The organism is Pseudonocardia charpentierae (genome assembly GCF_031845345.1).
Taxonomy (GTDB): domain Bacteria; phylum Actinomycetota; class Actinomycetes; order Mycobacteriales; family Pseudonocardiaceae; genus Pseudonocardia; species Pseudonocardia charpentierae.
Genome location: NZ_JAVREJ010000003.1, coordinates 112,662 through 226,744, shown reverse-complemented (window position 1 = coordinate 226,744; position 114,083 = coordinate 112,662). Strand labels below are relative to the sequence as shown.

At 72.4% G+C, this 114,083-nt stretch carries 109 protein-coding genes and 4 pseudogenes (2 of these 113 cut by a window edge); 67 read left to right on the top strand and 46 right to left on the bottom strand.

Features of this window, described 5'->3' with window-relative positions:
- The 3 genes in view from RM445_RS06530 to RM445_RS06520 are tightly spaced (at most 49 nt apart) and all read left to right on the top strand, a layout consistent with a single transcriptional unit that may run on beyond the window.
- Positions 1-429: the 3' end of a hypothetical protein gene (locus RM445_RS06530; RefSeq protein WP_311555158.1), read on the top strand. Its footprint begins 672 nt before the window's first position; only the last 429 of its 1,101 coding nucleotides appear in the window; the start codon falls outside the window, past its left edge; it ends in the stop codon at positions 427-429.
- Positions 430-454: 25 nt separating this feature from the next.
- Complete coding sequence (locus tag RM445_RS06525; RefSeq protein ID WP_311555157.1) at positions 455-808, top strand: hypothetical protein; 354 nt, start codon at positions 455-457, stop codon at positions 806-808.
- 49 nt (positions 809-857) lie between these two features.
- Positions 858-2,573 carry an alpha-keto acid decarboxylase family protein gene (locus RM445_RS06520; protein WP_311555156.1) on the top strand — a complete coding sequence of 572 codons (1,716 nt, stop codon included), beginning with the start codon at positions 858-860 and terminating at the stop codon, positions 2,571-2,573.
- Positions 2,574-2,576: 3 nt separating this feature from the next.
- Here RM445_RS06520 and RM445_RS06515 read toward each other — a convergent pair whose 3' ends face one another.
- Positions 2,577-3,704 (bottom strand): alpha/beta hydrolase, encoded by a 1,128-nt coding sequence (locus RM445_RS06515; protein ID WP_311555155.1) that lies wholly within the window; start codon positions 3,702-3,704, stop codon positions 2,577-2,579.
- A gap of 94 nt (positions 3,705-3,798) precedes the next feature.
- Between RM445_RS06515 and RM445_RS06510 the strand changes: the two genes are divergently transcribed.
- Both RM445_RS06510 and rph read left to right on the top strand, forming a co-directional pair.
- Entirely contained in the window at positions 3,799-4,800 is a 1,002-nt protein-coding gene (locus RM445_RS06510) for an LLM class flavin-dependent oxidoreductase (RefSeq protein WP_311555154.1), read from the top strand.
- Between the two features lie 156 nt (positions 4,801-4,956).
- Positions 4,957-7,554 carry a rifamycin-inactivating phosphotransferase gene (rph, locus tag RM445_RS06505; protein ID WP_311555153.1) on the top strand — a complete coding sequence of 866 codons (2,598 nt, stop codon included), beginning with the start codon at positions 4,957-4,959 and terminating at the stop codon, positions 7,552-7,554.
- 4 nt (positions 7,555-7,558) lie between these two features.
- Here rph and RM445_RS06500 read toward each other — a convergent pair whose 3' ends face one another.
- Positions 7,559-8,674 carry an HNH endonuclease signature motif containing protein gene (locus tag RM445_RS06500; RefSeq protein ID WP_311555152.1) on the bottom strand — a complete coding sequence of 372 codons (1,116 nt, stop codon included), beginning with the start codon at positions 8,672-8,674 and terminating at the stop codon, positions 7,559-7,561.
- Positions 8,675-8,766: 92 nt separating this feature from the next.
- Between RM445_RS06500 and RM445_RS06495 the strand changes: the two genes are divergently transcribed.
- Positions 8,767-9,594 carry an SCO6745 family protein gene (locus tag RM445_RS06495; protein WP_311555151.1) on the top strand — a complete coding sequence of 276 codons (828 nt, stop codon included), beginning with the start codon at positions 8,767-8,769 and terminating at the stop codon, positions 9,592-9,594.
- A 274-nt stretch (positions 9,595-9,868) separates the two neighbouring features.
- Positions 9,869-11,113, top strand: a complete 1,245-nt coding sequence (locus tag RM445_RS06490) for an FAD-dependent monooxygenase (RefSeq protein WP_311555150.1) — start codon at positions 9,869-9,871, stop codon at positions 11,111-11,113.
- On the opposite strand, the gene RM445_RS06485 is transcribed toward RM445_RS06490, so the two are convergent.
- Positions 11,071-11,436 carry a hypothetical protein gene (locus RM445_RS06485; RefSeq protein ID WP_311555149.1) on the bottom strand — a complete coding sequence of 122 codons (366 nt, stop codon included), beginning with the start codon at positions 11,434-11,436 and terminating at the stop codon, positions 11,071-11,073. The genes RM445_RS06490 and RM445_RS06485 overlap by 43 nt on opposite strands.
- Positions 11,437-11,741: 305 nt before the next feature.
- On the opposite strand from RM445_RS06485, the pseudogene RM445_RS06480 reads away from it, so the two are divergent.
- Positions 11,742-12,617, top strand: a pseudogene (locus tag RM445_RS06480) (EamA family transporter); the annotation flags it as partial.
- A gap of 48 nt (positions 12,618-12,665) precedes the next feature.
- Here RM445_RS06480 and RM445_RS32725 read toward each other — a convergent pair.
- The 3 genes from RM445_RS32725 to RM445_RS06470 form a co-directional block, all read right to left on the bottom strand.
- Complete coding sequence (locus tag RM445_RS32725) at positions 12,666-12,896, bottom strand: FDXHR family putative zinc-binding protein (protein ID WP_449619174.1); 231 nt, start codon at positions 12,894-12,896, stop codon at positions 12,666-12,668.
- Between the two features lie 68 nt (positions 12,897-12,964).
- Positions 12,965-14,317 (bottom strand): PQQ-dependent sugar dehydrogenase, encoded by a 1,353-nt coding sequence (locus tag RM445_RS06475; RefSeq protein WP_311555147.1) that lies wholly within the window; start codon positions 14,315-14,317, stop codon positions 12,965-12,967.
- A 42-nt stretch (positions 14,318-14,359) separates the two neighbouring features.
- Entirely contained in the window at positions 14,360-15,508 is a 1,149-nt protein-coding gene (locus RM445_RS06470) for an acyl-CoA dehydrogenase family protein (protein WP_311555146.1), read from the bottom strand.
- A gap of 111 nt (positions 15,509-15,619) precedes the next feature.
- Here RM445_RS06470 and RM445_RS06465 point away from each other — a divergent pair, with 111 nt between their 5' ends.
- Genes RM445_RS06465 through RM445_RS06450 form a run of 4 tightly spaced genes read left to right on the top strand, consistent with a single transcriptional unit; the run spans position 15,620 to position 20,512 of the window.
- A complete protein-coding gene (locus RM445_RS06465; RefSeq protein WP_311555432.1) occupies positions 15,620-17,215 on the top strand; it encodes a carboxyl transferase domain-containing protein in 1,596 nt (531 codons plus the stop codon).
- Positions 17,216-17,220: 5 nt separating this feature from the next.
- Complete coding sequence (locus RM445_RS06460; protein WP_311555431.1) at positions 17,221-19,203, top strand: acetyl/propionyl/methylcrotonyl-CoA carboxylase subunit alpha; 1,983 nt, start codon at positions 17,221-17,223, stop codon at positions 19,201-19,203.
- Positions 19,200-19,694 carry a MaoC family dehydratase gene (locus tag RM445_RS06455; RefSeq protein WP_311555145.1) on the top strand — a complete coding sequence of 165 codons (495 nt, stop codon included), beginning with the start codon at positions 19,200-19,202 and terminating at the stop codon, positions 19,692-19,694. Before RM445_RS06460 ends, RM445_RS06455 begins: the two co-directional genes overlap by 4 nt.
- On the top strand, positions 19,691-20,512 hold the full coding sequence (locus RM445_RS06450; RefSeq protein WP_311555144.1) for an HpcH/HpaI aldolase/citrate lyase family protein: 822 nt from the start codon (positions 19,691-19,693) through the stop codon (positions 20,510-20,512). Before RM445_RS06455 ends, RM445_RS06450 begins: the two co-directional genes overlap by 4 nt.
- Here the strand turns inward: RM445_RS06450 and RM445_RS06445 are convergent.
- Together RM445_RS06445 and RM445_RS06440 are read right to left on the bottom strand one after the other, a co-directional pair.
- Positions 20,504-21,532, bottom strand: a complete 1,029-nt coding sequence (locus RM445_RS06445; RefSeq protein WP_311555143.1) for a phosphotransferase family protein — start codon at positions 21,530-21,532, stop codon at positions 20,504-20,506. The genes RM445_RS06450 and RM445_RS06445 overlap by 9 nt on opposite strands.
- Positions 21,529-22,710, bottom strand: coding sequence for an acyl-CoA dehydrogenase family protein (locus tag RM445_RS06440; protein ID WP_311555142.1), 1,182 nt, complete (start codon positions 22,708-22,710; stop codon positions 21,529-21,531). Before RM445_RS06440 ends, RM445_RS06445 begins: the two co-directional genes overlap by 4 nt.
- A gap of 80 nt (positions 22,711-22,790) precedes the next feature.
- Between RM445_RS06440 and RM445_RS06435 the strand changes: the two genes are divergently transcribed.
- From RM445_RS06435 to RM445_RS06395, 9 genes are all read left to right on the top strand, one after another.
- Complete coding sequence (locus tag RM445_RS06435) at positions 22,791-23,819, top strand: class I mannose-6-phosphate isomerase (protein WP_311555141.1); 1,029 nt, start codon at positions 22,791-22,793, stop codon at positions 23,817-23,819.
- 24 nt (positions 23,820-23,843) lie between these two features.
- Positions 23,844-24,863 (top strand): Gfo/Idh/MocA family protein, encoded by a 1,020-nt coding sequence (locus RM445_RS06430; RefSeq protein WP_311555140.1) that lies wholly within the window; start codon positions 23,844-23,846, stop codon positions 24,861-24,863.
- The gene (locus RM445_RS06425) at positions 24,860-25,255 is read left to right on the top strand and encodes a hypothetical protein (protein WP_311555139.1); all 396 of its coding nucleotides are present in this window, start codon (positions 24,860-24,862) and stop codon (positions 25,253-25,255) included. Before RM445_RS06430 ends, RM445_RS06425 begins: the two co-directional genes overlap by 4 nt.
- Positions 25,256-25,359: 104 nt before the next feature.
- Positions 25,360-26,379 (top strand): phosphogluconate dehydrogenase (NAD(+)-dependent, decarboxylating), encoded by a 1,020-nt coding sequence (gnd, locus tag RM445_RS06420; protein WP_311555138.1) that lies wholly within the window; start codon positions 25,360-25,362, stop codon positions 26,377-26,379.
- Positions 26,376-27,974: an ATP-binding SpoIIE family protein phosphatase gene (locus RM445_RS06415; RefSeq protein WP_311555137.1), complete on the top strand. Its 1,599-nt coding sequence runs from the start codon at positions 26,376-26,378 to the stop codon at positions 27,972-27,974. The genes gnd and RM445_RS06415 overlap by 4 nt, the downstream gene beginning before the upstream one ends.
- Complete coding sequence (locus RM445_RS06410) at positions 27,971-28,294, top strand: STAS domain-containing protein (protein ID WP_311555136.1); 324 nt, start codon at positions 27,971-27,973, stop codon at positions 28,292-28,294. The genes RM445_RS06415 and RM445_RS06410 overlap by 4 nt, the downstream gene beginning before the upstream one ends.
- Before the next feature lie 51 nt (positions 28,295-28,345).
- Positions 28,346-30,664: an AAA family ATPase gene (locus RM445_RS06405; protein ID WP_311555134.1), complete on the top strand. Its 2,319-nt coding sequence runs from the start codon at positions 28,346-28,348 to the stop codon at positions 30,662-30,664.
- Between the two features lie 106 nt (positions 30,665-30,770).
- Positions 30,771-31,760 (top strand): carbohydrate kinase family protein, encoded by a 990-nt coding sequence (locus RM445_RS06400; RefSeq protein ID WP_311555133.1) that lies wholly within the window; start codon positions 30,771-30,773, stop codon positions 31,758-31,760.
- Positions 31,757-34,162 carry a glycoside hydrolase family 65 protein gene (locus RM445_RS06395; protein ID WP_311555132.1) on the top strand — a complete coding sequence of 802 codons (2,406 nt, stop codon included), beginning with the start codon at positions 31,757-31,759 and terminating at the stop codon, positions 34,160-34,162. Before RM445_RS06400 ends, RM445_RS06395 begins: the two co-directional genes overlap by 4 nt.
- A gap of 17 nt (positions 34,163-34,179) precedes the next feature.
- Here the strand turns inward: RM445_RS06395 and RM445_RS32720 are convergent.
- A pseudogene (locus RM445_RS32720) lies at positions 34,180-35,126 on the bottom strand (AraC family transcriptional regulator).
- Positions 35,127-35,264: 138 nt separating this feature from the next.
- On the opposite strand from RM445_RS32720, the gene RM445_RS06380 reads away from it, so the two are divergent.
- The gene (locus tag RM445_RS06380; RefSeq protein ID WP_311555131.1) at positions 35,265-36,158 is read left to right on the top strand and encodes a DMT family transporter; all 894 of its coding nucleotides are present in this window, start codon (positions 35,265-35,267) and stop codon (positions 36,156-36,158) included.
- Between the two features lie 10 nt (positions 36,159-36,168).
- Here the strand turns inward: RM445_RS06380 and RM445_RS06375 are convergent, their stop codons facing one another.
- Complete coding sequence (locus tag RM445_RS06375) at positions 36,169-37,647, bottom strand: GGDEF domain-containing protein (protein WP_311555130.1); 1,479 nt, start codon at positions 37,645-37,647, stop codon at positions 36,169-36,171.
- A 508-nt stretch (positions 37,648-38,155) separates the two neighbouring features.
- Here RM445_RS06375 and RM445_RS06370 point away from each other — a divergent pair.
- Together RM445_RS06370 and RM445_RS06365 are read left to right on the top strand one after the other, a co-directional pair.
- Complete coding sequence (locus tag RM445_RS06370) at positions 38,156-38,965, top strand: metalloregulator ArsR/SmtB family transcription factor (RefSeq protein ID WP_311555128.1); 810 nt, start codon at positions 38,156-38,158, stop codon at positions 38,963-38,965.
- A gap of 35 nt (positions 38,966-39,000) precedes the next feature.
- Entirely contained in the window at positions 39,001-39,477 is a 477-nt protein-coding gene (locus RM445_RS06365; RefSeq protein WP_311555126.1) for a hypothetical protein, read from the top strand.
- Between the two features lie 13 nt (positions 39,478-39,490).
- Here the strand turns inward: RM445_RS06365 and RM445_RS06360 are convergent, their stop codons facing one another.
- Positions 39,491-40,672, bottom strand: coding sequence for an amidohydrolase family protein (locus RM445_RS06360; protein WP_311555124.1), 1,182 nt, complete (start codon positions 40,670-40,672; stop codon positions 39,491-39,493).
- Positions 40,672-42,066: a glutamine synthetase family protein gene (locus tag RM445_RS06355; protein ID WP_311555123.1), complete on the bottom strand. Its 1,395-nt coding sequence runs from the start codon at positions 42,064-42,066 to the stop codon at positions 40,672-40,674. Before RM445_RS06355 ends, RM445_RS06360 begins: the two co-directional genes overlap by 1 nt.
- A 144-nt stretch (positions 42,067-42,210) precedes the next feature.
- Between RM445_RS06355 and RM445_RS06350 the strand changes: the two genes are divergently transcribed.
- The 7 genes from RM445_RS06350 (at position 42,211) to RM445_RS06320 (ending at position 47,822) form a co-directional block, all read left to right on the top strand.
- A complete protein-coding gene (locus tag RM445_RS06350; RefSeq protein WP_311555121.1) occupies positions 42,211-43,050 on the top strand; it encodes a class II glutamine amidotransferase in 840 nt (279 codons plus the stop codon).
- Entirely contained in the window at positions 43,047-43,928 is an 882-nt protein-coding gene (locus tag RM445_RS06345; protein ID WP_311555120.1) for a MurR/RpiR family transcriptional regulator, read from the top strand. Before RM445_RS06350 ends, RM445_RS06345 begins: the two co-directional genes overlap by 4 nt.
- Positions 43,929-44,043: 115 nt before the next feature.
- Positions 44,044-44,250, top strand: coding sequence for a hypothetical protein (locus RM445_RS06340; protein ID WP_311555119.1), 207 nt, complete (start codon positions 44,044-44,046; stop codon positions 44,248-44,250).
- Between the two features lie 36 nt (positions 44,251-44,286).
- Positions 44,287-45,495, top strand: coding sequence for a cation:proton antiporter domain-containing protein (locus tag RM445_RS06335; protein WP_311555118.1), 1,209 nt, complete (start codon positions 44,287-44,289; stop codon positions 45,493-45,495).
- A gap of 131 nt (positions 45,496-45,626) precedes the next feature.
- Entirely contained in the window at positions 45,627-46,193 is a 567-nt protein-coding gene (locus tag RM445_RS06330; protein ID WP_311555117.1) for an excalibur calcium-binding domain-containing protein, read from the top strand.
- Positions 46,194-46,299: 106 nt separating this feature from the next.
- Entirely contained in the window at positions 46,300-46,818 is a 519-nt protein-coding gene (locus RM445_RS06325; RefSeq protein WP_397469244.1) for a nucleoside deaminase, read from the top strand.
- Positions 46,819-46,823: 5 nt separating this feature from the next.
- Positions 46,824-47,822, top strand: coding sequence for a zinc-dependent alcohol dehydrogenase (locus tag RM445_RS06320; protein ID WP_311555115.1), 999 nt, complete (start codon positions 46,824-46,826; stop codon positions 47,820-47,822).
- Between the two features lie 9 nt (positions 47,823-47,831).
- Here RM445_RS06320 and RM445_RS06315 read toward each other — a convergent pair whose 3' ends face one another.
- Complete coding sequence (locus RM445_RS06315) at positions 47,832-48,647, bottom strand: class F sortase (protein WP_311555114.1); 816 nt, start codon at positions 48,645-48,647, stop codon at positions 47,832-47,834.
- 167 nt (positions 48,648-48,814) lie between these two features.
- On the opposite strand from RM445_RS06315, the gene RM445_RS06310 reads away from it, so the two are divergent.
- Entirely contained in the window at positions 48,815-49,063 is a 249-nt protein-coding gene (locus RM445_RS06310; RefSeq protein WP_311555112.1) for a hypothetical protein, read from the top strand.
- Positions 49,064-49,072: 9 nt separating this feature from the next.
- Here RM445_RS06310 and RM445_RS06305 read toward each other — a convergent pair whose 3' ends face one another.
- Genes RM445_RS06305 through RM445_RS06295 form a run of 3 tightly spaced genes read right to left on the bottom strand, consistent with a single transcriptional unit; the run spans position 49,073 to position 53,264 of the window.
- On the bottom strand, positions 49,073-50,809 hold the full coding sequence (locus RM445_RS06305; protein WP_311555111.1) for a patatin-like phospholipase family protein: 1,737 nt from the start codon (positions 50,807-50,809) through the stop codon (positions 49,073-49,075).
- Positions 50,809-52,428 (bottom strand): MDR family MFS transporter, encoded by a 1,620-nt coding sequence (locus RM445_RS06300; protein ID WP_311555110.1) that lies wholly within the window; start codon positions 52,426-52,428, stop codon positions 50,809-50,811. The genes RM445_RS06305 and RM445_RS06300 overlap by 1 nt, the downstream gene beginning before the upstream one ends.
- A 23-nt stretch (positions 52,429-52,451) precedes the next feature.
- The gene (locus RM445_RS06295) at positions 52,452-53,264 is read right to left on the bottom strand and encodes a hypothetical protein (RefSeq protein WP_311555109.1); all 813 of its coding nucleotides are present in this window, start codon (positions 53,262-53,264) and stop codon (positions 52,452-52,454) included.
- Positions 53,265-53,527: 263 nt separating this feature from the next.
- Here RM445_RS06295 and RM445_RS06290 point away from each other — a divergent pair, with 263 nt between their 5' ends.
- Together RM445_RS06290 and RM445_RS06285 are read left to right on the top strand one after the other, a co-directional pair.
- The gene (locus RM445_RS06290; protein ID WP_311555108.1) at positions 53,528-54,085 is read left to right on the top strand and encodes a hypothetical protein; all 558 of its coding nucleotides are present in this window, start codon (positions 53,528-53,530) and stop codon (positions 54,083-54,085) included.
- A 30-nt stretch (positions 54,086-54,115) separates the two neighbouring features.
- Positions 54,116-54,682: a DUF6529 family protein gene (locus RM445_RS06285; RefSeq protein WP_311555107.1), complete on the top strand. Its 567-nt coding sequence runs from the start codon at positions 54,116-54,118 to the stop codon at positions 54,680-54,682.
- 18 nt (positions 54,683-54,700) lie between these two features.
- Here the strand turns inward: RM445_RS06285 and RM445_RS06280 are convergent, their stop codons facing one another.
- Complete coding sequence (locus tag RM445_RS06280) at positions 54,701-55,111, bottom strand: DoxX family protein (RefSeq protein ID WP_311555106.1); 411 nt, start codon at positions 55,109-55,111, stop codon at positions 54,701-54,703.
- Positions 55,112-55,532: 421 nt separating this feature from the next.
- On the opposite strand from RM445_RS06280, the gene RM445_RS06275 reads away from it, so the two are divergent.
- From RM445_RS06275 to RM445_RS06265, 3 genes are all read left to right on the top strand, one after another.
- Positions 55,533-57,389 carry a S8 family peptidase gene (locus RM445_RS06275; protein WP_311555105.1) on the top strand — a complete coding sequence of 619 codons (1,857 nt, stop codon included), beginning with the start codon at positions 55,533-55,535 and terminating at the stop codon, positions 57,387-57,389.
- An 86-nt stretch (positions 57,390-57,475) separates the two neighbouring features.
- Positions 57,476-58,267: an inositol monophosphatase family protein gene (locus RM445_RS06270; RefSeq protein ID WP_311555104.1), complete on the top strand. Its 792-nt coding sequence runs from the start codon at positions 57,476-57,478 to the stop codon at positions 58,265-58,267.
- 1 nt (position 58,268) lies between these two features.
- Positions 58,269-59,258, top strand: coding sequence for an NAD-dependent epimerase/dehydratase family protein (locus RM445_RS06265; protein ID WP_311555103.1), 990 nt, complete (start codon positions 58,269-58,271; stop codon positions 59,256-59,258).
- A gap of 3 nt (positions 59,259-59,261) precedes the next feature.
- On the opposite strand, the gene RM445_RS06260 is transcribed toward RM445_RS06265, so the two are convergent.
- Both RM445_RS06260 and RM445_RS06255 read right to left on the bottom strand, forming a co-directional pair.
- Positions 59,262-60,488: an MFS transporter gene (locus RM445_RS06260; RefSeq protein WP_311555102.1), complete on the bottom strand. Its 1,227-nt coding sequence runs from the start codon at positions 60,486-60,488 to the stop codon at positions 59,262-59,264.
- An 82-nt stretch (positions 60,489-60,570) separates the two neighbouring features.
- Positions 60,571-61,191, bottom strand: a complete 621-nt coding sequence (locus RM445_RS06255; RefSeq protein WP_311555101.1) for a proteophosphoglycan 5 — start codon at positions 61,189-61,191, stop codon at positions 60,571-60,573.
- 69 nt (positions 61,192-61,260) lie between these two features.
- On the opposite strand from RM445_RS06255, the gene RM445_RS06250 reads away from it, so the two are divergent.
- Positions 61,261-62,280: an LLM class flavin-dependent oxidoreductase gene (locus RM445_RS06250; protein ID WP_311555100.1), complete on the top strand. Its 1,020-nt coding sequence runs from the start codon at positions 61,261-61,263 to the stop codon at positions 62,278-62,280.
- Positions 62,281-62,290: 10 nt separating this feature from the next.
- On the opposite strand, the gene amaB is transcribed toward RM445_RS06250, so the two are convergent.
- Entirely contained in the window at positions 62,291-63,832 is a 1,542-nt protein-coding gene (amaB, locus tag RM445_RS06245; RefSeq protein ID WP_311555099.1) for an L-piperidine-6-carboxylate dehydrogenase, read from the bottom strand.
- Positions 63,829-64,437, bottom strand: a pseudogene (locus tag RM445_RS06240) (2-oxoadipate dioxygenase/decarboxylase family protein); the annotation flags it as partial. The pseudogene RM445_RS06240 and the gene amaB, both read right to left, overlap by 4 nt.
- Positions 64,438-64,466: 29 nt before the next feature.
- On the opposite strand from RM445_RS06240, the gene RM445_RS06235 reads away from it, so the two are divergent.
- From RM445_RS06235 to RM445_RS06220, 4 genes are all read left to right on the top strand, one after another.
- Complete coding sequence (locus RM445_RS06235; RefSeq protein ID WP_311555429.1) at positions 64,467-64,823, top strand: acyl-CoA-like ligand-binding transcription factor; 357 nt, start codon at positions 64,467-64,469, stop codon at positions 64,821-64,823.
- 63 nt (positions 64,824-64,886) lie between these two features.
- A complete protein-coding gene (locus RM445_RS06230; protein WP_311555098.1) occupies positions 64,887-65,981 on the top strand; it encodes a PLP-dependent cysteine synthase family protein in 1,095 nt (364 codons plus the stop codon).
- The gene (locus RM445_RS06225) at positions 65,954-66,856 is read left to right on the top strand and encodes a GNAT family N-acetyltransferase (RefSeq protein ID WP_311555097.1); all 903 of its coding nucleotides are present in this window, start codon (positions 65,954-65,956) and stop codon (positions 66,854-66,856) included. Before RM445_RS06230 ends, RM445_RS06225 begins: the two co-directional genes overlap by 28 nt.
- A 200-nt stretch (positions 66,857-67,056) precedes the next feature.
- Positions 67,057-67,701 carry a sugar transferase gene (locus tag RM445_RS06220; protein WP_311555096.1) on the top strand — a complete coding sequence of 215 codons (645 nt, stop codon included), beginning with the start codon at positions 67,057-67,059 and terminating at the stop codon, positions 67,699-67,701.
- A 121-nt stretch (positions 67,702-67,822) separates the two neighbouring features.
- Here the strand turns inward: RM445_RS06220 and RM445_RS06215 are convergent, their stop codons facing one another.
- Positions 67,823-68,317, bottom strand: coding sequence for a GreA/GreB family elongation factor (locus RM445_RS06215; RefSeq protein ID WP_311555094.1), 495 nt, complete (start codon positions 68,315-68,317; stop codon positions 67,823-67,825).
- A gap of 44 nt (positions 68,318-68,361) precedes the next feature.
- A complete protein-coding gene (locus tag RM445_RS06210; RefSeq protein ID WP_311555093.1) occupies positions 68,362-69,018 on the bottom strand; it encodes a DUF1345 domain-containing protein in 657 nt (218 codons plus the stop codon).
- 51 nt (positions 69,019-69,069) lie between these two features.
- Here RM445_RS06210 and RM445_RS06205 point away from each other — a divergent pair, with 51 nt between their 5' ends.
- The 4 genes from RM445_RS06205 (at position 69,070) to RM445_RS32300 (ending at position 71,720) form a co-directional block, all read left to right on the top strand.
- Positions 69,070-69,966 carry a Vgb family protein gene (locus tag RM445_RS06205; protein ID WP_311555092.1) on the top strand — a complete coding sequence of 299 codons (897 nt, stop codon included), beginning with the start codon at positions 69,070-69,072 and terminating at the stop codon, positions 69,964-69,966.
- Positions 69,967-69,970: 4 nt separating this feature from the next.
- Entirely contained in the window at positions 69,971-70,813 is an 843-nt protein-coding gene (locus RM445_RS06200; protein ID WP_311555091.1) for an alpha/beta fold hydrolase, read from the top strand.
- 105 nt (positions 70,814-70,918) lie between these two features.
- Positions 70,919-71,164 carry a nickel-binding protein gene (locus tag RM445_RS06195; RefSeq protein ID WP_311555090.1) on the top strand — a complete coding sequence of 82 codons (246 nt, stop codon included), beginning with the start codon at positions 70,919-70,921 and terminating at the stop codon, positions 71,162-71,164.
- Between the two features lie 19 nt (positions 71,165-71,183).
- Positions 71,184-71,720 carry a putative immunity protein gene (locus RM445_RS32300; RefSeq protein ID WP_397469243.1) on the top strand — a complete coding sequence of 179 codons (537 nt, stop codon included), beginning with the start codon at positions 71,184-71,186 and terminating at the stop codon, positions 71,718-71,720.
- 6 nt (positions 71,721-71,726) lie between these two features.
- Here the strand turns inward: RM445_RS32300 and RM445_RS06190 are convergent, their stop codons facing one another.
- Positions 71,727-72,560 carry a hypothetical protein gene (locus RM445_RS06190; protein WP_311555089.1) on the bottom strand — a complete coding sequence of 278 codons (834 nt, stop codon included), beginning with the start codon at positions 72,558-72,560 and terminating at the stop codon, positions 71,727-71,729.
- 67 nt (positions 72,561-72,627) lie between these two features.
- On the opposite strand from RM445_RS06190, the gene RM445_RS06185 reads away from it, so the two are divergent.
- Positions 72,628-73,650, top strand: a complete 1,023-nt coding sequence (locus RM445_RS06185) for a hypothetical protein (protein ID WP_311555088.1) — start codon at positions 72,628-72,630, stop codon at positions 73,648-73,650.
- A 40-nt stretch (positions 73,651-73,690) separates the two neighbouring features.
- Here RM445_RS06185 and RM445_RS06180 read toward each other — a convergent pair whose 3' ends face one another.
- From RM445_RS06180 to RM445_RS06165, 4 genes and pseudogenes are all read right to left on the bottom strand, one after another.
- Entirely contained in the window at positions 73,691-74,203 is a 513-nt protein-coding gene (locus RM445_RS06180; protein WP_311555087.1) for a hypothetical protein, read from the bottom strand.
- Between the two features lie 57 nt (positions 74,204-74,260).
- Positions 74,261-74,491 (bottom strand): annotated as a pseudogene (locus RM445_RS06175) (MmyB family transcriptional regulator); the annotation flags it as partial.
- 146 nt (positions 74,492-74,637) lie between these two features.
- Complete coding sequence (locus RM445_RS06170) at positions 74,638-75,594, bottom strand: DUF5996 family protein (protein ID WP_311555086.1); 957 nt, start codon at positions 75,592-75,594, stop codon at positions 74,638-74,640.
- Between the two features lie 299 nt (positions 75,595-75,893).
- Positions 75,894-76,073 carry a hypothetical protein gene (locus RM445_RS06165; RefSeq protein ID WP_311555085.1) on the bottom strand — a complete coding sequence of 60 codons (180 nt, stop codon included), beginning with the start codon at positions 76,071-76,073 and terminating at the stop codon, positions 75,894-75,896.
- Positions 76,074-76,168: 95 nt separating this feature from the next.
- Here RM445_RS06165 and RM445_RS06160 point away from each other — a divergent pair, with 95 nt between their 5' ends.
- On the top strand, positions 76,169-76,666 hold the full coding sequence (locus RM445_RS06160; protein WP_311555084.1) for a MarR family winged helix-turn-helix transcriptional regulator: 498 nt from the start codon (positions 76,169-76,171) through the stop codon (positions 76,664-76,666).
- Between the two features lie 34 nt (positions 76,667-76,700).
- On the opposite strand, the gene RM445_RS06155 is transcribed toward RM445_RS06160, so the two are convergent.
- The 3 genes from RM445_RS06155 to RM445_RS06145 form a co-directional block, all read right to left on the bottom strand.
- The gene (locus tag RM445_RS06155; protein WP_311555083.1) at positions 76,701-76,976 is read right to left on the bottom strand and encodes a hypothetical protein; all 276 of its coding nucleotides are present in this window, start codon (positions 76,974-76,976) and stop codon (positions 76,701-76,703) included.
- Between the two features lie 171 nt (positions 76,977-77,147).
- Complete coding sequence (locus RM445_RS06150) at positions 77,148-77,627, bottom strand: hypothetical protein (RefSeq protein ID WP_397469249.1); 480 nt, start codon at positions 77,625-77,627, stop codon at positions 77,148-77,150.
- Positions 77,628-77,726: 99 nt separating this feature from the next.
- On the bottom strand, positions 77,727-78,623 hold the full coding sequence (locus RM445_RS06145) for an SDR family oxidoreductase (RefSeq protein WP_397469242.1): 897 nt from the start codon (positions 78,621-78,623) through the stop codon (positions 77,727-77,729).
- A 540-nt stretch (positions 78,624-79,163) separates the two neighbouring features.
- Between RM445_RS06145 and RM445_RS06140 the strand changes: the two genes are divergently transcribed.
- A complete protein-coding gene (locus tag RM445_RS06140; protein WP_311555081.1) occupies positions 79,164-79,367 on the top strand; it encodes a hypothetical protein in 204 nt (67 codons plus the stop codon).
- A gap of 100 nt (positions 79,368-79,467) precedes the next feature.
- Positions 79,468-80,268, top strand: a complete 801-nt coding sequence (locus RM445_RS06135; RefSeq protein ID WP_311555080.1) for an alpha/beta hydrolase — start codon at positions 79,468-79,470, stop codon at positions 80,266-80,268.
- Between the two features lie 5 nt (positions 80,269-80,273).
- Here the strand turns inward: RM445_RS06135 and RM445_RS06130 are convergent, their stop codons facing one another.
- The 4 genes from RM445_RS06130 to RM445_RS06115 all read right to left on the bottom strand — a co-directional run bounded on the left by RM445_RS06130 (position 80,274) and on the right by RM445_RS06115 (position 83,620).
- Positions 80,274-80,771 carry a DUF3291 domain-containing protein gene (locus tag RM445_RS06130; RefSeq protein WP_311555079.1) on the bottom strand — a complete coding sequence of 166 codons (498 nt, stop codon included), beginning with the start codon at positions 80,769-80,771 and terminating at the stop codon, positions 80,274-80,276.
- A 69-nt stretch (positions 80,772-80,840) separates the two neighbouring features.
- Positions 80,841-81,803: an SRPBCC family protein gene (locus RM445_RS06125; protein ID WP_311555078.1), complete on the bottom strand. Its 963-nt coding sequence runs from the start codon at positions 81,801-81,803 to the stop codon at positions 80,841-80,843.
- A 47-nt stretch (positions 81,804-81,850) separates the two neighbouring features.
- Complete coding sequence (locus tag RM445_RS06120; protein ID WP_311555077.1) at positions 81,851-82,438, bottom strand: hypothetical protein; 588 nt, start codon at positions 82,436-82,438, stop codon at positions 81,851-81,853.
- A gap of 15 nt (positions 82,439-82,453) precedes the next feature.
- Positions 82,454-83,620: a zinc-dependent alcohol dehydrogenase gene (locus RM445_RS06115; protein WP_311555076.1), complete on the bottom strand. Its 1,167-nt coding sequence runs from the start codon at positions 83,618-83,620 to the stop codon at positions 82,454-82,456.
- A 131-nt stretch (positions 83,621-83,751) separates the two neighbouring features.
- Between RM445_RS06115 and RM445_RS06110 the strand changes: the two genes are divergently transcribed.
- Together RM445_RS06110 and RM445_RS06105 are read left to right on the top strand one after the other, a co-directional pair.
- A complete protein-coding gene (locus RM445_RS06110) occupies positions 83,752-84,387 on the top strand; it encodes a DUF47 domain-containing protein (RefSeq protein ID WP_311555075.1) in 636 nt (211 codons plus the stop codon).
- A gap of 525 nt (positions 84,388-84,912) precedes the next feature.
- Positions 84,913-86,697 (top strand): bifunctional diguanylate cyclase/phosphodiesterase, encoded by a 1,785-nt coding sequence (locus RM445_RS06105; RefSeq protein WP_311555073.1) that lies wholly within the window; start codon positions 84,913-84,915, stop codon positions 86,695-86,697.
- Between the two features lie 16 nt (positions 86,698-86,713).
- Here the strand turns inward: RM445_RS06105 and RM445_RS06100 are convergent, their stop codons facing one another.
- The 4 genes from RM445_RS06100 to RM445_RS06085 form a co-directional block, all read right to left on the bottom strand.
- Positions 86,714-87,355: a hypothetical protein gene (locus RM445_RS06100; protein ID WP_311555071.1), complete on the bottom strand. Its 642-nt coding sequence runs from the start codon at positions 87,353-87,355 to the stop codon at positions 86,714-86,716.
- Between the two features lie 18 nt (positions 87,356-87,373).
- Positions 87,374-87,628 carry an FDXHR family putative zinc-binding protein gene (locus tag RM445_RS06095; RefSeq protein ID WP_311555070.1) on the bottom strand — a complete coding sequence of 85 codons (255 nt, stop codon included), beginning with the start codon at positions 87,626-87,628 and terminating at the stop codon, positions 87,374-87,376.
- A gap of 92 nt (positions 87,629-87,720) precedes the next feature.
- On the bottom strand, positions 87,721-89,877 hold the full coding sequence (locus tag RM445_RS06090) for a DEAD/DEAH box helicase (protein WP_311555069.1): 2,157 nt from the start codon (positions 89,875-89,877) through the stop codon (positions 87,721-87,723).
- Between the two features lie 253 nt (positions 89,878-90,130).
- Complete coding sequence (locus RM445_RS06085; RefSeq protein WP_311555068.1) at positions 90,131-90,937, bottom strand: hypothetical protein; 807 nt, start codon at positions 90,935-90,937, stop codon at positions 90,131-90,133.
- Between the two features lie 183 nt (positions 90,938-91,120).
- On the opposite strand from RM445_RS06085, the gene RM445_RS06080 reads away from it, so the two are divergent.
- The 6 genes from RM445_RS06080 to RM445_RS06055 are packed head-to-tail and all read left to right on the top strand — an operon-like array spanning position 91,121 to position 97,253.
- Positions 91,121-91,969 carry an STAS domain-containing protein gene (locus RM445_RS06080; protein ID WP_311555067.1) on the top strand — a complete coding sequence of 283 codons (849 nt, stop codon included), beginning with the start codon at positions 91,121-91,123 and terminating at the stop codon, positions 91,967-91,969.
- Complete coding sequence (locus RM445_RS06075; RefSeq protein WP_311555065.1) at positions 91,966-92,400, top strand: STAS domain-containing protein; 435 nt, start codon at positions 91,966-91,968, stop codon at positions 92,398-92,400. Before RM445_RS06080 ends, RM445_RS06075 begins: the two co-directional genes overlap by 4 nt.
- A gap of 2 nt (positions 92,401-92,402) precedes the next feature.
- Positions 92,403-92,810 carry an ATP-binding protein gene (locus RM445_RS06070; protein WP_397469241.1) on the top strand — a complete coding sequence of 136 codons (408 nt, stop codon included), beginning with the start codon at positions 92,403-92,405 and terminating at the stop codon, positions 92,808-92,810.
- A complete protein-coding gene (locus tag RM445_RS06065) occupies positions 92,798-93,841 on the top strand; it encodes an ATP-binding protein (RefSeq protein ID WP_311555064.1) in 1,044 nt (347 codons plus the stop codon). Before RM445_RS06070 ends, RM445_RS06065 begins: the two co-directional genes overlap by 13 nt.
- Positions 93,838-95,607: an ATP-binding response regulator gene (locus tag RM445_RS06060; protein ID WP_311555063.1), complete on the top strand. Its 1,770-nt coding sequence runs from the start codon at positions 93,838-93,840 to the stop codon at positions 95,605-95,607. The genes RM445_RS06065 and RM445_RS06060 overlap by 4 nt, the downstream gene beginning before the upstream one ends.
- Positions 95,604-97,253 carry a fused response regulator/phosphatase gene (locus RM445_RS06055; RefSeq protein WP_311555062.1) on the top strand — a complete coding sequence of 550 codons (1,650 nt, stop codon included), beginning with the start codon at positions 95,604-95,606 and terminating at the stop codon, positions 97,251-97,253. Before RM445_RS06060 ends, RM445_RS06055 begins: the two co-directional genes overlap by 4 nt.
- Here RM445_RS06055 and RM445_RS06050 read toward each other — a convergent pair.
- Both RM445_RS06050 and RM445_RS06045 read right to left on the bottom strand, forming a co-directional pair.
- Positions 97,169-100,291, bottom strand: a complete 3,123-nt coding sequence (locus tag RM445_RS06050; protein ID WP_311555061.1) for a DUF3604 domain-containing protein — start codon at positions 100,289-100,291, stop codon at positions 97,169-97,171. The two genes, RM445_RS06055 and RM445_RS06050, sit on opposite strands and share 85 nt — an antisense overlap.
- On the bottom strand, positions 100,288-101,142 hold the full coding sequence (locus tag RM445_RS06045) for a sulfite exporter TauE/SafE family protein (RefSeq protein ID WP_311555060.1): 855 nt from the start codon (positions 101,140-101,142) through the stop codon (positions 100,288-100,290). The genes RM445_RS06050 and RM445_RS06045 overlap by 4 nt, the downstream gene beginning before the upstream one ends.
- A 158-nt stretch (positions 101,143-101,300) precedes the next feature.
- On the opposite strand from RM445_RS06045, the gene RM445_RS06040 reads away from it, so the two are divergent.
- Genes RM445_RS06040 through RM445_RS06030 form a run of 3 tightly spaced genes read left to right on the top strand, consistent with a single transcriptional unit; the run spans position 101,301 to position 104,409 of the window.
- The gene (locus tag RM445_RS06040; protein ID WP_311555059.1) at positions 101,301-102,923 is read left to right on the top strand and encodes a BCCT family transporter; all 1,623 of its coding nucleotides are present in this window, start codon (positions 101,301-101,303) and stop codon (positions 102,921-102,923) included.
- The gene (locus RM445_RS06035; protein ID WP_311555057.1) at positions 102,920-103,870 is read left to right on the top strand and encodes an ABC transporter substrate-binding protein; all 951 of its coding nucleotides are present in this window, start codon (positions 102,920-102,922) and stop codon (positions 103,868-103,870) included. Before RM445_RS06040 ends, RM445_RS06035 begins: the two co-directional genes overlap by 4 nt.
- A gap of 35 nt (positions 103,871-103,905) precedes the next feature.
- Positions 103,906-104,409, top strand: coding sequence for an Hsp20/alpha crystallin family protein (locus tag RM445_RS06030; protein WP_311555056.1), 504 nt, complete (start codon positions 103,906-103,908; stop codon positions 104,407-104,409).
- Here the strand turns inward: RM445_RS06030 and RM445_RS06025 are convergent.
- Complete coding sequence (locus tag RM445_RS06025) at positions 104,398-105,258, bottom strand: alpha/beta hydrolase family protein (RefSeq protein WP_311555055.1); 861 nt, start codon at positions 105,256-105,258, stop codon at positions 104,398-104,400. The two genes, RM445_RS06030 and RM445_RS06025, sit on opposite strands and share 12 nt — an antisense overlap.
- A gap of 81 nt (positions 105,259-105,339) precedes the next feature.
- Positions 105,340-106,590: an alpha/beta hydrolase fold domain-containing protein gene (locus tag RM445_RS06020; RefSeq protein ID WP_311555054.1), complete on the bottom strand. Its 1,251-nt coding sequence runs from the start codon at positions 106,588-106,590 to the stop codon at positions 105,340-105,342.
- 109 nt (positions 106,591-106,699) lie between these two features.
- On the opposite strand from RM445_RS06020, the gene RM445_RS06015 reads away from it, so the two are divergent.
- Both RM445_RS06015 and RM445_RS06010 read left to right on the top strand, forming a co-directional pair.
- Positions 106,700-107,191 carry an alpha/beta hydrolase fold domain-containing protein gene (locus RM445_RS06015; RefSeq protein ID WP_311555053.1) on the top strand — a complete coding sequence of 164 codons (492 nt, stop codon included), beginning with the start codon at positions 106,700-106,702 and terminating at the stop codon, positions 107,189-107,191.
- Positions 107,191-107,925, top strand: a complete 735-nt coding sequence (locus RM445_RS06010) for a sigma-70 family RNA polymerase sigma factor (RefSeq protein ID WP_311555052.1) — start codon at positions 107,191-107,193, stop codon at positions 107,923-107,925. Before RM445_RS06015 ends, RM445_RS06010 begins: the two co-directional genes overlap by 1 nt.
- A gap of 28 nt (positions 107,926-107,953) precedes the next feature.
- Here the strand turns inward: RM445_RS06010 and RM445_RS06005 are convergent, their stop codons facing one another.
- A complete protein-coding gene (locus RM445_RS06005) occupies positions 107,954-108,850 on the bottom strand; it encodes a putative 2OG-Fe(II) oxygenase (RefSeq protein WP_311555050.1) in 897 nt (298 codons plus the stop codon).
- Positions 108,851-109,101: 251 nt separating this feature from the next.
- On the opposite strand from RM445_RS06005, the gene RM445_RS06000 reads away from it, so the two are divergent.
- Entirely contained in the window at positions 109,102-109,896 is a 795-nt protein-coding gene (locus RM445_RS06000; RefSeq protein WP_311555049.1) for a class I SAM-dependent methyltransferase, read from the top strand.
- 70 nt (positions 109,897-109,966) lie between these two features.
- The gene (locus tag RM445_RS05995; RefSeq protein WP_311555048.1) at positions 109,967-110,914 is read left to right on the top strand and encodes an NAD(P)-dependent oxidoreductase; all 948 of its coding nucleotides are present in this window, start codon (positions 109,967-109,969) and stop codon (positions 110,912-110,914) included.
- On the opposite strand, the gene RM445_RS05990 is transcribed toward RM445_RS05995, so the two are convergent.
- A complete protein-coding gene (locus RM445_RS05990) occupies positions 110,911-112,260 on the bottom strand; it encodes an MFS transporter (RefSeq protein WP_311555047.1) in 1,350 nt (449 codons plus the stop codon). The genes RM445_RS05995 and RM445_RS05990 overlap by 4 nt on opposite strands.
- A 137-nt stretch (positions 112,261-112,397) precedes the next feature.
- Between RM445_RS05990 and RM445_RS05985 the strand changes: the two genes are divergently transcribed.
- On the top strand, positions 112,398-113,222 hold the full coding sequence (locus tag RM445_RS05985) for an HAD family hydrolase (protein WP_311555046.1): 825 nt from the start codon (positions 112,398-112,400) through the stop codon (positions 113,220-113,222).
- Entirely contained in the window at positions 113,219-113,917 is a 699-nt protein-coding gene (locus tag RM445_RS05980) for an SDR family oxidoreductase (protein WP_311555045.1), read from the top strand. Before RM445_RS05985 ends, RM445_RS05980 begins: the two co-directional genes overlap by 4 nt.
- A gap of 21 nt (positions 113,918-113,938) precedes the next feature.
- On the opposite strand, the gene RM445_RS05975 is transcribed toward RM445_RS05980, so the two are convergent.
- On the bottom strand, positions 113,939-114,083 hold the final stretch of the coding sequence (locus RM445_RS05975) for an aminotransferase family protein (RefSeq protein ID WP_311555044.1). The gene runs 1,157 nt beyond the window's last position; 145 of the gene's 1,302 nt are visible here — the last part of the coding sequence; the start codon falls outside the window, past its right edge; its stop codon occupies positions 113,939-113,941.

The following is a 114,083-nucleotide window of genomic DNA, read 5'->3' as shown; positions in this document are numbered from 1 at the left end:
CTGGCACTGCACGACCCGAGCTTCCGGTGGAGCGGCCTGTACGCCGACGGAGCACGTCAGCTCGCCGCGCAGCAGATGGTCGAGTGGGTCGCGGCCGAGAACCTGCACAGTCCCGATCTCTTCGCGCACAGCCACGGCGGGACCGTCGCGCACCTCGCCACCCTCCGCGGGCTGCGGCTCGACCGGCTCGTGCTGCTGAGCTGGCCCGTGCACGCGGAGTGGTTCCCGGACTTCGCGAACGTCGCGCGGATCATCGACGTGCGGGTGCGCCTGGACCTGGTGATCATCGCGGACCGCGGGGGCCAGACGTTCACCCCGCCGCCGGAGCAGGCGGGAAAGGTGACGTCGCACGTCAACGGGTGGTTCGAGCACGGCGACACCCACGAGCCCGCCTACTGGCAGCGGCACGGGCTGCCGGCCGTGCTGTGAACCGGCCCGGACGTAGCCTCGCGGGGTGAGCTCCGCCGCAGCCGCCAGGGTCCTCGCCGCCGGAGCGGCGTGGCGGCTCACCGGTGTGGCCGCCGCGGGTCGGGCCCTCCTCGCCGCCGTGAGCCGGGGCGGCGAGACCGAGCGGACGGCCGCCGCGACCATGCTGGTCCGCGCCGGTGATCGCTCCGTGCCCCTGGTGGCCGGGGCGCTCCTGGACGGCAGCGCGAGCGTCGGTCTCGTGGAGGTGCTCGGCAGCATCGGCACGGACGACGCGAAGGAGGCGCTGCGCCGGGTGGCGGACGCTCCCGGGTCGCGGGTCGTCCCACCGGCTCGCGACGCGGCCGCCGACACGCTGCGGACGCTGGACGAGATCGGGTGACGGCGCCCGGACCTTTCCCGCGCCGCCCATGATCGGGCAGGGTGGGCGGATGTCGACGACCACCGCGCCTGCCGCCGGGCGAACCACGAGCGACGGCAACTACCGGGTCGCCGACCACCTCGTCGACCGGCTGGCGGAGCTGGGGGTCGACCGCATGTTCGGCGTCCCCGGCGACTACAGCCTCGCGATGCTCGACCACGTCACCCACCACCCGACGATGCGCTGGACCGGCTGCACCAACGAGCTGAACGCGGGCTACGCCGCCGACGGCTACGGGCGGTTGCGTGGGTTCGCGGCCCTCTGCACGACGTTCGGCGTCGGCGAGCTCAGCGCCGTCAACGCGATCACCGGCAGCTACGCGGAGCACGTGCCGGTGGTGCACGTCGTCGGTGCGCCGGCGCTCGCGACGCAGGCGCTCCGCCGCCCCGTCCACCACAGCCTGGGCGACGGCGAGTTCGGGCTCTTCATGGCGATGCACGAGGCCATCACCTGCGCCCGTGCCGCACTGACCGCGGGGAACGCCATCGCCGAGATCGACCGGGTGCTCACCGCCGTCCGCGACCGCCGCCTGCCCGGGTACCTGCTCCTGCCCGCCGACGTCGCGCAGGCGCCGGTGTCCCCCGCGGCCGAACCGCTGCCGCCGTACGTCGACACCACCGACCCCGAGGCCCTCGACGCCTTCGTCGACGCCGCGCAGCGGCTCCTCGACCGCGCCGGGTCCGTGAACGACGTCAGCGTGCTGGCCGGGCTGCAGGTGCACCGGTTCGGCGCCGCGCCGCACCTGCAGCGGCTGCTGTCCGTGGGAGTTCCGCACGCGACGACCCCGTGGGCCAAGAGCCTGGTCGACGAGAGCGCACCCGCCTTCGCCGGCACCTACTCCGGAGCCACGGGCAGCACCGAGGACACCCGTCGTACCATCGAGGACGCCGCCGCGCTGATCCTCGCGGGCGTCCAGTTCACCGATCTGAACAGCGGGTTGTTCAGCCAGCGGATCACCCGCGCCCGGACGATCGAGCTGGGCGCGCGCTCGGCGAGCGTCGGGGCGGCGACCTTCGCACCGCTGGAGCTGCCGACCGCGCTCGCCGCGCTGGAGCCGCTGGTCGCCGGCCTCGACAGATCCGCCCCTGCCGGGCCCACCACACCCGAGCCGACACCGGAGCCGGCCGCGGACGACGCACCGCTGAGCCAGGACGCGCTGTGGCAGGAGACCGCGGGGTTCCTGCAGGCGGGCGACATCGTCCTGGCCGACCAGGGCACCTGCTTCTACGGGATGGCCCCGCACCGCCTCCCCGCGGACGTCACGTTCGTCGGCCAGCCGCTGTGGGCGTCGATCGGCTACACGCTCCCCGCGCTGCTCGGGGCCTGCACCGCACAGCCGGGACGGCGCGGGATCCTGCTGATCGGCGACGGGGCCGCACAGCTGACGGCGCAGGAGCTGGCCACCGTCATCCAGCAGCGGCTGCCGGCGGTGGTCGTCGTGGTCGACAACGACGGCTACACCGTAGAACGCGCCATCCACGGCCCTGACGAGCCGTACAACGACATCACCCACTGGGACTGGACCCACGCTCCGGCCTTCTTCGGCGCCGACGACGGCCGCGCCGCGGCGACGAAGGTCCGCACCGTGGGCGAGCTGCGGGCGGCCTTCGCCGACGCGGCGAGCCACGCCGAGCGGCTGAGCATCATCCAGGCGGTCGTACCGCGCGACGACGTCCCCGCGCTGCTCGACACGCTCGCCCGCGCCCTCGGCCACGCGAAGCGGTAGGGCCTATCCACCGAGGTGCTGGTCGAAGAAGGCGGCGATCTCGCCGAACGCCTCGGTGGTCTCGGGGACCCCGGGCTCCAGGAACTGCGCATGGCTCATGGCCTCGAAGACCTGCAGCGTGGCGGGTACGCCGGCCTGCCGCAGCTTGCGGTGCGCCCGGACGGTGTCGCTCAGCAGCAGGTCACGCGTCCCGGACGTCAGGATCGCCGGAGGCAGGCCGCGGAAGTCACCGAAGACCGGTGAGACGAGCGGGTCGCGCAGGTCGTGACCTGCGGCGTACAACGGCGCCGCCGCACCGACCCAGCCCGTGTCGGACACCAGCACGTTGTCGACGAACTCGTTGGCGTTGCGCGAGTCGCCGTCGCCGGTCAGGTCCACCCAGGGCGTGCCCGGGGCGATCGCCGCCGGCAGGGCGACGCCCTCGTCGCGGGCGCGCAGCATCAGGGCGAGGGTGAGCCCACCCCCGGCGGAGGCACCGAAGACCCCCATCCGCCGCGGATCGGTCTGCGCGGACAGCGCCTTCCAGACGGCCAGTGCGTCGTCGAGGGCGGCGGGGAACGGGTGGTCGGGTGGCATCCGGTAGTCGACGGAGACCACCTCGTACCCCTCGAGGCCGGACATGATCATGCCCTCGCCCGCGCCGACCTCACCGGGATACAACACATATCCCCCGCCGTGCAGGTGCATCAGCACCTGGCCGCGACGCTGCGCGGGCACCTGCGGCGGGCTGATCTGGAACACCGGCACTCCGGCGATCACGTCCTTCTTCACCGAGACCCCGAGCTTCGCGATCAGCGCGGGCAGGTCCGGGTCGACCGCGCTCTGCGCGGCCAGTGCCCGCCAGCCGGTCGCGTCCGGCGGGACATCGTTCCACCCGGCGGCGAGCGGGGCACCGACGATCGGGGCGAACTCGGTGCTCACGGTGTCCGGGGTGGGCAAGGGCCGGGCTGGCACCATCCGTGTGCCGGACGGCGCCGGGGACGGTGACGGTGACGCCGGTACCGGCGGTGCGGTGGGAGCCGGGGCGGCCGGCGAGCACGCGGCGGCCGCGGCGAGCCCGGCAGCGGTCGCCGCAGTGCCGAGCAGCCGACGGCGGCTGAGCGCGCTGCCGGTCGGGCGGGTCGTGGTCATGACACACCCTGGATCGCGCTGCTCCAACGGCACTCCAACCGGCTCCGGTGTGCCGTGGAGCGTCGATGGAGCGCCACGGCCGACACTGCAACGCATGGAGATCTGGTTGCACGGGTTCCCCGTCCCCCGGCATGCGGCCGCGCTCGCGGTGGAGGCCGAGGAGCGGGGATTCGACGGGCTCATGCTCGCCGACAGCGAGAACCTCGTCGGTGATCCCTACGTGGAGCTCGCCCTCGCGGCGCGGGACACCACACGGCTGCGGCTCGGCGTCGCCGTCACCAACCCGGTGACCCGGCACCCCGCGGTCACGGCCTCGGCGATCGCCACCCTGCAGATCGAGTCCGGCGGCCGGGCGGTGCTCGTCCTCGGCCGCGGCGACTCCGCGGTCCTCCAGCTCGGCATACGGCCCGCGACGACGGCGCAGCTCGAGCGCGCCGTCGGTGACATCCGGGCGTTCCTGCGCGGTGACGACGTGCCGACGGTGGAGGGCGCGAGTGCCCGCATGGCGTGGATCGCCTCGTTCGCACCGGCCGAGGTGCCGGTGTCGGTCGCGGCGACCGGCCCGGCCACCATCGCGCTCGGCGCCCGGACGGCGGGGCGCGTCGATCTCACGGTGGGAGCTGACCCCGAGCGGGTCGCCTGGGCCGTGGCCGAGGCACGGCGCGCCGTACCCGAGGGAGCGGCCCCGCCGTCGCTCGGCGCGTTCGTCAACGTCGTCGTGCACCCCGACGTCGCCGTCGCCCGCGACCTGGTGCGCGGCAGCGCCGCGATCTTCGCCCACTTCGTCAGCGAGGGCCCGGCCGACGTGCTGTCCGGCGCGGACCGCGCGGTGGTCGAGCGGCTCGGCACGGCCTACCAGGAGGCGCAGCACGGGCTCCGCACGGCGAGCCACTCGGCAGTACTGCCCGACGAGTTCCTCGACCGCTTCACGGTCGTCGGCCCGGCCGACCACTGTGCCGAGCGGTTGCGGGAACTCGTCGACCTGGGCCTCGACCGGATCATCATGGTGCCGGCGTCGCGCGACGCGGACCCGGAACGCGTGGCGGCGTCGAACCGGCTGTTCGCCGAGGAGGTCATGCCCCGGCTGCGCGGCTGACGACCCGGAGAAACCGCCGCGAACGACAAGGGCAAGGAGTTCTCACCCCTTGCCATTCTCAACGTATAGCGCACCGGGGGGCTTGCGGCAAGCCCCGGGCCGGGTCGCAGAATCGGCGGCCGAACGACGACCCACGGCTTCCCCGGAGGTACATCGATGATCGAGCGGTTCGTACGATTTCTTCACGAGGTCGACGAGACGCAGGTCGGGGTGGTCGGCGGCAAGGGCGCACACCTGGGCGGGTTGTCACGGATCGACGGCGTCCGCGTGCCGGCCGGTTTCTGCGTGACGACCGACGCCTTCCGACGGATCATGGCGGACGCGCCGTCGATCGACGACCGCCTCGATCAGCTGTCGCGCCTCGACCCGGACGACCGGGAGGCGATCCGCACGCTCAGCGCGGAGATCCGCCGGATCCTCGACGACACCGCCATGCCCGGCGAACTCGCGGTGGCGATCACCGACGCGCTCAGCCGACTCGGCGAGCATGCGGCGTACGCCGTCCGCTCCAGCGCGACGGCAGAGGACCTCCCGACGGCCTCCTTCGCGGGCCAGCAGGACACCTACCTGAACGTGGTGGGCCCGACGGCGATCCTCCGGCACGTCAGCCGATGCTGGGCCTCGCTGTTCACCGAGCGGGCCGTGACCTACCGCCAGCGCAGGGGTATCGACCACCGTGCGGTCCACATGGCCGTGGTCGTGCAGCAGATGATTTTTCCCGATGCGGCGGGCATCCTGTTCACGGCCGACCCCGTCACGGGGAACCGGAGGGTCGTCTCCGTGGAGGCCGGCTTCGGCCTCGGGGAGGCCCTGGTCTCCGGCCTCGTCAACGCGGACGTCTACACAGTGCGCGACGGCGAGGTCGTCGCCACGGCGATCGGCACCAAGCGGCTCGCCATCCGCGCCACGCCGGGGGGCGGGACGCAGGAACAGGCGATCGACCCGGAACTGCAGGACCAGCCGGTGCTGACCAAGGCGCAGGTCGTGCGGCTCGCACAGCTGGGCCGGCGGATCGAAGCGCACTTCGGCCGCCCCCAGGACATCGAATGGTGCCTCGCCGGCAACGACATCCAGATCGTCCAGAGCCGGCCGATCACCACGCTGTTCCCCGTCCCCGAGGCCGGCGACCAGGAGAACCACGTCTACGTCTCCGTCGGTCATCAGCAGATGATGACCGACCCCATAAAGCCCCTCGGGTTGTCCTTCTGGCAGATGACGACCCCCGCTCCCATGGCCGAGGCCGGCGGGCGCCTGTTCGTCGACGTCACCCAGAGGCTGGCCTCGCCGTCGACCCGCCCCGGCCTCCTGGATGCCCTGCAGAGGTCCGATCCGCTGATGGGGGACGCGCTGCAGACCATCCTCGAGCGCGACGGGTTCATCCGCCCGCTCCCCGACGAGGGTGCCCCCGGGCCACTGTTCGGCGGCTCACCGGCTCCGATCGAGACCGATCCGGCGATCGTCACCGAGCTGATCGAGCGCAGCCAGGCATCCGTCGCCGCCGCGGAACACGACATCGCGACATTGTCCGGAGAGGCGCTGCTCGACTTCATCCAGACGGACATGCAGGAGCTGAAGCGGATCCTGTTCGATCCGCGGAGCCATCAGGTGTTCATGTCGGCGATGGAGGCCGCGTGGTGGCTCAACGATCACTTGCTGGAATGGCTGGGCGAGAAGAACGCGGCCGACACGCTCACGCAGTCCGTTCCCCACAACGTCACGTCGGAGATGGGGCTGGCGCTTCTGGACGTCGCGGACGCGATCCGTCCGCACCCCGACGTGGTGGCGTTCCTGCACCACGTCGACGACGACGCCTACCTCGACGAGCTGGCCACGCTCTCGGGCGGGCCGGAAGTGCGGGACGCCATCGAGGGGTGGCTCGAGAAGTACGGCATGCGTTGCGTCGGGGAGATCGACATCACGCGGCCGCGGTGGGCCGAGCGCCCCTCGACGCTCGTGCCCGTGATCCTCGGCAACGTCAAGAACTTCGAGCCGGGCGCCGGGGCGCGGCGCTTCGAGCAGGGACGCAAGGAGGCGTGGGCGAAGGAACAGGACGTGCTGGAGCGCCTGCGGGCGCTGCCGGACGGGGAGAAGAAGGCCGACGAGGCCAAACAGATGATCGACCGGGTGCGGACCTTCATCGGGTACCGCGAGTATCCGAAGTACGGCATGGTCAGCCGCTACTTCGTGTACAAGCAGGCCCTGCTGAGGGAGGCCGAGCGCCTCGTGGAGGCCGACGTGCTTCGCGCGAAGGACGACATCTTCTTCCTGAGGTTCGCCGAGCTCCACGACGTCGTGCGCACCAGGCACGTGGACGACGAGCTCATCCGTCGACGCAGGGACGCGTTCACGTCGTACCAGGCGCTCACACCGCCCCGGGTGCTCACCTCGGACGGCGAGGCCGTCACCGGGGCGTACCGACGCGACGACGTGCCGACCGGTGCCCTGGTCGGCCTCCCGGTCTCCGCCGGGGTCGTCGAAGGGCGGGCTCGCGTCATCCTCGACATGGCGCGGGCGGATCTCGAACCGGGCGACATCCTGGTCACGGCCTACACCGACCCCAGCTGGACGCCGTTGTTCCTGGCGATCACGGGCCTGGTCACGGAGGTGGGAGGCCTGATGACCCACGGCGCGGTGATCGCCCGGGAGTACGGCCTGCCGGCCGTCGTCGGCGTGGTGGATGCGACGCGACTGATCCCCGACGGACAGCGGATCCGCGTCCACGGAACCGACGGCTACGTCGAGATTCTGCCCTGAAAGGTCAGGCTGCCCCGACCAGGTGCGGTAGGGCTCGTCGTCTGGGGTGTTGCTCGGGGTCGATCCACTTCGGCGGGATGAACTCGGGTAGTCCGTCGCGGATCCGCACGGTCCAGTCGGTGGAGTGGATCTGCCGGTGATGAACGCGGCAGAGCATCACCAGATTGTCCAGGCGAGTCGGGCCGCCGTGTTCCCACGGGACGATGTGGTGGACCTCGCACCACGAGCCCGGCCGACCGCAACCGGGATGGGCGCAACCACGGTCCCGGGCGGCGACGGCCCGGCGTAGCCCGTCGGTGAGGTGCGGGCGCCGCCCGCCGCTCTCGGGCAGCACCGCCGTCGGGGCATGGTCGAGGACGTAGCCGCACACGTCCGCCAGCGCCTCGGCCTGGCGCTGCCCCACAGTACGGTCGTCGTCGCCGGTGAGCGGGCGGGCCGTGGCGTCGACCACCGCGGCGATCGCGTCGAACATCGCCGCGTCGTCGAACCGGCCCTTGATCCTCCCGCCCCCCGACGGCAGCCCGGTCAGGTGCAGCTCGTTCACCCCGGACGGGGATCGGTCGTCGGGCTCCGCCCCGTCCTGATCGAGCGCCTCGACCAACGCCGCGCCCCAGGCCTGCAGCTCCGACGGGGTGTACAGGCCGGCCTTGGCGGCGAGCTGGGCCTCCGCGCCCGTCCACTGCTGCGGCGACAGCCGGGCGGCCGCGTCCGAACCGAGCACCCGGGCGATGGTCTCGACGTGCCGCAGACTCGCCCGCCCGCCGGCGAACACCGCCGCGGTGGCGGGCAGCCGCGCCGGGAGGACCACCCCGTCAAGCCCCACGCGCGGGGTGACCTGCTCGGCGGCAACGACCCGCCGGCGGGCCTCGAGCCGCTCCCAACCCAGCAGATCACTCAACGCCGCCGACACCGATGTGTAGCCGCGCTCGGCGAACACCCCACGCCGCTCCAACGCCGCGACCGCATCCACGGTCGCCCGGTCCAGCCGCCGCACCACGGTTTCACACGTCGACAACAACGCCACCAACTCGACATCACTGCCCGACTCCATGACCTCGCCCAACGCCTCCGCCGCCTGCACCAGCAGACGCTGCGCAGCAGCGGAAGGGCTCTCGGTCACACACATATTCTCGCATCGACCACCGACAATTCCTGGCCGTGATCGTCAGAGCGACGTCACGCGGATCGCAGGCCGAGGCCATGATGTCGTCCATGACTTGGACGGCCCGTCGCATGTTCGAGCTCCTGGAACCGATCTGCCTGGTCACCTTCTTCGCCGACGAGTGCAACGAGGAGATGGCCGCGCTCGGCCACCGCACCTACTGGGACGGCTACTTCGCCAGCCGCGCCGCGCCGCTGGGGCGGGTGCCGGCGCAGGTCGTGCACGCGGCCTTCTACAGCTTCGCCGACGGGGAGGCCGCGCGGCACATCCCGAGCGCGTGGGAGACGATCCCGCCCGAGGCGTCCGTCGCCGCGCGGGAGCGGGGCAGCGCGGCCTCCGTCCGCCGGATCCTCGGCGACGAGCTGGCCGACTCGCCGGGCCTGGTGCGCGCCGCCGACCTCACGACCAAGGCCGCGACGAGCGCGCCCACCGAAGGTCGGGTGATGTACGCCGGGATGCGCACGCTTCCGGTGCCGAGCGACCCGGTCGCCCGGCTGTGGCATTCCGCGACCATGCTGCGCGAGCACCGCGGCGACGGGCACGTCGCCGCACTCGTCGGCGCGCGCATCGGCGGCACGGAGGCCCACGTGCTGTCCGCGCTCGAGCAGGGCATCCACCCGCCGGAGTCGTTCGGGCGCATTCATCACCTGCCGAAGAAGCGGCTGGCTGCGGTCATGGAGGGCTTGCGCGAGCGCGGGCTCGTCGACACCGACGGCCGGTTCACCGACGCCGGCCGCGAGACCAAACAACGCATCGAAGCCCTCACCGACGAGCTCGCCGCCCCGCCGTACGGCGCCCTCTCCCCCGCCGAGCTCGACGAGCTGGTCGCCGAGCTCGAACCCCTCACCGCGACGCTGGTGGCGGCGGGGTCGCAATAACGAGCAGCGGCCGGCGGCACGCCGCGCGGTGCGGCCTGATCTACGGCATCTCGGGCGAGTACGTCGTCGTCGCCGTTGATCGTCCGGGGCCGAACGGAGGCCGATGAGGCCGGACAACTCCCGCACGATCAAGCCCGTTGATCGTGCGGGACGAAAAGCGCTGCGATCAGCCCGGTAGCACCCGCACGATCAGCTCGCGGCGGGCGTGGGCCGGCCGGGCGCTGGACCACCGTACGATCCGGACCGTGATCCGGACGGGTGAGCAGGGGACGCGATGAGCGGCACCAGGGTGTTGGTGGCGGGGGCGAGCATCGCGGGGCCCGCGCTGGCCCACTGGCTGTACCGGCGGGGCGCCGAGGTGACCGTGGTGGAGCGGGCCCCCGAGCTGCGTCCTGGTGGGCAGGCGGTGGACGCGCGCGGGGTGGCCAAGGAGGTCATCCGGCGGATGGGGCTCGACGCGGCGGTGCGCGCGGCGCGCACCCAGACCGCCGGCGCGTACACCGTGGACGTGGACGGGAACGTGCTGGAGACCTTCCGCGCGGACGACGACGGCGGCGACGGGTACATCGCGGAGATCGAGATCCTGCGCGGCGACCTGTCCCGGGTGCTCTACGACGACACCCGTGACGGTGTCGAGTACATCTTCGGCGACCGGATCGCCGAGCTCACCCAGGACGCGGACGGCGTCGACGTGGCTTTCGCGAGCGGCGACCGGCGCCGCTTCGACCTGGTGGTCGGGGCGGACGGGCTGCACTCGGCGCTGCGGACGATGGTCTTCGGCCCGCGCGAACAGTTCGTCCGCCACCTCGGGATGGTGCTGGCCTTCTACACCGTGCCCAACGAGTTCGGGGTGGATCGCTGGCTGATCGACTACCAGGAGTCGGGGCGCTCGGCCGGCCTGCGGCCCCTCCCGGACGCCTCCCTGGCGATGGCCATGTTGTCCTTCACCGCCGCCGACTTCGACGTCGACTATCGCGACGTCGAGGCCCAGAAGCGCCTGCTGCGCGAGCGGATGGCCGGCCTCGGCTGGTCGACCCCGCGCATCCTCGCGCACCTCGACGACACCCCGGACTTCTACCTCGACCAGGTCGCCCAGGTGGTGATGGACCGCTGGTCGAGCGGCCGGGTGGGGCTGCTCGGGGACGCGGCGTTCAGCTCGTCGCCGATGTCCGGAGGAGGCACCGGACTGGCCCTGGTCGGTGCCTACCTGCTGGCCGGCGAGTTGGCGGCCGCCGGGTGGGACCCGGCGGCCGGGTTCGCCGCCTACGAGGAGCGGATGCGCCCGTTCGTCGAGGCCAACCAGGAGATCGGCCGGCTGCACGTGCACAGCCGCGGCGTCCCCGACCCGGACGCCCAGGAGAACACCGAGCCGAGCGCGGAGCCCGACATGGACGCGCTCATGGCGTTGGTGGACCGCGCGATCAACGGCGTCGAGCTGCCCGACTACGCGGGGGTGCCGGACTCCGGGACTCGATCTCACCCTCCGACGGAGAAACTGTTGCCGTTGTCGTCGGAGTAAATGAGTTCGCCGTCGTCCGTCGTGACGATCGAGTTCTCACCGTCGCCGTAGAACTGACTGTTGCCGGATTCGTCGGAGTACCCCCTGTCGGAATAACCACTGTCGGAATAACCACTGTCGGAATAACCACTGTCGGAATAACCACTGTCGGAATAACCACTGTCGGAATAACCACTGTCGGAATAAGTGGATTCTCCGACCGACAACAGCGCAGCGAGAAAGGCGATCGCGACCGCGATGCCGACGGCGATCAGCCATCGGTTCCGCACGACGTGCGTCGGCCGGTGCGGCGGGTAGCTCGGAGGAGGCGGGAAGTAGCTCACTATGATCACCGTTCCGCTCGTGCGAGGTGGACTGGCCCGCCGGCGGTAGCGCCCGGCGTCGTCTCGAAGGATCCGGGACCCGGCCGCGATCCTGTGTGTACAAGTACCGGTTCGGGTCGGTCGTTGTACGCCGGGACGTACGGGCTTTTCCGCGACGCTTCGTCCAGCAGCGCGACGCTCCGAGAAATACATGGTTCATCAACAATGACGAACTCTCGCGCGGAGCGATAACGACTCGTTCGTGTACGGCGACCGCCCTCGGGGCGGGTTCCTCGTGCCGGCCGAAACACTGAGGGGAACGGACGATGCAGTCCGCATACAGCGGCGATGTCCGCCCTACCGCATCACCTGCACGACACCGGTCCGTGGCGCACCCGACGCCGCGGCGTCGCGTAATGGGCGCTTGTGCGCTGGCGCTCGCCGGGATCCTCTACGGCGCGAGCACGGAACCCCTCGCGTGGGTGCTGAGCGGCGGGGTCGACGCGGAGGCGTTCCTGTCGATCCGGTTCGCCTTCGCCGCGGCCGCCCTCCTGCTGTTCTGCCGCGGACCGGTCGCCGACCCGGTCGCGCTCCTGAAAGCCGGTGTCGGCTGCGGCGTGGCGCTGGCCGGCAGCTACCTGTGCCTCGTCCACGGACTACCCGCCACCGGCAGCACCACCGCCGGGGTTCTCGTGTCCGGGTTCGGGATCTGGGCGACGGGGATCGATGCGCTCGTCCGCCGCCGGCGCCCGGGTCGCCGCACCGTGGCCGCGATCGCGGTCGCCGGCACCGGGCTGCTGCTGCTCTGTGGCAGCGGCGCCGGGCTCGGCGCGGTTCTGGCCGCCAGCGTGCTGCTCGCCGTGCACCTGCTCCTGCTCGCCGCCGCCGCCCCGCACCTCGACGCCCTGCACCTCATCGCCCTCCAGAGCGTCGTCGTCGCCCTCGTCTGTGCCGGACCCGGGATGGCTGCCGGCACGTCCGGCATGGACGCCACCGACTGGTTTCTCGCCGCCGCCCTCGGCATCGGGGTGTCGGGAGGCGCCTACCTGCTCCAGGCGCTCGGACAGTCCGTGGTACCCGCGACGACGGCCGGGCTCCTGCTGATGACCGAGCCCCTCAGCGCGGTGCTGGTCGGCTGGACCGTGGGCGACCGGCCGGGGCCGGTCGGTGGGGTGGGGCTGGGCCTGATCGTCGTCGCGATCCTGCTCGCGGTGCGGACACCGGCAGACCCGGTACCGGACGGCGACGCCTCAGCCCGTCCGGCGGCGTCCGGGCGCCGGCTCCCTCCAGATGCCGTTCTTGGTCGTGACGAGACCGAGTGCCTGTGGCCGGGCACAACGTCCGCCCGCGCGGTGCCCGTCGTAGACCGCGATCGAGTCGAACGTGGCGTGGCAGTGCCCGCAGTGCGCCCGGTCGTCGCCCGCCCAGTCGGCGGTGCACCCGCCACAGGTGATGTGGAACAGGTGCAGGTCGTCGGCCACGACAGCAGGGTAGGCGTCGGCACCGACGAAACCGGACCGTGGTGAGGGAGACCGCGGCGCCCGGCGGCTCACCGGCCGGGCGGAGCCAACCGGTAGACCGCACCGGCCTCGTCGTCGGTGACGTACACGGCGCCGTCGGGCCCGGCCACCGCGGCCACCGGGCGGCCCCAACGGGCGCCGTTCGCGGCCTGGAACCCTCCGACCAACGTCTGCTGCGGGCCCAGGCCGCCGTCCTGCCACGGGAAGAACGACACCTCGGGCGCGCGCGGCGGCGACGCGTTCCACGAGCCGTGCACGCCCACCAGGGCCCCACGTGCGTAGGTGTCGGGCAGTCCGCCGTCGACGAACGACAGCCCCAGCGGCGCGGAATGGCCCCCGAACGCCTGCTCGACCGGCGGCAGGGTGGCACAGTCCAGCATCCGGCCGTCCGGGTTCGTCTGGATGTCGACGGTGAACGGGACGTCCGACAGGTTCTGGGGCGAGCCGAAGACGCCGGGCTCGACGTCGGGATCCGGGTTGCAGTACGGCCATCCCAGGTTCCGGCCGGGCGTGAGCCGGGCGAGGGCCTCGGCCGGGTGGTCGCGCACGTACTCCGCGATCACCTCTCCCTGCGACGTACCCGTGTCGCCGCCGTAGGGCCGGGCGAACGGGTACTGGATGTTGTCGCGGTTGTTCACCGCCGTCCAGACCGCGCCGTCCGGGGCCACCGCAAGGCCGGTCCCGTTGCGGACGCCCACCGCGTACGGCTCGGGCGCCCCGCCATTCGGCGGGACGCGGAGGATGGACGCCCGCGGCGGGGTCGCGGCCAGGTCTTCCACGGAGATGTTGCCGGTCGATCCGACGGACACGTAGACGGATCCGTCGGGACCGACGGCGACGCTCTTGAGCGCGTGGGCGTACCGGCCCTTCAGGTCCGCGCTCTTCGCGTCGGGGAGACCAGTGGCGACGGGCCGCGGGTCGGTGGCGGCCCCGCCGGCGTAGGAATAGGCGTCGACGCGGTCGCTCTGGGCGACGTACAGGGTCGGGCCGGCGAAGGTGAGCCCGTGCGGCTGGTTCAGCCCCTCCAGCAGCACCGACACGTCCGCCGTGCCGCGCCCGTCCGGCGTCAGCCGCACGACCGAGCCCTCTTCCGGCACGGAGACCAGCAGTGCGCCGTCCGGGGCCCAGGCGGCGAGCCGCGCCGACGACACCCGGGCGAACACCGACATGGTCCAGCCGGACGGAACGAGCACCTGCCGGGGCTCGTCCAGCGGTGCGTCGGCCAGCCCGTCAGGGACGGTCACGCTCACCGGGACCAGGCCCGCGGGCGCGGCGGCCGACGGCGCAGCGCCGGCGGAACCCGGGGCGGACGGAGCCGAGGCACAGCCGGCGAGCACGACCGCGAACGCGGCCAGCATCGGGAGGATGCGGCGGAACGTCATGGCCACATTCTTCCGGTCCGGGCATGAAGCGCCCGTCGGGCCTCAGAGACCGAGCTCGCGGGCGATCAGCATCCGCTGCACCTCCGAAGTGCCCTCGCCGATCTCGAGGACCTTCGCGTCGCGGTAGAACCGGGCCACCGGGTACTCGTTCATGAACCCGTACCCGCCGAACACCTGGGTGGCGTCGCGCGCGTTGTCCACCGCCGCGCCCGACGCGACGAGCTTGGCGATCGCCGCCTCCTTCTTGAACGGCGCGCCACGCAGCATCTTCGCCGCGGCCGCGTAGTAGGCGAGCCGGGAGGTGTGGGCGCGCACCTCCATGTCGGCGATCTTGAACTGGATCGCCTGGTGGGAGCCGATCTTACGGCCGAACGCCTCGCGCTCGCGCGCGTAGCGCAGCGACTCGTCGACGCACCCCTGGGCGAGCCCGACCGCCAGCGCGGCGATGGCGATCCGGCCCTCGTCGAGGATCGACAGGAACTGCGCGTAGCCGCGCCCGCGTTCGCCGAGCAGGTTCGCCGCCGGCACGCGGCAGTCGTCGAAGAACAGCTCGCGGGTGTCCGAGGCGCTCCAGCCGACCTTGGAGTACTTCTGCGAGAACGTGAACCCCGGCGTGCCGGCGGGCACCATGATCGCGGAGATCTCCTTGCCGCCGTCAGGCCGCGTCCCGGTGATCGCGGTGACCGTGACGATGCTGGTGATGTCGGTGCCGGCGTTGGTGATGAACGCCTTCGACCCGTTGATCACCCACACGTCGCCGTCGAGCCGGGCCGTGGTGCGGGTCGCGCCCGCGTCCGAGCCACCTCCCGACTCGGTCAGCCCGAAAGCGCCCAGCGCCGTGCCGGCCGTGAGCGCGGGCAGCCAGCGCTCCCGCTGCTCGGCCGTGCCGAAGCGGAAGATCGGCATCGCACCGAGCGACACCCCGGCCTCGAGCGTGATGGCCACCGACGAGTCGACGCGCGCGAGCTCCTCCAACGCGAGGCAGAGCGCGAAGTAGTCGCCGCCCATGCCGCCGTGCTCCTCGGGGAAGGGCAGGCCGAACAGGCCCATCGCCCCCATCTTCGCGACGATCCCGTACGGGACCTCGCCGCGCTCGTAGAACCCGCCGATGACGGGCGCGACCTCCTTGCGCGCGAACTCCTCGACGGTCTCGCGCAGCGCCTGCTGCTCCTCGGTCAGCTCGACGTCCATGGGTTCTCCTCACCGACGAGCACAGGTTCCATCTTCGGGGCCGCGGCGGCGGGCGGCCAGTCGCCCCCTTCGTGGATACGCTGCCCCGGGAAGGGGGCCGCAGTGACGTCGATGCACACCCCCGGGACGGCGACCGGTACGCCCGCGGCTGCACCCGCGACCATGCGCGAGTTGGTCGCCGAGCTGCGGGAGCACCTCGCGGCGGCCCGGCTCGGCGGTGGGGAGTCCGCCCGCCGCCGGCACGTGGGCCGGGGCAAGCTGCTCGTGCGCGACCGGGTCGACCGGCTGCTGGACCCCGGCTCGCCGTTCCTGGAGCTGAGCCCGCTGGCCGCGCACGGCATGTACGACGGCGCGGTGCCCAGCGCCGGCATCGTCACCGGGATCGGCCGGGTCGGGGGCCGGGAGTGCGTGATCGTCGCGAACGACGCGACGGTCAAGGGCGGCACCTACTACCCCATCACGGTCAAGAAGCACCTGCGCGCGCAGGAGATCGCCCGCGCGAACCGGTTGCCGTGCGTCTACCTCGTCGACTCCGGGGGCGCTTTCCTGCCGATGCAGGACGAGGTGTTCCCGGACCGCGAGCACTTCGGGCGCATCTTCTACAACCAGGCGAGGATGTCGGGCGCGGGCATTCCGCAGCTGGCCGCCGTGCTCGGCTCGTGCACCGCGGGCGGGGCCTACGTGCCGGCGATGGCCGACGAGTCGGTGATCGTCCGCGGCCAGGGCACGATCTTCCTCGGCGGGCCGCCGCTGGTGAAGGCGGCCACCGGCGAGATCGTCAGCGCCGAGGACCTGGGCGGCGGCGACGTGCACGCCCGCCGCTCGGGAGTGGTCGATCACCTGGCCGCCGACGACGCCGAGGCGCTCGCGGTCCTGCGGTCGATCTGCGCCACGCTCCCCCGCCCCGGCGCCGGATCGCTCCGTCGGGAGCCGCCCGAGGAACCGTCGCTCGACCCCGCCGAGCTCTACGACCTGGTCCCGGCGGACCTGCGCACGCCCTACGACGTGCGGGAGGTGCTCCGCCGGATCGTCGACGGGTCGCGGTTCTCCGAGTTCAAGGCGCTCTACGGCGAGACGCTGGTGTGCGCCTTCGCCCAGATCTGGGGCTACCCGGTCGGCATCCTCGCCAACAACGGCATCCTGTTCAGCGAGTCGGCGCTCAAGGGCGCGCACTTCATCGAGCTGTGCAACCAGCGCGGCCTGCCGCTGGTGTTCCTGCAGAACATCACCGGGTTCATGGTCGGCCGGGAGTACGAGAGCCGGGGCATCGCCAAGGACGGCGCGAAGCTCGTGACGGCCGTCGCCTGCGCCTCGGTGCCGAAGTTCACCGTCGTCATCGGGGGGTCGTTCGGAGCCGGCAATTACGGGATGTGCGGGCGGGCGTACGACCCGCGGTTCCTGTGGATGTGGCCCAACGCCCGCATCTCGGTGATGGGCGGCGAGCAGGCGGCGTCGGTGTTGGCGACGGTGCGCCGCGACCGGGAGGAGTCGACCGGCGGTTCCTTCTCGGCCGCGGAGGAGGCGGAGTTCACGGCGCCGATCCGGTCGCAGTACGAGAGGCAGGGCTCGCCCTACTACTCCACGGCCCGGCTGTGGGACGACGGCGTGATCGACCCGCTCGACACCCGCCGGGTCCTGGGCATGGGCCTCGCGGTGGCCGCGCAGGCCCCGGTCGAGCCGCCGTCCTACGGCGTCTTCCGGATGTGACCGTGATGGAGTTCAGCCAGATGATGTTCGACAGTCTCCTGGTGGCCAACCGCGGCGAGATCGCCGTGCGCATCCTGCGTGCGGCGCGGGCCGCGGGCCTGCGCACGGTCGCGGTGTACTCCGACGCCGACCGCACCGCCCCGCACGTGCGCGAGGCCGACACCGCGGTCCGCATCGGGCCGGCCCCGGCCGCGGAGTCGTACCTGTCCGTCCCGGCCCTCCTCGCCGCGGCGGAGCGGACCGGCGCGCAGGCCGTGCACCCGGGCTACGGGTTCCTGTCCGAGCGGGCCGCCTTCGCCCGCGCGTGCACCGACGCGGGCCTGGTGTTCGTCGGTCCCCCGGCCGAGGTGATCGAGCTGATGGGCCGCAAGGACGAGGCCCGGCGCATCGCCGTCGCGGCCGGCGTCCCCGTGCTGCCCGCCGTCGAGGGCGCGTCGACCGGCCAGGCCGCCGACGTCGGCTATCCGCTGCTGGTCAAGGCCGCCGCGGGTGGTGGCGGGAAGGGCATGCGGATCGTCCGCCGCCCCGACGACCTTGCCGAGGCGCTCGCCGCCGCCGGGCGGGAGGCGCTTGCGGCGTTCGGCGACGACACCATGCTGTTGGAGCGCTACGTCGAGCACGGCCGCCACGTCGAGGTCCAGGTCCTCGCCGACGCACACGGCACCGTGCTGCACCTGTCCGACCGCGACTGCTCGGTGCAGCGGCGCCACCAGAAGGTCGTCGAGGAGGCGCCGGCCCCCACGATCCCGGACCGGGTCCGGGCCACGATCGCCGAGGCATCGGTCCGCCTGGCGCGGGAGGTCGGCTACGTCAGCGCCGGCACCGTGGAGTTCCTCGTCGCCGGTGACGAGGCCTGGTTCCTGGAGATGAACACCCGCCTGCAGGTCGAGCACCCGGTCACCGAGGCCGTCACGGGCCTCGACCTGGTGCGCCTGCAGCTGGACGTCGCCCAGGGCCGCCCGCTGCCGCTGCGCCAGGACCAGGTCACGGTGACCGGGCATGCGATCGAGGCCCGCGTCTACGCCGAGGACCCCTACTCGGGCTTCCTCCCCCAGGCCGGTCTGGCCACCCGCGTGGCCTGGCCCGACCGCGCGCGGGTCGACCAGGCTCTGGGGAGCGGGCAGCGCGTCGGCACCTGGTACGACCCGCTGCTCGGCAAGATCATCGTGCACGGCGCCACCCGCGAGGCCGCCCGGCAGGCGCTGGTCGCGGCGCTCGACGACACCGCCGTGCTGGGGCTCACCACCAATCTCGGGTTCCTGCGCCGGCTGGTCGCCGGCGAGGCCTACCGCGACGCCGCGATCGACACCGCCTGGCTCGACCGCAACCCCGACGCCGTCCCCCGCGGCACCTCCGACGTCGCCCTGTGCACCGCCGGGTGGGTCCTGGCCACCCAGCAGGTCGCCGACCCCACCCATCCCTTCGGCATCGCCGACGGGTGGCGGGCCGCGGGCGCCCCGTCCCGGGTACTGGTCGAACTCGAGCACCGGGGCACGCGGCACGTCCTCGCCGTCGACCGGACCGGCGGCCGGGTCGAGGAGGTCTCGCCGACGTCGGACAGCACTGCAGGCCGCACCTGGACGGTGCACGAGGTCGGGGCGGGCCAGGGCCGGCTGCGGCTGGAGATCGACGACGTCATCCACGACCTGCTCGTGCAGCCCGACCGCCACGGCGTGGCCGTCGCGCACCAAGGGGACACGTTCACGTTCACCCGGCCCGACATCGCCGCCGCCGCGGAGACCGCCGCGGACGGCGTCGTCGTGGCACCCATGCCCGGCACCGTGCTCGCGGTGCTCGTCGAGAAGGGCTCCGACGTCACCGCGGGCGACGTGCTCGCGGTCCTGGAGGCGATGAAGATGGAACTGCCGCTGCGGGCACCGTACGACGGCGTCGTCGACGACCTCGACGCCGCGGTCGGGCGCCAGGTGCCCCTCGGGCACGCGTTGTTCCACGTCACCCCGCACCCCGCGCCGGAGGAGGCGCCGTGACGACACCGGGCAGGCGCATCGAGCAGCGCGGGCTGTGGTTCGAGGAGTTCGAACCCGGCGTCACCTACCTGCACCGGCCCGGCCGCACCGTCACCGAGGCCGACAACGTGCTGTTCACGACGCTGACGATGAACGGGCAGGCGCTGCACCTCGACGAGGCCTGGAGCGCCACGCAGCCCTTCGGCAAGCGGCTGGTCAACAGCCTGTTCACGCTGTCGACCCTGGTCGGGCTGTCGGTCGGGCAGCTCACCCAGGGCACCATCGTGGCGAACCTGGGCTTCCGCGAGGTCACGTTCCCCAAGCCGGTGTTCCACGGCGACACCCTCTACGCCGAGACCGTGGTGCTCGACGCCCGGCCGTCCGGCAGCCGGCCGGGCGAGGGCGTGGTGACGCTGGAACACACCGCACGCAACCAGCACGGCGACGTCGTCGCGGTCGCCGTCCGCTCGACCCTGGTCCGGATGCGGCCGCCGGACGGGGCGATGACGTGATCCCGGGTCCCGCACTCCTGTTCTGTCCCGCCGACCGGCCCGACCGGTTCGCCAAGGCGGCAGCGGCTGCCGACGCCGTGATCCTCGACCTCGAGGACGGTGTCGCCCCCGACGACAAACCCCGCGCCCGCCGGGCCCTCCAGGAGACCCTGCTCGATCCCCGGCGCACGATCGTCCGGATCAACCCCGCCGGCACCAACGACGCCGACCGCGACCTCGACGCGCTGGCCAACACGCCGTACGAGACGGTCATGCTGGCCAAGGCCGAGGCCGCCGAGCAGGCCGCCGCACTCGCGCCGCGGCAGGTGATCGCCCTGTGCGAGACCCCGCGCGGGGTGCTCGCAGCAGCGCAGCTCGCGGCCGTGCCGAACGTGGTCGCCCTGATGTGGGGCGCGGAAGACCTCGTCGCCGCGATCGGCGGCCGCTCCAGCCGCCGTGCCGGCGGCCGCTACCGCGACGTCGCCCGGCACGCCCGCTCCGCGGTCCTCCTGGCCGCCGCGGCCGCGTCGACCGCTGCGGTCGACTCGGTCTACCTGGACATCGGCGACCTCGACGGCCTGCGTGACGAGGCCGACGACGGGGCCGCGTCCGGCTTCGTCGCGAAGGCCTGCATCCACCCGCGCCAGGTCGCGGTCGTCCGTGACGCCTACCGGCCCACCGACGAGGAGGTCGACCGGGCGCGGCGCGTGCTCGCGGCGGCCGCGGGTGCCTCCGGGGTGTTCGCGTTCGAGGGCCGGATGGTCGACGCGCCCCTGCTGCGTCACGCGGAGCAGATCATCCGGGCTGTCGGGAAACCCGGTGGCGAGACGTCAGCCTGAGCCGTCGAGCGCCGCGATCCCGGCCGCCGCCAGTGGCGCCACGGCCCCGCCCACCAGCTCGTATCCCCGCCCGACGCTCTCGCCGCGCACGTGCCGCGCGTGGATGCCCTCCGCGATGACGGCCGCCTTGAAGTAGCCCAGCCCCACGTAGAAGGCCAGGCCCTCGACGAGGGCGTCGGGATCCCGCCCCGTGGCCGTCGCGTAGTGCCGGGCCAGCGCCTCCCGCCCCGGCATCCGCGGGCTGGTGGCCGCGGCCTTCCCGCCGAGGACCGGATCGAAGGCGGGGTCGGCGTAGGCGAGGTGGAGCCCGAGGTCGGCCAGAGGGTCGCCGAGGGTGGCCATCTCCCAGTCGACGAGCGCCCGGACGATGCCGGGATCGGCGGGATCCAGGATCGTGTTGTCGATCCGGAAGTCGCCGTGCACGATCGACGCCCCCGCCTCGGGCGGGCACGTCCGGGCCAGCCTGGCGTGCAGCGTGTCGATGTCGGGCAGGTCCCGGGTGGCGATCCGGGCCCACTGGTCGTTCCAGCGGCGGATCTGGCGCCCCAGGTAGCCCTGCGCACGGCCGTAGTCGGCCAGCCCGATGGCTGCGGGGTCGACCGCGTGCAGCCGGCCGAGCACCTCGACGAGGCCGAACGCGCAGCGCTGCACCTCGGCGGCCGACAGGGTGTCGAGCTCGTCCGCCGTGCGGACCACCCGCCCGTCCACCCACCCGACCACCGTGAACGGGACCCCGAGCACCGCGGGGTCGTCACACCGGGCGACGGCGGGCGCCACCGGCACGTCGGTCCCGGCGAGGGCCGCGACGACGCGGTACTCCCGCCCCATGTCGTGGGCGGACGGGTTGAGCGCGCCGAGGGGCGGCCGACGCAGTACCCAGGTGTCCGTGCCGTCGGTGAGCCGGTAGGTGAGGTTCGAGCGCCCGCCGTGCACGAGCTCCGCCCGCAACTCCCCCGATCCGGGGACCGCCGCGGTGAACCACGGTTGCAGGGCGGGAAGGTCGAGGCCGGGAAGAGTCACCGACGGGCCGCCTTGACGACCCGCTTCGCGATGGCCCAGCGGTGGGTCTCGGATGGGCCGTCGTAGATCCGGAACGGGCGCACCTCGCGCAGGAACCGGCCCAGCAGCACGTCGCCGGAGACGCCGAGCGCTCCGCAGAGCTGCAGCGACCGGTCGACGACCCGCCAGACCGCCTCCGCCGTGAAGACCTTGGCCATCGCGGCCGACTGCGCGGCCGGCTGCCCCCGGTCGAGCTCCCAGCACGCCTGCCGGATCAGCCCGCGGCTCGCCGCGATATCGATCTCGTTGTCGGCGATCATCGCCTGGGCCATGCCGAGGTCGGCCAGGGTGGAGCCGAACAGCTCCCGCTCCGCGGCCCGGCGCACGGCGATGTGCTGGGCCCGGCGCGCGAGCCCCAGCCAGCGCATGCAGTGCGTCAGCCGGGCCGGGTCGAGCCGGACCTGGGCGTACCGGTACCCCTCGTCGACGGCGCCGAGCACGTCGTCGGCGCGGACGCGGCAGTCGTCGAACGCCACCTCCGCGTGCCCGCCGGAGAGGCTCTCGTCGAGGGTCTCGATGTGTCGCAGCACCCGCATGCCCGGGTTGGCGGCGTCGACGAGGAACATCGTCGCGCCGCCCCGGTCGCCGGGAGCGCCCGAGGTCCGGGCCATGCAGATCGCGAAGCCCGCGCCGTCGGCACCGGTGGTGAACCACTTGCGGCCGTCGATCCGCCAGCCGCCGGGCACGCGCTCGGCGCGGGTGATCAACGCCGCCGGGTCCGATCCCGCACCCGGAGCCGGCTCCGTCATCGCGAAGCACGAGCGCAGGTCGCCGGCGGCGAGCGGGCGCAGGTAGCGCTCCTTCTGCTCCGCCGTGGCGACGGCCTCCAGCAGGTGCATGTTCCCTTCGTCCGGGGCGGCGATGTTGCACGCGAGCGGACCGAACAGCGACCAGCCCGCTTCTTCGAAGACCACCGCCCGGTCACGCATGTCCAACCCGTGGCCGCCGAACTCGGCGCTCACGTGCGGGGCGAACACGCCGGCCGCACGGGCCGCGGCCTGCAGGTCGCGGCGGACAGCGTCGTCCGGTGCCACTCCCCCGGACCGCTCCTCCACTGGCACCACGACGTCGCGGACGAACGTGGCGGTGCGCTCGGCCAGCTCGGCGACGGACGGGGGTGGGTCGAGCTCGACGGCCATGGCGCCTCCTCGGTGCGCCACGAGGCTACGACGGACGGTCTAGGCTGCGCCTGGCCCGACGACCGAACGGGAGCTGGTCCGTGAAGCCCGTGGTGATGCCGCCGCACCGGTTCCCGCACTTCTACCGCGGTGGCGACCGCATCACCGAGCTGCGCGGGGTGCCCGGGCCGCACGAGCGGTCGCCCGAGGAGTGGCTGGCGTCGACGACCACCCGGTTCGGCGAGGCGCCGGCCGGACTCAGTGTGCTGCCCGACGGACGGCTCCTGCGCGACGCGGTCGCCGCGCAGCCCGAGGCGTGGCTCGGTCCCGAGCATCTCGCGACCTTCGGCGCCGACACGGGCGTGCTGGTCAAGCTGCTCGACGCCGGTGAGCGCCTGCCCGTCCACGTGCACCCGGACCGGGCGTGGGCGGGGCGGCACCTCGGCTGCCGCTACGGCAAGACCGAGGCCTGGTACGTGGTCGCCGCCGACGAGGGCGCGCAGGTGCACCTCGGGTTCCGCCACGACGTACCGCGGGCGGTCCTGGCCGAGCGTGTCGAGCGCCAGGAGGCCGCGGCACTGCTCGACGTCATGCACGCCCGCACCGTCTCCGCGGGCGACGGCATCCTCGTGCCCGGCGGATGGCCGCACGCGATCGGGGCGGGCATCCTCGTCGTCGAGGCCCAGGAGCCCACCGACTTCTCGATCCTCCTCGAGTGGACCGGGTTCGACCTCGACGGCCCCGCCGAGGGTCACCTCGGCCTGGGTTTCGACACCGCGCTCGGTGCCGTCGACGTCCGCGGGCACGCGCCGGACGAGGTCGACGCGCTGGTGGGTCCCCGGCGCCTGGAGCGGTCCGACACGGTGCTCCCCGTCCTGCCCCGCGCCGCCGACGACTACTTCCGCATGCACGTGGCGCGGCCCGCTGCGGCCGTCACCGTGCCCGCGGGCTTCGCGGTGGTCGTGACCCTCGCCGGGACGGGCGAGGTCACCGGGGACGGCGCGGCGTCGCCGCTCTCGCGCGGCGACGTGCTCGCCGTGCCGTACGGCGCGGGCGACTGGACGCTGCGGGGCGACGTCGAGGCCGTCGTGTGCCGGCCGGCCCTCGCGGCCCCGCAGGGTCCCTCCTGACGACGCCGCGCGTTAGCGTGGTGCATGAGCGATCCCGTGCGGTTCGGGCTGGTCGGTTACGGCTTCGGTGCCCGCTGGTTCCACGCCCCTCTCATCGCCTCGGCCGACGAGTGTGAACTCGTGGCCGTCGCCACCCGGTCCGCGGAGCGTCGCGCGCTGGTGAACGCCGAGCATCCGGGCGCGGCTTTGGTCGACGACCTTGCCGGCTTGAAGACCGCCGGGGTCGAGGCCGTCACCATCTCGACGCCGGCCGACACGCACATCCCGCTGTGCCAGGAGGCTCTCGAACTCGGTCTCGCGGTCGTCGTCGACAAGCCTTTCGCGCTTACCGCAGCGGACGCGCGCTCGGCCGTCGACCTCGCCCAGCGGCTCGGCGTCCTGCTGTCGGTCTACCAGAACCGGCGGTGGGACTCCGACTTCCTGACCGTCCGGGCGCTGGTCGACGACGGCACGCTGGGCCGGATCACGCGGTTCGAGTCGCGCTTCGAGCGCAGGCAGGAGGGCCCGCCGGCGTCGGGCGGCGGCACCCTGCTGGACTTCGGCAGCCACCTCGTCGACCAGGCACTGCAGCTGCTCGGGCCGGTGCGCAGGGTGTACGCGGAGGTCGACGGCCAGGCTCCGGCGGACGACGACGTGTTCGTCGCGCTCACCCACGCCGACGGTGCCCGCTCGCACCTCTGGGGCAGCTGGGTGCAGTCGGGGCCGGGCCCCCGGTTCCGCGTCACCGGCACCCGCGCGACCTACGTCGTCGGCGGGATGGACATCCAGGAGGAGCTCCTGGTGGCCGGCCGGACCCCGGCGTCGGAGAGCGAAGGATGGGGCGCCGAACCCCCGGACCGCTGGGGCCAGGTGCACGACGGGGCGGGCGCGGCGACCCGCCCCACCGACCGCGGCCACTGGGACGCCTACTACCGGGCCTTCGCCGCGGCCGTCCGCGGAACCGGCCCGGTCCCGGTCGACCCGAGGGACGCGGTCGCCACGGCGGAGGTGCTCGACGCCGCGCGGACGAGCGCCGAGCGACGCGAGCTGGTCACCCTGCTGTGACCGACGACGACGCACCCGTCCCGGACGCCGTGCTGCTCTGGCGGCCCGACGAGTTCCCGCCGCCGGGAAGCCGGCCCCTTCCGGCGACGGTCTGCTGCCTCCGGTCGACGACCGCCGGCAGCCGCGCCGTCGTCTACCGCACCACCGCCGACCAGGGCGTCGCCGCGGTCTTCGACTTCCTCTCCGACGCGGCGCCGGGCGACGGCAGGGGCTCGACCGCCCACGGCGTCGTGCATCTCCTGGACCCCCACCTCGAGCGGGCCGCCCTGCTGCACGACCCGGAACTGCGTCCGGTGTTCGCCCACCTGCAGGGACGCCGACGGCTCCCCGACGCGGCCGGTCGACGCCTGCATGCCCTCCTGCCGACCATCGCGTTCACCGTGCGGGCGTAGCGAGGCCGGCCCGCGTCACACCTTCGACCGAACTGCGGTACGCCGTACCGGGGGTCCGCGTTAGCGTCCCGATCAACTGCGGGGGCAGTACCGAGGGGGACGTCGTGCAGATCGCCATGGTCGGACTGGGTCGGATGGGCGCGAACATGGTGCGCCGTCTCCTGCGTGACGGGCACGAGTGCCACGTGTACGACGTCTCGCCGGACGCCGTGGCCGGGCTGGAGCAGGAGGGGGCACACGGCGCGCGCTCGCTGAAGGAACTGGTCGCGGGGCTCGCGGCGCCGCGCGCGGTCTGGCTGATGCTGCCCGCCGCCATCACTGGCGCGACGGTCACGCAGCTGCTCGACCTGCTCTCGCCGGGCGACGCGATCGTCGACGGCGGCAACTCCTCCTACCGCGACGACATCGACCGCGCGGAGGTGGCGTCCGGCCGCGACGTCGACTACGTCGACTGCGGCACCAGCGGCGGCGTCTGGGGCCTCGAGCGCGGCTACTGCCTCATGGTCGGCGGGCCGGACCGTGCCGTGAACCGGTTGACCCCGGTCTTCGCGACGCTGGCGCCCGGCGTCGACGCCGCGCCCCGCACACCCGGCCGCACCGGCGATCCCACGCCGGCCGAGCAGGGCTGGCTGCACTGCGGGCCGTCCGGCGCGGGCCACTTCGTGAAGATGGTGCACAACGGCATCGAGTACGCGCTGATGGCGGCGTACGCGGAGGGCCTCAACATCATCAAGGGGGCGGGGGCGGGCGCCCGGCCGCAGGAGGCCGACGCCGAGACCGCGCCCCTGCGTGATCCGCGGTACTACCCCTACGACGCGATCGATCTCGCCGAGGTCGCCGAGGTGTGGCGGCGGGGCAGCGTCGTCGGTTCGTGGCTGCTCGACCTCACCGCCGAGGCGCTGCGTGCCGACCCGGGGCTCGAGCAGTTCACCGGCCGCGTCTCCGACTCCGGCGAGGGCCGGTGGACGTCCATCGCCGCGATCGAGGAGGGGGTGTCGGCCCCCCTGCTCACCGCCGCCCTCTACAGCCGCTTCGCCTCGCGGGGCAGCGAGCTGTTCGCGGACAAGGTGCAGTCGGCGCAGCGACTGGAGTTCGGGGGTCACGTCGAGAAGCCCCGTTCATGACCGAACTCGGCGACCGGCTCCGGCGCCTGGAGACGGTGACCGACGCCGGGTTGGCACAGCTCGACGTCGACGAGCTGCTCGACGAACTCCTCGACAGGGTCCGTGAGCTGCTCGCCGTCGACACCGCCGCGGTGCTGTTGCTGAACCCGTCGGGCCGGTACCTCGTCGCGACCGCCGCCCGGGGCATCGAGGAGGAGGTCAGCCAAGGGGTGCGGATCCCCCTCGGCAAGGGCTTCGCCGGCCGCATCGCCGCGGAGAAGCGGCCCGTGATCCTCGAACAGGTCGACCACACCAACGTGCTCAACCCGCTCCTGCGGGAGAAGGGGATCCGGTCCCTGCTCGGGGTGCCGCTGCTCGTCGGCGGCACCGTGCTCGGCGTCCTGCACGTCGGCACGCTCACCCCGCGCCCGTTCTCCGCCGACGACACGACGCTCCTGCAGCTGGTGGCCGACCGGATCGCCCTGGCCGTGCACGCCCGCGCGGCCGAGGTCGAGCGGGCCGCGGCCACGGTGCTGCAGCGCAGCCTGCTGCCGTCCGCGTTGCCCGAGATCCCGGAGCTCGAGTTCGCCGCCCGCTACGTGCCGGGCGGCCAGGGCCAGGTGGGCGGCGACTGGTACGACGTGTTCGTGCTCGGGTCGGGTGCGGTCTGCATCGTGGTCGGCGACGTCGTCGGCCGCGGATTGACCGCCGCGGTCGAGATGGGGCGGTTGCGGCACGCGCTGCGTGCCTACACCCTCGACACCGCCGACCCCGCCGAGCTGCTGGACCGCCTCGACCGCCAGGTGCACCAGTTCGAGCCCGACGTGATGGCGACGGTCCTGTGCGCGGTGGTGGACCCGTCCGGGGAGCAGATGCGCCTGTCGTGCGCCGGCCACCCGCCACCCGTGATCTCCGCGGGCGCCGGGCTGCCGGCGGCGGTCCTCGACCTGCCCGCCGACCTGCCCATCGGGGTCACCACCAGCGGCCGCAGGCACACCAGCACCGTCGCACTGCCCCCGGGCACGGCGGTGTGCCTGTACACGGACGGCCTGGTCGAGCGCCGGGGCCGCTCGTTGACCGCCGGCCTCGACCGGCTCGCCGAGGCGATGTTCGCCGGCCCGCCCGAGTCGGTCTGCGCGACGGTCATGCAGGCGCTGGTCGGAGCCGAACCGCCGTCCGACGACATCGCCCTGCTCGTGCTGCGGCGACAGCCGGCCGCCGACACGGACACCGACACGTTCGAGCTGGAGCTGCCGGCTGTGCCGAGCTCGCTCAAGCCGCTCCGGATCGCGATGCGCCGGTGGCTGGCCCATGTCCGCGCCGACCGGCAGGCCACCGCCGACCTGCTGACCGCGGTCGGCGAGGCGTGCGCGAACGCCATCGAGCACGCCTACGGGGCCGCCGGCGGCACCGTCTCGGTCAGCCTGGCCTACCAGGCACCCGACGTGATCGCCGTCGTCGGCGACACCGGCCGGTGGCGAGCGGCCCGCGGGAGCTTTCGCGGCCGCGGCATCATCCTCATGCGTGCCCTCAGCGACGAGGTCACGATCGACCGCACCGACACCGGCACCCGGGTACGGATCCGCCGGACGACCACAGAAGGGGGGCCGCGGTGACCGACGCGAGCATGACCGTCGGACACGACAGCGCCGACACCGCCCGCATCGCTCTCTTCGGCGAGATCGACATGGCCAACGCCGACGAGGTCGAACAGCAGATTCTCGGCGCGATCGGCAATCAGCTCACCGCCGTCACGATCGATCTCAGCGGGCTCGAGTACATCGACAGCGCCGGCCTCCGGGTGCTGTTCACCCTCGGCAGCCGTCTCGACATCCTGCAGATCGCGCTCCGGCTCGTCGTGCCGACGGGATCGTCGATCCGCCGGGTGATCGATCTGTCCGGCATGGCCGCCGCAATACCGGTGCTCTCGCACTGATTCACCGATGTGGCGCTGCACGATGATTGGCGGAAAAGGCTACTCTGATGGGTGCAACCAGAAAACGAATTCGTAGCCCCGCAGTTCGAACATAGCACGGGCGGGAAGGGCGTCGACAGACCCCCCGTCGAGCAGGAGGCGCAGGCGGAGACCGGGCGGATCCGCCGGCTGCATGCGCTCCTCACCGCCGAGCTGGCGGCGGCCACCGACCGGGCGCGGGGCATGCTGGCCACGCCGACCGGCGGGGAGCTCAGCGCCCGGTGGGAGCGCGACGTCTCCGTGCACCGCTGGTCGGAGCGGGTCAGCGCGCTCACCGCCGCCCGGTCAGGGCTGTGCTTCGGCCGGCTCGACCACACCGACGAGCCGACGAGCTACATCGGCCGTATCGGGCTCACCGACCCCGCGGACGGGGAGAGCGCACTCATCGACTGGCGGGCACCCGCCGCCCGGCCGTTCTACTGCGCGACGCTGGCGACCCCGCTCGGCGTGACCCGGCGACGGCATTTCCAGCTCGCCGGAACCGCACCCGACGAGCGGGTCGCCGCTTTCCACGACGACGTGCTGGACGGCCACGCCGATTCCGGATCCGCGTCCGATCCGGCGTTGCTCGCCGCATTGAAGGCGCCCCGCGGGTCGACGATGCGCGACATCGTCACGACCATCCAGGCCGAGCAGGACGCGATCATCCGGCTGCCGCTCTCCGGCGTCGTTGTCATCGAGGGCGGCCCGGCAACCGGGAAGACCGCGGTCGCGCTGCACCGCGTCGCCTACCTGCTCTACACCCACCGCGAACGGCTGGCCCGCAGTGGCGTACTGGTCGTCGGTCCCAGCGCCGGGTTCATCCGCTACGTCGGGGGCGTGCTGCCCGCGCTGGGCGAGTCGGCCGTGGTGTTCACGACCCCCGGCCGGCTGGCGCACGGCGTCGTCGCGACCGCCGTCGATCCGGACGAGGTGGCCGCCACGAAGGGCGGCCTCGGGATGCTGGAGGTCCTGCGCCGCGCCGTCACCGACCGCCAGGAGCTGCCCGGATCACCGATCGCGATCGAGCTCGACGACGTCACCGTCGAGATCGACCGCGCCATGGCGAGAGAAGCCCGGACGCGCGCCCGGGCCGCCGGCCTGCCGCACAACGCCGCACGGGCGACCTTCCGCGACACGGTCGGCCGCCTCCTCGTCGACCAGGGTGTCGAGCGGCTCGAGCAGGACCTGGAAGACCCGCCCGAGTTCGCCGAGCTCCTCGGCGACCTCCCGGAGCTTGCGGCCGGCACCGCGCAGCTGTCGGCCGAGCTGCGCCGCGAGCTGCGCGACGACCTGCGTTCGGACCTCGCGTTCCACGCGGCGGTCGAGCGGCTCTGGCCGGTGCTGACCCCGGAGCAGGTCCTCGCCGGGCTCTTCGCGTCGCGGGAGCGGCTGGCCTCGGCGGTCAAAGGGATCGAGGACGGCGGGATCGACCTGTCCGGGCTGCACCGGGCCGAAGGCTCAGCGTGGACGGTGGCGGACGCACCGCTGCTCGACGAGCTGGCCGAGCTGCTCGGTCCCCCGCCCGAGACGGCCCGGCCGGACGCATTGGAGCCCGACCGCGCAGCTCACCGGGCCTACGCCGCGGAGGTCCTGGACATCCTGGAGTCGGCCGACCGGCAGATCGCCGGGGAGGACCCCGACGAGATGCGCCCGACCGACTTCGTCACCGCGGACGTCCTCGCCGCCCGGCAGGTGCCCGAGCATCTCAAGAGCGTCGCGGAGCGCGCGGCCGCCGACCGGGACTGGCGGTTCGGGCACCTCGTCGTCGACGAGGCGCAGGAGCTCTCCGCGATGGACTGGCACGTCCTGCTGCGGCGCTGCCCCTCCCACTCGATCACCGCGGTGGGCGACCTCGCGCAACGCAGCGCCCCTGCGGGAGCGCATGCGTGGGCGGACGTGCTCGCCCCGCAGCTCGGTTCCCGGTGGACCTACCGGACGCTCACGGTGAACTACCGGACGCCCGCCGAGATCATGGCGCTGGCCGCGGGCGTGCTGGCCGACTACGCGCCCGACCGGCAGCCGCCCGAGTCGGTGCGGGCCACGGGCGAGGATCCGTGGGAGCGCACCGTTCCCGCGGCCGACCTCGTCGCCGAGGTGCGCAGGGCCGTCGACGCGGAGGTGGCGCAGCTGGGCCGCGGGACGCTCGCGGTGATCGCCGCCGACCTGCACGGTCTTGCCGGCCTTCCGGCCCAGCTGCACACCCCGGTGTCCGCGAAGGGTCTCGAGTTCGACGTCGTCGTGATCGTCGACCCGGAACGGATCAGGGCGCACAACCCCGCCGACCTCTACGTCTCGATCACCCGCGCCACGCAGCGGCTCGGGCTGCTGCACGTCCGACGATCTCCATGAGCGGCGCGTTCCACGGATTGTTCCGATCGACGGCAGCGGACCTGTACGTGACCTGGGCCACGGCGTAGCGTCGCCGCTCCGCGTCGAAGGTGATCAGGGGGCAGCCGTGGCGGCAGGTCGAAGTGTTGCGGTCCTCGGACCGATCCCACGCGACAGGATCATCACGCACAACGGGGAGACCTTCGAGAAGTACGGCTGCGCGCTCTACACCGTGGCGGCGCTCGCCGCGCTGCTCGACCCCGACGACCGCATCCACCCGATCGTCCACGTCCGCCGCGAGGACGAGGAACCGATCAAGGAGATGCTGTCGGCGTTCCCGAACGTCGACCTCACCGGGATCCGATCGGCGAGCGACCACGGAGCCGTCGTCGAGCTCACCTACACCGACCAGGCCAACCGGATCGAGCAGCAGACCGCGTTCATGGATCCGATCACGCCTGCGGACGTCGAGTTCGCTCTGCACGCCGACGCCTTCGTGTGCGTCCCGATCACCGACTACGAGGTCGGCCAGGCGACGCTCGCCTACATCAAGAGCCACAGCGACGGCACGATCCTGCTCGACGCCCACGGCCCCACCAGCACGCTCGTGATCGGCGGCGAGCGCAAGCGCCGGCTGTGGGTCGAACGCGACTCGTGGCTCCCGCACATCGACGTCCTCAAGATGAACCTGGAGGAGGCCGGCTGCAGCTGGTTCCCCTCGCCGGACGCACTCGCGCACCACGACGCGGGCAACCCGATCCCCGAGGAACAGCTGCCCGACTTCGCCGAGCACTGTCTGCGCCACGGCGTGCAGGCGGTCTGCGTGACGCTGGACCAGCGCGGCTGCGTGGCCTACCACCTCGACTCCGGCGGGGCGCTGGTGGAGGAGCAGGTCCCGCGGATCGTGGTGGACGACGTCGTCGACGCGACCGGTGCGGGCGACTCGTTCGCCGCGGGCATGGCGTTCGGCTTCCTGCAGGACCACGACATCGTCTCGGCGGCGCGCTACGGCAACGCGATGGGTGCCCAACGGGTCAGCGGCTCGGGCCTCGACGTCTACCGCCCGTTGGCCGAGACCGACAAGCAGATCGCCCGCACCTACGGGGAGAAGTCGTGACCGACGTGACCGACAGCGCCTGGCTGGTCGAGGAGACCGGGTTCGGCCCCGAGGGATTCGACAGAGCGCGCGCCAATTACCACGAGACGATCTTCACCGTCGGCAACGGCAGGCTCGGCACGCGCGGCAGCCTCGAGGAGGGCCACCTCGGGCAGCTGTCGGGCACGTTCCTGGGCGGCGTGTACGACGGCCACGAGGTCCCGGTGATCGACCTGGTGAACGTCCCGGACTGGCTGGACACCGCCGTGTACGTCGACGGAGTGCGGCTCGACGTCGACACCTGCACGGTCGTCGAGCACCGGCGCGTGCTGGACCTGCGCGACGGGGTCCTCACCCGCAGCACCCTGTTCGAGGACGCCGACGGCCGACGCACCCGCCTGGAGACCGAGCGCTGCGCGAGCATGGCGGACCGCCGGATCTGCGCGCTCCGCCTCACGGTCACCCCGGAGAACCACGACGGGCAGATCGTGGTCGAGACCGGGATCGACGGCGACCGGCGCAACCTCGAGGCGCTGCCGGTCTACCCCGCCGGCACGGTCTTCGACGTCCGAACCCGCTGGGAGAAGTGGGCGCTCGCCAAGCACATGGAGCAGACCGCCCGCTCCGCCGCGGACACGCTCTACCTGCAGATGCGCACGCTGGACACCGGGGTCGAGCTGGGCTTCCTCGCGTCGACCACCTTCGCCACCCCGCCGGTGCACCGCGCCGCCCAGCAGCGCAGTGAGCGCGTCACCGAACGTACCGTGCACGGCGGCGCCCCGGTGCGGATGGAGAAGCTCGTCGCGATCTGCACCTCGCGCGACCCGGACGCGTCCGGCCCGCTGCCCGACCGGTGCCGGTCCGCCCTGGCCGAGCAGGAGGGATTCGGCAGTGCAGGATTCGACGGTGCAGGATTCGGCAGTGCAGGATTCGACGGTGCAGGATTCGACGGTGCAGGATTCGACGGGGTCGTCGCCGCGAGCCGAGCGGTGTGGGAGCAGCTCTGGGACGCGTGCGCGTGCGAGGTCGTCGGCGACGAGCGGTTCACGCGCGCGCTGCGGTTCGGCCTCTACCACCTACTGATCACCGCGAACCCGGACGATCCGACGGTCAACATCGGCGCGAAGTCGCTGTCCGGCGAGGGCTACCGCGGACACGTGTTCTGGGACACCGAGATCTTCATGCTCCCGTTCTTCATCCTCACCCAGCCCGACACCGCCCGGGCACTGCTGCGCTACCGCCACCACACCCTCGACGGCGCCCGCGCCAACTCCCGCGAATACGGCACCGGCGGCGCGCGCTACGCCTGGGAGTCCGCCGACACCGGCCGCGAGGAATGCCCCCAGTTCACCCCGGACGGGGCCAACCGGTTCTGGACCCGCGAGGAAGAGGTCCACGTCTCCGCCGACGTCGCCTACGGGATCTTCCGGTACGTCGAGGCCACCGGCGACACCGCCTTCCTGCACGACTACGGCGCCGAGGTGCTGTTCGAGACCAGCCGGTTCTGGGTCGACCGGGTCGCGGCATCACCCGCGGGCGGCTACGAGCTCCGGCAGGTCATGGGCCCCGACGAGTTCCACTCCCACATCGACAACAACGCCTTCACCAACCGCCTCGCACAGTGGCACCTGACCCGCACCGTCGCCCTCTACGACGAGCTGCGCGATCGCCACCCCGACGTACTGGCCGCCGTCGCCACGACGATCGGGCTCAAGCCCGACGAGCGCGACCGCTGGCAGGCCGTCGCCGAGGGCATCGTCGGACCGCGGACCGTCGCCGGCGTGATCGAGCAGTTCACCGGCTACTTCGACCGCGACGACATCCCCATCACCGAGTGGGACGACAACGACATGCCCCGCTACCCGAAGGGCTACCACCACTTCAACTGCGAGACGACCAAGCTGCTCAAGCAGCCCGACGTCGTCATGCTCAACTACCTGCTGCCCGACGAGTTCAGTGCCGAGGTGAAGAAGGCGAACTTCGAGTACTACGAGAAGCGGACGCTGCACAAGTCGTCGCTGAGCCCGTCGATCCACGCGATCATCGGGATGGAGGTCGGCGACACCACCCGGGCGGTGCAGTACTTCGAACGCTCGGTCCTGGTCGACCTGGCCGACAACCAGGGCAACACCGCCGAAGGCATGCACATCGCCTCGGCGGGCGGGACCTGGCAGATCCTGGTCAACGGGTTCGGCGGCCTGCGCGTGCTGGGCGGGCGCCTGTCGTTCACACCCTGGCTGCCCGGCGACTGGCAGGGCATCCGCTTCCGGCTCCGCTGGCGCGGCCGCCCCGTCCACGTGTCGGTCGACCACGGGCACGTCGAGCTGCTGCTCGGCGGCGACGCCGGCGGCACGGAAGGGGTGCTGGTCGGCGGCCGGGAGGTGACGTTGACGGCGGGCGAGCCCGTGCGCGTCGCCCGCTGACGACGCGCCGGTTCGCGCTAGGCGACGACGGTCGCGGAGCGGTGATCGCTCGGCCGGATGCCGTAGACGCGCTTGAACGCGACGCTGAGCCCGAACGCACTGCCGTAGCCGACCTGGTGCGCGACGGCCTCGACCGTCGCGTCGGTGCGCACGAGCAGGTCCGCGGCCAGTGACAGCCGCCAATCCGTCAGATACGCCATGGGCGGCTCGCCGACCAGGTCCGTGAACCGGCGGGCGAACGTCGCCCGGGACACGCCCGCCTCGCCGGCCAGCGCCGCCACGGTCCACCGCCTGGCCGGCTGCTCGTGCAGCAGCCGCAGGGCGCGGCCCACCACGCGGTCGCCCATGGCGCGGTACCAGGCGGGGGGCTGGACCTGGGGCAGGGCGAACCAGTCGCGGAGCGTCGTGAGCAGCAGAAGGTCGAGGAGCCGGTCGAGCACCGCCTGCTGCCCGGGATCGTCGCGTTCGATCTCGCGGACCGTCAGCTGCAGAACCGGACAGACCTGTCCCGTGTAGGGCACCAACAGCACCCGCGGGAGTGCGTCGATCAGACGCTCCGAGACATGGCCGCCGACCTGGTAGCTGCCGGTGAGCAGCGCCGTCGTGCCGGCCAGGCTCCGCCCGCAGGTGCGCACGCCGAACCGCAGCTCGTCGCCGAGCTCCGTGCCGTCCGCCGCCGCGCAGCCGTCCGGCGCGTACCGGGTGTACCGCGGCGGGGTGGAGCCGTCGGGGCCGTCGGCGACGACGAAGGGGTCGGGCCCGACCACGATGCCGACCTCGTTCTCCGCGATCGCGACGGACTCGCCCTCCCGCGGATGATCCATCCCGCTCCGCGCAGCATGGCGACCAGCGTCAGGGGGGCACACTCGGCGAAGCGGACCGACCAGGGTGGGGTCAGGACGCTGCGGCCGAAGAGCGCGCCGTTCGAGCGCACCTGAGTCAGCAGGTCCGTCAACGCGTCCACGATCCGACGATAGCGTCGAGCTGGACGCCGAGACATCGAATTGAGCGCCCCATCCATTCACCCGCTCATCCCCGTGCGATTGGGTGGACGGGTGAGAGGCTCATTCCGCTCGTCCGACGGAGCACGCTGGAGGCGTCCGTGACCACGGTGTCCACCCGGCTCGGCCGGGGAGCCGTCGCCGCGGTCGCGGTCACCGTGCTGGCCTGGGCGTCGGCGTTCGTCGCGATCCGCTACGTCGGGTCGTCCTACTCCCCCGGGTCGCTCGCGCTCGGCAGGCTGGTCGTCGGCTCGCTCGTGCTGGGCGCGACCCTGCTGCTCGGTCGCCGCCACTGGGTGGCACCGAACCGGCGCGAGTGGACGCTGATCGTGCTCTGCGGGCTCGCCTGGTTCGCGGTCTACAACGTCGCGCTCAACGCCGCCGAGCAGCGGATCGACGCCGGGACCACCGCCATGCTGGTCAACGTCGGTCCCGTCCTCATCGCGCTGTTCGCCGGGCTGCTGCTCGGCGAGGGCTTCCCACGCTGGCTCGTGATCGGCGCCCTGATCGCCTTCGCCGGGGCGGCCGTCGTGGGCGCGGCGACGACCGGGCCGGCGGGTCCCGACACCGGCTCCGACGTGCTCGGAGTGGTCCTCGCGCTGGTCGCCGCCGCCACGTACGCGGTCGGCGTACTGGCGCAGAAACCCGTGCTGCGGCGGCTGCCCGGGCTGCAGGTGACGTGGCTCGCGTGCACGATCGGCGCGCTCGCCTGCCTGCCGTTCACCCCTGCGCTGTTCGACGACATCGCCGCCGCCCCGGCCGCCGCCACCGCCTGGCTCGTGTACCTCGGTGTGGTGCCGACGGCGTTGGCGTTCAGCACCTGGGCCTACGCCCTGTCGCGGATGGACGCCGGACGGCTCGGCGTGACCACCTACCTCGTCCCGCCGATCACCGTGGCGGTCAGCGCGCTGCTGCTCGGGGAGGTTCCCTCGACGTGGGCGGTGGTCGGCGGGGCGGTCTGCCTCGTCGGCGTCGCCCTCTCCCGCCGCCGGTGACGGAACGCGTCTAGCGCTGCGCGGAGTCGGACTGCCGCACCGCGTCGGTGCCGCCGTCCGGCTGCTGCGCCGGGAAGAGGTCCGTGCTCGTCGCGGTCATCACGCGGTTGCGGCCGCCGCGCTTGGCGCGGTAAAGGGCCTTGTCGGCCGCCGCGACCAGGATGGTCGGGTTGTTCGGGCCGAGATCCGGCCGCTCCACCACGCCGGCCGAGAACGTCTGTCCCAGCGGGGTCCGCACACCCAGGTCGGTGATCACCGCGTGCGCCGCGCGGACGTCGTGGTCCGGCAGCAGGACCGCGAACTCCTCCCCGCCGTAGCGGGCGAGGAACGCCCCTGAGGGCAGGGCGGCGGTCCAGGCGGCGACGGCCTGTTGCAGGAGGTCGTCGCCGGCCTGATGTCCGAAGGTGTCGTTGAAGGCCTTGAAATGGTCGATGTCCAGGATCGCGACGGAGAGGCGGCGGTGGTGGTCGCGGGCGAACTGGCAGGCCCGCGACAGTTCGTGGTCCCACGTCCGCCGGTTCGCGGCGCCGGTCAGGGCGTCGGTACGGGCGAGCGCCGCGAGCTGCACGGCCTGGGTCTGCACCACCGAGAACAGATCGACGAAGCGCAGCAGGACCAGCACGGACATCACCGCCGCGCCTGCCGCGATCACCGGCCAGGCGTCCACCTGGCCGTCGAGGCCCTCGAGGAACAGCACCGCCGGTGGCAGCAGCAGGCCGACGGCCATCGCCGCCACCCGCCGCCTCCCGAACGGGCGGACGTCGCTCGGCGGAGCAGGCTCGGCGACCTGGGTCATCGCGGGCCGGTTCGCCGCGAGCGCGACCAGGACGTACCCGCACAGCCACCCGACGTTGGTCCACCGCCGGTCCGGGCTCGCGTCGCCGGACAGCGAGACGAGGAGGTTCCACGTCACGTCGGTGACCGTGGTGACCAGGAGGGCCGCCATCAGCAGCCGGTAGGAGCTGCTGCGCGAACCGGGTGAGGTGAGCATCCGGGCCAACGTGGCCAGCAGGAAGACGTCACCCACCGGATAGGCCGCGGCGACCACCTTGGCCAGAGTGCTCAGGTCCACGTTGCTGCCCACCGGCGCGATCACGAACACCGCGGTCAGCACGGCGATGCCGGTGGTGAGGATGGCCGCGTCCAGGAACGCCGCCCTGTCGCTCCCCGACCGGCGGGTGCGCACCATGGCGAGCACACCGGCCCCGAGCAGGACGTACGAGGCGAGATAGACGGCATCGGAGGGAGCGGGGAACGAACTTCCGTTCCACGACTCGGCCTGCCAGATCAGGTCACCCGTGACCCACCCGCCGAGGCCCGCCAACAACAACAGCCAGCCGCGCGGATGCGTAGGCCGGTAGGTGTGCAGGCCCCAGAACCCGATCGCCAGCGCCAGCACCGCCGTGCCGTCGTACAGCAGCTGCAGCGTCGTGTCGGCGAGGGGCAGGAAGGCGTAGCCCACGAGGAGCACCACCAAGCCCCCGTGCACCCACCGGCTCCCGTGCCGAGGCCGAACCACCGAGTGACAGCCCTTCGCTCCTGATCGACCAGGTCACCCGGAACGGTACGTCGCCGGTCCGGGACCCGATCACCGACCGATCCAGGTCCACCCCTTCGTGGCACCTTCGGGCATTTGTGAGCTTTGGACCGGCCCGCCCGCACGAGGGCGTTCTGTTTACGCCGGTCGGAACGGAAGCGCTCGGCATCGACGTGCCAGGCCCACCCGTCCACCTCCACCGCGACCTTCTGCTGCGGGAACGCCAGGTCGGTGCACCAGGGCCCGAACGGATGCCCGAGCACCCACCCACCGATGCCGGCATCCCGCAGGAGGCGCACAGCAGTCGCTCGGCGGCGGAGTCGGCCCGGTCCGCTGCGGCTACGAGCAACTTCCGGCATTTCGGTGACATGAGCTGCACGGGTGCAGCTCATGTCACCCAACCGACCATCACCCCCGGCCCTATTGACAATAGGCAGGCATTTACCTGCATAATGGGCGAGTGAGCGACAGGCAGGCTGGGATGGACCAGGTCTTCAAGGCGCTGGCCGACCCCACCCGGCGGCTCCTGCTCGACCGCCTGCGGGAGCACAACGGGCAGACGCTGCGGGAGCTGTGCGAGCGCCTGGGCATGGCCCGCCAGTCGGTGACGCAGCACCTCGACCTCCTCGTCCGGGCCGACCTCGTGGTGGTCGTGCGGCGGGGACGGGAGCGGCTGCACTACCTCAACCCGGTGCCGATCCACGAGATCGAGGAGCGCTGGATCTCGGGGTTCGACAAGGCCCGCCTGCACGTGATCAGCGCCGTCAAGAACCAGGCAGAGGAGTACGCCATGGCCGACAAGACCTCATCCGAGACCATTCCGACCTACGTCTACGTCACCTACATCCGCGCGAGCGCGCAGCACGTGTGGCAGGCGCTGACCGACGCCGACCTGACCACGCGCTACTGGGGGCACGCCAACGTCTCGGACTGGCAGCCGGGCTCGAACTGGGAGCACCGGCGCGTCGACGGCTCCGGGAAGGTCGACGTCGTCGGCACGGTGGTCGAGGCCGATCCCCCGACGCGTCTGGTGATCACCTTCGAGGACAGCCCGGACGCACCGCGGGAACCCTCGGTCGTCACCTTCCTCGTCGAACCCCACCACGAGATCGTCCGCCTCACCGTGACCCACGAGAACCTCCCGAACCAGGCGATGCTGAACGGCATCTCGTCCGGCTGGCCGGCCGTGCTGGCCAACCTGAAGTCGCTGCTCGAGACCGGCGAGGTCCTTCCGCAGGCGCCCTGGGAGATGTCCCCCGCCCACACCTGAGGCCCCTTGATCCTCCGTACCGAAGAGAGACACCCATGGACACCACCCCGCTCCGCGACGCCTACCGCGCGCTGCTGGACGCCGCCGCCACCGTGGCCGGGTCCGGCGACCCGAAGGCCCCGCCGGCCGGTGAATGGAACGCCGACCAGATCCTGGCGCACGTCGCCATCGTCAACGCCACCACGATCGCCGCCGCCTCCTGCGTCGCGTCGGGAGCGAACACGACCTACGACAACCGCACGGCGCACGACCCCTGGACCCTCGACCGCGTCATCACGAACGCCGGCGGCAACGCCGGGCTCCGGGAACGCATCCGCCTCCAGGGCGAGGCCCTCTGCACGCTCGGTGGCCCGGTGCTGAGCGAGGCCGAGCTCGCCACGCTCGTGCCCACGCTGCTCCTGTCCCACGACACGGTGCTGGTCGATCAGCCCATGCCGTTGAGGGACCTCATCGGGGGTCTCGCGGAGGCGGAACTGCCGGGCCACACGAAGCAGTTGCTGGCTCTGCTGTAGCTGCTCGGGAGGATCAGGTCGTGAGCCGGTACACCCGCTCCGCGTTCGACGACCCGATCATCCGCACCACGCGCACCGCGTCGGCCACACCCCAGTCGCCCTCGCGGACCCACCGCGCCAGCACCCGGGCCATGCCGCGGCGCCACAGCACCGAGCCGAGGAGGTGGAACTCGGGCGGCCCCCACGCGTCGGAGGAGTACAGCTGCCGGGCGAACGGCGCCATCTCCAGCGACTCGGCGACGACCTCCACGGACCGCGCCCCGGCGTAGTTCACCGCGAGGCCGACGTCGAAGGAGACGTTGGTGAAGGCCTGCGCCAGGTAGCCGGCCTGGCGGTGGAACGGGTAGCAGTGCAACAGCAGCACGGGCACCCGCTGGATCGCCGGCTGCCGCAGGAGACCGAGCAGGAGCATGGGGTCGACGCGGTGCAGGTCGAGGTCGCGGTCGCCGAGCCCGACGTGGAACTGGATCGGCAGCCCGGCCTCGGCGGCCGCGTGCACCCCGAACGCGGACAGCAGCGGGGACGCCATCCGGGGCGTCGCCGCCCCGGTCGCCGCCGCCCACGCCCTGACCTCCGCGCGCACGGCGGCATCGGAAGGGGCGCTCCAGTCCAGGTCGAACCCGCACCGGTAGGCGACGATCGACTTCGCGCCCACCACCTGCGGCCCCCGCTCGGCCAGCCGGGCCCGGAACGCCGCCGGGTAGTCGTCGGCCGCGATCCCGGACGCCAGCAGCTCCTCGCCGAGCGTCTCGAGCCGGATCAGCTCGCTGCACGGGGTGCCGGACCAGTCGGCCAGGGTCGCGGTCGGGGCGACCCGGTCGCCGGCGTACCCGGGGTCGACGATCCAGTGCCGGACACCGGCGGCCGGCAGCAGCGCCCGTGCCACCGCCTCCTCCCCCAGCTCGGTCCGCCGAGCCCAGTAGTCGTCGGCCGAGGCATGCGGCTCCAGGCCGAGCAGCGGCGCGCACCAGCGGCGGACCGCGAACCCGATCTGGCTGTCGAACTGGGTCATGTACGCCGGGACCGGCTCGGGCGAGCCCTCGTTCAGGCACTCCTCGAACTCGGCCCGCGCGACCGGCCCTGCGAAGCTCGTGTGCACGTGGTGGTCCACGAGCGGCGCGGACAGCGCGTCGATCAGTTCCCCCGGCACACCGGCGAGCCCGGTGGCGAAGGCGGGGAGGTCACCGGCCGACATCAGCAGCTGAAGACGAGGCGGTACGCGGCGGCGGCTGCCTCGGGATCGGCGTCGCCGTAGGTGGCGTGCTCGTAGCGCCGCACGGCGAGAGTCCCGTCGACGATCGCGTCGCCGAGGATGTGGCGGGCCAGCGACGAGGCGTCGAGCGCGTCGAGCGCCTCGGTCTGAGAGCCCGCCAACGCGAGGCGCTCGCGGTCCGCCTCCGGCAGGGTCACAGGATCCACCGGCACCTCGGGGGGCAGCGGCAGGTCGCGGTCGATGCCGTCCAGCGCGAGCCCGACCAGGGCGGCGCCGGCGAGGTAGGGGTTCGCGCTGCCGTCGATCGCCTTGAGCTCGACGTTCGCGCCGTGCGGGTTGCCTGCGGTCGCCCCGATGAACCGGACGGCGGCCTCCCGGTTCTCCAGACCCCAGCACGCGAAGGCTCCCGCCCAGTTGCCGGGCTTGAGCCGCAGCGGGGACAGCACCGAGCCGGCGAGCACGCCCTGCAGGTCCGGGAGCCCGGCGACGATCCCGGCGACGGCGGCGGCACCCTTCGGCGTCATCCTGTGCGGGCCGGTTCCCCCGGAGAACACCGGACCGGCGGCGTCGGCCAACGACAGGTGCAGGTGGGCGCCGTTCCCGGCACCGCCGGGGAAGGGCTGGGGCGAGAACGAGACGCCGAGGCCGTGCCGAGCGGCGGCCCGGCCGACGAGGATGCGGGCGAGGACCGTGCGGTCCGCGGTGAGCAGCGGGTCGGCCGGGGCGATCGAGACCTCGAACTGGTCGGCCCCGTACTCGGCGTGCACCTGCTCGAGCGGCAGCCCGGCGTCGGCGAACCGGGCCTGCACGTCGGTCAGGAACGGTGCGACGTCCAACGCCGTCCGCACGCCGTAGCCCTGCCAGGCACCTCGGGAACGGGCGCTCCCGTCGGGCTGGACGAGGACGAACTCCAGCTCGGCGCCGGTCAGCGGCCGCAGCCCGGCCACCCGGGCCCGGTCGACGACGTGCGCGAGCCGCGTCCGTGCGCAGCCCGTGAACACCCCGCCGTCCTGCTGGGTGATCGAGGCGGGTGCCCAGGCGACGCCGGCGTCGACGACGGTCAGCCGGGTCGGGTCGATGCGCAGCCGCAGATCGCCGGTCACGCCGAGATCGGGGGTGAACGCGATGCCGAAGTCGACGCAGAAGACGTTCCACGACGGCGAGGCACCCATGCCGTTGTCGACGAACGCCTCCAACCGATCGATCGGGACGCCCTTCGCCCGGGTCACGCCGGACATGTCGACCGCGGTGCCGAGCACGATCCGCACGCCGCGGTCGGCCAGTACGGCGCCCGCCGCGGCGAGGTCGACGGAGCCGGCCACCGCGCCGGTCGGGCGCACGTCCGCACCGGACACGCCGGGCTCGACCTGGGTCATGGATCGGCCTCCCTCGTTCTGCGACAAGATCACTCGGCAGGCACCGTATGTCTCCTGTGTTCCAGAATCGGTACGGGTGCGGAGTGGTGTTCGGTACGTTACGGTGTCCGGTTCATTTTGGGCTGGACGCGGGAGGGATGCCAGATGTGTCGTCTGCTCGGATACGTGTCGCGGCGGCCGGTGACGGCCGGCGGCGCGGTGGGGACCGACGAGGTGCGTGCCTTCGCCGATCTGGCCCGGGTGCACTGCGACGGGTGGGGGGCCGCGTGGGTGGAGCGCCCGGGAGCCGCACCGCAGGTGCGCACGAGCGAGCGCAGCGCCGAGCGTGACCCGGCGTTCGCCGACCAGCACGCGGGGCACCCTGCGGTGGCCGGTCTGCTGCACCTGCGCTGGGCGACGATGGGCCTGCGGGTGGCGCCGGAGAACACCCATCCGTTCCTGGCCGACGGCGTGGCGTTCGCGCACAACGGATCGCTCCCTGCGGACGTCCTGGCCGATCTCCTCGAGCCGGCGTACCGGGCGGGGTTGCGCGGCACCACCGACAGCGAGCGGTACTTCGCGCTGGTCCGGCAGGTCCGGGCGGCGGGCACGAGCCTGCCTGGGGCGGTCCGGCGCGTGGTGAGCCTCCTCGCCGTGCGAGCGCCGCGGGCGAGCCTGAACGCGCTGCTGCTCGACGAGGCGTCGCTGATCGCCGTGCACGCGAGCGCCCACAGCAGGCTGCATCCCGACGACGACGAGCTCTGTCGGGCGGCCGGACTTCCGCAGGACCACCTCGACGACTACTTCGCCCTGCGCATCCGCCGCACGGCCGAGGGCGTCCAGATCGGTTCCACCGGCTTCGGGCAGGCGGGGTGGGAGCCGCTTCCGCCGGACTCGGTCACCACGGTCCGGCTGGCCGACCTGTCGGTCGTGACCGAGCCCCTCGACGTCGCCGCGGCCGCGCACCGCCCGGTGGACCAGGAGGCGGCGGACGTCCGGCCATGAGCGACGGGGTGGACGGGGCCGCCGGCGGGCCCCGGACCGTCGCCGATGCCACCGAGCGCGCGATGGGCCGGCTGTCGGCCGCGGAACGGCGGGTGGCCCGGGCGCTGCTGGCCGACTATCCCAGCGCCGGGCTGAGCACGGTCGCGGAGCTGGCCGAGCGGGCGCGGGTCAGCCCGCCGACCGTCGTCCGGTTCGCCCAGCGCGTCGGCCTCCCCGGGTTCGCCGCGCTGCAGGCGGCCCTGCGCGACGAGCTGACGCACCGGTCGACGGGCTCGCTGGGCCGCGTCCCGACGCAGACGCCACCAGGATCCGCGGCGGCGGCCGTCCTGCGCCGCGGACGTCAGCAGACCGCCCAGGCGCTGGAGTGCCTGGAGCACCTCTCCCCAGACGCGCTGGACGCCGCGGTCGCGCTGCTCGCCGACCCGGGTCGGCGGCTGGTGCTCAGCGGAGGCCGGTTCTCCCGCCTGCTGGCCACCCACCTGGCGCTCTACCTCGAGCAGGTACGGCCGGGGGTGGTCGAGATGAACGACCCGACCGGCCGCGACCTGGCGATGATGATCGATCTGCGCCGCCGCGACGTGCTCGTGCTCTTCGATGTCGCCCGCTACGAGCGCGCCGCGGTCGACCTCGCACGGTCGGCGCGCCGGGCGCGGGCGACGGTCCTGTTGATCACCGACGACGCCGTCTGCCCCGCTGCGGCCGAGGCGGACGTCGTCCTCGCCGTCTCGAGCAACGCCGACAGGGCGTTCGGGTCGATGGCGGGGGCGTTCCTGCTGACCGAGCTGCTCGTCCCCCCGGTGACGGAGCGGCTCGGCGACTCCGCCCTCACCCGCCTCGCCCGGTGGGAACGACACCGGGCCGAAGAGCTCCTGCCCTGACCCGACGCCATCTGATCGGTGCGCAGGCCGCACGAAACCTTCCCGCTCAACCCGGAACTGGCTAGCGTCACCCGGCAGCGGCCGTGATCACGACCGCCTGTCGCGGGGGTGAGATGTGAAGAAGCTGGCCGAACTGCTCGTGTGCTTCCTGCATCCCATCGCCGTGGTGCTGGTGTGGCTCAACGTCGTCGTCCGCACCGACCTCACCCGCAACGCCAAGATCGCGTGGGCGGTGCTCGCGCTGGTCCCGATCGTGCCGTTCGTCTACGTGCTCACCGGCGGCGAGCTGTGGGAGAGCCAGAAGAGCTCCGGGGTGTCGTAGCCGCCGTCCTCGTCGACCGAGCTCGCAGGGGGGCCGGTGCTCGCGCTCGTCGTCATCATGCTGCTGCTGCTCGCCTGGGCGCTGGTCGCCGGGCGGCTCGCCCGGTTCAGCGTCACCGCGCCGCTCGCGCTGCTCGTCGCCGGCGTGATCCTGACCGCCGGTCCGGACCCGGTGTTCATCTTCGACGTCGAGTTCGAGTCCGGGGAACGCGTCGTCGAGGTCATCCTCGCGATCCTGCTCTTCACCGACGCGACGGAGGTTCCCGGCGGGGTCCTCGGACGCGAGCCACGCCTCACCCTCCGGCTCCTCCTCGTCGCCCTTCCCCTGTCCCTCGGCCTCGCCTGGCTGGCCGGCCTCGTGCTCTTCCCCGGCGTGGGCATGTGGCTGCTCGCGGTGCTCGCTACGATCGTGATGCCCGTCGACCTCGCGCCCGCCGTCGCCTTCGTCCGCGACCGTCGCATCCCCGAACGGCTGCGCCAGGTCCTCAACGCCGAGAGCGGCCTCAACGACGGCATCCTCGCGCCCGTCTTCCTCTTCTGCCTGGCGGCGGCCACCACGGTCGGCGGCGACGCCCGCCTCGACGCCGCGGTCGACGCCGTGCCGTCCCTCGTGGTGGCCTTCCTGGTCGGGGCCGCCGTCGGCATCCTCGCCGCCCGGATACTCCGCAGGTCACTGGACGCCGGGTGGACACAGCCGTCGGCGCTGCGCCTCGGCGTGCTCACCCTGCCCCTGCTCGCCTACGCCGGGGCTGTCGTCCTCGGTGGGAACGGGTTCATCGCGGCGTTCGTCGCGGGCGTCTTCTTCGAACCCGAGGCCCGCCGGCTGCCGCACGATGCGCTGCACCTCGTGGAGGACGTCGGGGCGACGTTCTCACTGGCGCTGTGGTTCATCTTCGGCGCGATCGTCAACGACGTCGTCGCCCGCGGCGCGATCACCTGGCAGATCGTGGTCTACGCGGCCCTGGCGCTGACGGTGGTCCGCATGCTGCCCGTGGCCGTGTCGCTGGCCGGCACCGACGTCGGCGCACGCGACCGCCTCTTCCTCGGCGCGGTGGGTGCGCGCGGCATCGCGACGCTGGTGTTCGGCATGCTCGCGTACATCGACCTGAGCGGACCGGACGCCGATCTCGTGCTCACGACCATGGTCGTGACGGTGGTCGCGAGCATCGTCGTCCACGGCCTGACCAGCGGGCTGGTCGCCCGCCGCTACGGAAGGACGGAACGCGCCCCCGACGCCGTCACCTGACGACGCCGAGCGTCGTCATGACGTCGCCTCCTGGGCGTCGACCAGGATGCCGCGTGACGAGCGGTGAGTAACAGCGTCACAACGCCCGACGATGATCTTGTGTTGCTCTCGCTCGATCTTCGGAGGTTCCCGTGCGCGGTGCTGCGCCGACGTTACTGGCCGTGGTGTGTGCGGCCGCCCTCGCCGGGTGCGGCTCGCCCACCTCGACGCCCGTGACACCACTCGCCGACTCCTCCCCCTCGAGCAGTGCGGCAGCGACCACGAGCACGACGACGACCACCCCGACCAGTACGACCCCGACGTCGACGGCGCCCGCAGTGGCCGCGGGTGTGGGTGCCGGGGTCGGCTACGGCTCGGGCGTCGACGAGGCCCTGGCGCGACGGGCGGTTCGCGCGGTGGTGCCGACGACCACGCGGCGGGCCCCCGCGACGCAACGCGCGGCTGCGGCAGCGAAGCCGGCACCGACGACCAAGACCACGACCAAGACCACGACCAAGACCACGACCAAGACCACGGCCAAGACCACGACCAAGAAGGCCGAGCCCAAGAAGGCAGCCGAACCGAAGGCCGCATCCGGTGCTTCGTACGGGTCGTGCGCTCAGGCCAAGGCAGCCGGCGCGGCGCCGCTGTACGCGGGTCAGCCGGGCTACGCCAAGAAGCTCGACCGGGACGGTGACGGCGTCGCCTGCGAAACCTGACCTCGGTGCCCGGGCAAGCTTTGAGCGGGACATCAGTCGGGTCCGGGGCCGACTGGTGTTCCGCTCGCGCCGTCCCGGCGCACAGCACTGAGGCGCTGGGCGTGGCATGGTCAGCTCTGTGTCCACCGATCGCGATCGTCGACATCTGAGCCGGTGCGTGGAACTCGCCGCCGAGGCACTCGACGCGGGCGACGAGCCCTTCGGGTCGGTGCTGGTCGGCGCCGACGGCACGGTGCTCGCCGAGGACCGCAACCGGGTGGCGTCCGGTGACGCGACCCGTCACCCGGAGTTCGAGCTGGCGCGCTGGGCCGCCGCGAACCTGACCCCCGAGCAGCGGGCGGCCGCGACCGTCTACACCTCCGGGGAGCACTGCCCGATGTGCTCCGCCGCCCACGGCTGGGTCGGGCTCGGCCCCATCGTCTACGCGAGCTCGTCCGACCAGCTGGCCGGCTGGTTGTCCGAGCTCGGGGTGCCGCCGTCACCGGTGCGGGCGCTGCCCGTCCGGCAGATCGCGCCGGCCGTGGAGGTGCGGGGCCCGGTGCCCGAGCTGGCCGAGCGGGTGCACGAGCTGCATCGACGCTTCCACGGCTCGTCCACGTCGGATGACCGAATCGCGAGGAGGTAGCGACCATGCACTGCGCCGTACTGCACGCGGCCGGCGATGTCCGCATCGATCGGATGGAGGACCCGGTCCCCCAGGCCGGCGAGAGTCTGGTGCGGATCACGAGCGTGGGCTTGTGCGGCTCCGACCTGCACTGGTTCACCGACGGCGCGATCGGCGACGCCGCTCTCTCCCGGCCGTTGGTGCTCGGTCACGAGATGGCCGGCGTGGTCGTCTCCGGTCCGTCGGCGGGCCGTTCGGTCGGGATCGATCCGGCCCTGCCGTGTGGACACTGTCGTGAGTGCAGGTCCGGGCTGGAGCACCTGTGCACCCGGATGCACTTCGCCGGCCACAGCGACACCGACGGCGGGCTGCGCGAGCTGATGGCCTGGCCCGACCGCCGGTTGCACCTCCTGCCGGACGGTTATGACCCCGCCTGCGGGTCCCTGCTGGAGCCCCTCGGCGTCGCGGTCCACTCGGCGGATCTGGCCCACCTCCGGTTCGGGTGGACGGTCGCGGTGGTCGGCTGCGGCCCGATCGGCCTGATGCTGATCGAGCTCGCCGCGCTCGCGGGATGTGCGGTCACGGCGGTCGAGCCGCTCGCCCACCGTCGCGACGCGGCCCGGCGCGCCGGCGCCACGACCGTCCTGGAACCGGACGAGGTCACCGGCGGTGCGCTCGACGGGACCTGCGATGCAGCCTTCGAGGTCAGCGGAGCCGATGACGGCCTCGCGCGCGCCGCCGTGCTCGTCCGGCCCGGCGGGCGGATCGTGCTGGTCGGCATCCCCGGCGACGACACCACCACCTTCGCCGCGTCGACCATGCGCCGCAAAGGCCTCACCCTCGCCTGCGTCCGGCGCATGACCGACAACGCCTACGCGCGCGCGATCGCGCTCGCGGTCCGCGGCGCGGTGGACCTGTCCTGGCTGGCGACACAGCGGTTCCCGCTCAGCGACGCCACCGAGGCCTTCGCGACTGCGGCCCGGCGGGAGGGTCTCAAGGTCGTGGTCGACGTGACGACCGGCTGACCCGGCGGCTCACCCGTGACGCACGCCCATCATCCGGGCGTAGACCACGAGGTTGTCCGCGTAGCTGTGCGTCGCGTGGTCGAACGGGCCGCTGCAGGTGATGAGCCGGAGCTCGGCGTCGTCCGCGGCGCCGTAGACCTCTTCGGTCGGGAACTGCGACTTCGCGTACTCCGCGATCCGCGTCACGCGGAAGACCGCCGCGGCTCCGTCCGCTCGGTCGACCGTCACCTCGTCGCCCGGCCGCATCAGCCCGAGGTCGTGGAAGACGCCCTTCTCCTGCTGCCAGTCGACGTGCGCCGTGACGACCGCGGTTCCCCGCGCGCCGGGCGCCGGCGCGTCCCGGTACCAGCCCGCCTGGTGCGCGGTGTCCGGGACCTGCAACGTGCCGTCCGGCCCCAGTCCCAGGCTGACGAACCCGGTCGAGACACCGATCGTCGGGAGGTGCAGCTGTACCGGCGGGGAGTGCCGCAATGAGGCTTCCCCACCGATGTCGACGGGCCCGTCGTCCGACGGCGCCGGCGGTGCTGCCACCGCCGCCTGCACCGCGGCGAGGTCCACGGGCGCCGTCCGGTACGTGCCGTCGCCGGACGCGACCCCGCCGTTCGGGCTTCGCGTGCTCGCCGAACCGCGCGAGGCCTCGCCGGAGAGATCGCCGGAACCGTCCGACAACGCCACCGAGTCGGAGAGCTCGTTGCCCGCGCTCCGGAAGAACACCACCATCGAGTCGATGGCGTTGCCGGTCGCGTTGCCGGCCCGAGCGGGATCGGGCAGCACAAAGGCGAAGAGGATCAAGAGGACCAGAAAGGTGGTCAACCACCTCGGCATCGGTCAAGAGTGCGGCATACGGAGCGTGAGCACCAGTTCTGGCGCCGTCACCCGGTCCGGTCGCCCGTGCGGAGATGGGCAGCCGGGCCGACGACATGGGCAAACCCTCCCGATGGGCGTGGGCCGTCGCCGCCGGACACTGAGCGGACACCGACCCGGGAGGTTCCATGTCCACGTCCGACCCGCTCCGCCCCGTCCACCGGATCCACCTGCCGCGCCCGCTCCGGGCGACGGCGGTGATCGCCGCGGCGGTGGCCGCCGGCGTCGCCGTATTCGCGACGCCACTGCCCCCGGGCGTCGGCCTGATCGCCGGAGCGGCCGCCGGCATGGCGGCGGCCGCCCTCACCGGACGCGACGACGTCGAGCCCGGCCCGGACACGCCGGACACCGATCCGGACGACGGCGACGGCGACTGACCGCCGACGTCACCGGCCGGAAGGATCTGCCCCCGGGCGCAGGTCGGCCAGGCCGGGCAGCGCGTCGTGCGCGGCCCGGCGGCCCGCAGCGATGATCGCGTCGGCACGTCCGAAGTCGAGGATCGCGACGTCGTCGAGCTGCGGGACGATCACGGTGTGGGCGAGTCCGCGGTCCGCGTCGGTCGCGCGGGCACCCGCCAGCGTCATCGACCGGGCGATCGTGTCGACGATCCCGGGCAGCTGACCGCGCCGCACACCCGGCAGGCCGTGGAACGGCGGTGCGACGTCGACGGCGACGACCGGGCCCTCGCCGTCGGCGGCCATCGCGCCGATCGGCAGGTTGTCGAGCACCCCGCCGTCGACGTGCATCCGCTCGCCGACGCGCCGCGGCGGGACGACCCCCGGCAGCCGGACCGACAGGGCGACGGCGTCGGCGATCCGGCCCGTCCGGTGCACCACCGTCTCCGCGGCGAGCATGTCCACGCTGACCGTGAACAAGGTGCACCGCTGGTCCTCGATGCGGGCGTCGCCGAAGGCCCGGACGAGCGCCGCGTCCACCCGCGTCCCCCGGGCCAGCGCGTACCGCGGCCACGTGAAGTCGCCGAACACGTTGCGGGAGACGAGCTCGCGGCGGGCGACGGCGAGGAGGGCCTCGGTGTCCACCCCGGTGGCCACGAGGCCGGCGACGACGGCGCCCATGCTCGTCCCGCCCACGCGGTCCACCACGAGGCCGGCCCTGCGGAGCACGTCGACCACGCCGATGTGGGCGAGCCCGCGGGCGCCGCCACCGGACAGCACGACGCCCAACGCGCGGCCGCGTACCCGGCGGGCGAGCCGGGCGAGATCGGGTTCCGGCGCCGCGGTGTCGACGAGGTGGTGTGCCGTCGGCGTCAGGGCGGCGAGCCACGCCGCCAGACCGCGGGTGTGCAGCGCGACGAGGTTGCCGGCGCGAGGAAGGGACGCCCCGGCGGGACCACCGGCCGACGGGTCGGCCACGCCCAGGACCCGGTCGGCCTGCCGCCGGCAGAACTCGGCCCATGCCCCGTCCGGCCGGTCCGCGACGAGCACGACCACCCGGCCTGCGTCCTCGGCGCGCTCGACCCGGGCCGCCCAGCCCTCGGGGTCGCCGTCGCCGTCGAGCCGGAACGCAGGACCCGTGCGCCCCAGCTCGGTGGTGAGCAGGCGACCGAGCCGGGCGACCTGCTCCGGGCGCACCGCGGCGTGCAGCGGGACGAGCGCCAGCACCGACGCGGCGACCGGGCCACGGTCGGGCGCACGGTCCTCCGTGGCCCACCGGGCGAGCCGCCGGGCCACCGCGGCGGCGAACGCGGTCTCGGTGGTGAGGAGCCGGTCGACGTCGGCGCGGGCGAGCAGGAGCAGCTCGGCGTCACGCCGGGCACGCACGGTTGCCGTACGCACCTGCCCGGTGAGCAGCGCGATCTCGCCGAAGACGTAGCCGCGGCCGAACCAGCCGAGCACGCGGCCGCCGGCCGACACCTCGACACGGCCGGAGCGCACCACGAACGCGGCGTCGCCCGGCTCTCCCTCGACGACGACGGGCTCGCCCGCGTGCACGCTCAGGCGGCGGCCGGCCGCGGCGAGCGCGTGCAGCGTCGCCGCGGGCAGGCCCGCGAGCAGCGGTACCTCGGCGAGGAGGGCGCTGTCGAGGGCGCTGTCGAGGGCGCTGTCGAGGGCGCTGTCGTCGGCGCTGTCGTCGGCGGGGACGGGGTGGACCGGCGCCGCCATCAGTCGTCTCCCGCCAGCAGTTGCTCGTCAGGTAGCAGCAGCGCCGCCACGAGACCGACCACCAGTACCACGGCCCCGACGGCGAACACCAGGCTCGTCGCCTCGGCGAAGCCGGTGAGGAACGGGCGCGCGAGCTCGGGATGCAGCCGGGACAGTACCGACGAGTCGGCCAGCACGGCGTCCGCCGCTCCCCCGCCCGCCCGGAGGCTCTCCGCCACCACGCGGTTGGCCGGCTCGGCCAGCACGGCCGGATCGGTGAGCGCCGCCCGGAACTCCGGCGTCGCCGCGGCCGTCCGCAGAGCGCGCGCGATCCGCTCGGGCAACGCGCCGAACAGCACGGACAGGAAGACCGCCGCGCCGAGGCTGCCCCCGAGCTGGCGGACGAAGGCCGCGGAGGCTGTGGCCACCCCGCTGTCGGCCCGCGGCACGGCGTTCTGCACCCCGGACGTCAGCGGCTGCAGGTTGGCTCCCAACCCGACCCCGAACGCGATCATCGCGGCGGCGACCGGCCACATCGCCGTGGCCGCCCCGATCGCGGAGAGCCAGAACATCCCCAGCACCATGAGCGCGGATCCGGACAGCGGCCAGATCCGGTACCGACCCGTCCGGGCGATCGCCCGGCCTGACAGCGCGGATCCCACGACGATCCCCGCCACCATCGGCACCATCAGCAGGCCGGCGGCCGTCGGCGAGCGGCCCTTGACGATCTGCAGGTACAGCGGCAGCGCGGTGATCGCGCCGAACATGCCGAACCCGGTGATCAGGCCCGCGAGCGAGCAGAGCCGGAAGGCCGGGAACCGGAAGAACCGAAGCGGCAGCAGCGCGTCCGCCCCGGCCCGGCCCTCCGCGACGACGAACAGGGCCAGCCCGACGACTCCGACCGCGTACGACGCCAGCGACTCCGGCGCCGTGAACCCCCAGTTCCGCCCCTCCTCGGCGACGACCAGCAGCGGCACCACGCCGAGGGTGAGCGTGACGGCACCGAGCCAGTCGACCCTCCGGTCGCCGTGCTGCGGCGGCAGGTGCAGGAACACCGCGACGATCAGCATCGCGAGCGCGCCGACCGGCACGTTGACCAGGAACACCCACCGCCACCCGGTGATCCCGAACAGGTCGGGGGACGCGGCGAGGAACCCGCCGGCCACCGGCCCGAGCACGCCGAACAGTGCGTAGACGGCGATCAGGCGGCCGCCGTGCCGGGCCCGCTCCCGGGCCGGCACGACGTCACCGATGATCGTCACCGCCAGGGAGAACAGCCCGCCCGCGCCCAGGCCCTGCACCGCCCGGTACGCCGCCAGCTCGGGCATCGAGCGGGCGAGGCTGCACGCGAGCGAGCCGGCCACGAACACCGCGATGGCGACGAGGAACAGCGGCTTGCGCCCGTGCACGTCGGACAGCCGCCCGTAGAGCGGCGTGCTGATCGCGGCGGTGACCAGGTAGGCGGTGGTGGCCCACGCCTGCAGCTCGACCCCGCCGAGATCGTCGGCGATGGTCCGGACCGCCGTGGCGACGATCGTCATGTCCAGGGCGGCGAGCGAGACGCCCAGCACGAGCCCGGCCGTGATGGCGGCGAGGTGGCGCGGGGCGGGTGGCGCGGGGGCCAGAGCGGGGGCGGACATCGTGTTCTCCTTCCACTGACCGGTCAGAGCGGGGCGAGGAGGTCCGTGCCGCCGCCCCCGCCCCCGCGCACGCGCCCGGGCTGCAGCACGACGAGGCCGTCGTCGACCTCGACCGGGTCGGCGGCGTCACCGTCGACGCAGAGCCGGCCGACGACCGTCGTGCAGCCCGGGAACCCGTTGACCAGCGCCGTCTCCGGCTCCGCGGTGGGGCTCACGCCGCTGGGCTTCTCCGGCGCCACCGTGGGGCTGACCCCGCTGGGCTTGCCGGGCTTCGGCTTCAGGTGGTGGCCGCGGTGCTTGCGCTTGTGGATGTGATCCACGCCGGTCTGCGTGCCGTCGGCGAGCACGACCCAGTTGGCCGCGACGTCGGGAGCCTCCGCGGTGTACCAGCCGGCCTCCCCCGTGCTCGGGACCGTGCGGAACGGCAGCGCCGCGGTGGCGCCTGCCGGGGTGAAGGTGCCGGTCGCGCCGCCGTCGGCCAGGTCGACGGTCAGCTCGGCACCGCCGTCGGAGTGCAGCACCGTGCGTCCGCCGAGCGCGGTGCCGGAGAACCGCTCGCCGGTGACGGTGTCGCCGTCGCAGACGTAGGCCGTCACCTGGTCGCCGTCGGCCAGCACCGCCACGAGGGCGGTCGAGCCGTCGATGCGGCCGACGGAGTCGAGCGACCCGGCGGGGGTGACCGAGGCGACGGAGCCGCCCGGCGGTGGCGCGTTCTCCGGGTGCGACGCGGCCAGTGCGCCGAGGCCGCCGCCGAGTACGGCGAGCGCGGCGAGCGCCCCCAGGACGACGGTCCTGCGACGCGGCGTGGTGCCGGTGGACGGGGACGTGGTGGTCATCAGGAGTTCCTTCCGTTGTGGAGGAACCGAATCCTGCGGACACCGCGCCGCCGGGCCATCGGCGATGACCACCCATCTACGGCGGGCCCCTACCCATCCGGACCGCGCGGGAGACCTCGCGATGCCCAGCAGGCGGCTTGGGCGGGCGCCGCACGGAAATGGGTGACGACTACCGATGGCCGCGGGTCGTCGCGCCCGCAGGCTGAGCGGCACGCCGGCGAGCCGCTGCCGGCCACCACCGCCGACCCACCCCGGAGGACCCGATGACCACGACGACGCCCCGGGGGCCCGTCCTGACGCTGGTCGCCATGCTCGGCCTGGCACTGACACTCGTGCTGGTCAACGGCGCCACCAGCCGCGACGCCCCGCCGGTGCCGGTCGCCGCGGCCCCCGCCGCGGTGACAGCGGCTGCGGACCCCGCACCCCCGTCGGCCGCGCCCGAACCTGCCGCCCCCGCCCCGGAGGCCGCGGTCGAGCCGCCGGCCGCCGCCTTCCCCGCGAAAGCCGAGTTCGTCGGCGAGGCGCCGACGGCGAAGGGCCCGATCCCGATCGAGATCACCGTCGACGGCGGCCGCGCGAAGGCCTACGTCTGCGACGGCAAGAAGATCGAGGTCTGGCTGCAGGGCACCGCGGAGGACGGCGTCGTGGAGCTCACCGGACGCAAGGGCGCCCGACTGTCCGGGACGCTCACCGGCGACGCGGTCGACGGGACCGTGGTGCTGGCCGGATACCCCGAGTGGACGTTCTCCGCCGAGGCGACGTCGAGCACCCGTGCCGAGCTCGACCGGGCGAGGGCAAGCCTCTCCGCCACCGGGTCCTGACCAGCCTGTTCACTCGCGAAGGAGACCGCCATGACCACCGCACCCCTCTCTCCCGTACCTGCGCGCGACAGCCGCCTGGTCCCCGTGCTGATCCCGGTGGCCGTCGGCGTCGCGGTGTCCGTGGCGCTGGGCGTCTACGGCCGCGTCCACGAGCCCACGGCGTTCGCGGTGAACGTCGCCGGCTTCTCCGGACCCCTGTACGTCAAGGCGTGGCTGGCGACCCTCGCCGCCGCGCTGGCGGTCGTGCAGCTCGTCTCGGCCGCCGCGATGTACGGGCGGCTACCGGTCCGCGCCCCGTCGTGGACCGGCACGCTGCACCGCTGGTCCGGCCGGGTCGCGGTGCTGGCGTCGGTGCCCGTCGCCGTGCACTGCCTCTACGCGCTGGGCTTCCAGGCCGGCGCGCCGCGGGTGTTGGTGCACGCCCTGGTCGGGTGCTTGTTCTACGGCGCGTTCGTGGCGAAGATGCTGCTGCTCACGCGGCACGAGCTGCCCGGGTGGGCACTCCCCGTCGCCGGCGGCCTGGTCTTCACCGGTCTGGCCGTGCTCTGGGTGACGTCGTCGCTGTGGGTGTTCACCACCCTCGGCCTGACGCTCTGACTCCTGCGGCGCCACAGGTCAGTGGCGCAGGCGCGCGACCAGCCGGCGGGTGCTGTCGCGGCGACCCCACGCCACGATCGCGGCCACGACGAGCACGGTCGCGGGGATCGCGGCGAGCGCTCCTCCGCCGATCGCCCGGGTGGCGATGACCGCCCCGATCATCAGCGCGACGAAGCACGCCGCGGCGAGCCCGGTCAGGACCGGGATGAACATCGCGATCGCCCCGGCCAGCTCCAACGTGCCGATGATGTACATCCCTGTGTTGCCCAGGCCCATCGCCTGGAATCCAGCGACGTTCTGCGCCTCGGCGGTCAGCTTGCCGAACGCCGAGAAGGCGTAGACGACGGCGAGCAGCACCTGCAGCGTCCAGAGGCCGATGTTTCCGGCGCGCGAGGTGGTGCGGGCGGGGGTGGCGGTGATGGCGGTCATCGGAGGCTCCATGCGGGGAGAGGAGATGCGGTCGTAGTACAGACGACCCGCGTCACCGGAAGTCATCGCTGCGAGGCCACATTCCCGCGGCGGGCCTGGCAGGCGACTGTCAGGCGGCGGCGTCCGCCTTCGCCCGGCAGGGCGCTCGCTACGAGCAGGCCCTCGACCTCGCCGACTCCGAGCTCGGGCTCGATTGAATTGATGCGCCGACCGAAGTGGTGCACTGGGCCACTCGGTGGAGTGGTTGTTGCTGCTCTCGGTGGTGCGACACTCCGAGCACTGGCCAGATTCCCTCCCCAACGGGTGCCGATCAACCGACGGCGCCCACGTTGGGTGAGGGGGCTACCCGATGCAGAGTCGGTCGGCGGGACGAAATTCGCGGTGTCGAGGGTGGGCGGGGCGCACCCTGCTCGGGCTGGTCGTGAGCCTCGGTCTGGTCGGTGCAGCGGCGGGTCCTGCGGCCGCTCAGCCGGGGGTCACGATGACGAAGGTCATCGTGCGGCTGAAGGCCGGCACGAACCTCGATGCCGAGGCGCTGAAGGCGAGCGACGCGGGTGCGCGGATCTCGTTCCGGTACCGCACGGCGCTGACCGGCTTCGCGGTCGAGATCCCCGAGCGGGCGGTGGCCGCCCTGCGGAGCAACCCCGCGGTCGTGGCCGTCGACCCGGACACGCCGGTCACGACCTCGCAGACCCAGCCCTCACCGCCGTGGGGGCTCGACCGTGTCGACCAGCGTGCCCTGCCGCTGTCGGCGAGCTACACCTACCCGAACGACGGCGCCGGGGTGACCGCGTACGTCGTCGACACGGGGATCCTGAGCACGCACGTCGACTTCGGCGGCCGGGTTCGCACCGGCTACACCGCGATCAACGACGGCCGCGGGACCGGCGACTGCAACGGCCACGGCACCCACGTCGCGGGCACCCTCGCCGGGAGCACCCACGGCGTCGCGAAGGGAGCCACTCCGGTCGCGGTGCGCGTGCTGGACTGCAACGGATCCGGCAGCATGTCCGGGGTCATCGCCGGGTTGGACTGGGCGGCCGCCAATCACGTGGCAGGGACTCCCGCCGTGGCGAACCTGAGCCTGGGCGGGCCGACCAACAGCAGTCTCGACGCGGCGGTCACGGCGCTCGTCAACGACGGCGTGTCGGTCTCCGTCGCCGCGGGCAACGACAACGTCAACGCCTGCACCCAGTCACCGGCCCGCGCGACGGCCGCCCTGACCGTGGCCGCGACCGACCGCGCCGACGCCCGCGCGTCGTACTCCAACTTCGGCACCTGCGTGGACGCGTTCGCGCCCGGGTCGCAGATCGTCTCCGACTGGTACACCAGCCCCACGGCCACCAGCACCCTGTCGGGAACGTCGATGGCCACTCCGCACGTCGCCGGCGCGGCGGCCGTGCTGCTGGGGCAGCAGCGCACCCTGACGCCGGCCCAGGTGGCGAGCAGGCTGATCGGCTCCGCGACCACCGGTGTGGTCACGAACGCCGGCACCGGCTCGCCCAACAAGCTGCTCTTCGTCGACACCCCGGTCGCGACGCCGTTGGCCGTCACCAATCCGGGCAACCAGACGACCACCGCCGGTGCGCCGGTGTCGCTGACCATGCGGGCCACCGACGGCTCCCCGCCCTACACCTGGAACGCCTCTGGCCTGCCTGCCGGTCTGACGATCAACGCGTCCAGCGGCGTGATCTCCGGGACGCCGACGGCCGCCGCGGTCGGCTCGGCGGCCACCAGCGCCGTCACCGTGACCGTGACGGACTCGGCCGGCGGGACCGCGAGCACGTCGTTCACCTGGACCGTCAACCCCGCCGCCTGCACCGGCACCGGCCAGAAGCTCGTCAACCCCGGCTTCGAGTCGGGCCCCACCGGCTGGACCGCGACCTCGGGCGTCATCGCCCCTCTCGGTAGCGCCCGCCCCGCGCGCACCGGCTTCTGGAACGCCGCACTCGGCGGGAAGGGAACCGCCACCACCTCGACGCTGGCCCAGACGGTGACGATCCCCGCCGGCTGCAGCCGCTACACACTGTCGTTCTGGATGCGGGTCACCACCGCCGAGACCAGCACGACCGCGCAGAACGACAAGCTCGTGGTGACCCTCCGGACGAGCACCGTCGCCACCTACTCCAACCTCGACAAGAGCGCGGGCTACGTGCAGAAGACCGTCGACATCGCGGGTCAGGCCGGAGGAACGGTGAGCCTGAAGTTCACCGGCACCGAGAACGCCACCCTCCAGACCACCTTCGCCCTCGACGACCTCGCGCTGACCGTCGCGTGAGCGCCGGCGGGTTCCCGCGGCGCCGCCCGAGATGATCTGATGCAAGGCGTGGACGACATCACGGTCGCGGCGCCGTCGGGCACTCCGTGACTCCGGACGACAGTGGGCTGGCCGAGCGGTACGAGGCCGGGCGGGAGCTGACCCTGCGGGCCGGCGCACTCGCCGCCGAGTACGCCGGCCGGCTCTCGGAGCTCGACGTGCGCTGGAAGGGCGCGCAGGACGTCGTCACCGAGGCCGACATGGAGGTGGAGCTGCTCATCAAGCGCGGCCTCGCCGACTTCGGCGCCGACGGCTTCCTCGGCGAGGAGACCGGCGCCGAGGGGCTCGCCGACGCCGAGGGCATCTGGGTGGTCGACCCGATCGACGGTACCCAGCCCTTCGTGAGCGCGATGCCCAGCTGGTGCGTGTCGATCGGCTACGTCCACCGGGGCGAGCTGCAGTTCGGCTTCGTCCACAACCCACCGCTCGACGAGCTGTTCGAAGGCGGACGCGGCCGGCCGGCCCTGCTCAACGGCCGGTCCGTCTCGCCGCACCCCGGGACGTCGCTCGCCGACGGCGTCGTGTCCGTGGGCTACTCGTCCCGCATCGGCCCGGACGACATCCTCCCGGTCCTCGACCGGCTCCTGCGGCAAGGAGGGATGTTCTACCGCAACGGATCGGCGGCGCTGAGCCTCTGCTACGTGGCCTGCGGGCGGCTGCTCGGCTACATCGAGCCGCACATCAACTCCTGGGACTGCCTCGGCGCGCTCGCCGTCATCGAATCGGCGGGCGGGCGGAGCAACTACCGCCTGACCGACGACACGCTGCTCGGCGGCAGCCGGATCGTCGCCGGGCCGCCCGACGTCTACGCCGACCTGGACGCCGTCCTCGGACCCTGACATGGCGATCTTCTGCATCACCGGCAGCGCCGGCCACCTGGGCGAGGCACTCGCCCGCACCCTGCGCGAGCAGGGCCATCACGTGGTCGGCCTCGACGTCGTCGCCTCGCCGTTCACCGGCGTCGTCGGCGCGGTCGGCGACCGCGACGCCGTCCGCCGCGCTCTCGACGGCGCCGACCACGTCCTGCACACCGCGACCCTGCACAAGCCGCACGTCGGCTCGCACAGCCGCCAGGACTTCGTCGACACCAACGTCACCGGGACGCTCACGGTCCTGGAGGCCGCCGCAGAGGTCGGTGCGCGCAGCGTCGTGTTCACCAGCAGCACCAGCGCCTTCGGCAGATCACTCACTCCCGAGCCCGGCCGGCCCGCCGTGTGGATCGACGAGACCACACCGTCGACAGTCCGCAACATCTACGGCGCCACCAAGGTCGCCGCCGAGGACCTCTGCGAGCTCGCCGCCCGCGATCTCGGCCTTCCCGTCGTCGTCCTGCGCACCGCGCGCTTCTTCCCCGAGCCCGACGACCGCGACGACGTCCGCGCCGCCTTCGACGACGTCAATCTCAAGGTCAACGAGTTCCTGCACCGCCGGATCGATCTCGCCGACGTCGTCGGTGCCCACCTGTGCGCCGCTGCCCGTGCACCGGAGCTGGGGTTCGGGCGCTACGTCATCAGCGCCACGACCCCGTTCACCCCCGACGACCTCCCCGAGCTCGCCGTCGACGCAGCGGCGGTGATCAACCGCATCTACCCCGGCATCGGCGACGACTACGCCCGCCGGGGCTGGCGACTCCCCCCGACGCTCGACCGCGTCTACAGCAACGCACTCGCCCGTCGCGACCTGCACTGGACCCCGCGCTACGACTTCCCCACCGTCGTCGACCTGGTCCGCAGCGCCGGCGACCCCCGCAGCCCCCTCGCCCGCACGGTCGGCGCCAAGGGCTACCACGCCGAACCGACCGGGATCTACACCGGCCGACGCGACCCCTGACCGTCAGGCCGCGGGGATCCGGCGCAACGCCAGGGCCAGCGCGCCGGCCCCGAGCAGCAGCGCGCTGACGTAGCCGACCAGCCCGAGCCAGCCGGCGCCGTCATAGGCCAGGCCGCCGACCGAGCCGCCGACACTGCTGCCCGCGTAGTAGGCCAGCAGGTACAGCGACGACGCGACGGCCGGTGCGCCGCCGGGCAGCGACGACGAGCGGCGCCCGACCCAGCTGCTGGCCAACGAGTGCGCGCCGAAGAAGCCCACGGTGACGAGCAGCAGCCCGACCAGTGCCGCCGGCAGGGCGTCGGGCACGGTGATCCAGGCCCCGGCCAGCGCGACGAGCACCGCGGCCCAGAGCACCCGGCGACGCCCGACCCGATCACCGAGGCGCCCGGCCGCGGTGGAGGCGTAGGAGCCGGCGAGGTAGCCGAGGAACACCAGCCCGACGAGCGCGGGCGGCAGCGAGAACGGCGGCGCGATCAGCCGGAAGCCGAGGTAGTTGTAGACGGTGACGAACGCACCCATCAGCAGGAAGGCGATCCCGAACAGGCACCGCAGGCCGGGGTCGCGCAGCTGCACGCGCAGCGGGCCGCCGAGGTCGCGCAGCCGGACCCGGGGTGCGGCGGGCGCCACGGACGGCGGCAGCAGCAGCCGGAAGGCGACGGTCGCGGCCAGCGACACGGCGCCGACGACGGCCAGCGCGACACGCCAGCCACCGAGGTCGGCGACGACTCCGGCGATCAGCCGCCCGGACAGCCCGCCGAGGGTGTTGCCCGCGATGAGCAGTCCCATCGCCCCACCCAGGCACCGCGGTGCGACCTCGCGGGTCATGTGCGCCATCGCCAGGGCGGGCAGCGCCGCGAGCGCGACGCCCTGCAGTGCCCGGATCGCGACCAGCGCGCCGAAGGACGGGGCCAGCGGGGCGAGCAGCCCGAGCACGGCCGACAGCGCCAGCGCGGCGGTCATCACCCGGACGCGGCCCCACGACTCGGCGATCGCGGACAACGGGACGATGGCGAGCGCGAGCGTCCCGGTCGTCGCCGACAGCACCAGACTCGACGCCGACGACGACACCCCGAACTCCGTGGCGAGCGTCGGCAGCAGCCCCTGCACGGAATAGACGAGCACGAACGTCGCGAGTCCCGCGCACCACAACGCCGCCCCGACGCGCCGGTAGCCGGGCGTCCCGCGCTCGTGCAGAGGCGGTGCCGACGGCCGGGACTCGATCGTTGTCATCACTCACCAGTTTACGGCGGCGGGCTCCGCCGAGCAGGGTGTCGCCGGTGAGTCCTGCCACCCGGATCCCCCGCCGAAGCCGTCAGATCCGGAAGCGCTGCGCGGCCGCCGCGCCCGCATCGGCGTCCCACACCGGACCGACCACCGTCCGCAGGAGATCCGGGGACACGTCCGGGCCTGCGAGGGCGAGCGCGTCGAAGGCGGCAGCGTCCGGCACCGCGACGCGGCCGGGCGCGTCGTCGGTGAACGCGCCGGCCAGGTCCCGGTAGCGGGCATCGTCGAGTGCGGGCAGGCCGACGCTCGCGAAGCCGTCGTCCAGGTCGTAGGACGCGCGCCACCACTGCGCGCCGTCGAAACCGTAGGCGAAGCCGACCCACGACTCCGGCGTCGCAGCGGCCCGCACCGGCGGCGCCCACCACTCGGGGGCGCCGGCGAGCAGGTCGGTCTCGGGCTCGCCGAAGTAGGCGGCGGCCTCGGCGTAGTAGGTGTCGGAGTACTCGTGGTCGTGCCCGAGCAGCACGGCCCGGCAGTCGCCGACGTGCACCAGGTCCGCCCAGTTGCCGCCGCCGTCGTCGAAGTGCCAGCGCAGGCCGTCGGCGTGGCAGCTGCGGGCCCAGCCGCGGGCGGTGCAGATCGCGGCGAACGCCGCCCACCGGCCGCGCAGGGCGTCCGGGGTGGGCAGGTCGACGGGGACGAGAGCCATGTCCGTCCTCTCCGGACGCCTCCGGGGCATCCACGGAATGCCGCTCGGCGCGGCCGAGTTGGTTGAACTGTGAAGAAGATAGGCTTCCTGTCCTTCGGCCACTGGTCGGCATCCCCGCATTCGATGGTGCGGTCGGCGTCCGACGCCCTGCTGCAGTCGATCGAGCTCGCTGTCGCCGCCGAAGAGGCAGGCGCCGACGGCGCCTACTACCGGGTGCACCACTTCGCCCAGCAGCTCGCGTCGCCGTTCCCCCTGCTGGCGGCGGCCGCCGCGCGGACCAGCCGCATCGAGCTGGGCACAGCCGTGATCGACATGCGCTACGAGAACCCGCTCTACATGGCCGAGGACGCCGGCGCGGCGGACCTGATCTCCGGGGGCCGCCTGCAGCTGGGCATCAGCCGAGGATCGCCGGAGCAGGTGATCGACGGCTACCGCTACTTCGGCTACGAGCCGTCGGAGGGTCGCAGCGACGCCGACATGGCGCGGGACCACACGAACGTCTTCCTCGAGGTGCTCAAGGGCGACGGCTTCGCCCGGCCCAACCCGCGCCCGATGTTCGCGAACCCGCCGGGTCTGCTGCGGATCGAGCCGCACGCACCGGGGCTGCGCGACCGCATCTGGTGGGGTGCCGGCACGCGCGGGACGGCGGAGTGGACGGCCGAGCAGGGGATGAACCTCATGAGCTCGACGCTGCTCACCGAAGACACCGGCGTGCCCTTCCACCAACTGCAGGCCGAGCAGATCCAGCGGTTCCGGGACGCCTGGAAGACCGCCGGGCACGACCGCGAGCCGCGCGTCTCGGTCAGCCGCAGCATCTTCCCGATCGTCAACGACCTCGACAAACAGCTGTTCTGGCAGGAGCGCGGCAGCACCGACCAGGTCGGGTGGCTCGACGGCGGCAACGCCCGGTTCGGCCGCACCTACGCCGGCGAGCCGGACAAGCTGATCGCCGAGCTCGCCGAGGACGAGGCGATCGCCGCCGCGGACACGTTGCTGCTCACGGTGCCCAACCAGCTGGGCGTCGACTACAACGCCCACGTCCTCGACAGCGTGATCACCCACCTTGCCCCCGGGCTGGGCTGGCGCTGACCGCTCCGGGTCAGGAGAAGTCGACGCCCTGGGCGAGGGGGAGCTCGGTCGAGTAGTTCACGGTGTTGGTCGCCCGGCGCATGTAGCCGCGCCAGGCGTCCGACCCGGACTCCCGTCCCCCACCGGTGGTCTTCTCCCCGCCGAACGCGCCGCCGATCTCGGCGCCCGACGTCCCGATGTTGACGTTGACGATCCCGCAGTCGGAGCCCTCGGCCGCGAGGAACTGCTCGGCCTCGCGCTGGTCCCGGGTGAAGATGCTCGACGACAGGCCCTGCGGCACGCCGTTGTGCAGCGCGACGGCGTCGGCGAAGGTCGAGTAGGTCAGCACGTACAGGATCGGCGCGAACGTCTCCCGCCGCACGAGCTCGGTCTGGCCCGGCATGCGCACCAGCGCCGGCCGGGCGTAGTAGGCCTCGGGATCCCCCGTGTCGACGCGCTCGCCACCGGCGACGACCACTCCCCCGTCGTCGACGGCCTCGTCGAGCGCCCGGCCCATCCCGTCGAACGCCTTCTTGTCGATGAGCGGACCCACGAGCACACCGTCGGCGAAGGGGTTGCCGATCCGGAGATTGCGGTAGGCGCTCGCCACCCGCTCGACCACGGTGTCGGCGACGGACTCGTGCACGATGAGCCGGCGCAGTGTCGTGCACCGCTGGCCGGCAGTGCCTGCGGCCGCGAAGACGATGCCCCGGATCGCGAGGTCCAGATCTGCCGACGGCGTGACGACCGCGGCGTTGTTGCCCCCGAGTTCAAGGATGCTCCGGCCGAAGCGGGCGGCGATCCGCGGCGCGATCTGCGCTCCCATGCGCTCCGATCCGGTGGCACTCACGACGGGCACCAGCGGGCTGTCGATCAGCGGGGCCGCGCCGTCGGCGTCCGTCACGACCAGGGTGTTGAGGTGCGCAGGAGCCGAGAGCTCCTCGGCGGCCCGGGCCAGCAGCGCCGAGCCGGCGACAGCCACAAGAGGAGCCGCCTCCGACGGCTTCCACACCACCGTGTCGCCGCAGACCAGGGCGACCGCCGTGTTCCACGCCCAGACCGCCGCCGGGAAGTTGAACGCCGAGATCACGGCGACGACGCCCACCGGGTGCCAGGTCTCCATGAGCCGGTGCCCCGGCCGTTCCGAGGGCATCGTCCGCCCGTCGAGCCGGCGCGAGAGACCGACGGCGAAGTCGCAGATGTCGATCATCTCCTGCACCTCGCCGAGCGCCTCGGAACGGATCTTGCCGACCTCGATCCCGATCAGGTCGGCCAGATCCTCCTTGTGCTCGGTGAGCAGCTGCCCGAACCGCTTGATCAGCGCGCCGCGCACCGGTGCGGGCACGGCCCGCCACACCAGGTACGCCTCGTGCGCCACCTGGACGGCCGCCTCGGCGTCCGCGGTGTCGGCCATCGGCACGGTGGCGACGACCTCGCCGGTGATCGGGCTCCGCACGTCCAGGGTCGTGCGGCCGGTGAGGGCACCGATGTCGGCGCCACAGCGGTCGAGCGCCCGGGTGGCGAGTTCACGGAGGTCGCCCGTCGTCGTCGGTGTGTCAGCGAGAGTCGTCACGGTGCCATCTTCGTCCTGTCCGCTGTGGCCACGCCGGTCCTCCCGAGATGCTGCGCGACGAGCTCGAGCGACTCGTCCCGCAGGCGGTCGTACAGCACGAAGGGATCGTGGACGTGGCGCTCGACGGCGCCGGCGAGCCACGCCGAGTCGTAGTGGGGCGCCTCCTGGGCGTCGTCCCGGGCGCCGTCGCCGCTGAGGTTCGACCGGAAGATCCCGGCTGCCGAGCGGGGCAGGAAGTCGTCGTAGACGACGGGCTCCGCCCGGATCCAACCACCGTCGAGCAGGCCCACGACGGTGTCGGGCGGGGTCTGCCCGTCGTCGCGTCGGTCGTCGGACACCCGGTAGGTGAAGTACGCGAGATCGTCGGCGATGAGCCCGCGTTCGGTCGGAGGCAGGCCTGCCGCCCAGACGGCGCGCTCGGTGGCGGCGCGATCCGCCTCCGTGCCGGCGGCGAGGCGGCGGTCGACCTCGGCCGCCAGGGCGTCGCACCGGGCGCGGCCCGCCCAGGTGGGGGCGATGTCGCGGGCCTCGACCTCGCCGAACCGCACCCGCAGCTCCCCGGAGGTGACGGTGCCGTTGGGCAGACGCATCCGGCGGGGCTCGGCGAGGGCCCGGAAGACCGGAGGCGTCCCCGATCGAGATCGTCGCCTCGGCCCTGCAGTCCGCCGCGTCGCTCTTCCCGGACGAGCGCCGGCCCTACTCCCGGGCCCGGCAGACCGTGATCGACGAGAACCCCGCGCTGCAGGAACGCGAGCTGCACAAGCTCGCCGGCCTCGCCACCGCGCTGGCCGCGGCCCTCCGTTCCCGCGGCGTCGACGAACTGGCGGCCACCCTTGCGGCGGAGTCCGGCACCACCGTGTTCGGGATCGCGTTCACGCAGTGGATCCGCGAAGGCGAGGAGCGCTCGCTGGCCGACATCTCGGCCACCGTGCTGCGTGAACTGCTGACCCTGACCGCGACGGCACGGAAGGGGTGGCGCCGGCCCGGGTGACACGGCCTCACCGGACCGCGACGACCCGCTACGTTCAGCGCACACGCCGGAGAGGAGCACCCCGTGCCCGTCGAACCGCTGAGGACCGTGGAGGCCCCGACGGCGGACCGGCAGTGGGTCGACTGGGCCGTGGCCCGCCTGCACGCCGACGCCCGCCGCAGCGCCGACACCCACCTGCTCCGGCTGCCCGTGTCGACGGGCTCGCCCGTCGACATCTACGTCAAGGACGAGTCGACCCATCCCACGGGCAGCCTCAAGCACCGGCTCGCCCGGTCGCTGTTCCTCTACGCCATCTGCAACGGCGACATCGGCCGCGGCAGCACGGTGGTGGAGGCGTCCAGCGGATCGACGGCGATCAGCGAGGCGTACTTCGCGCGCCTCGTCGGCCTCCCCTTCGTCGCGGTGGTCGCCCGGTCGACGAGCCCTGGCAAGATCGCGCTCATCGAGCGCGAGGGCGGCCGGTGCGAGTTCGTCGACTCGGCGGGCGAGGTGTACGACGCCGCCCGCCGGTTCGCCGACGAGCTCGGTGGGCACTACCTCGACCAGTTCACCAACGCCGAGCGGGCCACCGACTGGCGGGGCAACAACAACATCGCCGAATCGATCTTCGACCAGCTGGCGGCCGAGCCACACCCCGTGCCGGCCTGGATCGTCGTCGGTGCGGGCACCGGCGGCACCAGCGCCACCATCGGCCGCTACCTGCGCTACCGCGGCTACGCCACGCGGCTGGCGGTCGTCGACCCGGAGGGTTCGGCCTTCCTCCCGGCCTATGCGGGCGAGGCCTCCCGCAGCTCGGGATCCCGCATCGAGGGCATCGGACGCCCACGCGTCGAGCCGTCGTTCCTCCCGCAGCTCGTCGACCGCATGATCGGCGTGCCGGACGCCGCATCGGTCGCCGCCATGCAGTTCCTCGCCGGCCGGATCGGTGTCCGCGCCGGACCGTCGACCGGCACCAACATCTACGGCGCTCTCCGGCTGGCCTGCGAGCTGCACGAGCACGGCCTCTCCGGCAGCATCGTCACGCTCATGTGCGACCGCTCCGACCGGTACGACACCACCTTCGGCAACGACCGGTGGCTGCACGAACAGGGCATCGATCCCGCCCCCTACCGGGAGGTGCTGGAGAAGGCGTGGAGCGCTCTGACGTGGAAGGGCTGACCGGAGGCCGGCGGTCGACGGCGGTCGAGCTCAGGCCGGGCCGCCGCGACGACGCCGAGGTGTGCGGCCGGATTTGCTACGAGGCCTTCAGCGGCATCGCCGACACGCACGGCTTTCCCTCCGACTTCGCGTCGCTCCAGGTGGGGCTGGACGTGGCGTCGGAGATGCTCGCGCATCCGCAGATCTACGCGGTGGTGGCCGAGATCGACGGCCACGTCGTCGGCTGCAACTTCCTCGACGAACGCTCTGCGATCGTCGGGGTCGGACCGGTCGGCGTCGATCCCGCCGTCCAGAACCGCGGCGTCGGGCGGGCCCTGATGCTCGACGTGCTGCGCCGCGCCACCGATCGCCGGGCTGCCGGGGTGCGCCTCCTGCAATCGGCGTACCACAGCCGATCGCTGTCGCTCTACGCCTCGCTGGGCTTCACCGCCCGCGACGTGCTCGCCTGCATGAACGGCACACCGCCGACGGGCCGGATCCCGGGGCGTCAGGTGCGGCCGGCGACCACGGGGGATCTCGAGGCCTGTGCCGCCGCATGCCGCCGTGTCCACGGGCACGACCGCACCGCAGAGCTGGCCGACGCGATCGCCCAGGGAGCCGGCCTGGTCGTCGAGCACGACGGCCGGATCAGCGGCTACGCGAGCGACCTGGGTTTCACCGGCCACGCCGTGGGTGAGAGCGACGCCGACATCGAGGCGCTGATCCTGGCCGCCGACGCCTTCCACGGCTCCGGGATCCTGGTGCCGATCACCAACGGCGAGCTGTTCCGGTGGTGCCTGGCGCACGGCCTGCACGTCGTGCACACGATGACGCTGATGAGCATCGGTCTCTACACCACACCCCGGGGTGCCTACCTGCCCAGCGTGCAGTTCTGACCCGAGACTCGCCCCCGGCCGCGACGTCGTCGAGCCGTGGCAAGTGGCCGTAGCCCGGGTCGTACTGGCACCACCATCGGGCCTGAGGTAGCGCGGGGTCGCATTGGCGTGGTCGGCGGATGTCGACCTGCGCGCCGCAGGACGAGTCTCCATCTCGTACAACCGCGACTGGGGGGTCGATCTCCGTGCAACGTTGCTTGATGAGGCCGCAGGCCGTCGAACGCGACGCCGCCGACTGGCTGCGACGTACTGCCGACGTCGTCGTGTCCTCGTTGCTGCTCATTCTCTTCCTGGTGCCGATGCTGCTGATCGCCATAGCGGTGCACCTGGAGGACAAGGGACCTGCGTTCTTCCGGCAGGAGCGGGTGGGACTGGGCGGGAGCCGGTTCACGTTGTTCAAGTTCCGCACCATGTTCCGGGGCGGCGACGACCGGGAGTTGCGGGAGCTGATCGCGCGCGAGCTGCGCGGCGAGGACACCGTCGAGAACGGCAGCTCCAAGCTGAACAACGACAGCCGGGTCACCCGCACCGGGGCGTTGCTGCGCAAGACCAGCCTCGACGAGCTGCCCCAGCTGCTCAACGTCCTGCGCGGCGACATGACCCTCGTCGGACCCCGGCCCTGCCTGAGCTGGGAGGCCGAGATGTTCCCCGAGGAGTTCGAGCCCCGCTTCAGCGTGCCGCCCGGCCTCACCGGCCTGTGGCAGGTCAGCGGCCGCAGCACGCTGGGGACGCTGGACATGCTCCGCCTGGACGTCCGCTACGTCGAAAGCCGTTCACTGCGGTCGGATGCCGACATCCTGCTCCGCACCGTGCCCGCGCTGCTGCGCAGCAACGGCGCCCGGTAGGCCGGACGTGCTTCGATGATCGCGTGGCCGACGACCTGACTCCCCCGGTGCCGGCCGGCGGCATCCTGGGTGTACGCCCTCGCTGGGACGGGCGACGGAGACCAGGCCCGATGCTGACGGCCTACGGCGCGTCGACGGCGACGACCTCGGCCTGCAGATCCCCGTCGGGCCCGGCGTAGGTGATCGGGTCGCCGGCGCGCCGACCGACCAGGGCCCGGCCGAGCGGGCTGTCGACCGTCACGACGTCCTCGCCGCCGTCCGAGGGAGCCTCCTCCAGGATCGCCACGATCCGGAACGTCGTGACGTCCCCGTCGGGGAAGCGGAGGGTGACGACGGTGCCGTCGGCGAGGCCGGGCTCGGCGTCCGGCACGCCCGAGCCGGCGATCAGCCGCTGGATGTCGTCGATGCGCTGATCCGTCCGCGCCAGGTCGTCGAGCCCTTCCAGCTGGGCGGCCGCGTCGCCGCTGTCGCCGGGGTCGGGATCGGTGGGATCCTCCCCGCCGAGCTGGGCACTCAGCCGGCGCCGCTGCTCGCGTACCTGGGCCAGCTCCCCTTCGAGCCGCTCACGGGCCGCAGCACTCGGCTCGGTCTCGCCCGAACCGGTCGGTTCCGCCATCGGTTCCACCATCCTTCTCTCCCGGCCGACGGTAGACCGCACGATCACGACGTGACGATCCCGGTCACCAGGTTGATCGTCGTGGCCAGGATGACGGTGCCGAAGACGTAGGACAGCAGGCAGTGCCGCAGCGCGACCGTGCGGATCGTCGAGCTCGAGACGCTGGTGTCGGAGACCTGGTAGGTCATGCCGAGGTTGTAGCTGAAGTAGAGGAAGTCGCGGTAGGTCGGCGGGTCCGTGGAGTTGAAGTCGATCCCGCCCTCGGTGCCCCCGTAGTAGAGGTGCGCATAGCGGGTGGCGTACATGAGGTGCAGGCCGGCCCAGACCCTGAACACCCCGGCCGGTGCGATCGCCGCCGCAGCGCGGCCACTGCCGGAGCCGCTGAGCAGGAGCAGCGCCACGATGCCGACCAGCCCGGCGAGGGCGGCGATCACGATCACCACCTCCTGGGCGGCGGGCCGGAAGTCCTGCCGCGACACGGTGCGCCGGGTGGTCTCGGCGTCCATCGGCCAGAGCACGACCCACCCCGCCACCACGAAGACCGTCGCCGCCCCGGCGATCGCGGCGATGATCCCCAGCAGCGCGTCGGTCAGGACGCCGACGACCGCGCCGATCACTACGCCGAGAAGCCCGGCGACGACCAGCCGCGTGAGCGCCGCCGGCGGCATCATCCTCCGCCTCGGACGCGGCTCGGTCGTCACGACGCCATCATGATGTTCCACCGGTCGGACCGACGAACTGGAGCACACCTCATGACTGCCGTGGTCATCCAGGAGTACGTCGTCGCCGACGTCGGCAGTGGTCCGTACGCCGTCACCACCGGCCCGGACGGCGCGCTGTGGTTCACGATGGTCCACAGCGGTGAGATCGGCCGGTTGCTCCCCGGCGGTGAACCCACCCGCCACGGGCTCGATCCCGGCTGCGGGCCGACGATCATCGTCGCCGGGCCGGACGGCGCGCTCTGGTTCACCGAGTACCGGGCACATCGCATCGGGCGGATCACCACCGAGGGGAGCGTGCACGAGTTCACGCTGCCCACCCCGGACTGCGGTCCGTTCGGCATCGCCGCCGGACCCGACGGGGCGCTGTGGTTCACCGAGACCGCCGCCGACCGCATCGGCCGGATCACCACCGACGGCCACGTCACCGAGTTCGCGCTGCAGGGCACCCGCTCGTTCCCTTCGGCGATCACCGCAGGGGCCGACGGCGGGATGTGGTTCGCCCTGAACCAGGCGAACGCGATCGGGCGGATCGGCATGGACGGCACCGTCACCGTGCACCCGCTGCCGACCGAGGCCGCCGCGCCGGTGGGCGTCGCCACCGGCCACGACGGCGCCGTCTGGTTCGTTGAGATCGCCGCCGGCCAGGTCGGCCGGATCACCCCCGACGGTGCGATCGTGGAGTTCCCGCTGCCCGACCGCGCCGGCCGACCGCACGGCATCACCGCCGGCGGCGACGGCGAGATGTGGTTCACCGAGTGGGGCGGGAACCGCATCGGCTCCATCACGCCCGATGGCGTCGTCGAGGTGCACGACCTGCCGACACCCCGCTCCGAACCGCACGGCATCACCCACGGCCCTGACGGAGCGGTCTGGACGGCGCTGGAGACAGGCGCCCTCGCCAGGCTGGGTTCGACGCCCGTCGCGTGATCGGATGGGCGCCGTGGAGCTCGTCGAGGAAATCTCGTGGCAGGGACGGACCATCGCGTGCGGGCGCGCGGGGACCGGCCCGCCGGTGGTGCTGTGCCACGGAACGCCCTGGTCGTCCGTCGTGTGGTCGCGCTACGCCGACGCGCTCGCCGACGCCTTCACCGTCTACGCCTGGGACATGCCCGGCTACGGGCGCTCGTCGAAGGACCCGGCGCACCCGGTCGACTTCGGGGCGCAGGCCGAGGCGTTCGTCGCGGTGCTCGACCACTGGGGCCTCCGACGCCCGCACGTGATCGCGCACGACTTCGGCGGTGCGGTGTCGCTGCGCGCGACCCTGGTCGGCGGAGCGAGCTACTCGTCGCTGATGCTCGTCGACGTGGTGGCGATCCCCCCGAGCGGCTCGGCGTTCTTCCGGTTCGTCGCCGATCACCCCGACACCCTGGACGCGCTGCCGCCCTACATCCACGAGGCGATCCTGCGGGCCTACATCCAGGGCGCGAGCCACCGGGACCTGGCCGGCGACGATCTCGCGGCACTGGTCGCACCGTGGACCACCGAAAGCGGTCAGCCGGCCTTCTACCGTCAGATCGCACAGTACGACGAACGCTTCCTCGTCGAGAACGAGCAACGGCTGGGAGACCTGACCATGCCCGTCCGCGTCGTATGGGGGGCACAGGACGAGTGGATTCCCCCGCAGACCGGCCGGCGCCTGGCGGACCTGATCCCCGGCGCGGACTACGTCGAAGTCCCGGGAGCCGGACATCTGATCCATTACGACGCACCGGTCGCCCTCACCGCTCTTCTCTGGGGCTGGCTCACGACACACACGACCGTGACGGGAAAATGATCGCCATTCGCCGGGAATGGCGCCACTGAACTCATCGGGGTGGACACGGCACGTCGCCGCGAGCACAGTGGATCGGCCCTCACACATCGACGTCAGGGGTGGCACATGGCGAAGTTCATGGACTTCCACGACGGTCTCAAGCTCTCGTCGGACGACATCGAGCAGTTGAGAACTCAGACCCGAGCGGGCACGACCGACGAGTTCGGGGTCCGTCAGTTGGAGCTCTACCACAACCCTGAAGGAAAGGTGTATTGCCTGCTGGAGGGCCCGGACGAGGAGGCAGTGCGGAAACACCACGCCGCCCTCGACGTTCCCTGCGGAGAGGTCAACAAGGTCGAGACACTCCTCTGACCTCCGGCACAAGGCAACTGTGCCGACCGGGATCACGTCGATCGAACTGAGCGACCGCGAACGTCGTGAGATCACCGGTTATGCGGCCGGCTGTGCGCGCAGGACGCTGCCGATCTTCGAGAAGGAACGTCCTGCCGACGCGCGCCCTCGCAATGCCATTGATGCCGCACACGCCTTCGCCGACGGCGGGCGGCGCACGGCAGCCCTCCGACAGAGTGCGTGGGCGGCGTACAGGGCGGCACAAGAATGCGTTTCCCCCGCTGCCGCGGACGCGGCACGAGCAGCGAGTCATGCAGCAGCCGCGGCGTACCTCCACCCTCGGGCGAGCGCCCACCAGGTGAAACACCTCCTCGGCGCGGCGGCCCACGCGGCACGTGCAGAAGAACTGGTGTCCGAAGAAGGCCGGTCGGTCGTCGGGGCCACTCTGGAATGGGCCCGACGTCACGCACCTCCGGCGGTCTCCGCGGTGCTCGGTCGTCTGCCCGCCGCACCTGCGGGAGGCGGACGCGTCGGCGAGCTCATCCGCACTCTCGACTCCGCTCTCCGCCGCCGCTGAGGGCGATCAGCTCCCGGCGGCTCGCAGTGGTGGCGGCCGCTGTGCCGGCGAGTCGGCAAGCACCACGACTCCGGCGACGGCCAGGACGAGCCCGGCCGTCATCACCACCCACCAGCCGGGCCGCACGGAATCACCCAGCAGGATGATTCCGGCCAACCCCGGCACGGTGACCTCGGTGACGAGCAGAATCGCCGTCACGCGGGCCAGACTCCCCCGCTCGAGGGACCGGGAGTACGCGATCAGACCGACCGCCCCGAACACCACCACCAGGTAGAGCGCTGGCCCTGCGAGCAGCGTCGCGGGGTTCTCCCCCGTGGTGAGGTGCACCGCGCGGACGGCCACCGAACTGCCGCCGAAGCCCAGCCCGGCGACAAGGGCGAGCGACCAGGCGGAACCGGCCCGCCACGCCGCGACAAGGGCGGCGACCAGCACGACCGCCACGAGAGCGAGCGCGAGCACGGCCGACGACGACGGGTCGGCAGGTCGTTCCGGTCCTGCGCTGGCGGCGACCAGCACGAGCCCGACCACACACACCGCGCAGGCCAGCCCGTCGACCCTCCGCAGCGCCGATCCGTATACGATCCGCGCGCCCACGGCGGTCAGCGCGATCGCTCCGCCGAGAACGGCCTGGACGACGAAGACGGGCGAGTAGCGCAGCGCCACGACGGTGCTCGCCCACCCGAGGCCGTCGACGAGGAGCCCGCCGAGATAGCGGGGCTGCATCGCCAGTGCCCGCCCCCGAGTGACGTACCGGGTCGCATCCGACTCCAACAACCCCGCGACGCTGTTCAGCACCATGGCGGCGAGGGCGAACGCCAGACCCGTCGCCGAAACCTCCACGACCGTGAGGCTACTGACGTGATCCTCCCGGGCTGCGGTTCGCACGTCCCGAACCCCACAATGCGGCATGCTCCTCGATGGCGACGACGGGATCGTGTTCCGGCGGCTCGGTCCGGAGGAGGGCTCGGTGCTGACGTCGGCGATCGTCGCCGCGTACGGCTCGACCTACGACGTGCGGTGGGTCTACGACGCGGACGAGGTGCGCGCCCGGCTCACCGACGGCCGCTACGTCTCGGTGGTGGCGGAGACGGCGGCCGGGGAGCTGCTGTGCCACATGGGGATGAGCACGGCTGCGGCGGGCGACGCGGTCGGGCACGCGGGCCAGGCGGTCACGCTGGCCGCGGCGCGCGGGCAGCACCTGTTCACCCGCACCAAGCGGTACCTCATGGACTGGGCACGCGACCGGGGTCTCGCCGGGATGTACTCCGAGGTGACCGCTGCGCACCCGTACAGCCAGCGGGCGAACCTGGCCGTCGGGGCGAAGGAGACCGGGTTCCTGCTCGGCTGGATCCCGGCCTCGGTCGCCAACGACGCGGCCGCCGGTGCGCCCCGGCGGCGCCAGTCGGCGGCGTTCTTCTACGCCAAGCTCAACGACGGGCACGACCGACCGGTCTACGCACCCGCGCGGCATCACGAGGTCATCGGCCGGACGCTGGAGTTGTGCGCACTGCGCGGCGCGCTCGCCGATCCGCCGGCCGGCTACACGCTGGCCGAGCGGACGGAGCTCCGGGTCGACGTCAACCACGACCACAACCTCGCCCTGATCACGGTCACGGTGCCCGGTGCCGACCTGGAGGAGGTCGTGCGCGCCCGGCGGCGCCGCCTCTTCCACCACGACCGGCTCGACGCCGTCTACCTCGATCTCCCGCTGGTCTCGCCCGGAACCGCGCTGGTCGCCGACCACCTGGAGGCGCTCGGGGTCTCGTACTCGGGGATCTTCCCCAACCACCGCGCCGACGGCGACGTCCTCCGGATGCAGTCGCTGCACAGGATCCGCATCACCGCCGACGACGTCGTGGTCGCCTCCGACCACGGCCGCGAACTGCTGGACTACGTGCTCGCCGACCTCCCGGCGGCCGCGACCGGCTGAGGCCGGGCGGTCGACTCGATCCGGTGAGTCACACGGCCGATCACATCTCCTGGGCGGCCCTGGTCAGGGCGTCGGCGAGCTCACCGGTAGCGGACCTGCGCCGGTACACCGGGCTGGTCGGCGTGGTGAGCAGTGCGCCGGCCAGGGCGACGCCGCGCGCCGACACCGGGCGGCGGGCGCGCAGGATCCCCGCGACGACCTGGATCTCCGGGAACGCCTCGTCGACCTGCGACCGCGCGACCGGCACGTGCGGGTCGCCGGGGAGCTGGGCGCGCCGCGACCGCGCGACCACGTCGTCCCACGAGCGGGCCAGGCGCCGACGGGCGGTCGGGCTGGTGATCTGAGCGGCACGGACGGCGAGCAGGCGACCGTTCTCGGGTGGTTCACCGGCGGCCAGGCGCGAGTCGAGGGCGTCAGCGTGCAGACGGGCCGATACGCCGTCGCGGCGCCGCCGTGGCAGCACGGCCAGGCCGGAACCGGTCTTCACGAGCACGCTGTGGCCGCTGATCTGGTCGGCCTCCGGAGCCGGCCGGGAGGTCCGCAGTTCCGTCATGCCTCGACGATGCGCCGCGCCGACGTCGGACGGAAGTGGCAGGAACGTCACCGTTCGTCAAGAATCTGCCATCTCCTCCTGGCGGTCGAGGGTGGCCGCCCAGCTCGCGAGCAGCGTCAGTGCGTCGTGGGTCGGGGTGCCCGTCTCGGCGGTGTAGACGAGGAGGGTCAGGCCGGGGTCGGACGGGAACTCCATCGCCTCGTAGGTCAGGTCAAGACCGCCCACCACCGGGTGGTGCAGCCGCTTGGTACCCGTCCGGTGGAACTGCACGTCGTGCCGGGCCCACCGGACCGCCGTTCGTGATCGTGGGAGTCCCTGCCGTTACCCCCGTCCCCGCAGACGCGCCGCACTCCTCGCAGGGGCAATCGACTCTGCGAGGTGGCCACTGCCTGTGCGAGGTCGATGCCCGAGGTACCGGCGCAGGACGTCCGTCATCACTGCCGCGCGATCAGCGGGTCGGTGACACCGTCCACGCAGGCGAACTGGTCGACGTCCCAGCCCGCGCGCTGCGCCCCCGCGCGGTAGGCCGTGTCCAGAAAGTCGAGCACCGCGGCCTTCGGGTCCGGTGCGGCGCGCGCGTCGTCGTAGCGCAGCACCGCCAGGTGGCTGCCGTTGCGCTCGAGCCAGGCGGCCGGGGCGGGCAGCGCGGCGTCGGCCAGCCCGGCGGGCTCCGGCGCGGTGTAGGAGTAGAAGGCGGGCTCGGGGAAGGTCGGGTCGCCGAACCAGAACCCCGAGCTGACCACCTCCCGGGAGTACGCCTCGCGGGTGACCGGATCCGGCGTGGCGGACTGGTCGACGACGACGTCCGCGAAGCGGGTGAGGGCGACGTCGAAGGTGTGCCAGAAGTGGTGCACGGGGCTGGTCTTGCCCGAGAACCGGCCGGCGAACTCCTCCAGCACCACGTTGACCTGCGCGAGGACCTGCCAGTACCGGTACACGGCAGCGGGGTCGTAGGCGGCGTGCTCGGTGTCGTCGGCGAAGCGGCGGTCCGCGTCGGGCAGGTCGAACGGGCGGGCGTCGGCGATCGGCGACGGATCCACCCCCACTGCTGCGAGTGTGCGGCTCACCTCGGCGTGGAAGGTCGCCACCGAGTGCCCGACCAGCCCGAACGACGCCGAGCGCCCGTCGGCGGTGTCGACCCGGAGCCGGTGGGCGAGGTAGTCGAACTCCACGGCGAACGTCGGGTCCAGCCCCATCGGGCGGGTGGTGATCCCACGCCCGGAGAGGTGGAAGGGGACGTTCCACCAGTGGTTGCGTCGCGGGCTGTACGCCAGCCGCAGCTTGCCCACGACCTGGCTGAACCGGTGCACGGTCGCCAGGCTGTCCGACCACTCGGCATAGCTCAGGGCCGGGAACAGCCCGGTCGACCGCACGGATACGTCCTGCGCCATTACTTGTCCTCCCAGCAGCGCGGTCCGACCGCGCCACTGCCCGATCTTTGCACCGACAGATCACCGAGGCAGCCGTTCAGCCCCGCGTACGCGGCACCCGGCAGAGCACCCCGCGCTCGCGAGGTGAACGTGAGCGCTGTCGGCGACGATCGACGTCGCGCTCATGTGCACCTCACGCCGGCGAGGGCGGCCACGAGCGGGTTGGTCGGCACGGCGCCGTCGGGTTGAGCAACGACAACGAGATCGCTCGGCGGCAGTCGTGCACTGATCCGCGCACTCACACACGGACCGAGGGCGCCTCAGTGGCGACCGGCCGCCATCAGGAACCTGAACGGAACCCACACCTGGTGGCCGTCGTCGTCCAGCTCGATCAGCGCCCCGTTCACACCGGCCCGCTCCTCGACATCGACCACCGTGCCGAGGGTCTCCACCTGCACCCGGTCACCCTTGCACGGGTCTGCCTGCGTCACTCCGTACATCACCGTCTCCTTTGATAGGCCCTAGAAGTATCGTACTACGATACTGTGTGGTGGACAGCGGCTTTCGGGTGAGCGACCTGTGATCTGATGTCGGCGTGACGGCGGACGACGCTCGAACGGACCCCGAGCCCCTGACCAAGCAGGACTTCGAGGCACTGGCGCAGTTCCGGTTCGCGATCCGCCGCTACCTGCGCTTCAGCGAGGAGACCGTCCGCGACCACGGGTTGGCCCCGCAGCAGTACGTCCTCCTCCTGGCGCTCAAGGGGTTCCCCGACCGCGACTGGGCCACCGTCCGCGAGCTGGCCGACCGGCTGCAGCTCCGGCACCACAGCGTGGTCGAGCTGGTCGACCGCGTGCAGGCGCAGGGGTTGGTCGAGCGCGCCACCCACCCCGACGACGGACGTGCGGTACGGGTGCTTCTCACCGCGGACGGCGAAGCCCTCCTGGGCCGACTGAGTGCGCTACACCGCGACGAGCTCCGACGCATGGAGGTCGTGCTCCGGCTACCGCGCTGGCACGACACGGTCGACGACGCGGCGGCCGACCCGCTGCGGTCCGCCCGCGCAGAGCCTGGTCGGCCATCAGGGTGTTGACGAGCGCCCGGAGGAAGTGCGCCCGATCCCTGGTCTACCGGGCCGATCCCTCGGCGAGGTAGGCCAGGCGCTGCAGGGCCTCAGCGTTGCGCCGCTTCATCATGACCACCCTGACCGGCTTGAGGATCAGCTTCGCTGGCCCGGCGACCGCGTCCTCGCGCATCACGATCTCGCAGCCGCCGTTCCCGTCGGGCCGCAGGAGCAGGTGGATCTCGACCTCGCCCGCAGGCCACCCCTTGCCGCGGAGCCTGAGCTCCCGCTCCGGCCGGGCCGCGAGCACCCGGTGACGTCGTCGATCAGCAACGGCCACGCTCCGAGCGAATGGTGCAGCTCCGCCCCGACCGCCGGCCAGTCGGCGCCGACCGTCCGCATCCGGGACGCACCCACGACCCATGCCGGGTACGTCCAGCCGTCGGCGAGGATCTTCCATACGGCCTCCGCGGACGCCGACGTCGTCCGACGAACCTCGATCACGGGACGATCACTCCGCTGTGACCCGGCCGCCCGGTACCGGCCCGACGTCGTGCACGCGCCGACCACCCGCGAGCCGGGCGTGCCGCTGCCCCGGCGAGACGCCGGCGGCAGCGGCGAGCCGGTCCGCCACCGCTCCGGCGACGAACGCGTAGACGGCCTTGCCTGCTACGTCGACGAGCAGCTCGTCGCGTGGCCAGGTCCACGGCGGTGCTCCGACACCGGTCCAGTTCTCGACCGTCTGGTCGGCGGTCAACCGGACGACCGTGAACATCGCCGACGCCCACGGCCCGCGCAGACCGGCGAAGGCCATGACGCCACGGAGCACGCCGACGCCGGCCCCCATGCCGACGTGCATGGCCCACATCCGTGGGCGCACGTCGGGCTCGGCGGCCGGCTCCAGCTTCAGGAGCCGCTCGGCGGCGCGGCCGGGGACGAGGGAGTCCGGTCGCCGCGACACCGCCTGCTCGAGTTTCTCCGCAGCGGTCATCACCGCGACCCCGGCGATACCCGCCACGACACCACTTCCGACAGCTCGACCCAGCACTGCGGCGTGGTACCCACCCAGCCCTCGTCCATCCGTCGCCGATCAGACGATCGGCGAACCGCCCGTCACGGCGATGACATCGGCGGTGATGTAGCTGGATTCCTGGGAGGCCAGGAAGACGTAGCTCGGGGCGAGCTCGGCGGGCTGCGCGGCGCGCCCCATCGGCGACTGCTCACCGAACGACTTGACCTTCTCCTCGTCCATCGTCGCCGGGATCAGCGGTGTCCACACCGGACCCGGGGCGACCGAGTTCACCCGGATGCCCTTCTCTACCAGGTCGGCGGCGAGGCCCTTGGTGAAGTTGACGATGGCGGCCTTGGACGTCGCGTAGTCCAGCAGGTGGGGCGACGGTGAGAACCCCTGCACCGACGACGTCGTGATGATCGACGAGCCCTCGCTCATGTGCGGGACGGCGGCCTTGGTCAACCAGAACAGGGCGTACACGTTGGTCTTCATCACCCGGTCGAACTGCTCCGTGGTGATGCCGGCGATCCCGTCGTCCTGCGACATCTGGAACGCGGCGTTGCTGACCAGCACGTCGATCCGCCCGAACTCGCGTACCGCCGTGTCCACGACCTGCTGACAGACGGACTCTTCGCGCAGGTCTCCCGGCACGGTGACGGCCTTGCGGCCCGCGTCCTCGATCAGCCGGACGGTCTCCTGGGCGTCCTTCTCCTCCGACTCCAGGTACGAGATGAGCACGTCGGCGCCCTCACGCGCGAACGCCAGCGCCACGGCCCGGCCGATCCCGGAGTCGCCGCCCGTGATGATCGTCTTCTTGCCCTCCAGCCGGTTGCTGCCCTTGTAGCTCTGCTCACCGTGGTCGGGCTGGACGTCCAACTCGCTGCTGCGTCCGGGGTACTCCACCGTCTCGTCGCCGCTGCCGGGCGCCGCGTGCTGCTCGGTCGGGTCCTGCTGGGTGGTCTGGTCCTGACTCACTGGTGGTTCCTCCGCATTTCCGGGTGCTTGCGGGGCGGTGGGTTCCCCCGGATCGCAGCGGCGAACCCCGCGCCGGTGAGGGGAGCGGGCCACGCTGCACCGCTCCCCTCACCCCGCGGGCTCGGCGGTGTCACCGCCGAGCGGGTCGTGGAACGACACGGTGCAGGGCCGCACGCCGTCGGAGGAGAGCGACGGAAACTGCGGATGTGCGGGCGATCCTCTCGCTCGGCGCAGACGGAGCGCGGAGGGACCTTGTGTCCACGTGACCACCGCATGAAACTCGCGGCCGGCCTGGCCCCACCGAGTCAGGGATGTTCACGATCCTGGTCGCGGAGTACCCCGTCGCAACGCGAGCAGGAGTGTGGTGCCGATGGTGGCCCTGGGTCGGAGCAGTACAGCCGCTGCGACTGCGCCGATGAACGCCTCCCCCGACCCGGACTCCGAGTACCGCACCGGCAGAAGGATCCGGCGTGAGGAGCCCGGCCCTGGGTAGTAATCAGGTTGCCCGGCACAGTGGCCCCCGGCGGAAGGACGCAGACGATGGCCATCGACGACGACGGTCCCGACGGGGACGAGAGCCTCAGCGGCCCCGTGCAGAGCGGCGCGTCCGGCAGCGCAGACCCGGAGCCCGGTCAGGCCTCCCGCGTGGGCGATCACCAGAGCGGCCAGTTCGACGCGGGCGAGTTCGTGGTCGACCACGACGCCGACCCACCCGAGGAGGTGCAGCCGACGACGACGGCCTGACAGGCCCTGGCCCGTCAGGACTGCAACTCCCGGGCGGTCGCACAGGGCGCCGGCACCGCACATGTGGGGCAGATCCCGTGCTCGTGGAGGGTGGACGATCGTGCAGTCGCTGGGTCGTCGACGTGTCCTGCGCTTCCTGGGCGCGGCCGCGGCGGTGGCGGCGATCGGTGGATGCACAGGGGGACTGCCCGGCGTGAGCCCGTTGAACTGGGGCGCCTCAGCCGGCGCCGCGCGGCTGACGGCCCGCCCTGCCGCGGCCGGATCCGCATTCCCCGCGCCGGCACCCGGCCTGCACGCACTCGATCTCGGGCCCGGACCCGAGGTACTCGTGCGCGTCCCGGCTCCGTCGGAGGACGACGCCGGTCCGCAGCGCCTGGTGCTCACCCTCCACGGTGCGAGCGGCGACGCGCGAGGCGGATTGGCTCCCCTGCTCCCGCTCGCCGACGCCCACCGCCTCCTGCTGGTGGCTCCGAGCTCACGGGACAGCACCTGGGACGTCATCACCCAAGGCCGCTGGGGAAGCGACGTGCGCCGCATCGACGACGCGCTCACCCAGGTCTTCGCCACCCACCCGGTGGACCCCACCCGGCTGGCGATCAGCGGGTTCTCGGACGGTGCCTCCTATGCGCTGTCCCTCGGGCTCGCCAACGCCGACCGCTTCACCCACATCATCGCGTTCTCCCCCGGGTTCCTGGTCCCGACGCCCCGGACGGGCACACCGCACGTCTACCTCTCACACGGCCGCGCCGACACGGTGCTGCCGATCGACCGGACGAGCCGCCGGATCGTCCCGGGGCTGCGAGCGGCCGGCATCCCCGTCGAGGTCCACGAGTTCGACGGACCGCACGTCGTCCCGCCGGACATCGCCGAGAACGCCGCGCGCTGGCTGACCTCGCCGTGACGGACTCAGCCCTGTACATGACGGACGTACCCGGACGCGAGGCGCCGGCGGCCGACCGGCCGCCCGTCCGGGTCGAACCTGCGCCGCAGCGAGAACGCTCTCGGCGTCGGACCGTACCTGCGCAGGAACTGCAGCCGCAGAAGAGCCTCGTCGAGGCTCGGACGGGCGCCGTCCGGTACCCACCAGAGGGCGGTCGACGGCTGCGGAGTGGCGGCGAACCAGCGCGACCGGCGCTTGAGGTGGTCCGCATGCGGGCTCCGGTAGGTGAACACGTGCAGCGAGTCGTAGTCCCGCCAGAGCGTCACGTTGACGAAGACGGGGCCACCTTCGTCGGGCTGCACGCACACGCCGTGCCCTCCCTCGTCCGCGAGGCGCCACAGGAATCCGGGGCTGGCCGCCGCCAGCCGCTCGATCCGCCCGATGGCCGCGACGAACTCCCGCATGATCGGGTCGTCGAGCGGCGCCAGCATCCGCGCGACGTTGACCTGGGCGAGGTGGTACACCACATCGAGCGTAGGTGCGACAACGGCTCGTTGTCGCACCCACGCTCGTCCACCGGCCTGGGACGGTAGTCAGACCCCGCGCCGAGGGTTGTTCGAGTCGTCGAACGTCCCGGTGCGCGGTCCGTCCGGGTCGAGTTCGTCGCCGGCGCCGCCCGCGGAGGTCGGTTCGACCGGGAGCCCGATCGTGCCGCCGTTGACGCCGGCTGTCGCGGTCCCGAACTCGTCGACAGCGAGCACATCGCCGTCGAGGCGGTCGCTCGGACCCGGGTCGTCGTCGAACGCCCGGTCGCTGTCGAGGGCGGTCACACCCGGCTCGACGGGCGGGGTGGTCTGCAGGGTGCTCTCCGTACCGCCGGTGGGTCCCACCGCGATGACGTCGCCACTCATGTCGGACTCGCCCACGGACGTCGACTCGCCCTCACCGGAGCGCTTGGCGGCGGTGGCGGCCGCGACACCGGCGGCGGCGACGCCGGCCGCGGCCACGCCGGCGGCGACCGCGGTGCCGGACACACCGGCCTTGCCGCTGTCGCCCCGCGACGCGGACGCCGCGTCGACCCCGGGCGAGCCGACGGTCCCGGCCTCGTTGACCGCACCACGCCACCCGCCGGTGGCGGCACCTCGGCCCTCGATGAACGCCTTGAACCGCTCGAGGTCACCTTCGGCCTGCCGGGAGACGACGTTCAGGAAGTCGCCGACCTTCTCCACGAGGCCCTCGGGCTCGTATTCGAGCTGGAGTCGCACGAGCGTCCGGGCGGGCCCCAGCGACTGGAAGAACACGGCGCCTGCGTTCGTCGCACCGGTGGTGGCGGCCCACGCGACCTTGCTGTCGGGAACCTGCTCGAGGATGGCCGCGTCCCACTCACGCCGGACGCCGGCGATCTGCGCGACCCAGTGCGTCAGCGCTTCACCGACCTGCCTGACCTCGTCGACCCCGCTCATGAACTGCGGGAACTCCTCGAACTGCGTCCACTGGTTGTAGGCGGTGTTCACCGGGACGTCGACCTCGACGGTCTTCTCGACCTGAGTGGCCACTGCTCCTCCTTCGTCGGCGGGACTCCAACCGGTTACCCCATGCGCCGTCAGCGACTCCACCGACCGCGACGACGGTCCGCGACGCGCCGGGCGGCGACGTACGCGGCACCGCCGAGGACCACCCACGGCGCGCCGACGATGATCGGGTCGAGCGGCTGGTGCGCACGGTCGGCCCGCGGCGTTCCGAAACGGGAGCGGAACCCGTGACGGGAGAACTCGCTGAGGACCCCGGTCTCGGTGACCGGATTGTCGGGACGCAGGGTCGCGAAGGATCTGAGGTGGCTCTCCCAGGCGTCGACGCGATCCGCGGCGATGAGCAGCAGCCAGTGCGCCGCGCGTCCCTCGCTGTACTTCTCGTACGCCCTTCGCCGGATGACGCCCGAGATTCCCTTGGGCGGGCAGGTCGTGCCGAACACGGGCGGGAGGAACTTGTGCTCGATCGAGCGCTCCCGCGGCGCCAGCTCCGGCTGTCTCTCGGGGAAGTCCCACCGGGCGCCCGTCCCGTCCGGCCGGTACTGCAGTTTCGGCACCGACGGGCGGTCCTTCGGGTCCAGGTCCACTCCCCAGCCCGGAATGCGGGCGCGCAGCTGCTCGCTCGACTCGGCGTTCGGCGGCTTCTCGGGCGTGTAGGCCATGGTCGTCCTCCCTCGTCAGCCGGCGCTCGGAACGACCAGCGGCTTGATGCAGCCGTCCAGCTTCGCCGAGAAGATGTGATAGCCCTCGGCGATGTGCTCGAGCGGGATGCGGTGCGTGACGATGTCGCTCGGCTTGAGGTAGCCGTTGCGGATGTGCTCGAACAGGCGCGGCCACTGCCGCTTCACGGGGCACTGGTTCATCCGCAGCGTCAGCCCCTTGTTCACGGCGTCACCGAACTTGACCGCACTGAAGATCGGCCCGTAGGCCCCCACCACCGAGACCGTCCCGCCCTTGCGGACGGAGTCGATCGCCCAGTTCAGCGCCACCGGTGAGCCGCCCTGGAGCTTCAGCTTCGCCGCGGTGACGTGCTGCAGGAAGTTGCCGTCGGCCTCGGCACCCACCGCGTCGATCGCCACGTCCGCGCCGAGATGGTCGGTGATCTTCTTCATGTGCACGACGATGTCGTCGTACTCGACGAAGTTGTAGGTCTCGGCGTGGGCGAACGTCCGCGCCTTCTCCAGCCGGTACTCGAGGTGGTCGATGACGATGACCCGCCCGGCGCCCATCAGCCAGGCGGACTTCGCGGCGAACAGACCGACCGGGCCCGCCCCGAACACGACCACGACGTCGCCTTCGACGATGTCGCCGAGCTGCGCACCGAAGTAGCCGGTCGGCAGCGCGTCGGTGAGCATGACGGCGTCCTCGTCGTCCATCCACTCCGGAATGAGGGTCGGTCCGACGTCGGCGAACGGCACCCGGACGAACTCGGACTGGCCCCCGTCGTAGCCGCCGGCGGTGTGCGAGTAGCCGTAGATGGCACCGACGGCCGTGGCGTTGGGGTTGACGTTGTGGCAGTTCGCGTACAGCCCCCGCGCGCAGAACCAGCACGACCCGCAGAAGATGTTGAACGGGACCAGGACCCGGTCGCCGCGCCTCAGGCTCTGGACCGACGAGCCGACCTCCTCGACCACGCCGATGAACTCGTGGCCGAAGGTCGTCCCGACCCGGGTGTCGGGCATCATGCCGTGGTAGAGGTGCAGGTCGGAGCCGCAGATCGCCCCGAGCGACACCCGGACGACCGCGTCGTTGGGATGTTCGATCGCGGGCATGTCCTTCTCCTCGACCCGGACCTTGTACGGCCCGCGGTAGACCATCGCCCGCATCGGCACCTCCTCGATCACGACTCCTGGCGGATTGGGGGCGCGGGTACCCCGTTCATCCGATTCGATCCCCCGGGCGCGACAGCCGCCTCGGCGCCGCATGCGCCGTCGTGCTGTCGAGTAGACCGACGGCGGCGGGGTACAGCCCGCCGATGGCGTTTCGATTGACTCCGCACGAGCGCGGCTTCTACCCGCTGTTCACCCGCGCCGCGGAGAACATCGCCACCACCGCGAACAACCTCGCCGAGCTCGTCAGCACCGATGCGACACGCCGCGCGGAGCTCGCCCGGACGATCAAGAACTGCGAGCACCTGGGCGACGAGCTCACCCACGAGATCCTCGTGATGATCAACAAAACCTTCGTCACACCGTTCGACCGCGAGGACATCTACCGCCTCGCCGGAGCGCTGGACGACGTCCTCGACGCCATGGAGGAAGCCGCCGACCGGATCGTGCTGTACCGGCTCGACACGCTGCCGCCCGGTGTCGCCGAGCAGGTGGAAGTGCTGCGTCGGGCCGCCGGGTGCACCGCCACCGCGATGCCGAAGCTGGAGCACCTGGCCGAGCTCGAGCAGTACTGGATCGACGTGAACTCGCTGGAGGAGGAAGCGGACACGCTCTACCGCGACCTGCTCGGCGACCTGCTCGCCGCGCCGGACCCCGCACAGACCGTCGACGTGCTGACCGTGCTCAAGACCAAGGAGGTGGTGGAGATCCTCGAGGAGGCCGCCGACGCCTTCGAGACGGTCGCGAACACCGTCCAGAGCATCGCGGTCAAGGAGTCCTGAGCGGAGACCGGCACCTGGTTCCGCCGCCGCCCCGGTTCGGTGTGCTGCCGGGCCTGTCGCCCGGGCAGCATCATCGGTCCGACACGGGTTGTGCAACCCGACCGGCCGCGTCCAGAATGACCGGCACGGACTCCTGCTCGGCCTGGTGCGATGTGGTGGAGAAACGTCGTTCCCCTCGAGCCGGGCTCCGTGCGCGAAGATCGGGCTCTCACGCACAGCACGCCGCGGAGGCATCCCGTCGTGGGCCTGCGGCCACCTCCGCCGGAGTTGGACGCCGAGGCCGTCAACCACGACATGCAGTGCACGTTGGATCTCGCACGATCGCGCGACGGGCGGGCGGTACTCCTCGGGGTGCCGCCCGCTGCCATGCGTTCAGCAGATCGGGCGGATCCGTCCTTGCGCGTTGTGTAGTCCTGCTGCTGCGGTGTGTGCTGTTCCCGTCGATGGGTCGCCTGTGCCCGACGACCCCTGCTGTCGACGTTCCGGCCGCAGGCTGAACCAGGCCGGCCGAGACGGGAGGACGCGGTGTCGCCCTCAGCAATCCTGCTGCCGTTGATGGGCTTCGACGAGGCGTGCCGCCTCGTCGTCGACCATCTGAAGCGGGAGGTTCCGCTGGCCTTCTGGGCGGTCAGCCGGTACGAGGACGACCAGCAGATCTATGTGTGTGTGGAGGACGACGCCTACGGCAAAGCTGCGGGCGGCTCCCAGCCCTGGTCGGACTCGTTCTGCCAGTACATGGTGACCAGCGCGGCACCGCAGATCGCCCCGGACGCCATGGCCGTGCCGGAGTACGCCACCACCAGCGTCGCCCGCGACATGACGATCGGGGCGTACGTCGGCGTGCCCATCCGCGGCGCCGACGGCACCCTCTACGGCACGATCTGTGGCCTCGACCCGCGGGTGGCGTCGCAGAGGCTGACCGAGCAGGCGCCACTACTGCATCTGTTCGCGACGCTGCTCGGGCAGATCCTGCAGGCCGAGAACCTGCGCGCCGAGGCCGTCGACCGGGAGGCGAAGCTGCACTGGAGCGCCTTCCACGACCACCTGACCGGGCTGCCCAACCGTGCCATGTTCTTCGACCACGTCGAGCACGCGCTGGAGCTGGGCGCCCGCGACGGCCGCTCCGCCGCGGTGCTGCTGATCGACCTCGACGAGTTCAAAGCCGTCAACGACACCCTCGGACACGCCTCCGGCGACGAGGTGCTCGCGCTCGCGGCGCACCGGCTCCAGCGCGCCGTCCGCCCCGGCGACACCCTCGCGCGGCTGAGCGGCGACGAGTTCGCGGTGTTGCTGGAAGGTACGTCCGACCCGGCACTGGTCGCCACCCGCCTCCTGGACGCCCTGGCCAAGCCGTTCCTCGTCGGGCAGCGGTGCATCACCATCTCGGCGAGCATCGGGGTCGCCGAGCTCGCCCAGGACGAGAAGGAGACCGGCGTCGAGGCGATCCTCGCCCACGCCGACATCGCGATGTACACCGCGAAGCGCGCCGGGCGAGGGCGCTACGCCGTGTACGACCCGCTCATGTCACTGCCCGGGTCGAGGACGCTCAAGCTGCGCGAGCCCCTGCGCCAGGCACTGGCGCTGGGCGACATCGAGGCGTACTACCAGCCGATCGTCGACCTCGGCAGCGGTGCCACGATCGCCTTCGAGGCCCTCGCCCGATGGCGCCACGACGGCCGCGACGTCGGACCCGACGTCTTCATCCCGATCGCCACCCGCAGCGGGCTCATACCGGCCCTCACCGACCACATGCTCGACCTCGCCTGCGCACAGGCCGCCGAGTGGTCCACCGAGCTCGGCCACCGCGACCTGCGTGTGAGCGTCAACGTCTCGCCGCACTCCATCAGCGACCCGAGCCTCCCCGACCGGGTCGCCCACTGCCTGAACCGGCACGACCTCGGACCCGGTCAGCTGGCGCTGGAGATCACCGAAGACGCCCTGCTGCACAACCTGCCGACCGCCATCACCGTCGCCCGTCGGCTCCGCGAACTCGATGTCGTGCTGTCGCTCGACGACTTCGGCACCGGCTACTCGTCGCTCCTGCACCTGCGGCAGATCCCGCTGCACTCGATCAAGATCGATCGTGGGTTCGCCGGCGACATCGACACCAATCCCGACACCGAACAGTTCCTGCGCGCACTGCTCGCACTGGGGCGCGACCTCAAGCTCCGGGTCGTCGTCGAGGGCGTCGAACGACGCACGCAGGTCGAGGTACTGCACCGGATAGGCGCCACGCACGCACAGGGCTACCTCTTCGGTCGACCGGTCCCTCCCCAGGACGTGAAACTCCAAGGCACCTACCGAGCCTGAATCGAGAGCAACACACTCATAAGCGGCTGTTGTAGTCCAGCGAATCGGACGCTATCTCCTGCGCCCTGCCCATCCCCTCGTCGAGGTCATGACGCAGTGCCACGAAGTGGTCGGCAGCCACCTGCAGTTCGGTCGGATCACGGGAGCCACTGAGGCGTGTCCGGATCTCCTCCACCCGTTGCGCGTATTCCTGCAGCGCCTGCGACTGGGCGGCGATCTTGCCGTGTATCGCGGCGGCAGGCGACGAGTCGTCGAGCGCGACCACGGACTTCGCATTGCCGAGAGCGCCGTCGACGAGCGCCGCGGCGGCCTGCAGACCGTCGAGCAGATCGTCGCCGTGGCCCTCCGCCCGCTTGAGCATGCGAGCCGCGTCGGACTCGGCGTCGATGGCCTGGGCCTCATGCTTGGCCGCCATGATGGCGTTGCCGATGGCCGCGGCGGCCAGTGCGAGGTCGGCGTGCCTTCGTGAGGTGCGTATGTCGCTGATGGCTTCGGCGGTGCTGCCGTATCCGTACTCCGCCGAGTAGGACAACCGGTCGAGAACGCCACCCACAGCCGTCTCGGCGTGGTGGATCGCGTCGACGTCGTCGCGGACGTCGCCGATACTGGCAGCCATCAGTTCCGTCGCTTGATCGACAGCAGTGCCATGCGTAGACACTAGGCCCGAGTGGAGCTGCTACCCGCCCAGCACGCGCAGCCAGATCCGGTTCTTCGTCTGGACCAGGCCCATCACCCACGGGCTGACGCAGCAGCCGACGACCCGATGAGCGTCGAACAGCTCGACGTCGTCGAAGACCTCCCCGCACCCTCGCGTGCGAAGACAGCAGTGCGAACGCTCGTCGCCGACCCACGAGCGCCCGCAGCACGTCCCTCCACCAGCCACACCCGGCGCAACGACCGAGGTCGACACCGAGAACGCGCCGGATGTCACGACTCGGGAGCGACCGTGAGATGCACACCAGGGTCGCCCAGCTGTGATCAGCCCGCGCTCCTGTAGATCTCACGCTTCGTCGTGAGCGTGCTCTACCGCACTTCCGCCAACGCGTCGGTCAACATCGCCACGAGGGTCTCGAGCTGCACGTCCGCGGAGGACGACACCTCCTCCTCCGAGCCGTCGAGCGCCCGGGCGGCGAGCCCCGCCTTGCTGTCGATGAGCTCCGCGATCCTCGCGTCGATCGTCTGGGCGGCGATGATGCGCCACGCGGTGACGGGCTCGGTCTGGCCGATGCGGTGGCTGCGGTCGATGGCCTGGGTCTGCTCCGCGTCGGTCCAGGAGAGCTCGGCGAGCACGACGTTCGAGGCCACCTGCAGGTTGATGCCGACACCGGCCGCGGTCAGGGAACAGACCGCGATCGCGACGTCGGAGTCCTTCACGAACGCGTCGATCTGTTTCTGCCGCACCGTCCGCGTCTGGTCTCCGCGGATCGAGGAGAAGCGGATGCCCGCCTTGGAGAAGGCCGCCTCGGCGGCGTCCATCACGTCGACGTGCTTGGCGAAGAAGACGACCTTGCCTGCGCTGCGTGCCAGCTGGGCCGCGTAGTCGGCGGCGAGGCCGGCCTTCGCCTGCCCGATGCGCCGCATCATGGCGAACACGTTCTCGGCAGCGTTCTCACCGCCCTTGGCCGTGGTCGCCTCCTTCCGCTCCCGGGTGGCGATCCGGCGCACGAGGTCGTGGTCGATCCCCTCGACGACCGGCCCGGCCTTCCGCCGTGCGAGCGCGCTCTCGTACTGCGCCACCATCCGGCGGGCGAGCGACCGCTCGGCCTCCCGGATCGATCGGCCGACCTTGTCGTCCAGCTCGACGGGCAGGTCGGCGATCCGCCGCTCCGGGATGTCGGCCGCCACGTCGATCTTGCGGCGACGGACGATGCCGCGGTCGACCACGCACTGGCGGGCGGCGGGGTAGAACCCGGGGTCCGCCGGCGTCAGCCCGGTCTCCTCCAGCGCCTGCATCAGCTCGGCGAGCGGCTTGGTGTCGTCGATCCAGCCGAGGAACTGCCAGATCGCCTGGAAGTCCTCGATGTCGTTGATCAGCGGGGTCCCGGTCAGGGCCATGAGCAGGGGCCGCGCGACGCGGGACCGGATGCTCTCCGAGAGCTGCAGCACGTTCTGCGAGCGCTGGGAGCTCTTGTTCTTGATGAAGTGCGCCTCGTCGACGACCATGCCGCGGAAGCCGAAGTCGCCGATCCAGCCCACGTGGCGGTCGAGCACCTCGTAGTTGACCACCACGATGTCGGCGAAGCCGTCCATCGTGTCGCCGTTGCCGTGGATCACGGTGGCCGACCTGGTGGGGGTCCAGAGCGTGGCCTCGCGGGCCCAGTTGGTCTTGACGACGTTCGGCACGACCACGAGCAGCGGGTAGGCGTTCGCCGCCTGCGCGGCGAGCAGCGCCTGGGCCGTCTTGCCCAGGCCCGGTTCGTCGGCGAGCAGGAAGGTCCGGTGACCGGCCGCGGCCGCGGCGACCAGCTGGCCCTGGTGGGGCATCAGGGTACGACCGCCCGGCACCTGCAGTGACGACGGCGCGGGGAGCGCCATGCACGGCGAGGCTCCCCCGCCGGCCCGTTCGAACGAGTTGAACAGCGGCCCGAGCAGCTCCCACGTGGCCAGACGGCGCGACGGGGCCGCGCTCGGCCGGGCGGCCGAGAAGTCCGGGGCGAGGAAGGGGTTGGCCAGCTGACGCGAGACGACCGTCTGCGGCACCACCCGCTTCTCGGGAGCGGCAGGAGCGGCGGTGGGAGCGGCGGGCAGCTCCGGGGGTGCGACCTCGACAGTGCCCGGGTCCAACCCGGCGTCCTGCAGCAGGTTCCGCATGAGTGCCCGGGCGGAGTCGGACAGGACGGCGTCCTCGGCGAGCAGCGCGAGCAGCGACGTGTCGCGGGTGGCGGTCTGCGCGAGGATCAACGCGATGCCGTCGAGGCGCTTGAGCATCGACGACCGCCGGGCGTCGCTGCTGATCTCGGTCCGGACCCGGGCCCGCTCCTGGCGCGCCAAAACCGCCACGACCTGGAACTTCGTCCGGTCCGACGACAGCACGCGCCCGCGCTGGGCGGCGGCCTCGACCTCGCTCGCGGTGCGGGCGAGCACCGGGATGATGCCGTCGTCGTCCCGGTTGCGGGCACGGCCCTGCGGCGGACGAGCGGTGCGGTGAGCGCGCCGTAGGCGCTGGTCACCTCGAGCCACGAACTACTCCTGCCTCACACGGTCGAAAACCCGTCGCCATCGGCGATCGAGGCCCTCACGTGGTGATTGGTCGTCGCGGGCGCAGGATCCGAACCTGCGACCTCCGAGGGATGAGCCGGACGGAGGCTCCGACCCGCCCATCATAGTCGACGCCTCCCACGTTCCTGCAGGCCAAGATCCGACATCGCTCGGCCGGCCGTGGAGGCGGTGGTGGCGCCGCACTCGTGAGCGGGTCGTGAGTCGGGTCGTGCCCCTACTGATGGTCCACTCGTGAGGCCGGCAGGTCGAGGCCGTGCTCGGCCAACGCCGCACGCAGCGTCTTCAGGGCGATCGGACCGACGCCGTGCATCGCTGCGAGCTCCTGCTCCGGGACCCCGGCCACTGCCTCCAGCGTCGTGAGTCCCGCGGCGGTGAGCGCCCGCGTGGCCGGAGCGCCGATCTTCGGCAGCCGGGTGCCGGTCGGCGGAGCGGGTCGTCGACGCGACGGCGCGCCGCCGTCGACGACCGCCTCGCCGCGGGGCGAGAGCCGGTAGCCGATGTCGAGCGACTCCGTCAGACCCAGCTCCTTGAGCTTGCGGACGTCGCGCTTGAACGACGGCGTGTCGCGGCCGAGCTCGGCCGCCAGATCCGGAGCACGGACCTCGGGCGAGCGGTCGATGATCGCCAGCGTCTGCCTGGTCCACGGTCCGATGGACGACGCGGCGTCGAGCCGATCCAGGCGAGCGCGGATCTCGGCGAGCTCGGCGTCGGTGGGCGGGCGCTCCCGCAACGCGATCCGCGGGTCCTCGCCGCCCCAGCGCAGGCCCACGCGGAACAAGGGCCGGTCCGCCCTGGCCGCCAGCCCGCGCCGCAAGGCGTCGAGGGACGCGGCGCCGGCCCGGCGCGCATCGTCCTCGGTGATCGCGGCTTCGTCGACGGGCTCGACGGACGTGACCTCGATCAACCCGACGGCGGTGCGCATCCGGGTACCGACGACGACGCGCGGCCGGTCCCAGCGGCGGAAGGCGAGATCGACGGCGCCGGCCTTGATCCCGGCGAGCTCGACCGGCCGGATCATCACGCGGATCAGGTTAGGGCCTGTGCGAGCGCATTCGCGGACGGCGGTGCGCCCGCGCCCGGCCGCGCGGACCGAGCGCTCCCGGCAAGGCCGTCCGGACCTGCGGAAGGGGTGCCCCGGGCCGCCACTAGGGTTGCGGGGCGCTCGGGCGGTGTCGAACCGGCCGCGCGGGACTGGAGGTTGGGCATGGCCGACAACGAGGGGCAGCATCTCCTGCGACTGCTCTGGGACGACGAGGACGCGCTGCTGCAACGCTGGGTGAAGGCGGCCTCGGTGCACCTGCAGGGCCAGGCCGCGGCCTCCGAGCTGGAGCGCTCCTTCCGCGACCTGGTCACCGCGTTGTCGAAGGCGATCTCGGTCGCCGGGCTGGATCTCGACGACGAGGGCTACGGCGAGGTCCGGGCCCTGCTGGCGGAGCTGTCGCGCGACCGGGCCCGGCGCGGATTCACCCCGAGCGAGACGGCCGTAAGCGTGTTCGCACTGAAGGACGCGCTGTTCGAGGTGGCCATGGAGTCGGAGCAGCCCTCCGCCGCGCTGATCACCGCGTCGCGCTGGGTCGACGGCCTGGGCCTGCTGACGATGGACAGCTACACGCGGGCACGCGAGGAGGTCATCGCCGAGCAGGCCGAGCAGCTGCTCGAGCTCTCGACGCCGGTGGTGAAGCTGTGGGACGGCGTGGTCGCCGTGCCGCTGGTCGGCACGCTCGACTCGGCGCGGACCCAGATCGTCATGGAGAAGCTGCTGCAGACCCTGGTCGACACCGGGTCCGAGCACGCGATTATCGACATCACGGGCGTCCCCGCGGTGGACACCGAGGTGGCGCAGCACCTGCTCAAGACCGTGGTGGCCGCCCGACTGATGGGCGCGGAGTGCACCATCTCGGGCATCCGCCCGCAGATCGCGCAGACGATCGTGACGCTGGGGATCGAGTTCGGCGACATCCCCACGAAGGCGTCGCTGGCCGACGCGCTGCTGCACGCCCTGCGGGGCAGCGGCGTGGAGGTCGTGCGACGCCGCACCGGGGCGGTGCGGTGAGTCCGTCGGTCCCCATCCTCCGGCTCGCGGACGCGCTGCTGGTCTCGATCCAGGTCGACCTGCAGGACGATGACGTGATGGCGCTGCAGGAGGAGCTGGCCCAAAAGATCGTCGACACGAGCGCGCGCGGCGTCATCATCGACATCTCGGCGGTGGACATCGTCGACTCCTTCATCGGCCGCATGTTCAGCTCGATCGCGGCCCTGTCGCGGGTGCTGGACGCGGAGACGGTCGTGGTCGGCATGCGGCCCGCCGTGGCGATCACCCTCGTGGAGCTGGGCCTGTCGCTTGACGGCGTGCGTACCGCGCTCGACCTGGAGAAGGGCCTCGCCATCCTGGCCCGGCTCACCCGGGCCCGGCGGCCGCTGGACGAGGACGACCCGGGGTACGACTCCGAGGACCTGGGTGATCCTGTCCCGAGCGGGAGCTGAGCGTGCCCGCGAGTGACACCGCCACGCTGCCCATCTGCACCGGCGACGACGTGGTGCGGCTGCGCCAGCTCGTCCGCACGCGGGCGCTGGAGATCCGGTTGTCGCTGGTGGACCAGACCAAGCTCGTCACCGCGGCCAGCGAGCTGGCGCGCAACACGCTCGTGCACGGCGGGTCGGGCAGCGCCGTCGTCGAGACCGTCGAGAAGGGTGGGCGGCGCGGCGTGCGGGCTGCGTTCGTCGACTCCGGTCCGGGGATCCCGGACCTGGATCTCGCCATGACCGCGGGCTGGACCTCCGGCGGCGGGCTCGGGCTGGGGCTGTCCGGCGCCAAGCGGCTGGTCGACGAGTTCGACATCGACACCGAAGTGGGCCGGGGCACGTCGGTCACCGTGGTCAAGTGGGCCCGATAGGCGTCGCGGCCTCGGTGGCCGAAGACGTCGAGTGGCTGCGGATCGAGGACCTGAGCGCCGCGGGAACAGCCCGCCGCGCCGCCACGCGCCTGGCCGAGCAGCTCGCGTTCCCGCCGGCGCGCGCCGCCGAGGTGGGTCTGGCCCTGACCGAGATCGCCACGAACCTGGCCCGGCACGCCCAGGCCGGCTCGGTGCTGCTGCGCTCGCTGCGCGGCGTCGGCACCGCCGTCGAGGTGGTCGCCGTCGACGCGGGCCCCGGCATGGACGACCTCGCCCGGTCGCGGCGCGACGGGCACAGCTCGGCAGGCACCCTCGGCATCGGCCTCGGCGCGATCCACCGGCTGGCCGACGACGTCGACATCGCCTCGACCCCGGGGGTGGGCACGGTCCTCGTCGCCCGCTTCGACGCCGACCGTCGCGCCCCGGTCCCCGCCGATTCGACCGCGGCCGGCCTGACCCGCCCCATCACCGGGGAGACCGTCTGCGGCGACGCCTGCTGGATCCGCCACATCGGCGACCGCACGCTGATGCTGCTGTGCGACGGGCTCGGCCACGGACCCCAGGCGGCTGCGGCGGCGCAGCGCGCCACCGCGACCGCGCGGGCTGCCCGTGCGGACCGCGTCGGCCCGGAGGAGCTGGTCTCCTCGGTGCACGCGGCGCTGTCCGGCACCCGCGGCGGTGCCGTGGCCGTCGCGGAGCTGGACCCGGCCGCAGGTGTGGTCCGGTTCTGCGGTGTCGGCAACGTCGCGGGCGCCGTCGTCACCGACGGACGCAAACGGGGCATGACCTCCGCCCCGGGAGTTGCGGGTATGCGGGCGCGCCACGTGCGTCGGTTCGAGTACCCGCTCGAACCGACGTCCGTCGTGGTCATGCACTCCGACGGGCTGACCGGTCGCTGGACGCTCGACCCCGAACTGCTCCCCCGCTCGCCCACCATGGTCGCCGCCGCGCTGTTGCGCGACGCCGGGATCCGTCACGACGACGCGGGTGTGATCGTGGCGAGGCCTCATCGCGTGGCCGAGGGCTCGTGAACGGCTCCGACGTCCACGGCCGGGACGGCGGCGACGAGGTGCTGCGACTGACGCTGGCGCACGAGCGCGACGTGTTCGTGGCTCGTCAGCGCGGGCGTGAGGCCGCCGCGGCGGTGGGGCTGGAGAACCAGGACCAGGTGCGCGTGGCCACGGCGCTGTCGGAACTGGGCCGCGAGCTCGTGGTGCGCGGCCGCAGGGCCGAGGTGGTGCTCTCCCTCGTCGGTGGCTCCGTTCCGGCACTCGAGCTGACGGTGACCTGGGAGGGCGAGATCCCGCGGGTCGAGCGCATCGAGGGGGTCGTGGCGGCGAGGCGACTGGCCGACCGCTGTGAGGTGGTGCAGGGCGACGGCCACGGGTCGGTCGTGCTCGGCAAGCGCCTCCCGAGCAGCGCGGCCGCGCCCACGCGCGCGCGGGTGCGGCAGCTGCGCGAGCAGTTCCGCCGCAGCACCGCCGGCAGCGAGCTGGACGAGCTGAGGGCACAGAACCAGGAGCTGCTGCGCACCCTGGAGAGCCTGCAGGCCCGCCAGGAGGATCTGGAGGCGGCCAACGCCGAGCTGGAGGAGACCAATCACGGCGTGCTGGCGCTGCACGCCGAGCTGTCGGGTGAGCTGGAGGAGACCAACCGCGGGGTCGTGGCCCTGTACGCGGAGCTGGACGAAAAGTCGACCCAGCTGCGCGAGGCCAGCGAGAGCAAGACCCGGTTCTGGTCCGGGGTCAGCCACGAGCTGCGCACGCCCATCAACTCCGTGATCGGGCTGACCCGGCTGCTCCTCGATCCGGGCTCCGAGCCGCTCGGCGACGAGCAGCGGCTGCAGGTGTCGATGATCCGCGACTCGGGCGCCCTGCTGTTGGCGCTGGTCAACGAGCTGCTCGACGTGGCCAAGGCGGAGTCGGGTCGGCTGGAGCCGCGGCCGGAACCGGTCGACCTGAACGCCTTGGTGCAGCACCTGGTGGCGGTGCTGGCACCGCTGGTGCCCGAGCCCGCCGTGCGCCTGGCCGCGTCGGTCGACTCCCGCACGCCCCTGCTGGTCACCGACCCCTCGATGCTGACGGCGATCCTGCGCAACCTGGCCACGAACGCGCTGAAGTTCACCGAGCGGGGCGAGGTGCGGCTGGAAGTGCATCCCGAGGACGACGCGGTCGTCGTCTGCGTCGGCGACACCGGGATCGGCATCCCCGCCGAGCACCTGAGCCGCGTGTTCGAGGAGTTCCACCAGGTCCCGGGCCGGTTGCAGATCAGGGCCCAGGGCACGGGCCTCGGTCTGCCCTACGCACGCCGACTGACCGAGCTGCTCGGCGGCTCGCTGACGCTGGACAGCCGGCTCGGTGTCGGCACCACGGCCACGCTGCGGCTGCCGCTCGCCCACGGGTTCGGCGAGATGACCGCGCTGGGGCGGGTGCTCGTCGTCGACGACGATCCGACCTTCCGGGCGCTGGCCCGCCGCATGCTGGGCGACTCCGCCACGGAGATCGTCGAGGCCGCGGACGGTGCCACGGCCCTGCGGCTGCTCCGCGACGACCCGCCCGACCTGCTCCTGCTCGACCTGCACATCCCGCCGCCGGACGGCCGCGCCGTGCTCGCCGCCGTGCGCGCCGACCCGGAGTTGGCGAGGCTGCCGGTCGTCGTCGTCACGGCCGCCGACCTCGACACCGCCGCAGGCGACCTGAGCGCCTTCGCCGTGGTGCTGCAGAAGTCGAACCTGCAACCGGGCCTGTTGCCGGCCGCCGCGGCTGCCGCGACACGCCTCCTCCGGGAGGAGCCGTGACCGCAGCCGATCCGCCGAAGGCGGCCGTCGTCCTCGTGGTGGACGACCAGCCCGCGCCGCGCTACATCGCCGCCAGCTGGCTGCGGCGCAGCGGACACCGCGTCGTCGAGGTGAGCACGGGCGGCGAGGCCCTCTCCGCCCTGCAGGGCCAGAAGATCGACATCGTCGTGCTGGACGTCGGCCTGCCCGACATCAGCGGCTTCGAGGTCTGCCACCGCATCAAGACCGACCCGGCACTGGGCCACCCGGTGGTCCACCTGTCGGCCACCTCCATCGAAGGCCGCGACCGCGCAGAGGGCCTGGACCGCGGCGCGGACGCCTACCTCACCGACCCGGTCGAGCCGGGCGAGCTCGTCGCCACCGTGAACTCGGTGCTGCGCTACTACCGGGCGCGGGCCGAGGCCGAGGAACTGGCCCGGCAACTGGCCGCGCTGAGCCGGGCCACCTTGGCGATGAACGGCGCCGCCACCGTCGACGCGCTGGTCGCCGCCGTCGCCGCCGGCGCCGTGGAGATCACCGGCGTTCCCGCGGTGGCCCTCGTCCCGTCCGCGATGCACCTGCGGCGCGCCGCCGCGCCCGCCGGGGGCGGCCCGCCGGTCGTCTCGTCGTGCCCGGCCGAGGTGCTGACCCGGCTCGTGCGGCACGTCGCCGCCGACCGGGAGACCGAGCCCGTGCGGGAGGTGACGGCCGACCAGCTCGGCGGGTCGGTGCAGGCCGGTTGGGCGGTGCTGTCGTCGTCGCGATCGGGGCACCCGCCCGTCTGCGTCGCCGTCGCCGACACCGACCGCCCGAGCAACCGGGTGGTCGAGGTCCTGGTCCAGCTCGCCAACGCCGCGGCGATGGCGGCGGACGCACATCGGCTCTACGAGCAGGAGCACAACCTCGCACTGACCCTGCAGCGCAGCTTCCTGCCCGACCGCATGCCCGACCTCCCCGGCCTCTCGATGGCGGTGCGGTATCTCCCCGCGGTGCAGGGCGTCGAGGTCGGCGGCGACTTCTACGAGCTGATCCAGCTTCCCGACGGCCGCCTGCTGGTCGCCATGGGCGACGTGGCGGGCCACTCCATCCACGCCGCGACGATCATGATCGAGCTGCGGCACGCCGTGCGTGCCTACGCCCTCGACGGGCACGGCCCGAGCGCGATCCTCGTCCGGATCGAGCGCGTGCTGCGCCACTACTACCGCCACGAGTACGCCACGTTGTGCCTGCTGCTGCTCGACCTGGAGCGCGGCACGCTCGACGTCGCCAACGCCGGGCACCCGCCGCCGCTGGTCGTCGGGACGCACGGCGCCGCGTACGTCACGGCTGTGGGCCCGATGCTGGGCGTCGGCCTGCCGCACCCGCCCGAGACGACCGCCCGGCTCGACGGGGTGCGCACCATCGTGCTGTTCACCGACGGCCTCATCGAAGACCGCCCCGTCGACATCGACGCCGCGATGGAACGGCTGAGGGTCTGGCCGTCGCTCGACCTGCCGCCCGAGGACCTGTGCGACGACCTGCTCGCGCACTTCGGGCAGGACAAGTCCGACGACGTCGCGCTGTTCGTGCTCCGCTGGACCGGTCAGTCGGCCGCTGAGCCCGGCGGCCCGACCCAGATCGGCGACGACCACGCCAGCTCGCCGTCCACCTGGAACACCCGGGCGTAGTAGAAGGCCGCCGGAGCCGTCTCGTCCCGGAAGTCGACGTCGACCTCGCGCACGCCGAGACCGAGCAGGGCACCGACTGCCGGCTGCAGTGCCAGCTCGCCGGACCCCTCCTCCGCCTGCCCCCCGTCGGGCACGAACGGCCCGGTGGCCAGCCGATCGGCCAGCTCGGCCAGTCCGACGCGGACGGTCCGGCCCGCGCACTCGATCGAGACCTCCGCGTCGGCGGGCCCGCACACACTCACCTCGACCCCGCCGCGCTGGGACCCGTAGATGTCGCCGAAGCTGTGCGTGACGTGCTGCCACGCCACGGTGTGCTCGTCCATCTCCGTCACCTCGGGCCCGACGTGGTCGGGCAGCACCAGCCGGCCTCCGTCGACGGTCAGCCGACCGTCCCAGCGCGTGGTCGTCTCCGCCTTGCCCCACTCCACCCGCAGGTCGACGCGGCGGTGCCCCGGCGGCAGGTCCGGTTCACCCCGCATCACGTGGACGACCTCGCCGTCGCGCAGGATGTCGACGCGGGCCAGCTCGGCGTAGCCGGAGGCGTGCACCCGCAGCGGTCGCGGACCGGTCCACTCGACGTCGGAACCCATGAGGTGCGGGCCCAGCCGTATGTCGACGAAGACGTCGCGCGTGCTCGCCGCGCAGGTGCGCCTGGACTGCAGTGCCTCGAAGACGTCGGCCCGGCTCAGCGAGCGGGCCAGCACGGCGACGTAGCTGGCGCCGTGCCCGTGGTCCGACGACGCGATCAACCCGAACCGGTGCCCCCGGCGCAGGCCGTCGATCATGAAGGTGCCGGTCGCGGTCCCGTCGGAGTACGGCCGGAAACACACCTCCGACTCGTAGTTGCCGCGGCAGGCCTGGAACACCTCGACGAGCCGGCTGTACCGGGGGTCGTGGTAGTCCCAGTCGTTGTGCACCATGGCCGAACCCGGGTGGTGCGGGATGGTGATCGCGGGGAACTCGGGGTGCCCGGCGAGCCCGCGCCACAGGCCGTCCGGTGTGGTGCTGCCCTCGGCGAACGCGGAGAAGATCGGCGCGCCCCGCGCCACGTCGCCGTAGATGACGTTCTGGTGGCCGTGCTCGGCCGAGGTCCACTCGAACCCGTAGAACGGCACGAAGCGCCCGGGCACGTGCAGCAGGTCGGCGATCTTCTGGATGCTCCACCACTGGTACGCGGTGGAGTTCTCGGCATGGTCGGTGACCGCCCAGAAGTCGTACTCGTCGACGTCCCAGGCGTAGCGGTAGAAGTCTTCGAGGGACGGCTCGTCGCCGGAGGTGCAGCGGCTGACCAGGGAATGCCGGTGCAGATCCCCCCAGTACAGGTGGTAGGTCTCCCCTGCCGCCTGCACCTGGTGGCGCTCCCCCCGGCCGCCGGCCGCCTCCGGCACCCAGCTCCGGACCTCCCGGCGCGCGTCCGAGCGCAGCTGCGCGGAGCGCCGTGACCCGGGGGCGTCGTCCGGGGGCACCGGTCCCGCCGTCTCGACGGTGGCCAGCACCACCTGGCCCGCCCCGTGCACGCCGTGCCAGATCACGGCGCCGTGGTGGTCGGCCAGGTACGGGCACTCGCGGCCGCCGAACCCCTCGGTCCAGTGCAGGGCGCGGTCCAGCCGTCCATCGGACTGCGTGGCGATGACGACCCCGTGCTCGCCGGCGGCGAGCGACACCTCCTCGAGGGTGGCGTCGGTGCCGGTGAACGTGATCGGCGGCCGCCAGCCCGAGGCGTCGAGCACCTGGGCGGCCGCCTCCCAGTAGTAGGTCATCAACGGCAACTGGCGGTGGACGCGGTAGCCGATCACCAGGCCACCGTCCGCAGTGGCCTGCAGCCGCGGCAGCGCGGACGGGGCGACGCCGAGCCCGGGGGCGAGGATGCCGGGCGGTTCCACCAGTTCCTCGTCGCCGACACACACCACCCGGATCTCCGCGCTGACCTCGGGCAGCAGTTCGGGGGGCACGCTGTCGCCCGGCTCCCGCATGCCGGCCTGGTCGTCCGCGCGGCCGGTCCCGGGCCGCGGGCGGAGGCGGGTGGGTCCGCTGCCGCCGTGCCCCTGCATCGTGATCACGTCGAACGCGCACCACACGCGGCCGTCGGTGGTCGTGGCCAGGCTGGGGTGCAGCGCGTAGTCGCTGCCACCGGTGAGCCGGCGGACCAGACCCGCCACGCCGTCCGCGCCCACCTGGCGCAGGGCGACGGCGTAGCTCCCCGTGGAGTACTCGGACCAGGCGTAGGCCATGCCGTCGCCGTCGGCGGTGAGGGTCGGGTCCCACACGTTGGACGCCACACCCTCGCTCACCCACAGCGGCTCCGCCCAGCTGCCGTCCGACCAGCGCCGGGAGAAGATCCCGAACCGGTCGTCGACGCGGCCCTGCCAGGCCACGTACAGGCTCCCGTCGGGGTGGGCGAACACCTCCTGGTTGAACGACGGTCCGTCGGTGCTGCTCACCGCCTCCGGTTCACTCCAGGAGCCCTCGGCGAACCGGCAGGCCCAGACCCCGACCCGGGCGTCGACCGACCGGCCGAACAGCAGCCAGGGCGTGCCGTCGGCGGTGATGGCAGCGGTCGGGCGGAAGAGGTCCTCGGGGCCCTCGACCACCGTCGTCGTCCGCCCGTCCAGTGCGGCGACGAGCCGGTCGCCGCGCCCCTCCTGCCACTCCAGCCACCCGACCAGCGTCCTGTCGCCCCGGGCGGCGATGCTCGGTCGGGCGGCGTTGCGGCTCCCGGCCACGACGGCGGCCGCGCCGCGGGCCTGCCCGACGAGCCGGGGTGCGGCGTCGAGGACAGCAGCGGCCTTCTCGAGCTGGGCCGGGATCAGCCCATCGCCCTCGTCCACCCACATGTACCGCAGGGGGTCCGGGTCCAGCTCGGCGATGGTGCCGGTGATGTCGACGCACTCCTCGACCGCGACCGTCAGCCGGTGGTTGAACGCCAGCACCAGGTCGAGGTCGGCCTGCTGGCGTTCGGTGTACTCGCCGCGGTGATGGTCGGCGGCGCAACCGTGGGCGTGCCCGTGGCCGTGCTGGTGAGCGTGTGCCCCGCTCATCCGGTCAGCAGGCTCTCGGCGCCCACGAAGATTCCCACGAGCAGCAACATTAGGGCGAAGATCCTGGTGAGAGCGGCACCGGGCAGCCGGTCGGCGAGGCGCCTGCCGAGCAGTGTGCCGACGACCGAGGCCAGGGTGAACGGAACGACGACGGTCCAGTCGACGTCCAGGTCACCCATCCGGGACACCAGCGCCGACGCCGAGTTGCACACCATGATCAGCAAAGAGGTCCCGACGGCGGCGGCGAGGGGCATCCGCAGGGCGATGACCAGGACCGGGAGGACCAGGAAGCCGCCGCCGACACCGAGGAAACCGGTGAGGAAGCCGACCGCGGCACCGCAGCCGGCGACGACGCCGACCCGGACGAGCACCCGGCGTCGCCCGACGGTCGGCCGGACCGCGAGCGCCGTGCCGGCGTCCCGTCCGGGACCGGAAGGCGGGGTCGGCAGCTCGGCGGGGTCCGACGTCCCGGCGCACTCCTCGGCGTCTCGCGTCGTGCGGCTCTCGACCAGCATCGCCGCCGCGGCCACCACCGTGACGACGGCGAACGTCACGAGCACGGCGGGCGAGGCGACCCGGTGGTTCAGCACGCCGCCCAGGTAGGCGGCCGGCGCGCCGACGACGGCGAAGGCGAACCCCGTACGCCAGCGCAGGCTGCGGTCCCGGATCCGGGTCAACACGCCGGCCAGTGAGGAGATCCCGACGATGAGCACGCTGCTCGTGGTGGCGTCCTGTGCGGTCAGCCCGAGCAGGTAGACCAGCGCCGGAACGGTCAGGGCCCCTCCCCCGCCGCCCAGCCCGCCGATGACGAGGCCGATGACCAGCCCCAGGGCCGCCGTCGCGACCACCATCAGCGCACCATCAGCGTTCTCATTCCTCGGGACGAATCACCTGCAATGTACGGTCATTGCGTGCGTCCGAGCAAGAGCGTCAGATGTCGCCCGGCCCGGACTGAGCTGACATAGTTCGGCCGAGCCAGCCACCGCCGCGGGTCGACGAGAGGCAGCACATGAAGGGGACCTTCAGGAGCATCGACCCCGCCGTGTTCTGGGGGTCGGCGTTCGTCATCGCCGCTTTCGTGGTGTGGGGGCTCGTGGCGCCGGAGAATCTCGGCGCCGTCATGTCCGCCACCTTGTCGTGGATCATCTCGAACTTCGGCTGGGCGTTCGTGCTCATCGCGTTCGGGGCGCTGGTGCTGTGCATCGTCCTGGTCCTGCATCCCTGGGGACGCATCCGGCTCGGACCCGACGACTCCCGGCCCGACTTCCGGACGTTCTCCTGGGTCTCGATGATGTTCGCCGCCGGGCTCGGCGCCGGACTCCTCTTCTACGGCACCGCCGAGCCCATCTCGCACTGGTCGGCGCCGCCGCACGGGCTGGCCGAACCGCAGACCGAGGAAGCAGCCAAGATCGCGCTGCAGTACACCTACTTCCACTGGGGCTTCAACGGGTGGGCGCTGTACGCGATCATGGGCGGCGCCATGGCGTACTTCTCGTTCCGCAAGGGGACGCCCACGCTGGTCAGCGCCACCTTCACGCCCCTGTTGGGGGAGAACGCCCACCAGAAGCCGCTCGGCCGGGTCGTCGACGCCCTGGCGATCATCGCCACGATCTTCGGCACGGCGACCTCGCTGGGACTCAACGGCCTGCAGCTCAACAGCGGGCTCCAGTACCTTGTCGGCCTGCCCAAGACCAACCAGATCACGATAATGATCATCGTCCTGGTCACGCTCATGTTCCTGATCTCCGCCACGACCGGGGTGGAGAAGGGAGTTCAGTTCCTGGCCAACCTCGGGTCCTTCGCCACCATCGCGCTGTTCCTCTTCTTCCTCTTCTTCGGTGGCTCGACGGTGTTGGCCCTCTCCCAGGGCATCGAGACGATCGGCAACTACATCATCCAAGTGCTGCCTATGTCGTTGCAGACCGGCGTCGGCGACGAGGAGTGGATGGCGTCCTGGACCATCTTCTACTGGGCCTGGTGGATCTCCTGGGCACCCTTCGTCGGCATGTTCGTGGCCCGCATCTCCCGCGGCCGGACGATCCGGGAGTTCGTGCTCGGCGTGGTCGCGGCACCCACCGGCTTCGGCTTCATCTGGTTCGCGATCGTCGGGGGAACCGGGATCGAGCTGCAGCGCACCGGTCGGGCGGACCTGCTCGCCTCCGTCGCGACACCGGAACTGTCGTTGTTCACCGCGCTCGACGCCCTCCCGCTGGCGACGATCACGTCGGCGGTCTGCGTCTTCCTGATCGCGCTGTTCTTCGTGAGCGGCGCGGACGCGGCGTCGATCGTGATGGCGACCATGGCGACCCGCGGATCCCTGCACCCGCCCAGGATCGTGGTGCTGGTGCTCGGCGTGCTGATGGGTGGCATCGCCTGCGCGATGCTGCTCGTCGGCGGGCTGAGTGCACTGCAACAGGCCGCGGTACTCGGCTCGGTCCCCTTCACCTTCGTCATCGTCGGTGTCGCGTGGTGCTGGATCATGGCGCTGCGCGAAGAGGTGGTGCCGCCGCGGGCTCTGTCGCCGGCGCAGCCGGCCGTGTCCGCGGCCCACTCCGCCGACGGTGCGGACGCCCCCTCGGAAGAGGGCGTGCGGGTGGCCGGTCCCGACCGGCGCGGCGAGGGAGAGCGATGAGCCGGCTGCGCACCGTCCTCACGGCGACGACGCTGGCCCTGATACTCGTCGTGGCCACGGCCTGCGGGAACGCGGTCAACGAGGAGGGCGCCTCCCAGCAACCCCAGGGTGCGGCGCTGCGGATCCGGCTGGGTACCCAAGACTTCCCGGAAGCCAAGATCATGGGCGAGCTGTGGCGCCAGGCGCTCGCCGTGAACGGCTACACCGTGGACCTGCAGAAGGGCGTGGGCCCGGCGGCCGAGCTGGACAAGCTCCTGCAGGAACACAAGATCGACGGACACGTGGCCTACACCGGCACGGTGCTCTCGGTCGTGGCCGGCCAGCCGGTGTCGGGTCTGGATCCCGAGGCGACCTACGCCCGGGCCCGCGACTTCTACCGCACCCGCAACATGTCTATGAGCGCCATGACGCCGTTCGAGAACAAGGACGCGATCGCCACCACCCGGACCTACGCGCAGGCCAACCAGCTGAGCTCCGTCGCCGACCTCAAGAAGCTGACGACCTTCCGGCTCGGGGCCCGCCCGGAGTTCCAGGATCTGCACCTCGGGCTGCAGGGGCTGGTCGAGGTGTACGGGCTGAGCAACGCCGGCTTCGTCCCGGTGCCGGTCGGTCAGCAGTACGCCGCACTCGACAGCGGCGCGGTCGACGCGGTCGACGCCTTCACCACGGACCCGCAGCTGGTCGGCGACGACTACGAGGTGCTGGCCGACCCGGAGCTCCTGTTCGGGTCGCAGAACGTGGTGATGACCGTCGACTCCGGCAAGCTCGAGGTCGTGGGCGAAGAGAAGTTCCTGGCCGTGGTCGACGCCGTCAACCGGAGCCTGACGCAGAAGTCGATCGTCGACCTGAACGCGGCGGTGACGAGCGGGCAGCCCGACGTCGAGGTGGCCCGCCGCTACCTGCGGGACGCGGGTCTGTTGCAGCCCTACCGGTCCGGCGGCAACTGAAGCCGCACAACGACGAGCCGCCTCAAGGAGGATGGATGCCCGAGAGCCACGCTCCCCGCAATCCCTTCGAAGGAGTGACCGACTTCTTCACCGAGCTGAGCCGGATGCGCGATGTCGGCGCCCACGGCCGCGAGCACGCCCACGAGGACCGGAAGCGCACCCACGCGAGTGCCTGGGTGCCCACGACCGACATCTTCGCCCAGGGCGACGACCTGGTGATCCGGGTCGAGCTCGCCGGCGTGGACCCCGCCGACGTCGAGCTGCGCTTCGCCAACGGCGTGCTCACCGTCTCCGGGAACCGCGACCCGGAGTTCGGCCGGGGCGACGGAGAGCCCACGTTCTACGTGCGGGAACGGTTTTACGGCGAGTTCCGGCGCTCCATCACCCTGCCCGAGGGCACGCGGCCGAACCAGATCCAGGCCGCGTTCGACGACGGCCTCGTCGAGATCGTCGTCGCCGGCGCCGTCACGCAGGCCGACTCCACCCGCATCGAGCTGCGCGACCGCTCAGGGGGTGCGACCAGCCGCTCACTCGGCTGACGGTTCACGCTCCGGCAGCTCGTCGTCAGCTCCGAGCTGCCGGACGAACCACCGCGTCAGGATCTCGTCGACCGCCTTGGCCGTGGGCAGCTGCGGGGCCGGTTCCATACCCGGTTCCTCGGCCAACGGGTGCGCCAGATCGGGCACGGTGACCAGCTCGACCGTGCCCGGGTGCGCGTAACGCGCGCGGAGTGCATCGACCAGGGCGATCGCGTCCGTGCGCAGATCCGGGTGATCGCGCTCCCCGCTGACGAGCAGGAGCGGCGGCTGTGCCGTGAGTTCTGCGGCACGGGCGACGAAGTCCAGCTCGTCCGCGGTCTCGTCGGACTGCGCCGTCCACCGGTACGGGTGCCCGGCGAGGCCCTCGACGAGCCCGACGACGGACCGCATCCGCACCGCCGGGTTGACCAGCGCGACCGCCTTGACCGGCGTCTCCCCCGCGGTCAGCACGCGCAACGCCACGGCCCCGCCGAGCGAGCCGCCGAGAACACCGACCGGTTCATCGTCGACCGGAAGCTGATCCCGCAGCGCGGCGAGCGCGGCCGGGAACTCCGCGGCGGCCTGGCGGGTGAACGGGGCCAGGAAAGCCAGCAACGCGTCCTCACGGGCGAGCGCGATGGCCGCGTCGAGGCGGCCGTCGACCATCCGCGCACCACACATCGGCATGCCCAGGTGAACCCGCCAGGCAGGCACCCCGGCCATCGGCAGTGCGGCCGCGAACGCCGCGTCCGAGCGCGGCGCGTCCAGCATGTGCCACGTCACGATCAACGGCGCGGGCTCGTCGATCGATCCGGCCGGTGGGAGCGCCGTGTACGGCACCCCGGCCGCAGCACCGGTGATCGTCTCCATGTGTCCCCCTCGGATCGTGGCCTGGCCACCGTAGCCAGCTCGGCGCAGGACGAGACGCCACGTCCACCGACGGCGAAACCGTCAGCGCGTCCGGGAACGACGGACTGTGCCGGTACCCGCAGCCACCCGGCGGACGAACGCGCCGGCCTGTTCCAGCGCGTCCGCGGCCTCGGGCAGGAACGACCAGAACACGTGGAAATCGTGGGTGGTGACCGGGTAGAGCTCGAACTGCACGTCGACGCCGCAGCCGGTGGCGTGCTCGGCGAGGCGGTGCGCGTCCTTGCCCAGCACGTCGCCGGTGCCGGCCTGGATCAGCATCGGCGGGTAGCCGGTGAGGTCGGCGCGCAGCGCGTTGACCACCTCGCCGTGCGGTGAGGCGCCGGCGAGGTAGGCGGCGGCGAACGAGCGGAGCTGCGCGATGCTGATCGCCGGCTGTGGCTCGGTGGGGAGATCGATCTCCCCCTCGTAGCTGAGGTCGACGGCCGGGCACAACAGCATGCTGCCGCCGGGCAGGGGAAGGTCCTGCCGCGCGAGCGTGGTCTGCACCGACAGCACGAGCCCGCCGCCCGCGGAGTCGCCGACCATCACGATCCGTTCCGCGGGAACGCCGGAGTCGAGCATCCAGAGGTAGGCGCGCACCGAGTCCTCGACGGCGGCAGGGAAAGGATGCTCCGGGGCGAGGCGGTAGTCCGGCACGAGCACGGACGCGTCGCCGGCTGCGGCCAATGCGCTGGCCAGGTGCCGGTAGCCGAAGGAGGACCCCATCACGAAGCCGCCGCCGTGCAGCAGCAGGACCGTCGGCGCCAGCTCCGGCCGGGGCGAGAGGAGGAGCGACGGAACTCCGCCGGCGACCACCGGCCGCACCGACACCCCGACGGCCATCTCGAACTGCCCGTGCAGCTGCTCGCCGGCATCGCGCAACGCCTGCAGGTCCGGATCGGCGGCGGTGAGGTCGTTCACCGGTTCCCAGGCCGCGGCCAGACGACGCTCCAGGTCGCCGCCGACCGAGCGGGTGGCGAAAACCGCGTCGTCGAGATCGGTGAGCAGCCGCCGGGCCCGGTCGAGCAGCGCGTCGCCGGCCAGCGTCAGCTCGACCCGATGGGTGGAGCGGCGCAGCAGCTCGCAGCCGAGAAGGCGCTCCAGGCTGCGGATCTGCCGGCTCAGCGCCGGCTGCGACACGAACAGGCGGGTCGCCGCACGCCCGAAGTTGAGTTCCTCGGCGACAGCCACGAACGCCCGCAGATGCCGCAGCTCGATCGCGTCCGGGGCAGGTGGGAGCACGAGCACCTTGCCTGCCCCGGATCGTGTCGAATCCTGCGAGCCGATGTCCATGGGCCTCATCATCGCCGGAACGGCCGCCCGGTGGTGATGCAACCGGCGCACTGCGGCCATGCATGATCGGCCTTTCCCTTCATCGCCGTGCGGGCGCGAGAGTCGTGCCATGCCTCCCCCCGACCGACCCCACGCCGGTGCACGCCGGATCGCCGACGTCGCGCTCCGGAGCCCTGCGCCGCGCCGGGCACGGGTGCACTGGCCCGCGCCATGTGCCGAACCGGCCGTCGCCGCCCTCGTGGTGCTGTTCTCCAGCGGCGACGACCTGGCCGACGACCTGGTCGACGAGGTCATAGCCCGCGTCGGTGCCGTGGTCCTGACCGTCTCGGCGACGCACACCGTCGAGGCGCACGCCGCAGCGTCGTGGGCTGCCGATCATGCGTCCGAGCTCGGGGCGGACGCGGCCCGGATCGCGCTGGTCGGCCACGGTACCGGCGCGGCGCTGGCGGAACGGGTCGCCGAGCTCGCCGTCGACGAGGGTTGGCCGCCCCTGCGGCACGTGGCGCTTATCTGGCCGCACGACGACCCGGCTGCCGCGCTCGACGGCCTCACCCGCGCCCTGGCCCCACCCCACCCGCACCGACCGACCCGGAGCGCGTGATGACCGCCGCCCTCGCCGAGCGCCCGGCTCACTCCATCGCCGACCCGGTCGTGACCCGCGCCGTCGCCGGGGACGATGCCGCCTTCACGGCGCTGGTCGAGCGGCACCGCCGCGAGCTGCACGGCCACTGCCGTCGGCTGCTCACCTCCTCGGACCGGGCCGAGGACGCGCTGCAGGAGGCCTTGCTGCGGGCCTGGCGGGCCCGCTCGCACTTCGCCGGGCGCGCCACGTTCCGCACCTGGCTCTACCGGATCGCCACCAACGCCTGCATGGACGAGATCCGCCACGACCGCCGGCAGACCCGGCCACCGGCATCGCCGTACGGGCCGGATGCGTCGGACGTCGAGGACCAGCCCCGCGAGCCAGCCTCGACCGACCCCGGGCCGGACACGCTGCTGGAGACAGGCGAGGCCGTCGAGGAGGCCTGTCGCACCGTGATCGAACTGCTGCCGCCGAGGCAGCGAGCCGTCCTGATCCTCTGCGAGGTGCTGCGCTGCTCGTCGGGCGAGGCGGCACAGCAGCTGGGCACGACCGTGGCCGCGGTGAACAGCGCGCGGCAGCGGGCCCGGGAGACCCTGCACGGCGCGCGGCCGCTCGAGCAGCGGCCCTCCGCGCGGCTCCGCGCGACCGAACGAGCGCTGCTCGAGCGGTACGTCGACGCGATCCGCCGGCACGACGCCGCCACGCTCATGGCCCTGGCCAGGGGCGACGCCTCCGATCGCCGTCAGGGATAACCGCTCGGCTGCCGTGCGGGAGGCGGTGTCAGCCGCCGCCGAGCAGCCGTCGGCGCAGGCCGGCGGGCCACTTCTCGACCGGCACCACCGACGCCAGACCTCCCCGCAGCGACCGCTTCGCGTTGTACATGACCAGCATCGGACCGCGGTAGTTGCGCCACAGCATCCGGCGGCGGGAGTACGGGTTCTCGAAGTCGGCGACGGCGAACCTGGTGTGCCGCAGGTTGAACGCGATGGTGATGCGCTTGCCCGTGCCCTCGTAGGCGGTGACGTAGTGCGGCAGGGTGGCCGGGAAGACCACCATCCTGCCCGGGTGGGGCCGGATCTGGAGGTCGTGGTCGCCGTGCCATTCCGGCTGGGTGCACCGGTCCTGGCGCGCGCCGGTGGCCGGGCGGCTGCTCGGGACGGGTGCGCCGCCACGCACCGGGCGAGGGGTGCCGCTCATGTCCATGAACCGGGTGAAACCACTGCTCGGGGTACCGGGGCTCTCCCCGGTGTCGACGTAGTAGATGGCCGCCCACATGTTGACCCCGCCCGTGTGGGTGTGCGCCGCGACCGTGTCGCCGAGCTGGTTGACGTTCGCCCAGGCCTCGATGTCCCAGCCGGTCAACAGGCTGTCGTCGGGGTCGTCCACCGTGGCCCGGATGACCTCGCGGAGCATGGTGTGCATACGGTCGAGGAGCTCCTCGATCGCCGGGCCGCCCCACAACTGGAGATTGCGCTCCGACTGCCACCCGCCGCAGTTGGACTTCTTCAGGCCCGGCGAGACCGCCATCCGGTCCAGGACGATCTGGCGCAGCTGCGCGTTGAGCTCGTCGCAGTCCGGCCAGAAGTGGGTGAACAGCGGGCTGGCCCCGATGTCGTCCTCGGCCAGGGTGAATCCTGGGATTGCCGTTCTGTCCGCCGTGACGTCGTCGACGGTCATCGCCTCGGTCCTCCCCTCGAAGCCAGGCGCTCTTTCGCCTTACCCGACAAGTCGCTCGGCCGAGGAACCTCTGCTGTTACGGCGCCTACCCTGAACTGTGGATACCAGCGCTGCAGAGGCTGGTTCACTCGGCCGCTCCCCTCACAGTCCTTCTTGTCAATCAGGGAAAGGTGTACGCGCCACCCGCAGTCGGTCGACAGGACCTCCACCTTTCGGCGGATTCACCGATCGAGAAGTCGGGGCAGAGTCGTATGACTGTGACCGCCCGAGAGGACCACGTCTCCGAGGTCTACGGCGACGTGGAGATCTTCGCCGACGCCACCGCCTACTTCGACCGACAGACAGCGGAATCGAATCCGGACTTCTGGTCCCGCTGTGGTGGCCGGCCCGACTTCCGCGGCAAGCGGGTCCTCGAAGTCGGATGTGGACATGGCGCTCTTTCCGTCGACGTCGCAGGTGACGGCGCTGACGTCCTCGGCGTCGATCTCAACCGATGGCGGGTGAAATTCGCGAACGACCTCGTGCTCAGCCGCCATCCCGAGTTGACGTCCCGAGTGCGCTTCAGCGCTACGGATGTACAAGATCTCTCGATGGACGAGCCGTTCGACTACGTCATTTCCAAGGACACGTTCGAGCACGTGGACGATCTCGAGGCACTGCTGCAGGCGGTCTACCGGCTTCTCAAGCCTGGCGGCGTTCTCATCGCGGGATCCACCCCGCTGTACTGGTCGCCGAAAGGAGATCACGGCCGGACCGGTCTGCGCGTACCGTGCCTTCACGCCGTGCTCCCGACCTCGATCGTCATGAGGGCAGCCAGCCGACACAAGGGCTACACGGTGCGCAACGTGAGCGACATCGGCATGAACGGCTACACGCCCGAGCAGTACCGACGGATGTTCGACAGCACCGGGTTCGAGCAACTGGAGATCAGGTACAACCAGGGGCGCAGGGTCGCGCGCATACTCGGCACACTCCGTTTCATCTCCTTCCTCGAGAAGTACGTGACCACCGGGTTCTATCTGAGATTCCGACGGCCGGGGGTGTGAGCGGCTCGAGCAGCGGTGAGGAGCAGTGTCGACGAGAGCGAATGCCGGGAGCGACCGCGAAGATGGCCGCATGACACTCACCGTGCTGCTTCCCACGACCGTCCCCATGCCCGACGCAGCCCCCGACGGCACCCGGTACGTGCCCTACGACCCCTACACCCCGCTGCCCGAGGAGCACCTCGATGCGGAGGTGCTCGGAGTCTGGGGCAACCCGGACGAGCAGCTGGCCGACGCCGCCCGCCGCCTGCGCAAGCTCCGACTGGTCCAGCTGTTCTCCGCGGGCAGCGACAACGCGGCGCGGGCGGGCTTCGACTCCGGCGTGGTGATCGCCAGCGGGCGCGGGCTGCACGACCGGCCGGTCGCCGAGCACACGCTCGCCCTCGTGCTGGCGGCGGCGCGCCGGTTGCACCGCGCCTTCGCCGCCCAGCGCGACCACGAGTGGGCCACCGACATCGGGGGCCTGCAGCCGGAACCGAGCCCCGGTGTCTTCTCCACACTGCGCGGGGCCCGGATCACGCTCTGGGGCTTCGGCAGCATCGCCCGCACCCTCGAGCCGCACCTGACCGCGCTCGGTGCCACGGTCACCGGCGTCGCACGCACACCGCGGCAGGAGGGTCACGTCACGGTGATCGACGAAGCGCACCTGCTCGACGAGCTCCCGCAGACCGACGTACTGATCATGATCCTGCCCTCGACGCCTGCCACGCGCGGCGCTCTCGACGCGGAGACGCTCGCCGCACTCCCCGCACACGCGTGGGCGGTCAACGTCGGGCGCGGGGACGCGGTCGACGAACCGGCCCTGATGGACGCCCTCCGCAGCGGGCGGCTCGCCGGCGCGGCACTGGACGTGACCAGCACCGAGCCGTTGCCTGCCGACTCCCCGCTGTGGGACACCCCGAACCTGATCATCACGCCGCACGCCGCCGGTGGGCGTCCGCTCGGCGGGCTCGACCTGCTCGCCGAGAACCTGGACGCCCTCCTGGCCGGCCGGCCGCTCCGCAACGTGGTCGAGCTCTAGGCGTCCGCGACCAGCTTGAGATCGCGGCCGCGGGTCTCCGGCATCCGGATCGCCGTGACCAGAGTGATCAACATGATCGCCGTCATGTAGATCACCACTCCGACCCAGCCGGCGAGCCACTGCACCAGCACCCCGGACAGCAGCGGGGCGATCCCGCCTCCGAGCATGGCCGAGAACTCGCGGGCCAGCGCGACCGCCGCGTAGCGGTAGCGCGAACCGGCGAGCTCGGCGAACGCCGCGGCCTGGGAGCCGACCGTCCCGTAGGCAGCGAAGACGAAGCCGAGCACGATCACCAGAACGATCAGCGCCGTGTTCCCGGTGTCGAGCATCAGGAACGCCGGCGCCGGGAACACGACCAGGAACGCGGCCACGGCGATGATCACCGGGCGTCGGCCGAACCGGTCGGTCAGCACGCCGGCGACGAAGGCGGACACGCAGCCGAAGAGCGCTCCCACCAGCAGTGCCTGCGGCACCAGGCGGCGGTCCACGCCGACCGTCTGGATCAGGTAACTGCCCATGAAGACCTGGAAGATGTACGACTGCGTGTTGCCGCCGATGTTCAGCGCGAAGGTACGCAGGAACGGCCGGCGCCCGACGGTGAACACGCTCTTGATCGGCGAGTCGGTCCGCTCCCGCTCCTGCTCCTGCTCACGCTTCGCCTGCTCGAAGACGGGTGCGTCGCGCAGTTTCCGCCGCAGGATGTAGGCGGCGAGCGTCACGAACACGCTGGAGAAGAACACCAGCCGCCAGCCCCAGCTGAGCACCTGCTCGTCGGGGAGCAGCTGCACCAGGATCCAGACCACGGCGCCCAGCGCCGTGCCGGCCGAGGCGCCCACGAACACCAACGATGCGTACCGACCGCGCTGCGCCTGCGGCGCCGCCTCGGTGAGCAGCACGACGCCACCCGCCTGCTCGGCACCGGCGCCGAACCCCTGCAGCAGCCGCAGCACCACCAGCAGTACCGGAGCCAGCACTCCCACCTGCTCGTAGCTGGGCAGCGCACCGATGAGGAACGTCGAGATGCCCATGAGGAACAGGGTGGCGACGAGCACGAACTTGCGTCCGAGCCGGTCGCCGTAGCGGGAGAAGAACAGCCCGCCGACGGGCCGGGCCAGAAAGCCCACCGCGTAGGTCGCGAACCCGGCGATGACGCCGACGGCCGGCTCCGCGTTGGGGAAGAAGATCTGGTTGAAGACGATGGCGGTCGCCGTGCCGTAGATGACGAAGTCGTACTGCTCCAGCGCGGTGCCGATGAGCCCACCCCACGCGGCGGTGCGCAGGTTGCGCCGGTCGACCCGGTTGCCGGAGCCGTCGTCGATCGTGACTGAGGGTTGCTCCTGGGCCATCGTGCCTCCCCGGCCTCCTGACGTATCGCGGCGATGAGGTTAGGCCTGGATCGGCGACGTCGCCGGGCAGGAGCCGGCGGGAACTTGTACGAGGTTGTATAGCCTGGTTAGTTGAAGGGGTGAGCAGCGAACGAGCCGTGCCCCAGCCGCCCCTCGACCTCGCCGGGACGACCGCCGTGGTCCTCGACGTCGACGGCACGATCGCCGGGGCGGACAATCTCGTCTCGCCGCGTACCCGCGCGGTGATGCGTGACATCGAGGAGCAGGGCGTTCCCGTCGTCGTGGCCACCGGCCGGACGCGGGACAGCGTGCTGGAGATCCTCGAGGAGACCGGTCTGCGGACGCCCGGGATCAGCTGCAACGGCGCCATCGTGACCGATCCCGTGTCGGGCCGGGACCTGCGCAAGCAGACGATGGCCCCCGCGGACGTCGCGGCGATGGTCCAGGTCCACGAGGAGACCGGCGCGGCGATCACCTGGTGGACCACGCGCGAGGTCTTCGCCACGAGCGAGGACCTCCGCCAGGTCCTGCTCGGCTTCGGTGCACCGTCGGTGACGCTGGCGCAACCCCCGGCCCGCATGCCGGACGACATCGTCAAGACGATGTGCTTCGGGACGCCGGAGGAGATGGACGCCGCGGCGCCGACGATCCGGCGGCTCACGCCGCGGGCCACCCGGGCGATGGACCACATCTGGGAGCTGTCGGACGAGCGGGCGACGAAGTGGACCGGCGTCGCGGAGGTGTTCGAGCTGCTGGGGGTCGACGCGAAGGGCGCGGTCGGGCTCGGCGACGGCGAGAACGACGTGGTGTGGATGGAGCAGATCGGCCTGCCGGTCGCCATGAGCAACGCCCGTCCCGAGGCGATCGCCGCGGCGCGGTTCGTCGCCGGCGACTTCGCCGAGGAGGGCGCCGCCGTGTTCCTCGAGGAGGTCCTGCGGCAGATCCGGAAGCGGGTGGCGTGATCGAATCCGGCGCCCGTCCTCTCGCGCTCGTCACCGGCGCCTCCCGCGGCATCGGTGCCGCTGTCGCCCGGGCTCTGGCGCCGACCCACGACGTCCTGCTCGGCGGCCGCGACGCCGACGCGCTCGGGGCCGTCGCCGCCGGCCTGCCGGGCGCCCGCCCGTGGCCCGTCGAGCTCACCGACCCGACCGAGCTCGCCGACGCCATCGCCGACATCGACCGCCTCGACGTGCTCGTCCACTCCGCCGGCATCGGCCCGCTGGGCACCGTCGAGGACAGCCCGGCCGAGCAGTGGCGGCAGACCTTCGAGATCAACGTCGTCGCCGTCGCCGAGCTCACCCGCCTCCTGCTGCCGGCGCTGCGCGCGGCCCGTGGCCGGGTCGTCTGCATCAACTCCGGCGCCGGGTTCACCGCCCGCCCCGGCTGGGCCTCCTACGCGGCGAGCAAGTTCGCGCTCCGCGCCTTCGCGGACGCCCTGCGCGCCGAGGAGGCCACCCGCGGCGTCCGTGTCACGTCGGTCCACCCCGGGCGCACCGACACCGACATGCAGCGCGCGGTCGTCGCCCACGAGGGCGGCGAGTACGACGGCAGCAGGTTCCTGCACCCGGAGTCCGTGGCCAGGGCCGTGCTCCTCGCCGTCACCGCGCCGCCCGACGCGGACGTCACCGAGCTGTCGATCCGTCCCGCCCCGCGCTGACGCCTGGCGCCGTCGGGACCGTCACCGGTTCTCCCTGGCGGTGACGGCGTGCTCGATCGCCGCCACGAAGGCCACCAGTTCGTCGTCACTGACGATGAACGGAGGGCTGATCTGCAGGGTGTTGCCGCGCAGTGGCCGGGTGATGAAACCGAGATCGATCATGTCG

Excerpts from the sequence above, each read along its gene's own strand:
- RM445_RS06000 (WP_311555049.1), top strand. The coding sequence starts at position 109,102 with ATGACTGTGACCGCCCGAGAGGACCACGTCTCCGAGGTCTACGGCGAC.
- RM445_RS06475 (WP_311555147.1), bottom strand. The coding sequence starts at position 14,317 with ATGACGTTCCGCCGCATCCTCCCGATGCTGGCCGCGTTCGCGGTCGTG.
- RM445_RS06285 (WP_311555107.1), top strand. The coding sequence starts at position 54,116 with ATGACCACCGCACCCCTCTCTCCCGTACCTGCGCGCGACAGCCGCCTG.
- RM445_RS06295 (WP_311555109.1), bottom strand. The coding sequence starts at position 53,264 with ATGACCACCACGTCCCCGTCCACCGGCACCACGCCGCGTCGCAGGACC.
- RM445_RS06170 (WP_311555086.1), bottom strand. The coding sequence starts at position 75,594 with ATGGCGCAGGACGTATCCGTGCGGTCGACCGGGCTGTTCCCGGCCCTG.
- RM445_RS06325 (WP_397469244.1), top strand. The coding sequence starts at position 46,300 with ATGGTCAGCTCTGTGTCCACCGATCGCGATCGTCGACATCTGAGCCGG.
- RM445_RS06165 (WP_311555085.1), bottom strand. The coding sequence starts at position 76,073 with ATGTACGGAGTGACGCAGGCAGACCCGTGCAAGGGTGACCGGGTGCAG.
- RM445_RS06025 (WP_311555055.1), bottom strand. The coding sequence starts at position 105,258 with ATGGAGACGATCACCGGTGCTGCGGCCGGGGTGCCGTACACGGCGCTC.
- RM445_RS06415 (WP_311555137.1), top strand. The coding sequence starts at position 26,376 with ATGACCGAACTCGGCGACCGGCTCCGGCGCCTGGAGACGGTGACCGAC.
- RM445_RS06180 (WP_311555087.1), bottom strand. The coding sequence starts at position 74,203 with ATGACGGAACTGCGGACCTCCCGGCCGGCTCCGGAGGCCGACCAGATC.
- RM445_RS06315 (WP_311555114.1), bottom strand. The coding sequence starts at position 48,647 with ATGCCGAGGTGGTTGACCACCTTTCTGGTCCTCTTGATCCTCTTCGCC.
- RM445_RS06355 (WP_311555123.1), bottom strand. The coding sequence starts at position 42,066 with ATGACCCAGGTCGAGCCCGGCGTGTCCGGTGCGGACGTGCGCCCGACC.
- RM445_RS06265 (WP_311555103.1), top strand. The coding sequence starts at position 58,269 with ATGGCGATCTTCTGCATCACCGGCAGCGCCGGCCACCTGGGCGAGGCA.
- RM445_RS06345 (WP_311555120.1), top strand. The coding sequence starts at position 43,047 with ATGAGCGACGGGGTGGACGGGGCCGCCGGCGGGCCCCGGACCGTCGCC.
- RM445_RS06290 (WP_311555108.1), top strand. The coding sequence starts at position 53,528 with ATGACCACGACGACGCCCCGGGGGCCCGTCCTGACGCTGGTCGCCATG.
- RM445_RS06040 (WP_311555059.1), top strand. The coding sequence starts at position 101,301 with ATGAAGGGGACCTTCAGGAGCATCGACCCCGCCGTGTTCTGGGGGTCG.
- RM445_RS06520 (WP_311555156.1), top strand. The coding sequence starts at position 858 with ATGTCGACGACCACCGCGCCTGCCGCCGGGCGAACCACGAGCGACGGC.
- RM445_RS06010 (WP_311555052.1), top strand. The coding sequence starts at position 107,191 with ATGACCGCCGCCCTCGCCGAGCGCCCGGCTCACTCCATCGCCGACCCG.
- RM445_RS06080 (WP_311555067.1), top strand. The coding sequence starts at position 91,121 with ATGGCCGACAACGAGGGGCAGCATCTCCTGCGACTGCTCTGGGACGAC.
- RM445_RS06515 (WP_311555155.1), bottom strand. The coding sequence starts at position 3,704 with ATGACCACGACCCGCCCGACCGGCAGCGCGCTCAGCCGCCGTCGGCTG.
- RM445_RS05995 (WP_311555048.1), top strand. The coding sequence starts at position 109,967 with ATGACACTCACCGTGCTGCTTCCCACGACCGTCCCCATGCCCGACGCA.
- RM445_RS06200 (WP_311555091.1), top strand. The coding sequence starts at position 69,971 with ATGGGCGCCGTGGAGCTCGTCGAGGAAATCTCGTGGCAGGGACGGACC.
- RM445_RS06365 (WP_311555126.1), top strand. The coding sequence starts at position 39,001 with ATGGACACCACCCCGCTCCGCGACGCCTACCGCGCGCTGCTGGACGCC.
- RM445_RS06460 (WP_311555431.1), top strand. The coding sequence starts at position 17,221 with ATGGAGTTCAGCCAGATGATGTTCGACAGTCTCCTGGTGGCCAACCGC.
- RM445_RS06140 (WP_311555081.1), top strand. The coding sequence starts at position 79,164 with ATGGCCATCGACGACGACGGTCCCGACGGGGACGAGAGCCTCAGCGGC.
- RM445_RS06490 (WP_311555150.1), top strand. The coding sequence starts at position 9,869 with ATGAGCGGCACCAGGGTGTTGGTGGCGGGGGCGAGCATCGCGGGGCCC.
- RM445_RS06035 (WP_311555057.1), top strand. The coding sequence starts at position 102,920 with ATGAGCCGGCTGCGCACCGTCCTCACGGCGACGACGCTGGCCCTGATA.
- RM445_RS06440 (WP_311555142.1), bottom strand. The coding sequence starts at position 22,710 with ATGGCCGTCGAGCTCGACCCACCCCCGTCCGTCGCCGAGCTGGCCGAG.
- rph (WP_311555153.1), top strand. The coding sequence starts at position 4,957 with ATGATCGAGCGGTTCGTACGATTTCTTCACGAGGTCGACGAGACGCAG.
- RM445_RS06300 (WP_311555110.1), bottom strand. The coding sequence starts at position 52,428 with ATGTCCGCCCCCGCTCTGGCCCCCGCGCCACCCGCCCCGCGCCACCTC.
- RM445_RS06465 (WP_311555432.1), top strand. The coding sequence starts at position 15,620 with ATGCACACCCCCGGGACGGCGACCGGTACGCCCGCGGCTGCACCCGCG.
- RM445_RS06220 (WP_311555096.1), top strand. The coding sequence starts at position 67,057 with ATGAGGCCGCAGGCCGTCGAACGCGACGCCGCCGACTGGCTGCGACGT.
- RM445_RS06205 (WP_311555092.1), top strand. The coding sequence starts at position 69,070 with ATGACTGCCGTGGTCATCCAGGAGTACGTCGTCGCCGACGTCGGCAGT.
- RM445_RS06215 (WP_311555094.1), bottom strand. The coding sequence starts at position 68,317 with ATGGCGGAACCGACCGGTTCGGGCGAGACCGAGCCGAGTGCTGCGGCC.
- RM445_RS06430 (WP_311555140.1), top strand. The coding sequence starts at position 23,844 with ATGAGCGATCCCGTGCGGTTCGGGCTGGTCGGTTACGGCTTCGGTGCC.
- RM445_RS06320 (WP_311555115.1), top strand. The coding sequence starts at position 46,824 with ATGCACTGCGCCGTACTGCACGCGGCCGGCGATGTCCGCATCGATCGG.
- RM445_RS06195 (WP_311555090.1), top strand. The coding sequence starts at position 70,919 with ATGGCGAAGTTCATGGACTTCCACGACGGTCTCAAGCTCTCGTCGGAC.
- RM445_RS06255 (WP_311555101.1), bottom strand. The coding sequence starts at position 61,191 with ATGGCTCTCGTCCCCGTCGACCTGCCCACCCCGGACGCCCTGCGCGGC.
- RM445_RS06150 (WP_397469249.1), bottom strand. The coding sequence starts at position 77,627 with ATGACCGCTGCGGAGAAACTCGAGCAGGCGGTGTCGCGGCGACCGGAC.
- RM445_RS06030 (WP_311555056.1), top strand. The coding sequence starts at position 103,906 with ATGCCCGAGAGCCACGCTCCCCGCAATCCCTTCGAAGGAGTGACCGAC.
- RM445_RS06350 (WP_311555121.1), top strand. The coding sequence starts at position 42,211 with ATGTGTCGTCTGCTCGGATACGTGTCGCGGCGGCCGGTGACGGCCGGC.
- RM445_RS06470 (WP_311555146.1), bottom strand. The coding sequence starts at position 15,508 with ATGGACGTCGAGCTGACCGAGGAGCAGCAGGCGCTGCGCGAGACCGTC.
- RM445_RS06360 (WP_311555124.1), bottom strand. The coding sequence starts at position 40,672 with ATGTCGGCCGGTGACCTCCCCGCCTTCGCCACCGGGCTCGCCGGTGTG.
- RM445_RS06510 (WP_311555154.1), top strand. The coding sequence starts at position 3,799 with ATGGAGATCTGGTTGCACGGGTTCCCCGTCCCCCGGCATGCGGCCGCG.
- RM445_RS05990 (WP_311555047.1), bottom strand. The coding sequence starts at position 112,260 with ATGGCCCAGGAGCAACCCTCAGTCACGATCGACGACGGCTCCGGCAAC.
- RM445_RS06260 (WP_311555102.1), bottom strand. The coding sequence starts at position 60,488 with ATGACAACGATCGAGTCCCGGCCGTCGGCACCGCCTCTGCACGAGCGC.
- RM445_RS06495 (WP_311555151.1), top strand. The coding sequence starts at position 8,767 with ATGACTTGGACGGCCCGTCGCATGTTCGAGCTCCTGGAACCGATCTGC.
- RM445_RS06015 (WP_311555053.1), top strand. The coding sequence starts at position 106,700 with ATGCCTCCCCCCGACCGACCCCACGCCGGTGCACGCCGGATCGCCGAC.
- RM445_RS06110 (WP_311555075.1), top strand. The coding sequence starts at position 83,752 with ATGGCGTTTCGATTGACTCCGCACGAGCGCGGCTTCTACCCGCTGTTC.
- RM445_RS06005 (WP_311555050.1), bottom strand. The coding sequence starts at position 108,850 with ATGACCGTCGACGACGTCACGGCGGACAGAACGGCAATCCCAGGATTC.
- RM445_RS06305 (WP_311555111.1), bottom strand. The coding sequence starts at position 50,809 with ATGGCGGCGCCGGTCCACCCCGTCCCCGCCGACGACAGCGCCGACGAC.
- RM445_RS06050 (WP_311555061.1), bottom strand. The coding sequence starts at position 100,291 with ATGAGCGGGGCACACGCTCACCAGCACGGCCACGGGCACGCCCACGGT.
- RM445_RS06020 (WP_311555054.1), bottom strand. The coding sequence starts at position 106,590 with ATGGACATCGGCTCGCAGGATTCGACACGATCCGGGGCAGGCAAGGTG.
- RM445_RS06185 (WP_311555088.1), top strand. The coding sequence starts at position 72,628 with ATGCTCCTCGATGGCGACGACGGGATCGTGTTCCGGCGGCTCGGTCCG.
- RM445_RS06310 (WP_311555112.1), top strand. The coding sequence starts at position 48,815 with ATGTCCACGTCCGACCCGCTCCGCCCCGTCCACCGGATCCACCTGCCG.
- RM445_RS06045 (WP_311555060.1), bottom strand. The coding sequence starts at position 101,142 with ATGGTGGTCGCGACGGCGGCCCTGGGGCTGGTCATCGGCCTCGTCATC.
- RM445_RS06120 (WP_311555077.1), bottom strand. The coding sequence starts at position 82,438 with ATGGCCTACACGCCCGAGAAGCCGCCGAACGCCGAGTCGAGCGAGCAG.
- RM445_RS06280 (WP_311555106.1), bottom strand. The coding sequence starts at position 55,111 with ATGACCGCCATCACCGCCACCCCCGCCCGCACCACCTCGCGCGCCGGA.